We start from the raw sequence: 115,343 nt of genomic DNA, 5'->3' as shown, positions 1-115,343 counted from the left end.
AATCTGGCGATATCGATCCATGCGCCAAATGACACACTGCGTTCCAAGCTGATGCCGGTTAACCGCCGTTACCCGTTTGACGATGTAATTGAATCCCTTCGTTACTACCAGGCTAAGACTGGCCGCCGCATCAGCTTTGAATATGCGCTTATCGGAGGGGTCAATGACCAGCCGGAGCATGCCAAGGAGCTGGCCGGTGTCCTTAAGACGATGCTCTGCCATGTCAATCTTATTCCGGTTAACCACGTTCCTGAGCGTAAGTATGTAAGAACTTCCCGCAATGATATCTTTGAATTTCAGCGTATTCTGGCCGACCAGGGCGTGAACGTAACGATCCGCCGTGAGCAGGGCCATGATATTGCGGCCGCATGCGGACAACTGCGTGCCAAACATATGGAGTTGGGGTGAGGATATTTGATCAGAACAGTTCATGCCAGTGATGTCGGACGGGTCCGCAGCGTTAATGAGGACTCGGTCTGGATCGGCGCTACGCGCCACGGTTATACTCTGGGCATCATTGCCGATGGTATGGGGGGGCATTTGGCAGGGGATACGGCAAGTAAGCTTGCGCTTGAGACTATGCGCAGCAAGCTGGACAGCCTGCCTCCTGACCGGAAGGACGGGGAGCTGAGTGAGGCTCTGTCCGATGCGATTATTGAAGCCAACCGTACGGTATTTATTGAGTCTTCCCGTGATGAGAAATACCATAACATGGGGACTACTGTCGTTGCGGCATTGCTTAACGGCCCTGAAGGCTACATCGGCCATATCGGAGACAGCAGAGCCTATTTAATCAAAGATAATGCCGCAATTCAGTTAACCGAGGATCATACACTGGTTAATGAGCTGTTCAAGAATGGTCAGATCAGCCTGGAGGAGCTAGGCAGCCACCCCCGCCGTAATGTATTGATCAGGGCGCTGGGAACCGATTCAGAGGTACAGGCGGATATGGCTCCGGTCAGTCTTGCTCCCGGAGAGCTGCTGCTGCTGTGCAGCGACGGCCTGAGTAATTTTGTCAGCCAGGAGCATCTGGGCAAGGTTGCCGGTATTCATGAGATTCCTTTAGAGGAAAGAGCGGACCGCTTACTTCAGCTGGCTTTGCTTGCCGGTGGCGGTGATAATATCAGCGTCGCTATGCTAGAACATCAAGGAGAGGCCGCTGTGCCCGAGACAAAGGAGTGGAACAGATGATCGGTCACGAATTGGGCGGCCGTTACCAAGTCATCGAACGGGTCGGGGCAGGCGGCATGGCGCTCGTATACAGAGCACATGATATCCTGCTTAACCGGAACGTCGCCATTAAAGTATTGAGAAACCAGTTTGTGCATGATGAGGAGTTCATCCGCCGATTCCGGCGGGAGGCGCAGTCAGCCGCTTCCTTATCGCACCCTAACGTAGTCAGCATCTATGATGTGGGCCAGGAAGAAGATGTCCATTATATTGTAATGGAGTATATAGAGGGCAAGAATCTCAACGAGATTATTAAGGAACGGGCACCGCTTCAGGTCGATGAAGCCATCCGGATTGCTTCACAGATCTGCGATGCGCTGGATCATGCCCATCAGAGCCAGATTATTCACCGTGATATCAAGCCTCATAATATTCTGATCGGGCGTAACGGGCGGGTCAAGGTTACAGATTTCGGGATTGCCCGTGCGGTAACCTCAACAACCATTACCCAGACCGGCTCGGTAGTCGGCTCAGTGCATTATTTCTCACCGGAGCATGCCAAAGGGGTAACAACCGGAGAGAAATCTGACCTGTACTCCCTGGGGATTGTGCTCTACCAGATGTTAACCGGTGTGCTGCCTTTTTTGGGCGAAAGCCCGATCAGCGTAGCGCTTAAGCATCTGCAGGAGGAATTTGAAGAGCCGCGTATACTGAACCCCCTGATTCCGCAAAGCGTAGAGAATGTAATTCTGCGTTCCATGCGCAAGAATCCGGATGAGCGTTATCAGTCTGCTAAGCAGATGCTCCAGGATCTGGAGACCTGCCTGCTGCCTGAACGGCGCAGCGAGACCAAAGCATCTTTCCATGACGACGATGACGAGGACCGGACACGGATTATACCTGCAATCAAGCCCATCCAGCATACCTTAAGCAGCCGCAGCAGCGGCGGAGGAGATGAACGGATGCGCCGGATCGAGGACGAGGAGGATGTTCCGCCTGTGGCCCCGGGCTCCAAGAAGCGGAAATGGGGTATGCCGGCACTTTGGATCGGCCTAACGCTGCTCCTGCTGATTGCTATGGGCAGTGTGGCCTGGTATGTGAGGTCCCAGCTCGTAGTGCCTGAAGTTACAGTACCTAATGTAACGAATCAGTCCCTTGAAATTGCTACGGCTATGCTGGATGAAATCGGCCTTGTCGTGGAGGAGCCGGTTGTGCAGCAGTATAACCCTAACTATGATGAAAATGTCGTCTGGGAGCAGAGTAAGAAGGAAGGCACCGTGGTTAAAGAGGGGACGCATATCATCCTTACAGTAAGCACGGCCAAGCCGACCTCCAATATTCCCAAGCTGACCGGCGGAACCTATGATGATGCCGTAAAAGCACTGATTGCACAAGGTGTGGAGCAAAGCCGGATCAGCCAGGACCCGCGGTTCAGCGAGGAGTTTGCGGAAGGACAGGTAATCGGCTCTGATCCGGCAGAAGGCAGTGAGTATGATCCGCAAACAGCTTCGATTGTCATATTTGTCAGCAAAGGCAAGGAAAGCAAGCCGATGCCTGATCTGACAGGCAAAACACAAAATGAAGCCAAAGCCATGCTTGAAGAAATCGGACTGGTGCTGGACGAAGTCAATGAGGATACGAGCTATTCCGTTGAAGCAGGAAAAATCACTAAACAGTGGCCGTATGAACAGGGTGATCTGGTATCACCGGGAGATAAGATTTCTGTCTCAATAAGCACCGGATACCCGAATGAAGCGTTGAATTATACGTTTAACGTACCGGTTGCACCGTCCAGTGACGGCAAGAAGACCAAGATACGCATCGTATACTCTGATGCCCGCAATGAAGGAGAACCCCAGGAATGGGGGACGCGTACTATTGCCAAGAGCCAGGTGCTGTCTGTGAATCTGGTGCTAGGCCCGAATAAGGACGGTGCAGTCTCCATCTATCAGGACGGGGAATACATTGAAGCCTTTGAGGTACGCTATTCGGATGCAAAGAACGGAACGGTACAGCAGCCTGAACCGCCGGCGACACAGACACCGGAGCCGACACCAGTGCCTACACAGGCACCTCCCGAGCCGACTATTGAGCCGGAAATTCTGCCGCCGGATTCCGGCGGCGGAGAGAATGCGGGTGATGTTGACCAGACCGGATTTCTGACGGAAGAAGCGGTCCAGGCCAAGTCTAACGGTAATAATAAAGACAAAAGCAAAGACCATTAACAGAGATAAGCTGCCTCATTCCGTGTACTTATACGGGATTGCGGGTACAGCGCGCGATGACCCGGCTCGAATCTGAGCTTGGGTCTTTTGCGCAAAATCAGGAGAGGAAGGCTCAATATGTATGCCTGAAGGAATAATTGTTAAAGCACTGAGCGGTTATTATTATGTCAAGCCCCTGCGGGACGGATTCATTGCTACAGAAGAAGAGGCAGTACAATGCCGTGGCCGGGGAATTCTCAAGAAAAAAGGAACCTCGCCGCTGGTGGGCGACCGCATTATGTACGTTCTGACCGAAAACGGTGAAGGCATGGTTGATGAAGTCCTCCCCCGTGAATCGGAGCTGATCCGTCCGCCGGTTGCCAATGTCAAACTGGCTGTACTGCTGTTCTCTGTGCGTGAGCCGGATATGAACCTCAATTTGCTGGATAAATTTCTGGTACATATCGAGCACTCCGGCCTGGAGCCGCTGATTGTGCTGACCAAGCAGGACCTGGCTGACGATGAAGGCGAGGCTACCGCTCTGGTCAAAGAAATGTATGAGAAGATCGGTTACGAAGTGCTGGTTACCAGTTCCCTTAACGGCTCCGGCAGTGAAGAGCTGCGGGCAAGGCTGGCCGGTTCAATCAGTGTGTTCTCCGGACAGTCAGGTGTAGGCAAATCTACCCTGCTCAACCGGCTTGTGCCTAACCTTGAGCTGGAGACGGGTGAAATCAGCATGCGGCTGGGCCGCGGCCGCCATACAACCCGTCATGTCGAGCTGATCGATATCGGCGGCGGGGGCTTTGTAGCGGATACGCCGGGCTTCAGCCAGCTGGATTTTCTTGAGCTCGGGGTAGAGGAGCTGTCGGTCTGTTTCCGTGAATTCGCCTCCTATGCGGAGAACTGTAAATTCCGCGGCTGCAGCCATCTGCACGAGCCGGGCTGCAAGGTTAAAGAGGCCTGGGAGGCAGGAGAGATCGCGGACAGCCGGTACGAGCATTACAAGCTTTTCTTTAATGAGATGAAGGACAAGAAACGGAGGTACTAACTTATGATCTTACTAGCCCCATCCATCTTATCAGCTGATTTCGCTGCGCTTGGCGCTGAGGTTGCCATTGCTGAAGCAAGCGGCGGAGACTGGATACATGTAGATGTAATGGACGGACACTTTGTACCCAATATTACACTCGGCCCTCCGATTGTCAAAGCTGTAAAGGCTCATACATCATTGCCGCTTGATGTTCATTTAATGATAGAGAACCCCGAGCGTTACATTGCTGATTTTGCCGCTGCGGGCGCAGCTGTAATTACTGTACATGCTGAGGCATGTGTACATCTTCACCGTGTCATTCATCAGATTAAAGAGCTGGGTCTGATGGCCGGAGTTGCCATTAATCCGGGGACTCCGGCCTCTGCAGTACGTGAGGTTCTGGAGGATGTGGATATGGTACTGGTAATGACGGTGAATCCCGGCTTTGGCGGACAGGCCTTTATTCCGAATACCTTGCGTAAAATCCGGCAGATTCGTGAATGGGCGGCTGAAATCAACCACCATAAACTTCGGATCGAGGTAGATGGCGGAATAGCAGAGAATACGGCCGGACTGGTGGCTGAGGCAGGCGCAGATGTGCTGGTTGCCGGCAACGCTGTATTCGGGCGTACTGACCGTGCAGCCGCCATACAGGCTATCAGAGAAGCTGCAGAAGCAGGTATCCGTTAAAAGGCCTTGGCGAACAGGCATTCAGGGGATTAACGGATTAAGGTTATAGGCCAAGTTGTGGCCGCATAAATATGGTTACATGAGCAGAAATCTCATGTAGCCTTTTTTTGTACTTCAAGGGAGGTCTGCAACTCGACAGGGTTATATGAGGGTTACGAAATCCGGGTAGTCTCCTACCGTACGGCAACAATTGATGGGAGGGTTAATAATGAAATTTTACACGTTTAAACTGCCAAGATTTTTGGGAGGCTTTGTTAAGGCGATCTTGAACACGTTTCAGAAGAGCTGAGTTTATAACAGAACAGAAAACATGAAAAAAAGCACCTTACAAATGTAAAGGGTGCTTTTTGCTTCATTCATATGAAATATCGCCAAATCCCGGAAAAATTCCAAGACTAAACGCGTTCAACTTTACCGGCTTTCAAAGCACGGGTGCTGACGTACACGCGTTTCGGTTTGCCGTTCACAAGAATGCGGACCTTCTGAACGTTAACTCCCCAAGAACGACGGTTGCGGTTGTTTGCGTGAGACACGTGGTTACCGCTGCCTGGCTTCTTGCCTGTTACAGTACATGTGCGGGACATAGATTACACCTCCTTGTTACTTACACCTGCATAAAACAATACTTAAATATAATATCACAGCAAAATTTGCTACGTCAACCGATTCAAAAACATTTATTTCTTTTAGCTCTTATAGTACAATATAAATTAGTGCATTATGTCCAGTTGATCATAGAATTGATTAGGCATGAAGTTAGGAAGGGGAATTCTCATTGAGTAAGCGTTCTATAAACGGAGCAGATTTCACCGCAATGGTTCTGGCCGGCGCGGAAAAGCTGCAGCAGCATGCAGAGCACGTCAATTCGTTGAATGTATTTCCGGTACCGGATGGGGATACAGGAACCAATATGAATCTGACGATGACCGCAGGTGCGAACGAATTGAAAAAGAATAATACCGCCTCAGTCGGTCAATGTGCAGGAGTACTCTCCAAAGGCCTGTTGATGGGCGCACGGGGGAACTCCGGCGTTATTTTGTCACAGCTGTTCAGAGGTCTTGGACGCTACGCCGCCCAATATGATGAGCTGAACACGCAGCAGTTCGCAGCAGCGCTGCAGACCGGTGTGGATACAGCCTACAAAGCAGTGGTCAAGCCTGTAGAAGGCACCATTCTTACCGTTGCCAAAGAAGCAGCCAGACATGCCGTATATTTTGCACGCCGTACTACTGATGTTACGGAGCTGATGACGGAAGTACTGGCCAAAGCCAAGGAAGCACTCGCGAATACGCCTGAGCTGCTGCCGGTCCTGAAGCAGGTTGGAGTGGTAGATTCCGGCGGCCAGGGTCTCGTCTACATTTATGAAGGTTTCTATGAATATCTGACAAGCGGCAGTACCTCTGTACCGAGCGCTGTGCAGGGACAAGTTCCTGCGTCTGCTGCCGTGCAGGCGCCTGTGCTGGCCAAGCCTGTCAATCCGCCTTCATCTGTGCAGTCTTCTGCCCAGTCCCAGCTTCATACGGAAGATATTGAATTTTTATATGATATGGAGTTCTTCATTAACCGCCAGCTTGGCGGCACCGGAGCGAAATTTGATGAAGAAAAATTCCGGAAAGCGTTATCAGTCAACGGTGATTCAATCATTGTCATTTCTGATGATGAGACCATCAAGGTTCATGTCCATTCGAAGACACCTGGTGATGTGCTTAATCTGGCACTGCTCTATGGGGAAATCACCCAGATTCATATCCTGAACATGCGTGAGCAGCACCGTGACCTGCTGACGGCGGGAATGGATATTGCGCCTATGCCTGAGCTGTTTGCCGAGATTCCGAAGGAACACAGTACCGTACAGGCACCGGCGGTGCCTCCGGCAGATGATCTGGCGCCTTACGGCTTCATTGCAGTATCATCGGGAGACGGTATTTCCGAAATCTTCAAAAGCCTTGGCGTCGATGTGGTGCTTGCCGGCGGGCAGACGATGAATCCGAGCACAGAGGATTTCGTCAACGCAATTTCTTCGATTTCTGCAAAACATGTGTATCTGCTTCCGAATAACTCTAACATTGTGCTTGCGGCACAGCAGGCCAAAGAGCTGCTTGAAGGTGAGCGCGAGGTTACAGTCATTCCAAGCAAGAGCATTCCGCAGGGAATTGCCGCAGCTTTTGCCTTCCAGGAAGAGGATGCAGTGGAGTCCAATACGGAAAGTATGCTGGGAGCTATCTCGCAGGTGAAGTCCGGACAGGTGACCAATGCAGTCCGCGATACCGTTATTGAAGAGCTGGAGATCAAATCCGGACAATATATCGGGATTTCCAACTCGAAGATTGTAGCGGCATCCGACGATCTGCTGGCTGCCAGCCAGGCACTGCTGGATACGATGCTGGAGAACGGCGATGAGATTGTTACCATTTTGACCGGCTCTGAAGCTGATGCAGGCATTACTGAGTCGCTTGGCAGCTGGCTGGAGGAGACTTATCCGCAGGTGGAAGTTGAAGTGCACGAGGGCGGGCAGCCGCTGTACTACTATCTCTTCTCTGTTGAGCCTTAGGTAAAATTATAGTTTGGGGAGGAAATCCATGAATCGTACGGTTATTGTCACAGACAGCACATCAGATATCCCGCCGGCCCTGGCGGAGAAGTACGGCATTGAGGTCGTGCCGCTCACGCTAATGTTCGGCGAACAAGCTTTCCGGGATAATCTGGATATGACACCGGAGCAATTCTATGAGCGTCTTCCCCGCTCACAGCAGTTGCCAACAACCTCTCAGCCTTCACCAGTCGAATATATGAACGTATACCGCAGCATTCTGGAGCGTTATCCGGACAGTCCGATTCTTTCCTTTCATATCTCTTCCGGGCTGAGCGGAACCTATCAGTCTGCTGTACTGGCTAAGTCCATGCTAGAAGAAGAAGGGGAAGCTATTACTGTAGTGGATTCCTTATCCGCTTCTTACGGCTTCGGGTTCATGGTTGTAGCTGCAGGCCGGATGGCTGCTGAAGGCAAAGGGCCTGCGGAGATACTGGAAGCGGCGGAGAAGCTGCGTCAGTCCCGCAAGCTGTACTTCCTGGTCGATACGCTGGAATACCTGCAAAAGGGCGGCAGAATTGGCAAAGCGTCCGCTATTCTGGGGACGCTCCTGAATATTAAACCGATTCTTTCTATTGACGCCGAAGGGATCATTTACGCTGTAGAAAAGGTCAGAGGCCGTAAAAAAGCGGTAGCCCGCATGATCGAGCTGTTCAAAAACGATCTGCCGGGTGTGAATAAAATCAACGTGGCCGTGGGTCATACGGCAGAACCGGCTTACGGCGAAGAATTTCTGAATGAATTGGCCGGTCACTTTACTCTTGAGGAGAAGGTGTTGACCAACATCGGTCCGGTCGTAGGCAGCCATGTCGGCAACGGAACTTTAGCCGTGTTCATTTGGCCCGCGTAAATAGGGGATGAATAAGCTGCTATCACTTGATCAAATCGAAGTTAAACAAATAACTGGCGTGAGCGCACAAAAGCAAGGTGAGCTTCACGCCTTTGGCGTCTTTACAGTTAAGGATTTATTGGAATATTATCCGTTCCGCTATGAGGATTTTCGTCCCAAGTCGCTGAGTGAGGTTAAGCATGGCGAAAAAGCAACCCTGATAGCCAAAGTAATCGGGATTCCGGTGCTGCAGCGGTTCGGGGGTAAATCCCGTATAAGCTGTAAGCTGGTAGCAGAACCCTGGATGTTCACGGCTACATGGTTTAATCAGCCTTATGTCCGTGATCAGCTGACCGCAGGCCGTGAGGTTATGATCTCCGGTAAATGGGACCAGAAGCGCAGTCAGATCACAGTGTCGAATTATGAATTTCCGGACCGTGGTGAGGGCAAGACAGGCACTCTGCAGCCGGTTTATTCGGTTGGGGGTAAGATCACCCAGACCTGGCTGCGTAAGGTCATCAATCAGGGTCTGCAGCAGTTCGGCGAGCTGATTCCGGAGATTCTGCCGCAGGTTATTATGCGGAAATATGATTTTATGCCGCGCAAAAAAGCTATCGCGACGATTCACCAGCCGGAGGACACCCGCGAAGGCCAGCAGGGAAGGCGCCGGATGGTGTATGAGGAGCTGTTTTTGTTCCAGCTTAAGGTGCAGGCGTTCCGGGTGCTTAATCAGGGAAGAATGGATGGAGTCCGGCATACTGTTGACAATGCGACTGTACGCCAGTTCGTACGGAGTCTGCCCTTTGAGCTGACTGATGCCCAGAAGCATGTGGAGCTGGAGATTCTGCAGGATATGCGTTCATCCTCCTGCATGAACCGGCTGCTGCAGGGGGATGTGGGCTCGGGCAAGACAGTGCTCGCTGCCATTGCCCTCTATGCCTCCGTTAAATCAGGATTTCAGGGTGCGCTGATGGTGCCGACCGAAATCCTTGCCGAGCAGCATATGCGCTCTCTGACCAGGATGCTTGAGCCTTTCGGCATTACCGTCGGGCTCCTGACCGGCAGTGTCAACGGCCGTAAACGCAAGGAACTGCTGGCCTCGCTGCAGATGGGAATGATTGATATTGTGGTGGGTACGCATGCCCTGATCCAGGAGGATGTATTCTTCCGTGCGCTGGGCATGGTCGTAACGGATGAGCAGCACCGCTTCGGTGTCAACCAGCGCAGCATACTGCGCCGCAAAGGCTATAATCCCGATGTGCTGACCATGACGGCTACACCGATCCCGCGTACGCTGGCCATAACGGTATTCGGGGATATGGATGTATCCACACTGTCAGAGCGCCCTAAAGGCCGTGTACCGATTACGACTTACTGGGTTAAGCATGATCTGATGGAGCGGGTACTTAAGCTGGTGAACCGTGAGATTGATCAGGGCAGACAGGCTTATCTGATCTGTCCGCTAATTGAGGAGTCGGAAAAGCTTGATGTACAGAATGCCATCGATCTGCATGTACAGATGTCCCAGGCCTTCCCGGATTATGCCGTAGGTCTGCTGCATGGCAGGATGACACCGGCGGAGAAAGACGAAGTGATGCGCGCCTTTTACAGCAACGAGATCCAGCTGCTGATCTCAACAACCGTTGTTGAGGTTGGCGTGGACGTTCCTAATGCAACGCTCATGATCATTATGGATGCTGACCGGTTCGGCTTGTCCCAGCTGCACCAGCTGCGTGGCCGGGTTGGACGCGGCCAGTATGCCTCTTATTGTGTGCTGGTTGCCGATCCGAAATCCGAAATCGGCCGGGAACGGATGACGGCAATGACGGATACCGATGACGGATTCGAGATCTCGCGCCGTGATCTCGAGCTGCGCGGGCCAGGCGATTTCTTTGGAACGAAGCAGAGCGGGCTGCCTGAATTCCGGCTGGCGGATATGACCGCTGATTTCGAGGTGCTGGAGCAGGCCCGTGATGATGCGGCTATGCTGCTGAAGGACACCTCCTTCTGGACTTCAGCAGATTTTGCCCCGCTGCGCAGTTATCTCCAGGCTGAGCAGATATTCCAGGGGGAAATCATTGATTAATAGGCACATGCGGCAGTCTGCCAACATATACTGTGAATGATTGGATATGACGGGAGGTGCTGCAATTGGGATATCAGCAATACGGAATCAGTCCCCAGCTGGTGGAACGCATCAAGCTGAAGATGAAGAATACGGCAGTGAAGGACCGAATTAAGAACTTGATTAACGGTGTTTCCAAGCAGGAGCTGCAGGATACTGCTGTGGTGCGCAGGCTTGTACGGAATGCCGCCGCAGTGCTGAACGAGAAGCTGACCGGTGCGCAGGAGGATCAGATCGTCAAGTTCGTCATTGCCCAGAAGATTGATCCGAACAACACCTTTCACCTTATCCGCCTGTGGGGAATGTTCCGCTGAGCCGGGAGGGAGCCTGGATATCCAGGGACAACAAAAAGACGTTTCCGCAAAGTACTGCGGAAACGTCTTTTTGTCAATTTATAACCAAACCCGGCTTAGGGCTTAGCTGATTTTGCGGCGCACCCATTCAGCCAGGCTGTCCGGCTGATTGCTGGCCACGGTAATCTTGCTGTCCTGGTCACAGGAACGGACGATGGAGGTGAGCGCATCTTCCTCCAGCCTGCTGGCCAGACAGAACAGCACACCGGGCTGACCTTCCTTAGTTCCGGGCTGGATCAGCTTGACATCCCGCTTAAGGGATAGCTGCAGAGCCTTGCGGATCTCCTCATAGCGGCTGCTGGTAATCCAGACCGCCCTGGAGCGCGAAAGACCGCGAAGGGAGAAGCGGACACCCTCAAAGGCAAGCAGATAAGCAATAATACTGTACATCGCCTGATCCCAGCCGAACAGCATGCCTCCGGCAAGCAGGATGCCGCAGTTGAACAGCATGATGACAACTTCGGCAGATTTGGGCGGCCCCCCGTCAGTTAACAGGAAACCCTGCTCTCTGACATTTCCGGAAAGTCCGCCTGTACGGATCATGATCCCGATTCCCAGACCAAGGCAGAGTCCTCCGGCAATTGCGGCAATTAACGGATCTGCGGATACTGCCGGGAAATGATGTAATGCCAGCGATCCGGCTGTGAGACAGAACAGGCCGAGTAAGGTATACAGTGCAAAACGCAGGTTAATCTGCCGCCGGGAGAGCAGAATAAACGGCAGATTAAACAGGAAGAGAAACAGGCCGAGCCGCATTTCAGTAAGGTGGGCCAGGAGTGCTGACAAGCCGGCGATACCGCCAAGCACGAGCTTATGAGGCATCAGGAACAGCTCAAGTCCGACTGCTGCCAGCAAGCCGCCGCATATCACACAGAGAATACGGATAAGCTTAGTCCGACCGGAAGCAGAGATTTTGTGTTCTATAGATTGATTCATCCAGGGGTTCCTCCTTCGGCAGGGAAACTGTATTGTGTGCCGCCGGAGCGGCGGGAGCAGTAAAGGGAGTGTTAAGAGGCTGTCTGACAGTTGGATGAACTGTATTATTTTATGAAATTAGACGTATATTTAAGCGGCCGGAGCAGCAGGCGTTTCAAGCGGTTATAGTAGAGCGGATACAGCAGGACGAAGCATACAGCCAGCCCCGTCTCCTGAGTGACAGACAAAGGGTTTCCATGATGAACACTACGCAGAATCGGCACAGATTTCGGAACTGGCGCATGCATCCAGGCAGGCTGTGTCACTTTGTGCTCATAGCGTTCTATGTGCGGATACTGCTTAGGCTCGGCATTGCTGAATGCGCCAATGGAGGCTGTGAGCGTCATGAGCAGCAAAAGCGGAACAAGTGCTGCACGCAACCAGAGTGTAAGCGTTTTATCCGACGGATATGCCATTATGAAAACACCTCCTTACTGTATCTTATAGTGTAAGCATAGCATATGTTTCGCGGCAGAACCAATTGATGAACCCGCTGCACAGCCGAAAATATGCAGGAATAAAGAAGAATGAAGAGAAAGAAGAAGGATTTTAAAGAAATAAAGGCTTTATAATAAATTTTTAAACTCAGAAGTGCTTAATTGGCGTATGATTGAATGATTACAGGCTTGTTACCGCTTGGGGGAAATATGGCTTACAGATAACGATACGGACGGACATTTATACCGTTAAGAAGGTCAAAAAGAGCGGAACAGCCGATAACTTGGCTAACCGCTCTTTTCTTTTTGAGGCGATGGGAACGGGTAATCAGGTGCTTAAAGGACTCGCTGCATGTGCAATATAACATTATGCCAATAACCGGAATCAAGCTCGCTGATCTGCACACCGGGCTCTCCCCAGGTATGGATGAACTTGCCGCTGCCGATATAGATGCCTACATGTCCAGGGATCGCGTCGCTCTCAAAACGTCCGGGAACGGTAAAGAAGATCAAATCACCTGTCTTAAGGTCATCACGGTTAACTCGCCGTCCGATATTATCCTGGTCACGGGCCAGACGGGGCAGCTCCACGCCGAATTTTTTAAATACGTGGCGGGTAAAGGAGGAGCAGTCAAATTTTCTGGTCTCCTCATAGGAGCCGGCTCCGAAGTCGTAAGGGACCCCAAGGAATTTTTTGGCGTACGATACGAGCTCACCCGTGTCTACATCAGATGCGCTTTGGATCCGCAGTGTATTAGGAGCACCGTGGCCGGATGCGATGCCGTTCACGGCATCCTTGTCCTTATCCGTCGGAGGCGCGATATTGATCTCGCCGGATGCCGGATTCCAGCCCACCTCAGTCTGCAGCAGCTTGGATAAAGCAGTAGGTGTAATATAGATCTGTCCGTTACGGCGGATAGGGGCATCGGGAAGAGTTACTTTGTCTCCAAGTGAAAATACCTGAGCGGAATCCGGCTTCAGCATGTACATTACATCGGTATAACCGATTTTGGCATATCCTCCGCTTGTGCTGTCATCCTTAACCCTGTAACCAAGGGCGGCTGCAGCCGGTTTGAGCGGTATCCAGAACTTGCCCTGGTTGTCGGTAACGTAAGATTTCTCATAGTAGCTGCCGGCAAAAGAGCCGGATGGGGTAATGGAGTTTGCTTTTGGCTTTTGGTCCTGCTGGTAATATCCACAGGCGCTGCTGGTTATGGTTAGGGCAAGGATTGCTGCTGCTGCGGCTGATTTTTTGTGTAAAGTTATCTTCATACGTCACGCTCCATCTATTCGAACTGTAGCTTCATTTTGTGCAAAATGCCGCTTTTTATAAGGGTGAACTTGCTGGATACACTTCCTGTTCCTGTATGGTACCGGACATGTGCCGCAGAGTCTGTCGACATTGTGCGTATATTGTAATATCTGGATTGCTGATTTACGATTGACGGATAAAGAACCTCCATATAATATAAGTTTAATAGAAATGCTGTATCCAATGAGAGATTCGTGTAAGGTTTTGCTTTAATGCTTTTAAAGATGAAAGCGATAATGCTGAGTCGCTCACTTTGATACACGCGCTGATACCGTAAACAGAAAAGGGGTTATCTGATGAAAAAGTCGAAACTTTGGGCCGGTCTGGGCCTGTGCCTGATGCTGGTTGCTGCAGGCTGCGGAAATAACAATGCGGTTAACACGGGGACAGCGAATTCCGGAAACACACCGGCTGCATCAACCAATGCGCCTGCAAATGCAGGAACAGATGAAGCCAAATCCTACAAGATTGCTATTTCGCAATATGTTGAGCACCCGTCGCTTGATGCGACGCGTGACGGTTTTCTGGCTGCTCTGAAGGATGCAGGGATTGTTGAAGGTGAGAACCTGACTGTTGATCTGCAGAACGCCCAGGCAGACCAGGCTAATAACCTTTCTATTGCACAAAAAATTGCCGGCGACAAAAACGACCTGGTACTCGGAATCGCAACACCGTCTGCTCAAGCGGTCGTGCAGAACGTTAAGGATACGCCTATTCTGTTCGCAGCTGTAACGGACCCGCTGGATGCGAAGATTGTCAGCGATCTTGATCATCCGGGCGGCAATGTCTCCGGCGCTTCCGATACTAACCCTGAAGCCATTACCCGGCTGATGAACTTCATTGCTACACAGTTCCCTAATGTGAAGAAGGTCGGTCTGGTTATTAACGAGGGCGAACCAAATGCGGTTGTTATGGCGGGTATCGCTAAGGAAGAGCTGGACAAGCACGGAATCGAGCTGGTGAAGGCGGCAATTACCAATACTTCCGAGGTGAAGCAAGCCGCAGAATCACTTGTAGGCCGTGTAGATGCATTCTACATCACACTGGATAACTCGGTCGTAAGCGGTGTGGATGCAATTATCCAGACAGCCAATAACAATAAGCTGCCGTTCTTCTCCGCTGACCGCGATACTGTTGAGAAGGGTGCTTTTGCTACCGTTGGCTTCAAGTATTATGACCACGGCTATCAGGTTGGGGAAATGGCTGTTGATGTACTGAAGAACGGCACAAGCCCTGGTGATATGAAGGTTACTATGCAGGAGAAGCTGGACCTTATTATTAATCTGAAGGCTGCTGCCGCTCAAGGAATTGAAGTTACCGATGCCATCAAGGCTGAAATAACCGATCAGGAGAACAATATCATTCAATAACAGCCAGACATCATAATGGGGCGATCCCGTAAGGGACGCCTCTTGCCGCTTGAAGGGGGAAGTCACCAATGTATAATTCAATGCTCGGAGCCGTGGAAATGGGCCTCCTGTATGCGTTTATGGCTTTAGGGGTTTACATTACGTTCCGGATTCTCGATTTTCCTGATTTGACTGTGGATGGAAGCTTCACAACCGGCGGGGCTATTGCCGCTGTAATGATTACGAACGGAGCAGCGCCTTGGCTGGCTACGCTCTGTGCACTTGGTGGCGGTATGCTGGCGGGGATGTGTACAGGATTGCTGCACACTAAGGGTAAGATCAACGGGCTGCTGTCCGGGATTCTCATGATGATTGCGCTTTATTCAATCAATCTGCGGATTCTCGGCAAACCTAACGTCTCACTGATGGGCGAGAACACACTGTTCAGCTCCATTAATCCGCTGCTTGTTATGCCTTTTGTTGTCATTCTGGTCAAAATCCTGATGGATCTGTTCCTGCGGACCGACCTGGGACTTGCCCTGCGGGCAACCGGTGACAATTCACGTATGATCCGCAGCTTCGGGGTCAACACGGATACTACGACTATTCTCGGCATCAGCCTGTCGAACGGCATGGTTGCACTCTCGGGTGCGCTTATCGCCCAGTACTCTACTTTTGCCGATTCATCTATGGGTATTGGTATGATCGTTATCGGTTTAGCTTCTGTTATCATCGGGGAAGCGATCTTTGGAGCTGGCAGCGTCTTCCGTGCTACTCTGGCAGCTGTGCTCGGCTCGATCGTGTACCGGATCGTTGTGGCACTCGCCCTGCGTGTGCCTTGGCTCGAAGCCTCTGACCTGAAGCTGATCACAGCTATTATCGTTATTGTTGCCCTGCTGTTCCCGTCGGTTCAGCGGTATCTGAAGACGAAGAGCACCGCTCGCAGACGTACAGCTGAGCTGGCAGAGCAGGCCTTGCGCAGCAAGAAGGGGGGAGCAGCCAATGCTAAAGCTTGATAATGTATCTAAGCTGTTCAATCCCGGTTCACCCGATGAGAAAATAGCCCTGCTGGGGATCGACCTGGAGCTGAAGGCCGGTGATTTCGTAACCATCATAGGCAGTAACGGCGCAGGCAAATCTACACTGATGAATGTGATCTCCGGTGTGATGAAGCCGGATTTAGGCGAAGCGCGGATTGAAGGGAATTCAATCAGCCATTTGTCTGAGTTCCAGCGGGCCCGCTGGATCGGCCGGGTCTTCCAGGACCCGATGGCCGGTACAGCACCGCATATGACGATTGAAGAGAATCTTGCGATGGCCTACAAGCGCGGCCAGACCCGCGGCCTGGCCTTTGGTGTGAATGCAGCCAGACGTAACGTATTCCGTGAGCAATTGAGCCGTCTGGGCATTGGTCTTGAGAACCGGCTGCGGGCTAAGGTCGGGCTTTTGTCCGGAGGAGAGCGGCAGGCGCTGAGTCTGCTGATGGCAACCTTCACCCAGCCGCAGATTCTGCTGCTGGATGAGCATACGGCGGCGCTTGACCCTGCCCGTGCAGATCTGATTACGAAGCTGACGGAATCAATTGTCCGTGAAATGAAGCTGACCACGCTGATGGTTACACATAACATGGAGCAGGCCATCCGTCTGGGCAACCGTCTGATTATGATGGATAAAGGGTCCATTATTCTAGATATCGACGAGACCCGCAAGCAGGATCTGACCGTTGAACGCCTGCTGGGCGAATTTGAAGCGATCAGCGGCCAGAAGCTGGCAGATGACCGGATGATGCTGGGATAAGGAATGTTCCCCGCTAGCCGGGTTACAGGCTTGGACACAGTTAAGCAACAGACTGTGTTCAAGTCTTTTTCTGTTGTCGCTGTATTGACAGCTGCGGCTCATCATATGGTTATCGGTCCGGCAGAGCAACAGGATCGCGAGTTCATGACTGCCTGCCTATCGCAGGCCTTTGGAAGCATGGACACACAGCTATTTGAATCATACCGCCACCACTGATCGGGTAACCTACATTGCCGAAGCCGGCAGCTGCTGCCAATGTTACTGTTACTCTCAGCTGATTTTCCTGTCATATTCAGTACTCCTGATGTAAGCACCTTCATTCCCGAAGTCAAAATTCTCCGGTCCCGGTTCACTTTCATGCACATGAGGTAAAGTAATGAAAGAATAACAACTGGAGGGGACATAATAATGGCAGAGCATAGATTAGCAGGCAAAGTAGCGGTTGTAACCGGCGGGGGTTCCGGAATCGGTAAAGCCTCGGTTCTTGAATTTGCCGGAAACGGTGCGAAGGTAGTCATGCTTGACCGGACGCCCGATAATGCCCAGAAGGTAAGACGGCAGGTAGAGCAAGCAGGCGGAGAGGCTATTGTCATTGAGTGTGACATTGAACAGCCGGAGCAGGTAAAAGCGGCTATGGATCAGGCTGCAGCCCAATGGGGCCGTCTGGATATCGTATTTGCGAATGCGGGAATTAACGGAGCGATGGCACCGATCGAAACGATGGAAATGGACGACTGGGATCAGACCCTTCATATTAATCTGCGGGGAACATTTGCAACTGTAAAATATGCAATTCCGCATTTGAAAAATAACGGCGGCAGCATTCTGATCAACAGCTCCATTAACGGAAACCGGGTTTTCTCCAATATCGGCTTCTCGGCTTACAGCACCACTAAGGCAGGACAGGTCGCATTCATGAAAATGGCAGCGCTTGAACTGGCCCAGTACAAGATCAGAGTCAACGCTATCTGTCCCGGAGCCATCACAACTAATATAGATGACAATACTTATCCGTCTGAGGACCTGAAGGAAGTGCAGATTCCCGTGGATTTCCCCGAGGGTGATCAGCCGCTGGAGGAAGGGCCGGGACGGCCGGATCAGGTAGCCAAGCTGGCGGTATTTCTGGCCTCTGACGATTCCGACCACATTACCGGTACAGAAATCTATTGTGACGGGGCTGAGTCACTGCTGCATGGTTAGATCATAACCCATTGCATTCTAATCAGCGAATGCCCGGCATATAATAGAAAGAATAGTTCCTCCTTCCGAAGAAACGGATTCCATCCGCGGCAGGCTGCACGAGCCTTTAGGGGTTAATGCAGCCTGCAGCAGAGAGGCATGCGTTTCTTCTTTATTTTTATTTTAAATTGGGTAAAACCTGGCCGCTATTTTCAGGTATACTGATTCTATCTGTTTTTTTAGAGGAGGAGCCATGAGTATTGATCTGCATACTGAATCAATTATAAAACTGCTAGTAGCCATGCTGTTCGGGCTGTTCATCGGCATTGACCGGCAATTGAAGCAGAAACCGCTGGGGATCCGGACCAGCATGGTTATCAGCATTGCAAGCTGCCTTGTGACACTTGTCTCCATCCATGCCTACGACAAGTTCGGCGGGGCGGAGCATCCTACAATGGACCCGATGCGTCTGGCGGCACAGATTGTCAGCGGGATCGGTTTCCTGGGGGCCGGTGTCATTTTGCGCAGGGGCGGAGATGCTATATCGGGCTTGACCTCAGCGGCGCTTATCTGGACTGCGTCGGGGATCGGAATTGCGGTAGGCGCAGGCTTTTATCTGGAGGCGGGTTACGCGGTGGTGCTGCTGATGTTCGCAGTTAACGCAGTTCCGCTGCTGATCAAGGCGATTGGCCCCGAGGTGCTTAACAAGCATGAAATCTCGGTCAAAATCATCATGGAGCCCAACTATGTGCTGACTGAGGTCATTCAGAAAATTGAAGGTCGTCCTATGACGGAACAGCGTAAATCACGGAAGCCGGGCCGGACCATCCGCCGGATGAAAATCAAGGATCTGGACGACGGCAGACAGCTGATCGATATGGTTTTGTCGGCACCTGACCATGATTATGCGACAGAAATCTATTATGATGTCAAAAAAATCGAACATGTCATGAGCGTTGAAGTGGAACAATTGTAAAAATGCCGTGTTACCGCTTCCCAAGATGTGTTAATCTATCTAAGAGAGTCATTTTGAGGATATGGAAGGGAGAACAAATTTACAATGTCGATTACAGCCTATGAAGGACAATTTCAAGGGGAAGTTGCGGTCTGGCTGAAGGCCGGACGTTATGAAGCTGCGATTCTGCCGGGAATCGGAGGCAACCTGATCTGCTACCGCGATACAGAGAACGGATACCGTTTCCTGCATGAGCCCGGTGCTGAAGAAATGGAGGCATTCAAGGCCAGCCCGGGGATTCACGGCATTCCGGTGCTGTTCCCTCCGAACCGTTATGAGGACGGGGAGTTCCCGTTTAACGGAAAGACCTATCAGCTTCCGGTGAATGAGTCGGCTACCGGTAACCATCTGCACGGTTTTTTACATACGGCAGCTTGGGAGGTTGAAGAATTCGGCAGCGGCAAAAGCGAAAGCTTTGTCACAGTAGCCATCAAGGTGGATGAGAATCATCCTTCCTATCAATATCTGCCGTTCAAATACACGGTTAAGCTGCGCTATACGCTTGGTGAGGGCGGATTGTCCCAGCAGCTGCTGGTGCACAATGACGGTGAAGAGCTGATGCCGTGTCTGCTGGCGTTCCATACCGCCATTAATGCACCGTTTGCGCCGGGCAGCACTCCGCAGGATTACAAGGTGAAGCTGACAATCGGCGAACGCTGGGAGCTTAATGAGCGCATGCTGCCTACAGGAGCTTTCCAGGAGCTGACCGCTGATGAATTGGCTCTGCGGGAGGAAGGCCTGTATCCGTTCTATGCGGCAATGGACAACCACTATACCGCAGTTGCACAAAACGGCCGTAACCGGATGGAGCTTACTGACAGTAAGGCCGGAGTAACACTGGTTTATGATGTAGGCACTTCGTACAAGCAGTGGATGATCTGGAACAACGGGGCGACCGAAGGCTTCTTCTGTCCTGAACCGCAGATTAACCTGGTTAACGCGCCGAAGGTTGACTTGCCTGCTGATGAAATCGGCCTGTTCAGTCTTGCGCCGGGCGAATTCTGGGAAGAAACCAGCCGTCTTTATGTAAAATAAACAGTTTGAACGGGACTCTGCTGTGCAGATCCTCCAGAGTGGGTTGCAGCATAATCGCTGCAGCCCGCTTTTTTGCTGTCTTCTAAAAGGGGGAAGAGTATACGCCCTTGTGGAGGCTGTGAAGAATAGGAGCAGCAGAAAGTGCAGCAAAAGGCCGTTTTTTAATGGGAAATTAAGCTTAATGGCGTATACTACACGTTCAGTATAGATAGGGGTGGTTTGATTGCGTTATAAGCTGTTGCACAAGCGTTACTGGATGCTGACGGTATTTCTGCTGTTGAGCGGTTTTTTGCTGAATTTCTATCTGCAGGCAACCTCACTTGGACTTGAGCCGGTAAAGGTACTGAACTGGATCAGTGAATATCCGCTGCTGTATATAACCGGCAGCCTGTTTTTCTGTTTCCTGCTGCTGGCTGCAGCAGTTCTTCTGCCCAATATGTATATCGGGCCGGGACTTATCCTATTGCTGGGTGCAGCTCTGGGAGCAGCAGATTATAATAAGCTGGGGACAACCGGGGAGCCGTTGTTCCCCTGGGATCTGCTGCTGCTCAAAAATGCCGGGGAGATGGCGAAAATTACGAAAGGCATGATCTCGCCGCTGATGCTTGCGTCAGCCATACTAATTGTTGCTGCGCTTATATGGCTGCTGCATAGGATGCCTAAGGTGAAGCTCCGCCTGCCGCTCAGGCTGTTGCTCGGCGCAGTAGCTGTAATCATGCTTGCGGGTTTTATCACAATGGTCAGCAGACAGGGCTCACTTGCATCTGCGCTGAAGTATCAGAGCATCTTCTGGAATCAGAAGGTGAACTATACACAGAACGGTTTTCTATACGCCTTTACAGGGAATCTCCGGCAGAGTCTGATGGAGCAGCCGGAAGGGTACAGCCGGCAGGCGATCAGAACGATTGCAGCCAAATACAGCCAGTTGCCGGACACTGCGGCTGCTCTTCCAGCTGGAGGACAGCCTAATATTCTGTTCATGATGGACGAAGCCTTTTTCGACCCCACAAGGCTAGACGGGCTGACTTTTAGCAGGGACCCGCTCAGCTTTATCCACTCGCAGGAATCCCGGTCCCCTTCAGGTTATCTGCTCTCGCCTGAATTCGGCGGAAATACGGCCAATGTCGAATTTGAAGCGCTGACCGGTCTATCCATGTACTTCCTGAAGGACGGGGCCATTCCATACCAGCAGAGGCTTGTCAAAATGAACGCTCTGCCGTCTATTGTCAGCATACTGAAGGAGCGGGGATACAAGGCATCTGCGGTTCATCCGTTTGATGAAACGTTCTATAACCGGAACCGGGTCTATCCGGTGCTGGGCTTTGATTCCTTTACCAGCGAAAAGGATTTCGGACCGGCAGGGCGGATTACACCGGATGGTTATATTTCGGATAAATCTGCCGTGCAGGAAGCTGTAAGGCAGATACAATCTTCAGCAGAGCCGGTATTTCTGCATCTGGTAACAATGCAGAACCACTTTCCGTTCACCAAAGGCCTGAACGGGCCAAATACCATTACGGTCAGCGGTGTTCAGGCGGAGTATCAGGATGAAATAGAAACCTATATTCAGAACACCCGGCTTACAGACGAGGCAGTGGCCTTCCTGCAGCAGGAGCTGCTGACAATCGGCAAGCCGACCGTTGCCGTATTCTGGGGCGATCATCTGCCGGCCTTAAGCGCCGGCATCTATACAGAGAGCGGCTGGGACAATCAGCCGCGGCTTAAGCATGAGACCAAGCTGATGATACTGGCGAACTTTGATATAGGTGCAGAACCCTTAGGGACAATCAGCCCCGCATTTCTGGGACCGGCTGTCTTCCGGCTGTCCGGACTGTCCTTGCCTCCCTATTATAAGCTGCTCGAACAGGTTCAGGCTGAGATCCCGGGATTAAGCAAATCTGCTCTGATCGGCGCTGATGGTCCGCTCAACGTCTTGTCCTCCGGGCAGCAGCAGCTGCTGAATGATTACCGCATGGTTGAGTATGACCTGCTGGAGGGCGAGAGCTACTCATCAGACCTGTTATTCTGATGCAGGAAACGGCTGCATTCCATGGAAACAGCATAAGAGCTTGCACTGCCTGACAAAGCAATGGATAATAACATTCATAAAGCTCGTATAACAGGAGGCCAGAGATGCAGATTATCGCAATGCTGACTATGCTGATCGACCACACCGGCTACATTTTTTTTCCTTATGAAATGGGCTGGAGAATCGTAGGAAGAATCGCCTTTCCGATTTACTGCTACGCGCTGGTTCAGGGGCATATACATACTAAATCAACACCCAAATATTTACTGCGGCTACTGCTGATTGCACTCATCTCTCAGGTGCCGTACAATTTAGCGCTGGATCCGGGCGGCTGGAATGTCGTCTTTACACTGCTGATCTCCGCAATTGTGCTTGTGATTCTGGATAAGCTGCCGTCCCTTTGGCTAGGCATCCCGGTTGTTCTGATTGCCGTCTATGTGATGGATATGCTGCCGCTGGATTATAACGCCTATGGTCTGCTTTTGGTGCTGATCTTCCGTTATGCACGTTCCTATTATCTGATTCTTGCCCATTTTCTGCTGAACGGCTTCTATCTGTTCTACAGCGGCTGGCTTGTCCAGATGTACAGTATTGTCCCGACCCTTATTATTGCCGTATTTCCGGTCGCGTGGACCTACATCGAACGAAAACGGCTGCCCCGCTGGGTGTGGTGGTCCTTTTATCCGGCCCATCTCGCTATTTTGGCTGCGATAAAGATTATCAATAGCCAGGAATGGGTAAATATTCAATGGAAAACTCTGTTTATGCTCTGAAAAGTCCCTTTGATCCGGGAATACATTGCGTATGGATGATGATCCTTCCTCTTATGAGTTGATGGATAGATGTACAAATAACCGATGAAGGAGTCATGCTATGAGAAGAATGAAGAAGGGTACCAAATGGCTGCTGCCGGTATTGGCCATGCTGCTTATTCTGGCAGGATGCCAAACTGTAGGCGGGCTGGATGTAAATAAGGCGCTGCTGGGGGATTTGAATGTAAAATCAGTGGAATCAAGTACCACACTGTCCTTAAATGCTGTTCCGGCTGACGGAATCAGTGCCGAGGATCTGGAAATGATCGAACTTATTAATTCTTTTTCCGTAAATATTGCCCATGTTAAGCTGCAGGATAACGGTAATGTATCTGCTACCGGAACCGTTACCTACAAGCAGGCAACAGTACCGTTCAATCTGTCTATGGACAAGGAAGCAGTTGTGCTCAATGCTGAAGGAGCTAAGCAGCCATTCTACTTCCCGCTTGAAAGTTACGAGGCTTCACTAGGTATAGAGGGGCTGGATGAGAGCAAGCTGATGGATATTTCCAAGCTTGTCAGTGAATTTGTGGTTAAGAATTTGCCGAATCCGGCAGCAATCAGTGCTACATCGGTAAGTGAATCTGTGTACGGACAGCAGCTGAACCTGACTAAGCTACATACTGAAATTACAGGTGATGAGCTGCCGGCGCTGGTGAAGAGTTTCCTGAAATCCGTGTCTAAGGATACAGAAGGCTTTACGGCACTGATTGGCGGTTTATATGATTATCTGTACCCGATTCTGATTGCTTCAGGAGCAGATGACGAGCTGGATTACCTCGGATTCGGTGAGATTCCGCTGGAGGACAAGGAAGGCGTAGTGACTGTGGCACATGATGCAGCGAAGCTTGCTGTGGATGCGCTGCTGCTTGTCTATGACAAACAGCTCGAAAATCTGTATGAGACAACACCTGAACTGGCTACTGTGCTGAGCAAGGATACGAAGCTCCAGGTGGATCTGTTTGTTGATAGCGGGTTCCATGTACGTAAGCAGAATATTGACCTTACAATAGCCCTGCCGGCCAGTGAGGATCTGCCGTTGAAGAGCATCTCCGTGAAATCAGAGAGCCAGACCTGGAATGTAAACGGGCCAGTTACAGCGGATCTGATCAGTAAGGAGGGTGCGGTGGATCTGACCGCTACTGAGCTTACACCGGGGGAAACTCTGCGTAACTTTGAGCAGGGCTCGACCGTGTACAACGTACTGAAGGATGATCTCAAGATTACAGCAAGGACCCTATTCATTGAACCGGATGATGATTACTACTATTATCCTGTAAACATTGGAGGTACGACCTGGGTTCCGCTGCGTTATGTAGCAGAGGATCTGGATGCCGGGATTACCTGGAACGGCGCAGATAAGTCGATTACGGTAACAGATGATGTGTATGGTGATACAATCGTTTTCAAAATTGGTTCGGATCAGGCGCTCGTTAACGGGACCTCTGTGAAGCTGCAACAGCCTGTATTTGTAGACGAATACGGTGATGCTAATGTGCCTTTACGGGTGCTTGCCGAAGCACTGCATGCAAAAGTCGAGATGGACGAGGATGGCTATATCTGGATTGAGCGGCCATAATTCACAGCTTTATTAGAATAAGAAAAGCCGGAGTTCCCTACAGCGGAGCTCCGGCTTTTTGCTGATGACTGCTGTTATCCGGAAAATCAAGACCCTTGGCGGCAAGTGCCTCTTTCAGCATGGCAATTCCTCTTGGACCCATGCCGTGCAGCTTGGCCGGGAAGCCGCTCTCCGGCAGCGGTACGATTCGTGATGTCATCCATAGCCCCCTTTCTGCAGAGGCAGCGGCCTACTGCGTGGTAAGCGTCAATTCCAGCTCTGTATTGCTAAGCTCCTTAGGCTTCAGCATACTGCTGATGTAGCCTGACATGAAGCCTTCCTTCTGGTTCTGCCACAGCTGATAACCCGGCATTGCCTTAATAGCTTCTGCGTTACTACCGGCTGTTCCGGCAAAATAGTCGACATTTAAAGCAGACATCATCTCTGCCATCGACTGCTTCTCTGCTTCACTTAAGCCGCTTTCTGCCAGACTCTTCATCGCTTTATTATAGGAGCCCTCTGCGAACGATTTTTCGGCATATGCTGTAAAGTTTACCAGGTTGGGGTCCTTTATTCCATTGTCAGCAGCCCAGCCCCCGACGTCTACGGAGGCCGTTGTATAAGTGACTTTCCGGGACAACGGGTCAAAGGTCATTGCACCATACTGATGCGGGTTGACTGCAAAAGCGCTGGTGGCGATATCAAAGACCGGCGTTACCTCTGAGCCGTCTGCTGCAGTCTGACCGGTCGAAGGGTCCCGCTGGATATCCTGCATGTGAATATGACCGGATAATACGAGATTAAGGTTGTCCTTACGCAGTGCAGTCATCGTTTCCTGGCTGTTATTAAGCTTGAAGCCGGAGACAGGCATGGAGGTGTGGCTGAGCAGATTGTGATGCATGACGGTTATGATGGAGGCGTGCTGTTCAGCGGCGAGCTTCACACAGTCGTTCATCCAGGCTAAGGTTGCCGGGAGTATCCGGCCGTCGGTCTGCGGAAAGCCATACTTAAGATTATTCATGTACTGGCTGCTGTCTATCATCAGCAGCCATAAGCCGGGTGCGGCATTAACCGCATAGCTGAGGCTGTTCTTATCCCTTGAAATGGCCTCATTGTACCCGAAGTCGGCATACAGCTCTGTGAAATCTGCATCCGTAATATGCTCAGCTATAATTTGCTTATCATCCTTGAAGGATCTGGCCCACGGGTTGAACAGATCATGATTGCCCGGGATAACATAGACAGAGGTGCCTTGCTCTTCGATGCGCTTCAGCTTGGCCGCAAGCTCTCTATGACTGCTTGCTTCACCGTTATTGGTCAGATCACCGCTCAGGATCAGGAACTGCGGCTTAGCCTTTTCTGCGTCATGAATTAGTGCCTCCATCAGCTCATCACTGTAAGGCAGCATTTTACCGTCTCCGCCGCTTACATAGCTCTGAAAAGCCGGACCGCCGTCCTGCAGTGCTTTGTCCAAATAATGTGTGTCTGTTGCTGCCCAGAAGGATACAGGCTGTACCCCGGTCCGGAAACTTTCGGAGGTCTTGGCGGCAGCTTCAAAAGCATTAGATGACAATTTTGTGTCCTTGCAGCCGGAAAGAAGAGAAGCAGCTGCGAGCAAGAAAGTAAGGGCTATTATGGGTGTATTTTTGAACGGAAACCGGTTTCTAAGAGCGGGGAATATCATCGTTAGGACCTTCCTTCAGCAAATTTGCTGCATAATTGTAGCTCATCCGGGGCTGATTTGTATACCTGAATGCGGCAGATGTTTCGAAACAGCCTGAAGTGATTATAGAAAATAGTGGAAGGCGTATAAATAGCACGAATCTAGCGAGAATAAGAGTTGCCGCAGAGCTCCGGTTCTGGATTTTTTATGAAATAGGTGTTGTTTTATCGGAATAGAAGTGTTAAGATATACAAAAGTTAGTTACTTAAATAAATGGAGGTAGTTATTTTATGTCTAAGACTTTTCTGGAAGCGGTAGAAGCAAGACGGTCCGTATATGCAATCAGCAAGGAATCCCCGATCTCTGATGATAAAATTAAAGAAATTGTTGAAGCAGCTGTATTGCACAGCCCGACTTCGTTCAACTCCCAGAGCTCCAGAGCAGTAGTTCTGCTTGGCGAACAGCATGATAAGCTGTGGGATATCACGGCTGAAACACTCCGTAAAATTGTGCCGACTGAGCAATTCGAGGGTACTGCCCAAAAGCTGGCTTCGTTTAAAGCCGGTTACGGCTCGGTATTGTTTTTTGAGGATCAGACAGTTGTGAAAAATCTGCAGGAGAACTTTGCCCTGTATGCCGAGAATTTCCCGGTCTGGTCCAATCAGTCTTCCGGTATTCTGCAGTTTGTAGTGTGGACTGCCTTCTCAGAAGCCGGTCTTGGCGCTTCGCTTCAGCACTATAACCCGCTGATCGATGATGAAGTGAAGGAAACCTTCGGTATTCCGGCAGAATGGAAGCTGATTGCACAGCTTCCGTTCGGTAAGACTGTAACGGCTCCGGGACCTAAAGAATTCCAGCCGATCGAAGACCGTGTAAAGGTGCATAAATAAGCTTACCCCTATTGTTTAGACCCTCCTTAATCAGGATAAGTAGTACTATGACAAGTTCATGGACTATAGCCTGATTAAGGAGGTTTTTGTTATGCCTTGGGATAAAGAGAATTATCCGGATTCCCTGAAAAATTTCATGGCTCCGGTGCGCAACAAGGCGATTGAAATTGCCAATGCATTGCTGGAGGACGGATACGGGGAGGGGCGGGCTATTGCTATAGCCACAGCGCAGGCTAAAGAGTGGGGAGAGAACCGCGACAAGCAGATCCGCAAGAAAACTGCTGAGTAGAAGTCATGATTCAGTTCAGCCAATAGCGTAGCAAAAGGACCAGACGGTTAAACCGCTGGTCCTTTTGCTGTAAATCGGGTTTATTCAGCTGCTGGCGCTTCCGTAGCTTCTGCGCTTGCAGCCGGGGAAGCAGAGGCTTCCGGCTCATCTGTAAGCGTGTTAGTAATAGTAGCGTTTGTAGTCAGATCCTGCAGCCAGGTGGAGGACATCTCGGACACCTTCTGGGAAGTCAGCGTTTTCTTGATTTCTTCTTTCTTTTCTTCCAGCGTGTATTCCTTAGCTTCTTTACGGTCTGTTACCTTAATAATATGGTAGCCGTAATCGCTCTTCACAGCACCGCTGGTTTCGCCTACCTTAAGGGCAAAGGCAGCGTCGGAAAATTCAGTGACCATGTCGCCTTTTTTGAAGAATCCAAGATCGCCGCCGTTCTCTTTCGAGCCTGTATCAGAAGATTTCTCTTTAGCCAGTGTTGCGAAATCAGCACCGTCTTTAAGCTGCTTCACAATGGCATCAGCTTCTTCCTTGGTAGCAACCAGGATGTGGGAAGCCTGAACTTCTTCTTCCTGATTAAAGGAGGCTTTATTCTCATCGAAATAGGCCGAAATATCTTCATCGGTTACAGTTATCTTAGGCTCAAGCAGCTTACGGATCTCTACCTGAAGCGGCATCTGGGCTTTCAGGTCATCAAGCGTCATTGAGCTCTGGGCCAGAGCGGCATTTAAAGCATCTTCTCCGCCAAACTGGGTTTTCAGATCTTCAATCTCTGCATTGATATCCTCATCGGTAACCGTGATGTTGGCTTTTTTGGCTTCCTGCTCCACAAGTGTAGTGGTGATCAGATTCTGCAGGGTTGTCTCGCCGCCGGCCTCAACCAGCTTGTCATACAGCTGCGCTTTCGTAATGTCTGCCCCGTTAACGGTAGCGACTGCAGTGCTGTTGTCACTCTTTTGGAAAGGCGGTTTAATTAATACTATAATCAGTGCTGCTGCAAGTACGATCGAAGCGATCATCCAGCCCTTACCGCCTTTAGGGGAGGAAGGAGGTCTGTTGCCGCCGCCAACCTTGCTCATCACAGGAACAGTCTCAGGTGCTGCATCTGCTGCAGCTTTATTAGCAGGTGTAACCGTTTCTTGCGCCGCCGGAACCGTTTCTTCTGGAGCTGCAGGTACCTGTTCTGCTTCAACCGAAGCTTCATTGTTGTTTACGGAAGCAGATGCTTCTTCCGGTGTACCGTTGTTGTTCAATTGCTCATTACCTTCAAATTCTTTTTTGTCCATTAGAATTAATGACTCCCTTCAATATAGGTGATGCCTGTCTTTCTACAACTTTACCAGAAATCAGGATTCCAAACCTTAAGAAAGTATAAAAAAGCATAAAAGCTTTTTAAGATTTCATTAAGATAAAGGAAAAAGCCGGAAGCACATGGGATTCCCGTGCGCTTCCGGCTTATAAGCAGGGAGTAAAAGAACGCATAAGGCCAGCTTGTTTCTGCATTCTTATACTCTCAGAGTATTCACGCTCTCAAGAAGTAAGCCCTTTCAGCAGATGGCGGATGCTTTCCTGTTTCCGTCTGGGAACACGGACGTTTTTGGCATAGAGGCCCTTTTCTCCGAAATAGATGCAGTCGTCTTCGATGGCGCTGATCTTATTCAGATTAACATAGCAGCTTCCGTAAACATGATAATAGCTGGAGTTCGATAACAAACGGTTCAACTGCTCGGCAGACATTCTCTTTTTAATATTGTAGTTTCTGCCGTGAAAAATGACCAGATCATGGTCCCCGACCTTAAAGAACAGAATGTCTGTTTCCACCTCGAAGTCCTCATATACATTTCTGGCTTCCAGCAGGCTGCTCATTCGTGTTCCCCCTTTATACAATTTTAACGAAGCGTGTTAGCGCTTTCATTATAACATAATCTTTTTTCTTTGAGAAGTCTTATTTTTGAAATGTTTTTTGTCATTTTTTCCGTTGCATTTGTCATAGACGCTGAAAAATTGTAAATTATAAAGATGGCTGTTGTTTGAACGAGAGCCAGGCTGTATGTAAAAAACCGGATGGACTAATAGAGGGGGAAAACCGAGATGAAAGAAAATTCCAGATTATTGCTGTTTACCGGCTCCTATGCTAGTACAACGGATAACGGGGTACAGGTGTATGAATTTGACGGAGGGGCTGGCGGTAAGCTGAAGCTGCTGGATAGTGTTCAGGGAATTGCCAATCCTACCTTTGTAAATGTGGATACTGCCAAGAACCGGCTGTATGCCATTAGTGAGAAGCTTAACGGTGAAGGGGTAAAAGAGGGCGAGGTTGTTACCCTGTCTATCGACGCGCAGACCGGCAAGCTTACTGAACTGAGCCGGATCTCAACGATGCCAGCTACTGATGCAGGACAGACGACTACCTGCCATATCAACAGGGATTCAGACAGTGCCTATCTGGTTGTATGCAGCTATCACGGCGGCCTTGTAGGCCTGCTAAGTGTAGATGCTGACGGAAATCCGGTGCGGCTGACAGATACTGCTGTACATACCGGTAAAGGAACGGTACCCGGCCAGGAGAAGCCGCATCCGCATTCGGCTGTTTTCAGCCCGGACGAGCGCTTCCTGTTTGTCTCTGACCTTGGACTTGACCTGATCCGCACTTACCATATCAACAGGGATGCCGGTACGCTTGAGGTTCAGGGCGAGATTAAGGTGGCTGAAGGGGCAGGACCACGCCACTTTGTATTCCATCCGGACGGAAAGTCCGCTTATGTCATCAATGAATTGAACAGTACGGTTACTTCTTTCCTGTATGACAGTGAGTCCGCTGTCTTAAAAACATCTGTTACGGTGCCGACACTGCCTGATGATTATTCCTATACTAATAACGGCTGCGCAGAGATCGCCTTCTCTAAAGACGGGCGCTTCCTCTACGGTTCCAACCGGGGTCATGACAGCATCGTTGTCTATGCCGTGAATGCTGAGACAGCAGAGCTTACTCTGGTCCAGCATGAGTCTACACGGGGAGGGCATCCGCGGCACTTCACAGTGACACCGGATGGCGGGTATCTGATTGTGGCGAACCGGGACGGCAATAATCTGGTTGTGTTCTCTCTTGATACCGCAACCGGACGGCTTAGCTTTACCGGGAATGAAGCAGAGACGTCTAAGCCGGTCTGCGTGAAGCCGGCCGTATTTCCGGTCTGATCCCGGCACAGCCGTATAGCTGACTGACAGCAAGAAAAAAGGAACACCGGAAGGGAAAGCTCCGGTGTTCCTTTTGATCTTACTTGAGTGAGACCGGCTTTAGCGGTACAACAGTGGAGACTGCAGATTTAAACAGTACATTCTGTCTGCCGTCGCCCTGTCCTGTCAGGGTAATGGTATAGGCGTCGTAAGAAGTAACGAGTCCCTGCATTTTAACTCCGTTCGTCGTAAAAATGGTAACGGGCACCTTTGTTGAGATGCACTGATTCAACAAACGTTCCTGCAGCTTTAGGCTTTCCACTTTGGCAGCACTCCATCTTTATATAAATTGTTTTCCGGTTCATTATATCACGGGAGGGCGGTTCTCAGGCAACGGGTTCACAGAATACCTATCAGATAAGGAGTAAGCTATGCTTCACTACCGGCAGTGGTCCAGGGGATTTCGTTCCTCTTTGTGGTTCGCATTAATGTTTATCGTCATTGCCCTGCTTGTGGCAATGAACAAAACAGCTTATTTTGACAATTCAATTATCCATGCCGTACAATCAGCGGAGTCACCCGGATTAACCTCTTTGGCCAAAAGCCTCTCCCTGGTCGGCTCATCCAAGCTTGCTGTAATTATTTCGCTCGTTACAATAGCGCTGCTGTTCTTCCTGCTCAAGCACCGGATGGAGCTGGTGCTGTTCCTCTGGGTTGGAATTGGCTCGCAGCTCATTAATATTCTGCTTAAGCAATGGTTTCACCGCGAACGACCTGATATTCACCGGCTGATCGAGCAGGCAGGCTACAGCTTTCCAAGCGGACATTCCATGGCAGCCTTTTCTTTGTACGGGGCGGTGGCGTATTTGCTGTGGCGGCATATGCGTAAGAAAAGAGAACGGATAATACTGATTCTATTCACCGTCTTTATGACAATCGGCATAGGCTGGAGCCGGATCTATCTGGGGGTCCATTACCCCAGCGATGTCATCGGCGGATATGCGGCAAGCGGAGCCTGGCTGATGCTGTCTATAGCCTGCTTTAAGGCTTACCGTAATTCCCGGCGCAGAATGTAGAGCCAATCATTCTTAATGACAAAAAAACGGGCATCTGCAGCCTGCCAAGGCTGAGATGCCCGTATCACGGTTTACCGGTTAGGGGTAGGCGCCTTTCCGGGCGCTCCTGCATGATTACCGGCTGAAGCGGAGATGCTCAGCTTCAGCAGCGCCGGCAGGCCGGCTTTCAGCTTCTTGACCTCATCCTTGGTGAGCTGCCCGTCCTTTAGCGACTCATCCAGCTTGAGGCTGGCTGCCTCGCTCAGCTTACGGATGTATTCCTCTTCGCTCCAGCCCTTTTTTTCCTTGGCCAGACTATAGAGGGTTTTGCCGCTCTGCAGGCTGTCCATCAGCTCTTTGCGGTCCATATCCAGGAGCTTTGCCGTTTCACTCAGAATAAAATGCCCGCCGGCCCGGAACCCTTTATTGTGATGCTGGCGGGCCGGCTGTTTTGTCCCGGAAACGTTGCTCTCAGCTGATGAAACAGGAGCATGTTCTGTAACGTTCCGGGCATAAGCGGCTGCCGGAGTCAGACACAGCACGGCGGCTGCGGCAAATGCAGTAATTTTTTTAATCTTGTTACTCATGCGTTCACCTCTACATATGGAATGGTACTGCCGTATACAGTATTACCGTTAAGCCGCTTACCTGCTAAAGCGCTAAAATTCGCGGGGCTGCATCATGGGTAATTACATCTGTACCCTTATAGAGATTGACGTAACACAAAAAGGATATACATAAGCGGCATTAATTAACTTTAGTATTCACATCAAAACAGATGCTTCCGAAGCAAGTTTTGCCGAAGTGAACCAAGGAAGCCTATGCTATACAAAACTAAGCCTATGCTTCCGAAGCAAGTTTTGCCGAAGTGAACCAGGGAAGCCTATGCTATACAAAACTAAGCCTATGCTTCCGAAGCAAGTTTTGCCGAAGTGAACCAGGGAAGCCTATGCTATACAAAACTAAGCCTATGCTTCCGAAGTAAGTTTTGCCGAAGTGAATCAGGGAAGCCTATGCTATACAAAACTTTAGGAGGGATGGATTTGGCTTTTGGCGCCCGCATTTTAAAAACAGGCATGGCAGTTACATTGTCCCTTTATTTATCCGCACTGCTGCAGTTTTCTTCTCCTGTCGGTGCGGCGATTGCAGCAATTTTTGCCATGCAGCCATCTATATACCGTTCTTGGCGGTATTTTCTGGACCAGATCCAGACTAGTACTATGGGAGCTGTTCTTGCGCTGCTTGGCGGGATGCTCCTATCCAATGAGCCGATTGCAGTCGGGCTTGTATGTATTCTGGTCATTATGATCAGTATGAAAATGAACCGGGCCGACACGATCGGCCTGACTCTGGTTACCGTTATCTCCGTGATGGAGGCCTCCGGACAGTGGGAGTTCGCGCTGACCCGCTTCCTGCTCACACTGACCGGGATTGTCTCTGCATTTATTATTAATATCAGCGTCTTTCCGCCCAAGCCCCGCAAGCAGTATATTCAGCAGATTGAGAGTGTGTTTACCAGCCTATCGCTGCTGCTGCGGACCGCGGTATCGCATGAAATGAAGGAAAGCGTGTTCCGCGACGAAAAAAATGCGCTCGGAGGCTCAATTAAGGCGCTTGCTGATAAATACGCCCTGTTCGAGGAGGAGCAGAAACAGCTGCGCAGGGCAAAATACAGTCAGACCCGTCAGATGGTGGTTTACAAAAACCTGCTGCAGACGCTGCAAAAGGGGTTTGAGGTGCTGGAGGCGATTGACAGGCACTATTTCCAGGCAGAGCGGACGGAGCGGACCGACGAGCTGTTTGACCGTCACCTGGAGCAGCTGATCAAATATCATGAATATATTCTGCTTAAATTCGAAGACAAGCTGAAGCGGGGGGCCAACGATTCGGAGCCGCTCAATGAAGACAACGACAGATTCCTGGAAGCGGCGATCCAAGGCTATAATCCGGAGAAAGCGGGACAGTTGCGCTTGTCAGTGGTGGCGGCGGCAATCTATGATTATGGTTACCAGCTTGACCGGCTTGACCGGCTGGCCGATCAGATAAACCGGGGAAACCATGATGAGAAGGAATAAGACAGAAATATAATCGAAGCACAGCCTTTTAAAGGGGATGAAATACATTGGAAAAGCAAGATCATGAATGGAAAGAGGAACAGGCACGGGTAACGGGGATTACGAGACTGCTGTCAGCCCATATCCGGCGGCTGTCCGAGGAGCTTGGACTGCACCGTTCCGATGTCGTTGATATGCGCAAGGACTTCTGGGAAGAGGTTACGGTTAACTTCAGCAGCCCGGATGATCTGGGGGAAACCTCAACCAGCCTCCGGCAGCAGGCGCAAATTCTGAATGAACGTGAGCGTCATCATCTGCAATCAAGCAAAGCGCTTAAGAAATACAGAAAACTGGTGAATTCACCTTATTTCGGCCGGATTGATTTCTCAGAGCAGCCGGGCGGGGAAGCAGAGCAGATCTACCTCGGCATCGGCTCATTGATGGAGGACGACGGCACGTTCCTGATATACGACTGGCGGGCGCCAATATCAAGCCTGTACTACGATGGAGCACCCGGTCCGGCCGCTTATGAAACTCCAGGGGGGCTGGTAAGCGGAACGATGAAGCTTAAGCGCCAGTTCGTAATTGATAGCGGACTAATCGAAGTAATGTTCGATACCGGAATGACAATCGGCGATGAGCTGCTGCAGCAGGTGCTCAGCCATAGTGCGGATGACCGTATGAAAAGCATCGTAGCGACAATCCAGAAGGAGCAGAACGCCGTAATCCGCAATGACCGCAGCCGTATGCTGGTGGTCCAGGGGGCGGCAGGCAGCGGCAAAACCTCAGCGGCGCTTCAGCGCGTAGCTTACCTGCTCTATAAATACCGCCAGGTGCTGCAGGCTGACCAGATGCTGCTGTTCTCGCCGAATCCGTTGTTTAACAGCTATGTTTCGACCGTTCTGCCCGAGCTGGGTGAAGAAAATATGCAGCAGACTACCTTCCAGATGTACCTGGAGCACAGGCTCGGCCAGGAATTTCAGCTGGAGGATGTGTTCAGCCAGACAGAAAGCCTGCTGGCAGCGCCGGATGACCCTGCGGCATCTGTACGCCGTGAAGGAATCGGTTATAAATCCTCCGTTGCTTTTCTGGATGCTATCCGCCGCTATGTCAATCTGCTGGAGCATGAGGGCATGCTGTTTAAGCCGCTTACGTTCCAGGGAAAAGCCATCGTCAGCAAGGAAGAGATGCAGCGGCAGTTCTATTCCTATGACCCGGCGATCAAGCTTGCGAACCGGATTGATCTGATGACCGGCTGGCTGCTGAAAAAAATCGCTGCCTTCAGTGTGGAAGAACGCGGGGCGTCGTGGGTGGAAGAGCAGATGGAGCTGCTGGATACCAGCGACTATCAGCGGGCGTATCATATGACCCGCCGCAAAGGCGGCGGGCACAAAGAAAGCTTTGATGATTTTGATACGGAGAAAAGCATGCTGGCACGCTATATTGTCAGCCAGAAGCTGAAGCCGCTGCGCGGCTGGACCAAACGCGGCCGGTTCGTAGATGTCAAAGGGCTGTACAGCCGGCTGTTTACGGACCGCAGGCTGATGGAGGATATGAATGCCGGCGCCGGTCTGCCGGCCAGTTGGGTTCAGATCTGCGAGCATACGCTTGATGCCGTTAGCTCTGGAGAGCTGGCTTATGAAGATGCTACGCCGTTCCTGTATCTGAAGGAGCTGAGCCAGGGCTTCCGGACGAATACGCTGATCCGCCATGTCATTGTCGATGAGGTTCAGGATTACTCGCCGTTCCAGCTGGAATTCATGCGCCGCCTGTTCCCGCGGGCCAAAATGACTGTGCTGGGTGATCTGAATCAGGCTATATATGCCCAAGGGGAGGTGCTCGGTGACCTGTCCAGCCTCGTCAGTATATACGGCGAGGAGAATACAGAGGTAATTTCCCTGACCAGAAGCTACCGCTCCACATATGAAATAGTAGAGTTCACCCGGGCAATGATTCCAGGCGGAGAGCGGATCGTTCCCTTTAACCGCCGGGGCGAAGCCCCGTCAGTAACGGTAGTCGGTACGGAATCAGAGCTGCTTGCCGCGGTTCAGCAGGATGTGCTGAGTCTGCATGCGGCAGGCTATCATTATGTGGCAGTCATCTGCAAAACCGCCGGAGAAAGCGCCGAGGTGCATGCCAAGCTGCAGAGCAGTCTGCCGGTACGGCTGGTGACTAAGGAGACTCCGAATTTCCAGAAAGGAACACTGGTGCTGCCTGCTTACCTGGCCAAAGGCGTAGAGTTTGATGCGGTTATCATCTATGACGGCTCTGATGAAAAATACGGCAGGGAAAATGAACGCAAGCTGTTCTATACAGCCTGCACCAGAGCGATGCATCTGCTGCATATTTACAGCCTGGGTAACCCGAGCTCGTTCCTGCCTGATGGGGCAGAACAGTCAGAAGAAGCAGATTCGGTTTTAGGTTAGTGCTTACGATGTTTCTTTTCAGCAATACGGCCCAAGCCCTTCATCCTTTAGAGAAGGGCTTGGGTCTTTTTTAAAATATAAAAATTTAAATGTTTTACGCGATCCATAATCCTTATCTTTCTCGCAGGAACGGTTACCGCCTTCTCTGGAGGCCGGCATACCCGTTTCTGCTTGTATGAATACATCAGCACGCAATCAAGCACACTAATCTGGATTGTCAACGACAGCAAAGGTGGTCAATCCATGAAGGACAAAAAATGGGATCTTGCGGCACTGGCATCCATTCCCCTAATTATGACATTAGGCAACTCCATGCTGATTCCGGTGCTTCCGCAGATCTCCCGGGAGCTGCACATCAGTTCCTTTCAGGTCAGTCTGCTGATTACGCTTTACGGCCTGATGGCGATTCTGATGATCCCGGTTGCGGGCTATCTTTCAGACCGGTTCGGGCGCAAAAAAATTATTATGCCCAGCCTGATTATTGCTGCTGCAGGCGGAGCCGTATGTATCGCTGCTGCCTGGTTCACAAAGGGGATTACCGCTTACTGGATTATAATGGGCGGGCGTGTGCTGCAGGGGATCGGTGCGGCAGGGGCTTTTCCTATTGTACTGCCATTTGTAGGGGATTTGTTCAAGGATGAAAAGCAGGTTAGCAAAAGTCTCGGCCTGATTGAGACGTCTAATACCTTCGGCAAGGTGCTCAGTCCGATACTCGGTGCTTACTTGGGGCTGCTGCTGTGGTATGCACCGTTTATTTCCATTCCGGTTTTATGTATTATTTCATTTTTGCTTGTGCTGTTTCTGGTTAAAGAGCCGGAGCGGGATAGGGAACAGCAGGGCCTAAAAGATTTTATGTCAGGCATTGCTGCAATCCTGCGGGAACACGGCCGTTGGCTTTATGCTATTTTTGCCATCGGCGGCATTTGCATGTTCGTAACCTTTGGTGTGCTTTTTTATTTATCGGAAACGCTCGAAGGCAAATATAGTATCCATGGGGTCATGAAAGGTCTTGTACTGGCTATCCCGTTAGCCCTCTTGTGTCTTGCCTCTTACGGAAGCGGTAAAATTATCGGCCAGAATAAGCCTCGGATGAAGTGGATCGGCTGCGGAGGAATGTTCCTGGTGACTGCGGCTATGGTTATTACGGTCTTCGGCTCGGGACTTTACTGGCTGGTAGGACTGCTGAGTGCAGGGGGAATCGGTATCGGCATCGCACTGCCTTGTATGGATGCGCTGATTACGGAAGGCATTGACCAGAAGAACCGCGGTACCATCACCTCCTTGTACAGCAGTATGCGGTTTATCGGTGTGGCTCTGGGGCCGCCGGTTGTTTCGCTGCTGATGTCAAGGGGGCCTTGGCTGCTGTTTGGCACAATGGCCGCAGTCAGTGCGGCAGGCGGAGTGCTTATACTGCTCGCTGTAAAGCCGGGTGAAAAGAAACAGGGCGGCAGCGGACAGAGTGAGAAAAAGCAATTCAGGCTGCCGCTAAGCATGCCGCAGAGGGCACGTTAGCCTGTACGCAGATTACTGGCCAGTCTGCAGCGGACCGGAAGCAGAGCGTCTGCGCCGCTGTACAAGGAACACGCCGGTGTAAAGGAGCAGCAGCAGCAAAGGGGCAAGTGCGGAATAACGGTACATTACTGCATACGAGTTATATAAGGCTACGGAACCGAGAATCATGGTGCCGATGGCGACTCCTAAATCCAGAGAATTGAAGAACATCCCGTTAGCCATCCCGCGTTGTCTAGGGTCAACAGACTGGATCATCCAGGTCTGGAGCGCAGGCTGCATGGAGCCGAAGCCGATGCCGTAGCAGATGGCTGCCGGAAATAGTGCAGCGGTTGAGGAAGCAAAGGATAACAGCAGCAGTCCGCCGATAATGAACAGGCTGCCGGGTATGAGCAGAGCTGCGGGACCAAAGCGGTCATAGATTTTACCTGATAACGGACGAATAACCACAATAGCCACAGCGTTGAACAGGAAAAAGTAAGCGATATGTTCCAGCCGTGCCTCCTGTCCATATAGAGCGAGAAAACCAAGCAGTCCGCCATAAGAGATGGACAGCAGAAGATTAAGCAGGCAGGGAATGAGCAGCTTGCGGAAAAGGCTGCCTTTAGGCCCGGGCAGAGCTTCCGCTGCCGGCTCCTTGTGATTAACCGGCAGCCCCTTGGTCAGGCGGTAGCCCAGCGGCAAAAGAATGATGAAGGATAAGCCGGTTCCCAGGAGCAGTGAGCTGAATCCGGGGCCCTGCAGCAGGCTGAGACCGATCAGCGGGCCGGCGGACATAGCGAGGCTGGTCGACAAGCCAAAATAACCCATACCCTCACCCATACGGCGGATGGGAATGATATCAGATGCCATTGTGGGAAAAGCCGTGCTGGCCATGCCGAAGCCGATGCCAAACAGCACACGCATCAGCAGAAGGACGGTTATAGTACCGGACCAGTAATAGCCTGTAACAGCAGTAAGGCAAAGCGTGACACCGAGGAAGATCAGCAGATTCCGTCCGCCTTTTTCCATTGCTTTGGCGGCAAACAGCCGGGAAGCAATTGCGCTTAAAGCAAACAGGCTGGTAACCAGGCTGATCTGCACAGAGGTAGCTGCTAGGCTGCTTTTCGCATAGACCGGCAGGGTAGATAACGTCATCTGCAGGCCCGTGAACAGCAGCAGATTGCAGAGGGTAAGCGTTACGAAGGATTGGGTCCATAAGCGTTCAAGAGGTTTATTCAAGTTCAAGACTCCTGTTCCTGTTGTGTAATTGCAGTGTTGTGATAGATATGCTCCAGCATCCCGCGGAGTACTTCAAGCTCAGAATCCGAGAGTCCGGTTACGGCTGTACTGATGACCTGCCGTTCAAGGGCAACGGTATCTTCAATAAGCTGCTTGCCCAGGTCAGTCGGATACAGCAGGAAAGCACGGCGGTCACTCTGGTTCAGCGATTTCGTAATAAAGCCCTTCTTGAGCAGCAGTTCAACAATTCTAGCGGTTGTCGGCTGGTCTTTGGCTGCTGCTGACGCAACCTCCTTCTGGTTAATCCCGCTGCGGTCAACAATCATGAGCAGAACAGACCATTGCTCAGGAGTGATATCATACGGCTTGAGTGCACGGGCAAAAGCGGTTGAAATTCTCCGGTAGGTGGAACCAAGCAGAAATCCGAGGAATTGGCGGGGGGAGGAGCCGGACATATGGAATCTTCCTTTCTTAATTAGTTGTTATGACAATTATAATTATGACAAGTAATGATGTCAATAACGGAAAACGGAACAAAAAAGCACCTCCCTTCAACAGGTGAGGTGCTTCATTTATAAGCGGAATCCGTTATTTTGCTTCCTGAGGAACGGTCTCCCAGTCCTTAAGGAAACGTTCAATCCCGTTGTCTGTCAACGGATGCTTCCACAGGGACGGCAGAAGAGAGCCTGGAATGGTCGCAATATGCGCACCGGCAATCGCCGCTTCTTCCACATGGGCGATATTGCGGATGCTGGCTGCAATAATCTCCGAGGTCAGCCCGTAATTGGTAAGAATCGTCTTAAGATCCTTAATCAGCTTCATACCGTCTACTCCGATGTCATCGAGGCGGCCTACAAAAGGACTGATATAAGTAGCTCCGGCTTTGGCGGCCATCAGGCCTTGTGCAGCAGAGAAGATCAGGGTGACATTGGTTTTGATGCCGCGCTTGGTCAGCTCGTAGCAGGCAGCCAGACCGTCTTCGGTCATAGGAAGCTTAATTACAACGTTCGGTGCCCATTCCGCGATTTCCAGTGCCTCGCGCAGCATTTCATCCGTCGTCAGTCCGATCACTTCGGCACTTACGGGTCCGGGTACAATCTCGACGATTTCCTTAATGACTTCCTTAAACAATCTGCCTTCCTTGGCAATGAGCGACGGGTTGGTCGTCACGCCGTCCACTAATCCGAGCCGGGTAATCCGTTTGATTTCTTCAATATTTCCGGTATCCAAGAAAAATTTCATTGAAGCTATTCCTCCTTGATATCTCTTATGAATTGACAAACAGCATGTACAACCTCATTATGGATCATGCTGCCGGAAGATTCAACTGTTAATATGAATATTTCAAAGTAACTTTTAAGAAAGACGCACTTTTTTGCGCAATCTGCTCTTAAGAACCATTCCCCGGCATCCTCCTCCGTGATAATATAGTAACGTTGTTGGTAAAAAGAATGCGAATGGCAGGTGAGCATGATGATCTCGGCAATTGCCGGCGCCGCCCTGTTCCTGCTGCTTGCCGCAGCGCTGATAGCCTTCCAGAACAGCAGGCTGATCAGGCAGCAGGAGGCTGAAGATGCTGCGGCCCCGGCCGGAAAACTTATGTATTCTGTATTTCATGAGCAGTTCCGTGAGGACGAGGAGAGGCCGGAGGCTGTGCCTTTATTTCAGTATACTGTGCTTTCAACACCCGGGGAGCAGCTTGATCAAGGAGAAACCGGGACAACCTATGCTCTATGCCGTGTGCCGGCAGGCACCGGAGAAATGACTATGGATGCTGCCATGCACTGGATGGTGACCCGTATCCGCGGCGCCTCTATTCAGGGTGTGCTGTCCGGATATGCTTCTTTCCCCGGAAAGGCCGGCCGCAAAGGTGAAAAAGAGCTGGTTACGAGTCTGGAAGCTGCGGCGAAGGAGGAGGCCGGATATGCAAATCCGTATAAATGATGTTGTGATCTCGGTAAATACGGGAGATATTACTGCCTGGGCAGGCGATCTTATCGTAAACGCCTCCAATTCCGGTCTTTACGGGGGCGGAGGGGTGGACGGGGCGATTCACCGTGCGGGCGGACCTCAGATCGCAGCGGAGTGTGCAGTTATCCGCCAGAAGCAAGGCGGGGTAATGCCGGGGCAGGCTGCACTTACCACTGCAGGCAGGCTGCCTAATCTGGGAATAATACATACAGTCGGGCCGATATGGAAAGGCGGAGGTGCAGGGGAGGCGGCAACACTGGCCAAATGCTACATCAGCAGCCTTGAGCTGGCCTGCGCCCGCGGAGCACGCAGCATTGCTTTTCCGAATATCAGCACCGGCGTTTACGGCTTTCCCAGAAGACTGGCCTGTCAGACTGCTCTTGCTGCCGTGGTTGATTATGTGCAGAGTACGGATTCCGGCAAGCTGCCGCTGAATTTAATAGCTTTTATATGCTTCGAGCAGGATAATACTCAGCTCTATGAGGAATTGCTCAGAACTTATGTTACAGACTGATGCAGCCTGAACTGCAGTATTCATGCATGGTATTTGCCGGTTGGCGCGTCCAGCACCCATTCAAGCATCAGAATCATATCCTCAAGCCTGGTCAGCTGGGCGTTCAAGCCCGCACGCTCGGGGCTGTCCTTGGGCAGCGGAACCAGCCGGCTCTCGAGGGACCTGCGCTGGATCGTCAGCTCATTGATTTTGGATTGGATCTGATTTGCGGTTCTCATCGTGAGTCCTCCCGGAAAGTATATAGTTTGTAGTTGTTAGACCATTATAACGGATAACATGGGGGTATAAAAATGAGTGTCAATGTTAAGCAGCTGGCTGCGGAGAAAGCCGTAGAATACGTACAGGACGGGATGAAGGTGGGTCTGGGCACAGGCTCAACCGCCTATTGGGCAATACGCAAGCTTGGTGAGCGGGTCCGGGAAGGCTTGAGCATCATTGCTGTAGCCACTTCGCAGGCTTCCGAGGATCAGGCGCGTGAGCTCGGTATTCCTCTGGCAGCCTTCGGCGATATTGACAGCCTGGATCTGACTATTGACGGTGCTGACGAACTGGACGGAAGCCTGCAGCTGATCAAAGGCGGCGGCGGAGCATTGCTGCGTGAGAAGATTGTGGCAACGGGCAGCACGCGGATGATCGTTGTTGCTGATGAGAGCAAAGCTGTAACGACGCTCGGCAAATTCCCTTTGCCGGTTGAAATTGTGCCCTTTGCCTGGGAATGGACAGTAGCTAAGCTTGGTAAGCTGGGCTGCAAGCCGGAGCTGCGCCGCAGCGGAGATGAGCTCTACCGGACGGACAACGGAAATTACATCGCTGACTGCCATTTCGGAGCTATAACTTCAGCGCCGGAGCTGGCAGAACAGCTCCAGGGCATTTCAGGTGTGGTAGATCACGGACTGTTCATAGGTATTGCAAGTATGGCGATTATAGGCAAGCAGGATGGCAGCATTGAGATTATCGAAGGTGAGAGCCATAGCTGATAAGCGAAGCAGGGGCCGGGCAGGCCGGGGACCCTCCCGCAGGGCACAGCTCCGTCCGGGATTGCGGATTGTAGCGGGGATACTGTTGTTTTTTTATAGCGCTGCTGTGTTATACTGGATGTTTCTCGGATTCGGCCGGACCGTGCGTACAGAAGGGGCAATGCAATATAACCTGGAGCCGCTGCGAACAGTTAAGCTGTACTTCGACATGGACAACGGAGTGCCTTTCACGGGCAGGCTGATCAATCTGGCAGGTAATATTATCGTATTCATTCCATTTGGTGTATTGATTCCGCTAGTGCAGGCCAGGCTCCGGAATGTATTTACGCTTACGCTGTGGGCGGTCCCCTCTATTCTTTTGCTCGAATCCCTGCAGATGCTGCTGCGCGTGGGCAGCTTTGATGTAGATGATCTGCTGCTGAACCTCATCGGTGTGTGGGCCGGTTTGATTATCCTTTACAGATTTACATGAAAACGGAGGAAGTGTTATGTTTACAGATCTGAAGCAGCATGTAGGAACACCTGAAGTGGATGAACTGCTGAGTTATGCGGTTATTGATGAACCAGATGCCCTGTGGCGTGCTTCTGCTGAATACAAGAAGTTACCGGGGCTGAAGCTGTACGGCTGGGAAGAGGAGGGGCTGCTCGTTGGGCTTACCGGCTTCGAGGTAACGGAGGACGGTTCGCTTGAGATCCGCCACATCGCTGTGCTGCCTGAGAACAGAGGCAAAGGGTATGCCCGGGGAATGATTCTGGAGCTGCTGGCTGAGCTGCAGCCCCGGTATGTGCTTGCAGAAACCGAGGACGAGGTTGCTGCAGACTTTTACCGTGCCCTGGGCTTCATGGTGTACAGCCTCGGCGAGAACCCGGCAGGCATCGAAATGTACCGCTGTGTGTACGAAGTCGAAGAAACAGAGGAGGACGAGTAACGGGTTCGTTGCTGCTTCCCCTATTATGATTCTGAAGCTATCCGCTTTAAGCGGGTAGCTTTTTTTTGCTTCGTAACAGAGGCTCCTTAGCCATTAGAAATATACCGTTGACTTTTTTGTAAGCCGGGAATATAGTTTCATTATAAAACAGTTCGATACATGAACTATTATCTTGAAAAAGGAGGCTAATACGTTGAATGAAGAGGCGCAGCAGTGGATTAACCGGTATGTGGATGCCTACCTCATCGTAACCAGGCAGATCAGTGCACGGATCAAGGAGCGGATTCCTGAAGGAGTGACGAACGACCAGTTTCTGATTCTGAGGCTGATTAAAGCCCAGAGGCTGTGTACAGCCACGTATCTTGCTGAGGCTGTAAGTGTTGGTAAGAGCTCGATCACCGCTATTATTAACCGCCTTTATGAAGCGGGGATGATTGAAAGGACCCGTGATGAGAATGACCGGCGTCTGGTGTATTTATCCCTTACGCAGCAGGGGGAAGAGGTGTATCAGCTCGCAGAGAAGCAGGTGCAGGATGTAATTTCCCCGTACTTGTTCCACTTCGAGGAAGAGGATATTGAGAAATTTATTACATTGTTTGAGAAGCTGGCGTTTATTATGCAGGAAACAGGAGGGAACAGCGAATGAAGACCATTCTTAAAGCCAGATGGGCTATCATTGCCCTTTGGCTGGCTGCTGCGGTTGTTTTATTTATGACAGCACCTTCAATGTCTGATCTTGTCCGGGAAAAGGGGCAGATTTCGGTCCCTGGCGGTTACACCTCATCACGGGCGGCAGAGATTATGAAGGAGGCTGCTGCTGCCAAGGGAGGAGAGACGCTCCATCAGGTGGCGCTGGTGTTCAACAAGCCGGGCGGGGTAAGTGCCGCGGATACGGAGAGCATTAAGCAAGGTGTAGAGAAGCTGATTGCGGAGAAGGAGGCCCTGAAGCTTGATTCAGTAACCGAACCGTTCTCACAGGCAGAGCTTGCGGACACCCTGATTGCCAAGGACGGTAAGACGGTTATGGTCGCCCTGTCGGTCAAAGGCGGGGATGAGGCGGTCAAGGAGCTGCCGGATAAAGCGGATGAGCTGCTCGCGAATGTGACGGCAGATCATTATCTGACCAGCGAAGGATTAATTACCGAGGATACGATTGCAAGCTCGGAAGCGGGACTCAAAAAGTCAGAGTACATCACTGTAGTTTTTATCCTGCTTATTCTGTTCGTCGTGTTCCGTTCGTTTGTAGCGCCGCTTGTGCCGCTGCTGACCGTGGGACTAAGCTATGTTGTCTCCCAGTCGGTGGTATCCTTTCTGGTGGACCGGTTTGATTTCCCCTTATCGACCTTTACGCAAATCTTTATGGTGGCGGTTATGTTCGGTATAGGTACGGATTATTGCATTCTGCTGATCAGCCGTTTTAAGGAAGAGCTGGCATCTGCTGAAGATACGAAAAGTGCCATTATTTCTACATACCGCAAGGCTGGAGGAACGGTGTTTTATTCCGGGCTTGCCGTGTTCGTAGGATTCGTAGCGATTGGCCTGTCGAAATTTATGCTGTACCGCTCGGCGGTGGCTGTAGCTGTAGGAATTGCGGTGATGCTGCTTGCGCTGGTTACAGTAGTTCCGTTTTTTATGGCGCTATTGGGGCAAAAGCTGTTCTGGCCGTCACGCGGCAGACTGGAGCACAGTGAGAGCCGGATCTGGGGGGCAGCAGGCTCGTTTTCGCTGAAAAGGCCATGGGCGGCGCTGTTAATTGTGGCTGCTATCGTTGTGCCGTTTCTGGTCACCTATGACGGGAAGCTGTCCTTCAATAGCATGGATGAGATAGGTGCCGATTATGCCTCGGTTAAAGGCTTCAACATAATATCCGAAAGCTTTGGTCCGGGCGAATCCATGCCGGGTAAAATTGTGATTAAAAATGATGACCGGATGGACAGCTCAGAATATATGGGGCTGGCTGAACAAATCAGCCGGGAGCTGGAAAAGGTGGACGGCGTCAAAGCGGTACGCAGCATGTCCCGGCCGACCGGGGAGCGTATCAATGATTTTCTGATTCCTGTTCAGGTGGCAACACTGTCAGATGGACTTAATCAGAGCAATAACGGTCTGAGCCAAATCCAGTCCGGACTTGCTGAAGCGAGCAAGCAGCTCAGCGCGAACGGGCCTAAGCTTCAGGAAGCGGCGGCAGGCAGCGCGAAGCTCATTGAAGGCACAACAACGCTTAAAGAGGGTATCGCCGCATTGGGAGAGGGTCTTGCTCAGGTTGAGGACGGAATCAGGAGTGGTGCTGCCGGAGCCGGTGAGATTAAAGCCGGGCTGTCTAAGGCGGCAGCCAGCGCACAGCAGCTTGCTGATGCCAATATGGCGCTGCTTGCAGGCTATAAGCAGGTCGGTGCCGGGCTGACGGCACTCGGCGGCGGACTAGACGGGCTGCAGGCACAGCTGGATGGCGTAGCGGCTGCGCTTACCGGACTGGATGCTTCCTTTAGCCGGCTCGAGAGCAGCCATCCTGAACTGTTACAGGATCAGGATTACCAGACTGTTAAAGGTACTGTAAACCAGACCGGCTCTGGAGCTGTTCAGCTTGCAGCAGGACTTGGCCAGATCTCGGGCCAGCTTGGCGAGGCTGCAGCTGGGCTGAATGAAGCCAACAACGGCTATGCCAAAGCCGCAGCAGGCCAGACTGCCCTGGCTCAAGGCCTGGAGCGGCTGGTTGCCGGTATCGGACAGCTTCAGAACGGGCTGAATCAGGCGGCTGACGGCCAGGGACAGATCAGCGGTAAGCTTCCGGATATTACCGGCGGACTGGATCAGCTGCAGGGCGGACAGCAGCAGCTTGCCGACGGCTTCGGGCAGCTGACCGGGCAGATTGGTGAACTGACCGGGGGACTTAGCGACAGTGCGGAAGGACTGCAGCAGATCACCAGCGGACTAAGCTCGGCGCAGGGTTACTTGCAGCAGATCCGGGATGCCGGTGACGATGAGCTGAGCGGCTTCTTTGTTCCGGCGGAAGCGATTGAAGCGGATGACATGCAGCAGGTATTCAATACTTACCTGTCAGATGACCGCAAGGTGATGACGCTGGATGTTGTATTCGCCGGAAATCCGTATAGCGCGGAAGCGATTGACAGCATCCCTGATATTCAGGCAGCCGTTGAACGGGCTGTGAAGGGGACTAAGCTTGAAAATGCCGAAACGGCGATCAGCGGTGTCACCAGCACCTACAGCGATCTGCAGACTATCTCCAATGAAGACTACACACGGACGGTTGTGCTGATGCTGGCCGGCATATTCATCATACTGGTTCTGCTGCTTCGCTCGGTAATTATGCCGCTGTATCTGATCGGATCTTTGCTGGTTACCTATATAACAGCACTCGGTATTACGGAAGTGATTTTCGTTAACCTGCTGGATTATTCCGGCATTACCTGGACAACACCATTCTTCAGCTTTGTCATGCTGATTGCCCTTGGTGTCGATTACAGCATCTTCCTCATGGCCCGCTTCAATGAGAACAAAACCTGGGATGTGCGTGAAGCGATATTACATGCCATGCGCAACATGGGGACTGTCATCCTGTCAGCGGTGGTGATCCTGGGCGGAACCTTTGCCTCAATGTATCCTTCAGGAGTACTTTCGATGATGCAGATTGCGACGGTAGTGTTGTCAGGGCTTGCGCTCTATGCACTTGTGTTCCTGCCGTTCTTTGTCCCGGTTATGGTACGCATGTTCGGCCGGGCGAACTGGTGGCCGTTCGGCGTCAAGGAGGGCGGAGAGCCTGCGAAGCATGATCTGCATATGTAACTTATCAGCAGGTATACTGCAGTCAGGGTAGACCAAAGAACCTCTGTGCATTACTGGCAGCCCAGTTATACACAGAGGTTCTTTAATACTTACATCTGCACACCGTTATGTACAGGCGCAGATTAACGCATCTTTGCAAAATAGCTGCGCAGCGCCCAGCCGCGTTCCTGCCGCTTCTTATATTTTGGCAGGGAGCGGTAAATCGCGATGGATTCTTCAAAAGCCCGTTTGGCCTCATCATTTCTGCCAAGCGCCTTGTACATGGAACCGGCCAGGTAATAGGCTTCGCTGGAGGAGGTCTGGATCTCCTGGAACTCCGTTACGTAATGCAGCGCCTTATCCTGATCTACATTGCGGAACATCTCTGCCAGACGGAGAAACGGCTGGCCGTACTTGGCCCTGCGGTTAATCTCCAGCCCCTGCAGCATCTGGGCTTCACCTTCCGGCAGCATTCCCAGCTTGAGATTCGCATATCCGAGCTCGACCCAATATTCGGCAGATTGCTCATAACGGTCCGAAATCTGCAGCAGAAGGTCCTTGGCATCACTATAACGCTTGCGTTCAATCAGCAGGCGGGAAAGCTCGAACTTGGCAGACACATCGTTAGGATTCAGGCTGATCGTTGTCCGCAGCCTGGACATCTGCCGGCTCCGGCGGAAAGGCTTGCCGATGCTGGGCAGAATGCCGACATAACGGCGGTCCAGGAAATACAGGATGAGGAACAGTACAATCAGGGCCAGAAACGGATTGCCCAGTAATTGTGCCAGAAATAAAAAGCCCACGAATTTTAACATGAAGTCCCTCCGATAAAGTTGTAACTCCGGTCAGCGTTCACTGTAACTTGGAACATGCAGAGCAGGGTAATTATACCATATTATTCAGTTATACTAACTCTAATTTTCACTGAAAGAAGGATGAGAGATGAATACAGGTACAACCGCAGCCGGACGCCGTCCGCTGGGACAATCAGAGCTGTCTGTATCGCCGCTGGGCCTGGGCTGCTGGCAGTTCAGCCGGGGCAGCGGATTGGTGGGGAAATACTGGAGCAACCTTGAAGATACCGATATCCTCGACATCGTGAAGATTAGTCTGGAAGGCGGAATGAACTGGGTGGATACGGCAGAAATCTACGGAGGAGGCAAGTCCGAGCAGGCGCTTGCCGCCGTCCTGGATCAGCTCAGGCTTGAAGGAAGCTCTCATGCGAACCCGCTGATTGCCACTAAATGGTGGCCGATGCTCCGCACAGCTGGCTCTATCACCTCGACCATTGATGAGCGCATCCGCTGTCTGGGCGGACGGCAGATTGATTTATATCAAATTCACCAGCCCTTCTCGTTGTCGTCAATCGAAAGTGAAATGAAAGCGATGGCCGGACTGGTCAAAGCCGGTAAAATCCGCTATGCCGGGGTCAGCAATTATTCGGCTGCCCAGATGGTGAAGGCACACCGTCTGCTGCAGCAGCACGGACTGAAGCTTGTTTCCAACCAGGTAAAGTATAATCTACTGCACCGCACTATCGATCATAACGGCACTATGGCTGCCGCGAAGGAGCTGGGCATCTCCATCATAGCCTATTCACCGCTGCAGCAGGGCGTTCTGACCGGGCGTTTTCACAGTGATCCGGCGCAGATCAGCGGGCTGTCCATGATCAGACGGACGCAGTCAGGGCTGAACGAGAAGGGATTGGCCCGCAGCAGACCGCTGATTGAGCTTTTGTCGGCTCTTGCCGGGAAGTACGGGGTTACACCGGGGCAGGTTGCCCTCAACTGGCTGATTCATTTTCATGGAGAGACAGTGGTTGCCATTCCCGGAGCCTCCAAGGTCCGGCATGCGCAGGAGAACATCGGGGCAATGGGGTTCAGGCTCGACAGGCACGAGCTGGAGCAGCTGGACGGGGCTTCCTGGGCTGCGCTGAACTAGCATTCATGAATAGCTTTAGGCTGATTGAGGGCCTAAAGCTATTTTATTTAATAGAAATGCAAAAAATGTGCAAAATAACTGTTTAGGATTGGAAGCGGAAGGTTATATAAGGGATAAGTACATTCGCATCCGCGCAAAAGGGTGTAGATTTCGGAAGGAGGCTGAACCGTTATGAATATGGCAGTACATAATCTTATGGCTTTCAATCATCAATATTTTAGACCTCAACCGGTCAACGACCCCAAGCCGTCCAGAACAAATGAACAGACGCAGAGCTTTCAGGATATACTTAATGAGAAGCTGAGTAACAGCAGCAAGAACAAACGGTAGCCTGAAGAACGATGAAGCAGCGATTACATCACAAATGATAAACTTAAATAGAAGCCGGATGCTGACCCGTAGGTGCAGTATCCGGCTTCTTTGTATTCTCTGGTTAATGTATTCCGGCAGCCTTCTGCAGCCGGGCTGCAATCGCCAGAAAGTCCTCCTCGGAAATGCCGGGTGCAAATTCCTCCGGAACTTCAGGAGCTTCGGCTATCGGATGTCCTTGAGGGGAGCCCTCAACGACCTCGAGCGGCTGCCCGTCTTCCGGGTGAGTCCCCTTCCAGATTTGCTTAATCGCCGTGAAATCACCCTCGCTGTTGGTGTACAGCTTGGTGTGAAGTCCTTTTGACTCATATTTCTGCGTTTCCGAGAATGCCTTGTTATTGAGGGAAGGAATAGGTATGAGCTTGCTTACATCCACACCGGTCGCCATTTCCAGTGCCTTCGCATAAGCCACCACGTGAACGCCTCCGCGTACTAACAGATAACCGACAACCTCACGGGCAGCCGGATGATCGGTCAGTTCATATACCTTCATCTTATGGGCTCTCGCACCGCATTCGAGGAAGAAGTTATGCAGCAGATCCAGAATCAGGTTGCCGCTGTTAAACACATATTCGCCGCTCCAGGGCCGGCCCATCGAATCAACCGGCAGGGCTGATTGGGCTCCGGCAAGCGCAAAATAAGTATTCCGCATATCCTTAAACGGATTAAGCGGCGTCTGGTCGGGCTCTTTATATGAAGTGGAGCCGCAGAGGCACTTATTTACCGCATGTGCAACCAGCTCCACATGCCCAAGCTCTTCTGCCGTAATGCTGGTAACCAGATCATAGAACGGCTTCAGTTTTTTTTTGCCGCGGAAATTAAAGGATTGGAACAGGTAGTTGTTAAGGGTGGACATTTCACCAAATTTTCCGCCCATAAGCTCCTGAACTGCAGCCGCAGCATTAGGGTCTGGACGCTCAACCTGAGGGATTTCGATCAGAATTTCGTCAAAACGCTTGAACATTAGAGCACCTCACTATAGATTGGTATCGGCTGTCAGCCGTTATTCGCTCTATAGTGTCTCCCTGCTGCATAAAATCTACTCCTGATCATACAGGTTAGTAATTCGGACTAACGTTTTCCCCGGACACGCTGTGATTTGCGGAGCTTGGGCTCTGAACCCGGAGCCTGCTTGCTTATCCACTTCAGATAAGAAGCAATCTGCGGGTCATGCTGCAGGGCCTCCACCGTTGTAAGCTCCAGGATCACGAGATCATCATTGGTATACAGGGCATGAATCTGCCGGTGGCAGGCCTTACACAACAGAGCAGTCGGCTGGAGGGTGCCGCCTTTTTCCTTGGGAACCAGGTGGTGGACCGTAGTAACGAGTGGAGAGCGTCCGCATAATTCACAGGTAGCTGAGGCGTGTCCCTTCATAATCTAACCTCTAACCTCAAAAAACTGGCAGGTCCGGCGGGAATAATAGGTTAAATCGCTGACCCGCGACTGGATGATTACATCTGAATCGGTGAACCGGACAAGGGTTGCCCCCGAGTTCACCAGATGATCATTTTCAAAGACCCGTACCGGCAGCTTGCGGTCAATGGCTTCCTGCAGGTCGCTGTCGGTAAATAGCGGTCGGTTGATAGGCATGGGAACATTCTCCTTTTTATGCTGTGAATATAAAGATGAAATACAACCAGTATAACTTTGAAGAGGAGAGAAATCCAATTCCCGCAGCGGGCGCAGGCATTACCGCAATTACCCGCCTGATTATTATTGATCATGAGAGTCCTATGGATACACTGCTCTATTCAGGGGCCATTCTTGTCCTCGTAATCACCCTGTTTATCGCCAATTCCAATCAAATGAAACGGCAATCGTAAATATTTCCACCTTAAATCGGAAGTTTGCCTCCTCACCAAAAGGTTTCTCCTACGGTACACTAATTCTTGTAAGAGAAACCTTTGAGAGGGGTACAGAGGAATGAAAAAAGCAAAGCACCTGGCGTTGACACTTGCGTCCATCATGCTCGTAGGATCACTGGCAGCATGCGGAGGCAATAACAATGCCGGAAACAACGGCGGCAAAGAAAATGCGGGTAACAACGCATCAAGCACAAATACGCCTGCTGCAGAAGAAACCTCGAAACCGGCAGAAAAAGTTGAGCTATCCTTTTGGACACTGGGTAACGTCAACTATGAAGAGCTGGCGAATGAGTATACCAAGGAGCATCCGAACGTAACGATTAAAATTCAGAACACCGGTGACCAGACAGCGCACCATAATAACCTGACTACTGCACTGTCGGCGGGCTCCGGCGCTCCGGACATTTTCCAGCTTGAAATCGGTTTCATGGAGCGCTTCATCAGTGCCCAGGACAAATTCTATAACCTGAACGATCTCGGCGCCAAAGACATTCAGGCTAATTATCTCGATTGGAAATGGAAGCAGGCTTCTTCAATCGACGGCAGCTTCCAGCTGGGACTTCCGACGGATATCGGGCCGACTGTAGTCTACTACCGCACAGACCTGGCTGAAGCAGCCGGACTGCCAAGCGATCCGGATGGCTTCAGTGCAGCAATCGATACATGGGACAAATTTGCAGCTGTAGCCAAGGCCTACAAGGAGAAGACGGGCAAATACTTCTCCGACTTGACAGACCTGACCTACAACGCTCTGCGCGACCAGTCTGCGGATGAAATCTACTTCAGCAAGGCTGACGGCAAATTCATCGGCGATACTAATCCGCAGGTTAAGAAAGCTTATGATTTCACCGTAAAAGGCATCCAGGAGGGATGGATCAGCAACTATCTGCTGTGGTCGCCTGAGTGGGGTCAAGGCATGAGCGACGGTTCGTTCGCTGTTGTAATGGGTCCAGCTTGGATGGCTGGTAACATCAAGAGCAATGCACCGGATTCAGCCGGTAAATGGAAGATTGCACAGCTGCCTGAAGGCGCCGGTAACTGGGGCGGTTCCTTCATCTCCCTGCCTAAGGAAGGCAAGCATCCGCAGGAAGCCTATGATTTCATCCAATGGATGGTTAACAAAGATAATCAGCTTGAATCGTTCAAGACAAAAGGTCTGATGCCTTCGATTCCTGCACTGTATGAAGATCCTGCATTCGTAGATTTCAAGGATGATTTCTTCGCCGGACAGCAGACAGCTGTAGAATTCGGTAAAGCGGCTAACCGCGTTAAACCGGTGTACTACGGACCGCTGCATGACCAGACGGACACCTTCTTCAAGAATGCGCTCAAGAACGTAATCGAGAAGAAAGCGGACCCTGCAAAAGAGTGGGATGACGCCGTTAAACAGGCGAAGACACTGGCAGACCGCAGCTAGGCGAAAACGCCAAGCATGATATGAACCGGACATCCGGATTCCTGGAGGGCAGGCAGCCCCCGGGAATCCGGATTCTTCGGAAATGGAGCTTTCTTAAATATCCTGGAGGTGTGACATGGCAGAACCCGTAATTACGAGTCCGCATGCCGAGAGCAAACGCCCTTTTTTAACTGAACAAAGACGGAGCCGGATTACGGCCTATACCTTTATCTCACCGTTCTTTATTCTGTTCTCGATATTCGGACTATACCCGATCTTTTTTACCTTTTATTTATCCTTCTTTAAATGGGATGCACTCAACCCGATGAAATTTGTCGGCTTCAAAAACTATGATCTGGTCACCAGTGACCCAACCTTCTGGATTTCCTTCAGCAATACGCTCATTATGGGCCTCATGGGAACTGTCCCGCAGGTGATGCTGGCACTGCTGCTGGCTGTGCTGCTGCATTCGGGAATGACCAAATTCAAAAAAACGTTTCGTATTCTTTACTTCATGCCGAATATTACGTCCATAGTGGCCGTTACGCTTGTATTCAGTACCTTGTTCGGTAATAACGGAATGATCAACTGGATGCTGAACGGCCTGGGGCTTGAGAATGTTGCCTTCAACTCCGGCTGGTGGGGAGTCAAAATTGCGATTTCAACAATGGTAATGTGGCGCTGGACGGGGTATAACGCGATCATCTTCCTGTCCGGTCTGCAGAGTATTCCGATGGATCTGTATGAATCCGCGCGTATTGACGGTGCCAACCGCAGACAGCAGCTGTTCTCCATTACACTGCCGCTGCTCAAGCCGTTCATTATCTTTGTATCCCTGCAGTCGACGATTGGTGCCCTGCAGCTGTTCACTGAACCATATGTATTCCTGGGTCAGGCCGGAACCGGCTCTACTCGCCAGGAAGGAATTACAATGGTCACCTATCTGTACAGTGAAGCCTTCCGCAACGGATTCTTCGGTACAGCAGCGGCAACGGCGGTTATGCTGTTCCTCGTTACAATTCTCTTCTCCATCCTTAACATGCTGATTTCCAGAGGCACAGGCGGAGACACTGGAGGCAAAAAAGCATGAGTACACTGCGTATATTCAGAAAAAAACCGGATGATCTCGGATTTTTCGGCAAGCTTGGTTTCTATTTCCTGCTTATTCTCGGGGCACTGGTCTCGGTCTTCCCGTTCTACTGGATGTTTGTAGTCGGTACCAACGATAAAGGCGCAGTATTCCATGTACCTCCACTGCTTACCGTAGGTGACCAATTCTTCATCAATTTCAAGCGGGTTCTGGAAAAATCAGACTTTTTCCAGGCGCTCGGAAACTCACTGTTCGTCTCTTCCATGGTAACAGTGTCGGTTGTATTCTTTTGTACTTTGGCCGGGTATGCTTTTGCCAAATACGAATTTCCGTTTAAAAACGCACTGTTTGTGTTCGTTATCGCTACCCTTATTGTTCCACAGCAGCTGGGTGTACTGCCAACCTATGTCATTATGGCCAAGCTGCACTGGATCGACAGCTACAAGGCGCTGATTGTACCGGCGATGGTCAACGCATTCGGCATTTTCTGGATGCGCCAATACATTTCCTCGGCAGTGCCGACCGAGCTGATCGAAGCCGGACGGATTGACGGCGGCGGACATTTCCGGATTTTCTGGAATATTGCCGTGCCGGTCATTACACCGGCAATGGCAACTCTGGGTATTCTTAACTTCATGACGGTATGGAATGACTTCTTCTGGCCGCTTGTCGTGCTGAAGAACAAAGAGCATTACACGATTCAGATTGCGCTGCAGCAGCTCTTTACAACCCGTGATGGCCTTGACTACGGCATGATCATGTCCGCGACCTTTACTGCGACGCTGCCGCTGCTGATTGTATTCCTGCTGTTCAGCCGCTGGGTTATTGCCGGCTTGACCTCAGGCGCAATTAAGAGCTAAGCCTGATTTACAAAAACTGCAAACAGGAAACAGGAACCAGGAACCTGCGTGAAGAATAGTAGATGAGGCAGGAACGGCAGCCCACTTACCTTGAAGGGAAGGCATCCGTTTCTGCCGGGTTCTGCCAAGACAACAGGGGGAAGGTAGACAGCAATGAAGCTTAGACGCAAAATCCTGTTCGCTATTATTCTTCTCGTATTCATTCCCGTTATCGTAATGGGGATTGTTACGTATGTTAACTTTTCAAAAACAATGGAGAAGAAATCGAGCAGCTTCTACTGGATTTCGTTACTTGAGACTGACCGCAAGCTAAAATTCGCGCTCAGTGAAATATCGTCCATCACCAATTCGGCCATTACGCAGCCTGCTATCCAGCAGTCGCTGAAGCAGCCGAATTTTGTGCTGACCTATGACCGGAAGCAGGAGATCAACAACCTGCTGATCAATCATCCGATGATTACCTCTTTCAGCCTGTACGGCAAGGACCGGCTGCTGTACCAGTACAATGCACCGATGTCATTTGCCGATATGCGGAGGCAGGTATGGTACGGGGCGATGGAGAATGCTGAAGGCCGTCCTGTCTGGTCGGGGCCTGGTGAGAACGACTCAGAGACATCCGGAAATCCGGTACTGGTCCAGGCCAGGGTCGTCAAGGACTACTACTCGCTTGAGGATATCGGCTATCTGGTTGTTTATGTCAAGCCGGACCTGCTGGACCAGATTTTCTGGGAGGCGGCAACGCTGAAGAAAGGCGACATTCTGCTGGTCAACAAGCAGGGGAATATCGTCTTTAACAAGTCCGGGGAGCATATCGGACAGCGGACGGAGTTTCCTTTTTTGGAGGCGGACTATACCCAGAGCCAGGATTATTATATTGACAACTATCAGGGGGAGAAATCACTTATTACTTTCCTGCCTTCACATAATACAGACTGGTATCTGGCGGCGATCACACCGATGAATCTGATCTCCTCCGAGTCGGATTCTATCCGTAATCTGGCTATTATTCTGGGAACGGTTTCACTGATGTCCGCTTTTTTATTTGACCGATATTTCATCAGGCGGCTGGTGCGCAGCATCAACAGTGCGGTCAACGGAATGAAGAGGGTCAAGCAGGGGATTTTTATGCCGATTACGACGCCGCTGCGTTCAGACGATGAGAGCGACCTGCTGATTGACGGCTTTAACCGGATGAGTGCACAGATCAGTGAACTGATCCAGCAGGTGCAGACCGAGCAGGGACGCAAGAAGGAAGCGGAAATGCAGGCACTGATGGCTCAGATTAACCCGCATTTTATCTATAACTCGCTTGAATCAATCAACTCAATGGCCGTGCTGGCCGGCAACCGCGATATCAGCAAAATGGTCATCTCTCTCGGCAAGCTGCTGCGCATCAGCATCAGCCAGAATCAGGAGCTGATTCCGCTGCAGATGGAGCTTGAGCATGTCCGGCATTATCTGGACATCCAGAAATTCCGGTTTGAGGATAAATTCAGCTACCGCATTGACCTGCCGGATACACTAAGACACGTGATGACCCAGAAGCTGATTGTCCAGCCGATTGTTGAGAATGCGCTCTATCATGCCATTGAACAGATGGAGGAGCATGGTGAGATCACAATCAGCGCACAGCACAGCGGCAAGGATATTATCATCATTGTAAAGGATAACGGCCCCGGCTTTGACCATTCTACAATGATGAGCCTGTGGGACACCGAACACAGCAACCCCAAAAAATACGCGGACAGCGGCGTCGGGCTGCGGAACGTGCATGAGCGCCTGCATATCCGCTTCGGCAATCCTTACGGCATCGTGGTCTGTTCCTCACCGGGATTCGGCTCAACGATCGGTATCCGGATTCCGACCATACAGTCATGAAGCATCTAAAAGGGACGAAAGCGGGGAGTAATGCTGTGAGATGGTTAACCAAATGGGGCTGGATTCTGCTCTATATCGCACTGATGGCCGGAGCGGTATTGTTTATTTCGATAGGCAATAAGGAGCCGATTGAAGATAATTCTCCCGAGAAAATCACACTGACCTTCCGCCATTTCTGGCAGAAGGAGCATGACCGGCCGCTGCTGGCGATCTTTGAGGAGGTCGTTAAGGAATACCAGCAGGATCATCCCAATGTAAAGGTGAACTTTGAAGGGCTCGACCAGACGATTCACCGTGAGCAGAAGTTAAAAAGCGAGATGGTCACCGGCACCCCGCCTGATATGTTCGTGCTGTTCGGCGGTGCAGAGATTGAGCCTTACGTGAGATCCAACCGTCTGATGGACCTGACCGGCTTCGTACAGGAGAACGGGCTGAGCAACCAGTTCAGCGACCTGCATCTTTGGACCTTTGACCAGCATATATACGGACTGCCGATCGAAGGAAATGCCGAGCCGCTGTATTACAATAAAACGCTATTCAAGAAACTCGGCATCAAGCCGCCTGAAACGGTTGGAGAGCTGGATAAAGCCATCCGTCAGCTGAAGGCAGCGGGAATAACCCCGTTTGCGCTCGGCAATGAGGACCGCTGGCCGGCCGGAATCTTCGCCCATTATCTGATGGACCGCTACGCCGGACCGGAGCTGATTCAGAAGCTGGTTGCGGGCAAAGACGGTGCTACCTTCGTTAACAATAAATATCTTGAGGCGTTCAACCATCTGGAGCAGTGGATCAGCGAGGAGGCATTCAGCACAGCCTCCAATGATACTTCACCGGAAAATGCGGTACGCATGTTCACCGGCGGCGAGGCCGGGATGTATCTGAACGGAAACTGGGATATCAACCTGTTCACCGGGGAAACGGCTCCGTCAGGGTTTCAGAATGAAGTCGGAGTTATTCCGTTCCCGCCGCTGGTTAAAGGTGCTGAGCCTTCCATCGCAGGCGGTTATACGATCGGAATCGGCTTGTCTTCAAGCCTTACCGGGGCTAAGCGGGAAGCGGCACTGGAGCTGATGAAGGCTTTTTACACGAAGGAAATCCAGACGCGGATTGTATATGAGGGTCTGAGAATACCGTCCATGCGGATTGCTTTTGATCCGGAGACAACCGGGCCGGTTTTTGCCCAGGTGATGAACATCATGGATAAGGAGCGCCAGAGCTTCGTGCCGTATGACAATCTGCTGTCACCGGAAGTGAAGAAGACCTTCCTCAGTGTGATCGAGGAGATGATTGACGGCGGACTGGCGGCGGAAGACGCGCTGATACAGCTGCAGTCCGCGTCTGAGCAGTACTGGAATCTTATACAGAGCTCGGCTGTACAATAAATCTGGGAGGTGCGGATTGTGGGTGCACGGCAAGAGCAATACAAAGTACTGCTGGTAGATGATGAGCCGATTATTCTGCGCAGCTTAAAGGTGGCTATTCCCTGGGAGGAGCTGGGGCTGAGTATCGCCGGCGAAGCCCGTAACGGGGAGGTCGCACTGCGGCTGATTGAAGAAACTGCTCCGCAGATCGTCATCAGTGACATAAGAATGCCGGTGATTGACGGGATAGCTCTAATGAAGGAAGTGCTTCCGCGCAATCCAAAGCTGCTGTTCATCTTTATCAGCGGGTATGGTGAATTTGAATATGCGCGTGATGCGCTGCGGCTTGGCGCCTTTGATTACCTGCTCAAGCCGATAGACCATGAAGAGCTGACGGAAATGCTGACAAGGGCACGGGTTAAGCTGGACCGCCAGAAGGAGAATGAGCAGCTGATGCATTCCGTACAGATGCTGTCCATGCTCGCGCGGGAAAGGATGTTTACCGAGTTCACGCTCGGGAATCCGCGGCCGCTGCAGCATCTGAAGTGGCTGGATAACAGCGAGCTGGAGCGTGAGTATTTCATGGCTGTGGTCCGGCTGGACGATTACGCGGCGCTCACGTCTAAATGGAGCCCTGAGGAGAAGCATTTGTGGCTGTTTGCAATCCGGAACATTTTAGAAGAATGGTCACTGGAGAATGGGGCATTATCGATCTTTCCTTTCTATAACGGAGAGTGGGTGCTGCTCTTTCCCGGAAACCTCAGCACAGTCAGGAAGGAGCTCGGCGAGCGGCTGGTAGCGGATATCAAGCGCTATTCCAAGCTGCACTGCTCCGTTGGGATCAGCCGGAGCACACACGGGATTGATCAGCTGAGTACCATTTATCCGCTTGCCGCCAAAGCGCTGTACCGCCGTTTTTATACCGGTGAGGCGGGTGTGTTCATTGAAGAGGACACGCCGGACGGCAGCGGGCGGGAGGTTCAGTATCCTAAAGAGCTGGAGCTGTCCCTTATCGAAAGTATCCGTACTTTGAATCTGGAGCGGATGCTGCTGCTGTTCGATGAGATGGCCTGCTTCATTGAAAGCCAGTCGCTGCCGAAGGAGCTGGCCCAGCGTGTGATCATTGAACTTGTAGTGGTTCTGTACAGACAATTCGAGCAGCTGAATCTGCAGGCAGAATGGTCACTTGAGGCGCTTCTAGGCAAGCTGCAGGGACAGAGTACGCTGGGCGCAGTCATTAATGTGCTGAAGCAGGATTTCCGGAATTGGATGCTGGAAGGCAGCAGGCAGGCGGCGCGTGATGACGGCCGCAGTGTGGTCGACAAGGCCAGACGGTACATTGAGGACAACTATCATAAGGATCTGAGCATTGAGAAGGTTGCAGAGGTTGCGGACCTGAGCATCAGCCATTTCTGTACTCTGTTCAAGCAGATGTCCGGCTACACCTTCCTGGAGTTTGTAACTCACTGCCGGATGGAGAAAGCAAAAGATATCTTGCAGAACAGCAGCGTCAAAGTCTACCAGGTAGCACCGCTTGTGGGCTATCAGGACCCGAAATATTTCACCCAGGTATTCAAGAAGGCCACAGGCAAGACGCCGACGGAATACCGTGAAGAAGGAACGAGGCTAGAGGGTTGAAGGCTGAATATGGCCTTGAGCAGGTTTGGGGTTTTCGCGGAGTACGTATTTATACGAGCCGCAGCTAACGGGATGGATGCCCGGCAGCTGCGGTTTTTTTGTGCTGATGTATGATAAATGTCATACCTATTCCTTGATGTTTATGTCTTACAGCCATGACACTCCCGTTACTATAATAAAGGTAAATAAATGTAACCGTGAGCCCGTACCTATAAGGAGGAACCGACAGATGTCCAAGAGCAGCACCTCATCCCAGCTCTCCAGCCTGAAGAAAAGCGTGGCCCCGTTTGAAAAAAATGACCGTAATACAAGCATAAAGCAGCTTGTGAATACGCTTGGTCCTCTTTTCCTGTTGTGGGCGGCAGCCTATTTCAGCTTATCCGTGTCATACTGGCTTACCTTGCTGTTTGCCGTACCGGCAGCGGGGTTTGTCATCCGGACCTTTATCATTTTTCATGACTGCTGTCACGGATCGTTCTTCCGGAACCGCAAAGCCAACGACATTCTCGGAACCATCACCGGTGTACTGACCCTTGTCCCTTACCGCCAGTGGAAAAGAAGCCACTCGATCCACCACGCCGGCAGCAGCAACCTCGACAAACGGGGGATCGGCGACATCTGGATCATGACAGTCGATGAATACATTGCGGCTAAGCCGCTGCAGCGCCTCTGGTACCGGATCTACCGCAATCCGCTGGTGATGTTCGGCGCAGGTCCGATTGCCGTGTTCCTGATTCAATACCGCTTTAACGTAAAAAGCGCAAGACGCCAGGAGCGGATGAACACCTATCTGACGAATGTGCTGCTCGTAGCGCTATATGCTGGGATGATCTGGGCTGTCGGCTGGCAGGCATTTCTGCTGGTACAGCTGCCGATAGTGTTCGTCTCAGGTTTTCTGGGCATCTGGCTGTTCTATGTGCAGCATCAGTTCGAGGATACTTTCTTTGAGCATGAAGAAGAGTGGAGTTATGTTATGGCAGCCGTTGAAGGAAGCTCCTATTACAAGCTGCCTAAGTTGCTGCAGTGGATCACCGGCAATATAGGCTTTCACCATGTGCACCATCTGGCGCCCAAAGTGCCTAACTATAATCTGGAGCTGGCCCATAATGCCACGCCGCCGCTGCAGAAAGCAACGACGATTACGCTCGGCACAAGCCTGAAGGCGCTCCGTTTCCGTCTGTGGGACGAGGAGAATAAAGGCTTTGTCAGCTTTAGAGAGATTAAAGACCGTCTGCGGCAGCCGTTGCCTGCTGTGGAAGGGCTTAAGATACAGAAAACCGGACTGCAGGCCGAATAGCAGGCTTCCGGAGGAATGACCAGGAGAGGAAGCAGACACGCTAGAATGGCGGCGGGTGCGCTTCTTCTCTTTTTTTGCCGCAGATTATGCTAAAATGGGGGTACAAACTTGTTGGTAAAAAGGATGGCGGATATGCAGAAGTGGCATCATATTTTTCATAAAAGCACGGGTCTGAGCCCTTATGTATGGGTTGTGTTCTATATTCTTCCGTTCTACTCGATCTTCCGGATGTCCTCGGTGGACCGGTGGGTATACGGCATTGTTATGATTATTTTATTTTTTGCCTGTTATGTGCTTGCCTTCAAATCACGGGGCTGGCTGGTCTACTTCTGGACGAGTGTACAGATTATAGTCTCAATCACAATGACGCTGATGTTCGGTTATATGTACTTTGCGCTGTTCCTGGCTTTTTTTATCGGAAATATCCAGAGCCGGGCCGGGTTCTTCACCATGTATACGATTCATCTGCTGACGACGATTGTGGCGATCAATTACGAGCTGATTACCCGCAATCCGGTATTTCTGTCGCAGCTGCCCTTTGTCCTGGTCAGTATCATTGCAGTAGTGCTGCTGCCTGCTACAACGTACAACCGTAACAATCAGGATAAGCTGCAGGGACAGCTGGAGGATGCCAATAAGCGTATCTCTGAGCTGGTTATCATGGAGGAGCGCCAGCGGATCTCACGGGATCTGCATGATACACTGGGGCAAAAGCTGTCTCTGATCGGACTTAAGAGTGACCTGGCCGGTAAGTTGATCAACAAAAACCCGGCGCAGGCAATCGCCGAAATTAACGATGTCAGACAGACGGCAAGAAGCGCACTCAAAGAGGTACGGGAGATGATTACCCAGATGCGGGGCATCCGGCTGGAGGACGAACTGGTACGGATCAGGCAGCTTTTGCAGGCAGCGGAGATAGAGTTCGAGCTGGAAGGAAGTCCCAAGCTGGAGAATACCTCATTAACTACGGAAAACGTGCTCAGCATGTGCATAAAAGAAGCGGTAACGAATGTAGTGAAGCACAGCGGAGCTTCTAAGTGTCTCATTCAGATCGAACCTTCCCGCACGGATCTGTCCATAAAGGTAACGGATAACGGCGCAGGCATCAGCTCTGCTGACCAGAACTACAAAGGTCATGGTATCCAGGGTATGAGGGAGCGTCTGGAGTTCGTCAATGGATGTATGGAAATCACGCATAACGGGGGAACAGCAATTACCATTAAAGTTCCGACAGTAATCCGTCAAATGGAAATGGAGGCGAAATAGAGATGATTCATATCGTAATAGCTGAGGACCAGCGTATGCTGCTCGGGGCACTGGCTTCGCTGCTGGACCTTGAAGAGGATATGAAGGTGGTGGGCCGGGCGGGTAACGGTGAGGAAGCGGTCAAGCTGGTGCAGCAGCACAAGCCGGATATCTGCATCATGGACATTGAAATGCCGGCAATGACTGGCCTTGAGGCGGCGGAAGCGCTGAAGGGCTCCGGATGTAAGATCATGATTCTGACTACCTTTGCCCGGACAGGTTATTTTGAGCGTGCTGTAAAAGCCGGCGTTGATGCCTATCTGCTGAAGGATAGCCCCAGCGAGGAGCTTGCCCTCTCGATCCGCAGTGTTATGGCCGGCAGGCGGATTTATGCCCCAGAGCTGATGGATGAGGCTTACAGCAGTGAAGCCAATCCCCTGACCCAGCGGGAGAAGGAAGTGCTGGGCCTGATTGCGGACGGTAAAAACACAAAGGAAATCGCCAGCCAGCTCTATATTACGACGGGGACCGTGCGCAATTACATTTCAGTAATCCTGGATAAGCTGGATGTCGGCAACCGGATTGAGGCGATTACACGCTTTAAGGAAAAGGGCTGGTTCAAATAAATGCTAATGCTCCAGGCAGGATTGGGCTGGGAGAAGACAGGCGTTTTAGAGGGAGGGACTTTATAGGTCCGTCCTATTTTTTTTGGGCAGAACAGTGCTGACAGCTGCTTTACATAGTTCCTATTGCCCAATTTTCCCATAATAGGGCCAGTTAGATTGGAAGCACAGCTTATTTTTGCTAATATAAATGCAAACATGTGATCCTATTACGGAATTTTGGGTAATAGAGGTTAAATGTCTTTTTCTGCAATTCTGCGTGTTTCTTATTTCAGTATACAAGTCGGGAGGAATCTGATTTGCCTGAACTCACATCATCCTATGTCGATTCGTTAGCACCTAACACCGCCGCCATCAAGAACGGCCAGGGGCTGGTGCGCAAAAAGAGCTTCATCCAGCTGCACCGTACCGAGAACGGGGAGCTGCTGTTCGGTCAATGTGCGGGAAGCGGCAAGACCCCGTATGAATGCTCTGCGGATTTTGTTGCACCGGATAGTCCCGTCTTCCGCTGCTCCTGTCCCAGCCGCCAGTTTCCCTGCAAGCATGCCCTGGGGCTGCTGTACGCTTATGTAGAAGGCCAGACCTTCACAGTTGCGCCTGTACCGGAGGATATCGCAGCTAAACGGGAGAAGGCTGAGAAACGTGAAGAGAACAAGGTGAAACAGGCTGCCGAAGGCAGTACGGCCAAACCCAAGAAGGTAAATAAAGCTGCACTTAAGAAAAAAATCACCGCCCAGCTGGAAGGGCTTGATCTGCTGGAGAAGCTGGTGCTCTCCCTCATCCGCGGCGGCTTGTCGGTTATTGATGCCAAGACGCTGAAGACAGTGCAGGAGCATGTGAAGCAGCTTGGGAATTACTATCTGTCCGGTGCCCAGATTGAGCTCCGCCGTTTCGCGCTGCAGCTCGGAAAAGGAGAAGACAGGGAACAGGGTTATACATATGCGGTCCAGCAGCTGACCCGGCTGCATGCATTTATCAAGAAAGGCCGCAGCTACCTCACTGCCAGAAGTGAAGATCCGGAGCTTGCACTGGATCATGAATCAACAATAGATGAATGGCTGGGCCATGCCTGGCAGCTGACCGAGCTTAAGGATTACGGGCTGACAGCAGAGAATACGGAGCTGCTTCAATTGTCTTTCTACAGCTATGACGATCAGGCCCGCCAGGAATTTGTTGATCTGGGATACTGGCTGGAGCTGTCATCGGGAGCGGTTCATAAGACTTTGCAGTACCGTCCTTACAAGGCCGCTAAGTTAATGCGTGAAGAGGACAGCTTCTTTGATGTGGCCCGTGTGCCTCTGCTATACAAATATCCCGGAGATATGAATGCCCGGGTCAGATATGAGGAAATGTCACCCCGACCGGCCACTGCAGCTGATCTGGCGCAGGTTCAGGCCTATGCACACCGGTCGTTTGCCGAAGCAGTCAAGCTGGTCAAAAATCAGCTGAAGAATCCGCTGGGTGATAAGCAGCCTGTGCTGCTGCTTCATGCGGCAAGTATCGGAGTGAACGGTCAGGGAGAGTATGTTCTTTCGGATGAATCGGGTGTACAGCTGGTGCTGGAGGATATTCCCTCCCTGTCACAGGGAACGGTTGGACTGCTACCATACCTTCCGCCGGTCTGCTTTGGAAAGTGCTCCCTGCTGGTCATGTTTGAACATCAAATGGACCGGGGCAGGCTTGCAGCCCAGCCGCTTAGCATCATCCATGCTGAAGGCATTACACGTCTGCTGTAATCAACAGGATGTCTGAAACATAACCTTTGCATCATATCATCGGTAGGGGGACCGCGCATGAGTACAGCATTATTGCAAGAGCTTCATCAGGAGGTCAGAAGACTATACATTGCCGGAAGTGATCTGGCTGCGGAGGATTTCCGCCTGAAACGGCTGCTGCCGCAGTTCGAGCAGCTCGGTGAGCGGGCTGCTGTGTTCAAAAAACTGGGAGAAGGCGTTGCCGCCCTAATCCGCCCGTCTGCTGCCGGAGAGGATCTGCCGGCAGTGAAGCTTCAGGATTTAACCCTGCTGCTGGAATCCGTGCTGTATACCCAAGGCAGCACCGTGCCCTCAGGAGATGCACCCGTTCAGCTGCAAGGCAGCTCTTTCGGGCTGGAGACAAAGATCTCCTCAAGAAAGATTGCCGCAGTCCGCTTGGCATTGACGACAACCGGAAGCGGCAGATATGAGACGGTGCTTGAAGCATTCAAGGACGGTGTATTCCAGGATCTGCGGCTGCTTCCGCTGGCCGTCAGCGCACTTGGCGATCCCTATGCGGAGCTAGCTGACTTTGCCATGAACAAGATTGTGCCGTCCTATGGACCGGCTGTTGCTGATTATCTGGTAGGGCACTTCAATCCCGCCGGAGGAAAAAGCGAGGTCCGCAAGCTGCATGTGATCAAAGCGGCCGGCCGTCCCGAGCTGCTTGAAGTGATTTTCAAGGCCGCCGGCAGCGGCAGCGATGATGTGCGGGCGGCGGCTATACTCTGCCTGGCCGGTCAGCAGGAATATGTCCAGGCGCTGCTTGAATGGACTGCGGACAAGAAGAAGCCGATCCGGGAAGCAGCATATACGGCACTTGCGGAAGGCGGCTCAGCAGAGGGGCTGGAGCGGCTGTATGAAGCTTTTGCCGGGAAGAAGGACCGGGAGCTGGCCGCCTTTGCGCTGGCCAAATGGCCGTCTGCCCCGCTGGGTGAACGGCTGTCAGTCAAGTTTATGGAAGAGCTGAAAGAGGCTCTGGCGGCAGATCATAAAGACAGCAAAAAGAATGATACGCTCTGGAACGTCATCTCGCTGTACCTGATAGCTCTTACTGATATCCGTAATCCGCAGCTTGATGAAATTTTCCGTTATATTATTGAAGAATATGACCGCTTTGCCGCTCTGGGCTGGCTGCATCTGCTGGACCGGGCCGCACAATATGAAGAGACTGCGCAATCGGAGCAGGGGCTTGAGCTGCTGCGTGAGCTGGATAATAAGAGTGTTCGCTATCTGTCCTACTACTTCCGCGCAGCACAGCAGCTCCTCACAACGAAGGAGCTCTATAATGAGTTCGCCGGCGGATCGATGCTCGACAAGATGAAGGCGAGGCTGGCCAAGGATGCCGCCACGCGTAACCGTGTGCTGCAGGAGACGCTGGAGGAGCAGATTCTGAATGCGGAAAGAGTGTTTTATGAGCTCTCCTGGGATTATGCCGGAAGCCGCCAGCAATATGTGTGGGAGATGCTGTCTTTGGACCGGATCGCGGCTGAGTGGGATCCCCGCTGGCTGGACTGGGCGATTGAACGGGATGCCCCGGAGCTGGTATCGGCTCTTGCCCGCCCCGGCCACTCCGGTGTACAGGAATATCTGCTTGCAAAGCTCAACCGGGAAGGCAAGCACCGTAAAGACTTAGATTTCATGTCCAGTCTGTTCAAGGGACTTGAACGTGCAGGGTTCACTGATACGGAGCGGCAGGAGCTGCTGATATCTGTGTTAGAGCAGCATAAATTTTCGAATCCGTATTCCATTCATTTTTATCTGCTGGAGCTGATGCTGGGCTTCCCGCCAAGCTATGCTGAGCGGATCGCAGCAGTTGTGCCGAAATACCGCTATGAGAGCAAAAACCAGCTGGAGTACCTGGTCACCTACCTGCGGAGCAAGCAGCAGGTTACCTGAAGGCAGTAACTCGCGGAAATATACATGATATTGACAAAAGGAGAGGTGTACATGTCAACGGGACAAGAGCAGCTTCAGGATTACATGCGGTTGCCGGCGGAGGTATTGTATCGGGAGGAGCTTGAGGCGCTGCGCAAGGAGGATACCGGGAAAATTCCGGCCGGCTGGCAGATGTCCCCGCGTGCCGTTCTGACCTTCATCGCCGGGGGGAAGGCCGGCAAGAAAGTAATCACTCCAAAGTATATCGGCAATACGCGGCTGATCGAGATGGCTGTAGCGACACTGGTGACGGACCGGGCTTTGCTGCTGATCGGCGAGCCGGGTACCGCAAAATCCTGGCTGTCCGAGAATCTGGCAGCGGCTATCTACGGCAATTCCGGCCTTGTGGTTCAGGGGACAGCCGGTACGAGCGAGGAGCATGTGCGTTATTCCTGGAACTACGCAATGCTGCTTGCCAACGGGCCGACGCCGGAGGCACTGGTCAAGAGTCCGATCATGCGGGCGATGGAGGATGGCGGAATAGCACGTTTCGAGGAGATTTCACGCTGCGCTTCTGAGGTGCAGGATGCGCTAATCTCTATTTTGTCCGAGAAGACGATCTCTGTACCGGAGCTGGGCAAGGAAGCAGGTGCGCGCAAAGGCTTCTCCATCATCGCCACGGCAAACACAAGAGACCGCGGGGTCAATGAAATGTCTGCCGCCCTAAAGCGCCGCTTCAACATCATTGTGCTGCCGGCACCGTCGGATATCGAGACCGAGCTCTCCATTGTGAAAAAACGGGTTGCTGAGATTGCTTCTTCGTATGAGCTGCAGGCTGCGGTTCCGGCAGACGATGCGCTGCTGAAGGTAGTCACTATTTTCCGGGAGCTGCGCAGCGGCATGACACTCGACAAGAAGGAGAAGGTGAAGACTCCGGCCGGGGTCATCTCCACAGCTGAAGCCATTTCACTGCTTACGAACAGTATGGCGCTGGCGGCGAGCTTCGGCACTGGTGAGCTTACTGACGGAGATCTGGCTGCGGGGCTTCAGGGAGCCATTGTGAAGGATGACGATAAGGATAAGCTGGTCTGGAGGGAATATCTCGATAACGTCATGAAGAAAAAGGGGACGGAGTGGCGCGGTTTGTATCAGGCCTGCAAGGAGATGAACGAGTGAACGCGCCGGCCGCAGCCGGAGTACGCATATTCGGGGTGCGCCATCTGTCCCCCGGCGGAGCCCGTCATCTGCTGGATTATCTCGATGAGCACCGCCCGACTGCAGTGCTGATTGAAGGTCCAAGTGATGCATCGGGAGAGATCCCCCATCTGACCAAAGGGAAGGCCAGACCGCCGGTGGCGATACTGGCGTTTACCGATCAGCTGCCCGTACGTACTGTACTCTGGCCGTTTGCTGTCTATTCCCCTGAATTTCAGGCTATGAAATGGGCCAAGGATCATGGGGCAGCGGTTTCCTTTATTGATCTGCCTTCCTCGGTCACACTCGGATTACAGGATGTCATGAACCGCGGCAAAGCTGGAGGGCCGGCAGCGGTGCCCGAAACCGGGCTTCAGGATGAGCCTGATTCTGCGGAGCTTATGGATGAAGAATCGATCTACAGCCGGATTGCCCGGGCTGCCGGCGAACATGATTATGATATGTACTGGGAGCGCAACTACGAGCATAATGGCAGCACAGGTGCCTATCAGGCGGCTATTCTTGCTTTTTCCTCGCAGATGCGTGAGCTGGGTGAAGACAAGGAGCTGAGGGAGCAGCCTTCGGAGTACGCTTATAATGCGCTGCGGGAAGCCTATATGAGACGCCAGATTCTTAAGGCTATTGCGGAGGGGCATGAGCCGGACAGAGTTGTTGTGGTCTGCGGAGCCTATCATGCTTCAGCCCTGGCTGCTCCGCTTGCGCCGATGAATGACAATGAGCTTGCCGCACTGCCTTCGCGCAGTACGAAGCTGACACTGATGCCATATTCCTATTACAAGCTATCCACTATGTCCGGCTATGGTGCAGGGAATGCCGCGCCGCATTACTTCCAGATGATGTGGGAGGCCATGTCGGCAGGTAAGCCTGAGGAACTGCCGCACCGTTACCTGTCGGCGGTGGCAGGCCATGTGCGCACAGGCGGAACCTACCGCTCAACAGCTGAAGTGATTGAAGCCGTCAGGCTGGCCGAATCGCTGGCAGCGCTGCACGGAGGGAGCGCACCGACGCTGCGTGACCTGCGTGATGCAGCCCAGACACTGCTTGGCCATGGTGATCTGGCGGCAATCGCTGAACCGCTGGCCCGGGTCGATGTCGGGACCGCTATCGGTTACCTGCCGGAGGGGGTCAGCCAGACCCCGATTCAGGATGATCTGAACCGGCTGCTGAAGCAATATAAGCTGGAGAAGTATAAGACGGCTGTTGCAACCGATCTGCAGCTTGACCTGCGTGAGAACCGCAGAGTATCAAGCACTGAGGCCGCCTTTCTGGATCTTAGCCGCTCTGTGCTGTTCCACCGCCTGAGTCTGCTCGGCATTGCTTTCGCCCAGAGCCGCCCGAGCGGCCAAAGCGGTGCAACCTGGGCCGAGCACTGGGTGATCCGCTGGTCACCGGAGATCGAGATTCAAGTGGTTGAGTCCACACTTCTCGGTGAGACGGTCGAGGTGGCGGCAGCCTATGTCCTGCGTGAGAAGCTGCAGGAATGCAAGTCGATTGCTGACGCTTCAGTGCTGATCCGGATCGCCTGTGAATGTGCAATGACCGCCCAGATGGAGGAAGGCACCCGGGTGCTGCAGAATCTGGCGGCACTCAGCCGGGATGTGGCCGGCATGGCAGCAGCAGCCCGCGAGCTGTCCTTAATCATAAGCTTCGGTGATATCCGCAGGGTTGACACGGCACCGCTGATTCCGCTGCTGGAGGAGCTGTTCCGCAGGGGCTGCCTGTTCCTGCTGGATGCCAGCGGCTGCAACGACGAAGCAGCAAGTGCTATGCTCACAGCAATGAATGAGCTTAACGTAATTTCACTTGAGCACAGCGACAATCTGGAAGACGGGCTGTGGCTGCAGGAGCTGCAGCAGCTTGCCGAACGAGATGACCGCAATCCGCGCCTGTCCGGTTATGCCTGTGCCATTCTGCTGGAGCGCGGCACCATCTCTTCCGGGGAGCTTGCAGCCGAAGTATCGCGGCGCCTGTCGCCCGGCATTCCCGCAGATCTTGGTGCCGGCTGGTTCGAAGGCCTGTCGATGCGCGGGCATTACGGCCTGCTGTCACGGATGAGCCTGTGGGAGCAGCTGAATGATTACATCAATGCACTGGATGACGAACAATTCAAGCGGGCACTGGTCTTTCTCCGCAGGGCGTTCGGCACATTCTCGCCGCGGGAGAAGACAATGATCTCTGAGCTGCTTGGCGAGCTGTGGGGTGTGAACAGCGAGCAGGCGGCTGAGGTGCTTACCGGTGAGCTGAAGGAGGAGGAGTCCAAAATGCTGGATGAGCTGAATGATTTTGACTTCGGTGACTTTTAGATGACAAATGAACATAAGCAGGAGAACACACTGTCCCGCTGGCGGCTGATTCTCGGCCAGGAGGCGGATGCCGCGCTGTCCGGGTACGGGGAAGGCGGGCAGCTGTCGCTGACGGATGAAGAGCAGGTAATGGACGCTGCGCTGGCAGCTATATATGACGATACTACGCCCGGAGGAGCTCCGGGTACAGCACAAGGCAGCAACAAGGGCAGAGGCGCCGGCACCGGGCATGCTGCCTTGAACCTGTCCAAATGGCTGGGAGATGTACGTAATTTTTTCCCGGAGGATGTTGTTTCCATCATTCAGAGTGATGCAATGGAGCGCAGAGGCTGGAAGCAGCTGCTGTTCGAGCCCGAGCTGCTGGCTGCGGTCAAGCCGGATATCCAGCTGGTAGGGACGCTGCTCTCGCTGAAAGGCAAGATCCCGGAGAAAACCAAGGATACAGCAAGGCTGCTGGTCAAGGCGCTGGTCGATGATCTGGTCAAGCTACTGGAGACGGACATCCGGCGCGCGGTTACGGGCGCGCTGAACAAGCGGCAGCACTCGCCGCTTCCTTCACTCAGCGGATTGGACTGGAAGCTGACGATCCAGCGCAACCTCAAGCATTACGACCAGGAGCGGCGGATTATCATTCCGGAGCGGTTTTATTATTTTGACCGGGCCCGCCGCAGCAAGGAGTGGACCGTCATCGTTGATATTGACCAGAGCGGCTCGATGGCGGATTCCGTAATATGGGCATCGGTGATCGGCTCAATCTTTGCCAGTATTCCGGCACTCAATACCAGAGTAGTTGTCTTTGATACTGAGGTAGTGGATCTGACAGAGCAATGTGCCAATGATCCGGTTGATATGCTCTTTGGTATCCAGCTTGGCGGCGGAACGGATATTAACAAGTCGGTGAAATACTGCGAGCAGTTTATTGAGGAGCCGAAGAAGACGCTCTTTATCCTAGTCTCCGACCTTTACGAGAACGGGAATCAGTCTGCACTCGTCCGGCGGATGCGTGAGCTCCGGGAGGCGGGGGTCCGCACAATGACCTTGCTGGCCTTATCCGATTCCGGCAAGCCCTTCTATGATGAGCGTCTGGCGCGGCAGCTGTCCCGGGACGGCACCCCTTGCTTCTCCTGCACCCCGGCGCTGCTGCCGGCACTGGTTGAAGGGGCGCTGAAGGGCCAGGATCTTGGGGAGCTGGCAAAGCGGCTGGGAACCAACTAACGGATAGCCGCAGTCGTAGCCGCAGCTGTAATGGGATATTTTATCAGAGCCGACACATACTTTTCATTCACATATTGTGTAAGCTGCGTATATCATTTATAATCGGTTATTAAAAAGCCACCTAACAATAGGAGCTGCTTGAAAGGAAATGAATCCCTTATGGCAAGTAAATTAAGAGCGGGTATCGTTGGCGGTACCGGTATGGTCGGTCAGCGTTTTATTGCACTCCTTGAGAATCATCCATGGTTTCAGGTAACAGTCATTGCTGCAAGCCGGAATTCAGCCGGCAAAACGTATGAGGAATCGGTAAAAGGCAGATGGAAGCTGACTACCCCAATGCCGGATGCGGTAAAGGGTATTATGGTCCAGGATGCCGCCAATGTGGATGAAGTGGCTGCAGATGTCGATCTGATCTTCTGTGCTGTTGATATGAAGAAGGAAGAAATTAAGGCGCTGGAAGAAGCTTATGCCAGAACAGGCACGCCTGTTATTTCCAATAACTCAGCTCACCGCTGGACACCGGATGTTCCAATGGTTATTCCTGAGATCAACCCTGAGCATCTGGCTGTGATTGCCCAGCAGCGCAAACGCCTGGGTACAGAAACGGGATTTATTGCGGTTAAGCCGAACTGCTCCATCCAGAGCTTTATGCCGGCGCTGAATGCCCTGAGTGAGTTCAAGCCGTCCAAGGTGGTAGTAACAACGTATCAGGCTATTTCCGGAGCCGGCAAAACCTTTACCGACTGGCCGGAAATGCTGGACAATGTTATCCCGTACATCGGCGGCGAAGAAGAGAAGAGCGAGCAGGAGCCGCTGCGGATCTGGGGCCACGTAACAGAGGAAGGTATCGTCAAAAGCGAGCAGCCTGTCATCACCAGCCAGTGTATCCGCGTACCTGTGGCTGACGGCCATATGGCCGCCGTATTTGCTTCCTTTGAGCAGAAGCCGTCCAAGGAAGAAATTCTCGAACGCTGGAACAGCTTTAGAGGCCGTCCGCAGGAGCTGGGGCTGCCAAGCGCACCTAAACAATTCATTACCTATTTCGAAGAAGAGAACCGTCCTCAGACCAAGCTTGACCGCGACATTGAGAACGGTATGGGCGTATCCGCAGGCAGACTGCGTGAAGATACACTGTATGATTACAAATTTGTCAGCCTGTCACACAACACGGTCCGCGGCGCTGCCGGCGGTGCTGTGCTGATTGCAGAGCTGCTGAAGGCTGAAGGCTATATCCAGCCGAAATAATATTGTTCTGTACAGCCCGCCGGACCTCATCCGGCGGGCTGTTTGCGTATTGACCTGACAGGCCATGCTTAATAATGGTAAGATAGACAGGATTAGCACCAAAACTTAGTATAGACGGAGTGATATTGTGGCAAAAAGTAAAGGCGGCGGCACAGGCAGAGGAACAGGCAGTAAAGGCTGGACCCGCTGGAACAAAACAGCGAAGCCGGTGAAGCCGAAAAGTGGAGCAGCAGGCGGACCGGGTCCGAAAGGCGCTGTGAAAGGGAGCACTACTGCCAAAAAGGGCGGCAGCAATTAGCCTGGCCCATCGTTTATAGATGAATGCAGCATCTGATTTGTACAAACGGTTACCGCCTTCTCTGAAGGACGGCTAGCCGTTTCTGCTTGACTGAAATCAGGTGCTTTTATTTTCCGGCGGAAGGGACCTGGAGATGAGAATTGATAAATACATAAGCATGACAGGCCTTTATCCGCGGCGGGAGACTGCCAGGCTGCTGGCAGCCGGCCGGATTACGGTGAACGGTGAGGTCTGCGGTAAACATACAGTTGTTGAGGCGGAGGATCTGGTGGCTGTTGACGGCAACCCGGTCAGCCTGAGCGGGCAGGAAAGGGTCTATCTGGCCCTGAACAAGCCGGTTGGCATTACCTGTACAGCTGCGCCGGGGGTGGAAGGCAACATTATAGATTACATTAACTATCCTTCCCGCATCTTTGCTGTAGGACGGCTGGACAAGCATTCGGAGGGTCTGATTCTGCTCACTAACGACGGAGACATCGTTAATACAATGATGCGTTCGGAAAATCAGCATGATAAGGAATACCATGTAACCGTGGACAAGCCGGTGACCGGAGCATTTCTGGAGGCTATGTCCGCCGGTGTCCCCATTCTCGGAACCGTCACCAAACCTTGCATTACCTATCCGGTCGCAGACCGGCAGTTCGGTATCATACTCACACAGGGGCTTAACCTGCAGATCCGCCGGATGTGCAAGGAGCTGGGCCAAAGAGTGCTCCGGCTGGAGCGGACCCGGATTATGAATATTACCCTGGACGGCCTGGAGCGGGGAGCCTGGCGTCATCTGAGCGAACAGGAGCTGGAGACGCTGATGCATTCCCTGAACGGATGACATCCGGGAGGGCGCTTTTGCGCAAATATAAAAATCCGTATCAGCCGTTACAGCGGCTGGATACGGATTTTTGTTGTAAATATACCGTTTAATCGGCGACAGGAGAGTCAGAGAACACTTTAGGCTCAAACTGCTTGTCGTACAGAGCTTTATACACCCCGTTATATTGCAGGAGCTTGTCATGCGTACCTTTTTCAACGATCGTTCCATCCTTAACCACCAGAATCTGATCGGCCGCAATAATTGTAGACAGCCTGTGGGCAATGATAATCCCGGTCTTGTTCGCCAAAAGGGAGTGCATCGCCTGCTGAATATAGTATTCAGAGACGGTATCAAGGGAAGAGGTTGCTTCATCCATAATAATGATTGGCGGATTCTTCAACAGCACCCGGGCAATGGATAGCCGCTGCTGCTCCCCGCCTGACAGCTTAATCCCGCGGTTGCCGACGAGGGTCTCATATTGCTCCGGCAGCCCCATAATAAAATCATGGATATAAGCGGAACGGCAGGCTTCAACAATCTCGGCTTCAGCGGCATCAGGACGGGCATACAGCAGATTGTCCCGGATTGTGCCGTTGAACAGGTAAGTGTCCTGGGTAACCAGTCCAATCTGGGAGCGCAGCGACTCCAGTGTGAATTCGCGTATGCTAATGCCGCCGATGCTAATCGTGCCTGAATCTGTCTCATAGAGCCGCGGAAGCAGACTGGTAATGGTGGTTTTGCCGGCTCCGCTTGGTCCGACCAGGGCAGTCACTGTGCCGGCATCTGCGGTAAAGCTGATCCCGCGCAGCGCAGGCTTGTCCCGCTGGTAGGAGAAATGAACATTGTCGAACAGGATGCGGTTTCCGGCTGCACTGACCGGCCTCGCATCAGGCTGATCTGTAATCACCGGCTCCATATCAAAATAATCAAAAATCCGTTCAAACAGCGCCGCCGACCGCTTAATATCCACATACAAATTGGTCATCTGCATTACAGGACCGTACAGTCTGCCCAGGAGTGCAACGAAGGTGATGATGATACCGATGGACAGCTCCCCTTGGATAAAAAGAATTCCGCCGTACAGGTAGATCAGCATCGGGCCGATGCTTGTAAAGGTGGAGAGGAACATAATGAACCAGCGGCCGGCCATGGATTCGCGGATTTGCAGGCCTGTGGCTTCCGCATTAATCGCGGAGAAGCTTGTATATTCGGCAGACTCTCTCGTAAAAAGCTTCATCAGAAGATAGCCGCTGACGCTCATTGTCTCCTGGATGATCCGGTTCTGCTCCGACACCTTTTCCTGCGTCTGCTTCGCGAGCTTCCAGCGGACATTGCCCATTTTGCGGGTAGGCACGATAAACAGGGGCACGACCAGAATGCCGAGCAGGGCCAGCTTCCAGTTCATAATGAACAGCGCGGCTGCAGTGGACACAAGAATAAACAGGTTGCTCGCAAAATTGACAATCGTGTTGTTGAATACGCTCTGTACGCCGGTGATGTCACTGGTCATTCTTGTAATGACCTCACCCTGCTTCACTTCCGAGAAAAATTGCAGCGGCATCCGCTGAAGGTGGCGGTACATCTGGTTTTTCATATCATGCACAATATTTAAGGAGATAAAAGAATTCAAATAATTCTGCAGTACGCCCAGCAGGCCGGAAACGACCGTTGTGCCCAGTGATGCAAGTACAAGCAGAATAAGCAGGTGCAGGTTTTTATCCGGCAGCGCCCGGTCGATAATCTGCTGAATCAGAATCGGAGGCAGCAGTCCCAGCACTGCAGATACGCCCAGTACAAACATCACAACAGCCGTCTGCTTCCAATAGGGGATAAAATATTTGCTGATCCGCAGCAGCACCGCCCGGGATAGCTCCGGTCTGCCCCCGGCTTCATCGAATTTAAACCTTCCATGCCCCGGTCCTCCGCCGAGCCCGCCGGAACTGAAATCTCTAGCCATTAATGCTCACCAGCTTTGCTTGGATTTAATAGAGTGGTCCCGGGTAATTGTACACCTCATGCCGAGCGGGGGAAATGCTATAATTAACACTCTTCACTGCAATATCCCCGTCAGGTCAATATTTATCAGTATGCAAAAGAACGGACAGCCTGCGTTGGCTATCCGTTCTTTTTTCTGTTTAGCAGGCCGGCTGCAGCCAGCTGCTAGAGCCGTACAGCATTCAGCAGCCGGCTTGCGGCTTCTTTAACCTCTGCGGCTGCGGAAATGGCAGAGATGACCGAGATGCCATCTGCACCTGCGCGGATTACGGGGGCGACATTGTCAGCAGTGATGCCGCCGATTCCGACCAGCGGAATGCCGAATCCGCTGAGCCTTAGCTGCTCAATGACCTGCGTGCCCTGCACAGCTCTGGCATCGTCTTTGGAGGAGGTCGGGTAGACCGGCCCGACGCCAAGGTAATCAGCACCGTCAGCGATGGCCTGACGGGCTTCCTCTGGCGTGTGCGCCGACACGCCGACGATTTTGTCTGTGCCAAGCCGGCGCCGGATGGAGCCGGCCGGCTCGTCCTCCTGGCCGACATGCACACCGTCGGCATCCAGTGTCTCGGCAAGCCCGATATCGTCGTTGACGATGAAGGGGATGCCGTGTGCCCGGCAGACAGCCTGAAGCTGACGGCCCAGCCGGACGGCTGCGGCGCCGGTCAGGGCGCCGGGACCCTTTTCACGGAACTGGAACAGTGTGATGCCTCCGTTGATAGCCTGCGTCAGCGTCTCGGCAGGAGAGAGCCGGCAGTTGGCGCTGCCCATAATAAAATACAGCTTCAGTACACGCCGGATATACTCATCGCGGTCCTGCATTACCGGGCATCCCCCTTTTGGACGCGGCGGTACGCAAAATGGTTAGTCGGCCCATGTCCGTTACCGATCCCGAGACCGTGCTCGATGGCCGCCTGAATAAAGGCTTTGGCTGTGTGTATAGCTTCATTAACACTGTCTCCTGCTGCAAGCCCTGCGGTTATCGCTGCCGAGAAGGTGCAGCCGGTGCCGTGCGTATGTCTGGTAGGAATCCGCGGGCTGTCCAGATATGCAAACGCCTGCCCGTCATAGATCAGATCCCGCACATGGTCAGACCCTTCATCATGACCGCCTTTGAGCACAACATATTTGGGTCCCATCGTATGAATCAGCCTGGCGGCCTGCTCACGCTCCTTAAGGCCAGTGATGGTCATGCCGGTCAACATTTCCGCTTCGGGTATATTTGGTGTCACAACAAGTGTCAGCGGCAGCAGACCGCTGATCAACGCAGCTACTGCCTCCTGCTGCAGAAGGGGAGAACCGCCCTTGGCAACCATAACCGGATCGACTATAAGTCTGCTCCAGCCGTAGTCCCGCACCTTGGCGGCGACGATGCCAATAATTCCGCTGCTGAACAGCATGCCGGTCTTCACGGCATCCGGAGGCAGATCGGTGCCGACAGAGTCAAGCTGGGCTGCGACCGCCTCCCCGGTGAGCGGATAAACAGCCTGAACGCCTAGCGTATTCTGTGCAGTTACAGCAGTTAATGCGGACATACCGTAGACACCCAGCTCCTGGAAGGTTTTGAGGTCAGCCTGAATTCCGGCACCGCCGCCGCTGTCAGAGCCGGCAATGGTGAGAGCTTTATATGTGTGGGTCATGAGCTAAGCTCCTTTGCTGCAGATTTATTGTGGATTGAGCTGTTCGATCCGTGCTCTCTGGCTGTACAGCTCCGGTGTTACTGCTGACAGCTGGTTCAGGAATTCAATCTGGAAGGCGCCAGGCCCCTGGCCTTCAGTCTTCTCAGCGGCAAGCTCTGCTGCGACACCATAGAAGGAGAGGGCTTCAGCCGAGGCCTCTAGCCAGTTGCCTTCACTGGCAGCCAGAAATGCGCCGACAACGGCGCTAAGCAGGCAGCCGGTGCCGGTAACCTTGGTCAGAACAGGATGGCCGTTACTGACGACAAAGGTGCGGCTGCCGTCAGTAATGACATCTTCCCGGCCCGTAATGATGACTACACAGCCGAGCTTGCCGGCTGCTTTGCTGGCCAGGGCAATAACATCACCGTCGCCTGCACCGGCATCTACCCCTTTGCTGGCCCAATGCTCGCCTGCCACGTTAGCTACTTCAGCAACATTACCGCGCAGTGCAGTAAGCTGCATGGCCTGTACCAGCTTGTGCGTGACTTCGCTGCGGTAAGCAGTCGCCCCGGCTCCCACCGGGTCAAGCACCAGCGGAATGCTGTGCTTGTTGGCTGATTGTCCGGCGAGAATCATGGAGGCAATAGCCTGTTCATTTAAAGTGCCGATATTCAGCACTACTGCACCAGACATGGCGGCTACATCCTCTACCTCTTCACGGGCATCTGCCATAAAGGGAGAGGCGCCTAGCGCCAGCAGCCCGTTAGCAGAAAAGTTGGCAACAACGATATTCGTAATATTGTGAACGAGAGGATTGAGCTCGCGCACTTTGGCTAAGTAGGACATGTTGATTCCTCCTAAAGAGTGTTATTGAAAGTTTAGGCTCATTCCAGAAAGCTGATGGTTTACATAGATGTATTCAGTGCAGTTAAAAGTCTAAATGGAGCCCGTTCGGCTGCAATAACTGCACTCTGTACATCTAAAAATAGAGAAATGAAGGAAAATCGTGATAATCCGGGATTTTAAGTGTACGAAGTGCAGTTATATCTAAAAAACAGTGAATTTTTCTGGATATAAGTGTACAAAGTGCAGCTAAAAGTTAAACAGCAAGGCGTGGGAGTGCAGATTAGATTCATTGGGCGAATAGCACAACTATGCCCGGTATTCTATGGAAGGGCGGCCAACTGTCCGGGCACTGGTATGATTACCGCTACAGTTCTTCTCCCGCATTATGGATACTCCCGTTTAGACTCCGCGACAACTGGCACTGACTCTGCCATAACCGCAGCTTGCCTTGCAGATTACAGGTTCACAAAAGCCTCATCACTGTTCGTTTCACCTGACAGCAGCCCGTTCCCGGACAGCCAGTCCGCCACCCGGCTCCACGATTCCGGAGTCTGGTGACCGAAGGGCTGGTCTCCGGCATCCATCAGCGGCAGCAGAATATTAAGGCTCTGCACCTCGATCTGCGGGTCGAGCGGAGCGGTGCTGTCCTCATGATCCAGCAGAATCTGCAGAGCCTCTGCAGGGTGCTCCTGCACGAATTGCTGTCCTTTACGGGCGGCGTTCATGAATCTAATGTAATAGTCTTTGGAATCCTCAAGGCTCTGCTCCCCGGTTACCAGCACCAGCTCATAATAGTCGGGTACACCGAACGCCGTGGGATCAATGGAAGTAACGGGATGCTGCTCCTTGGCCAGAATCAGCTGCTCATGATTAATGAACCCGCCGATAATGGCATCGACCCGGCCGGTTGATACGGCCGGAATCAGGTCAAACCCGACATCTATCAACTTCAGGGACTGCGGATCGCCGCCGTCATGCTCTACCATAGTCTTGAGCATTGCTTCATAGAGCGGGATAGAGGAATAGCCGGCGGTTTTGCCGGTCAGATCCTTTGGACTCAGAATCCCGCTGTCTGCCGGGACAAGCAGATGATTAAGCGGATGCTGGACGAGAGCTGCAATCGAAACGACCGGAATCTGCTCTGACCGGGCCATCAGGACCTGGGGCTGATAGCTGAGCGCCAGATCCGCCTTGCCTGCGGCAGCCAGCTTCAGGGCATCATTGCTGTCAGCAGGCATCTGCAGCTCAACCTCCAGCCCTTCGTCCGTGAAATAACCTTTCTCCTGTGCGGCATACAGAAAGGAGTGTACCGCGTTAGGATACCAGTCAAGCATGACTGTCAGCTTGTGTGGCTGGTCGTTGTTAATACCGGAAGCTGCCGTTTTTGCTTCACCTGTACTACTATTAGCTGCCCCGCTGCAGCCGCTGGCAACAGCAAGCAGGCCGATAAGCAGCATGAGCAGACAGCTATTGCGCTGGTGTTTTGGTGATAATCTGGAATAAGTGCGTATGTTGTTCATCTTCGTAATCCTCTTTTCTTCAGAATAATGATTTCAGCAGCACTGACACAGAGAAACAGCAGAATCCCCAGGACAGACAGCAGGCCTACAGCGGCGAACAGCTCTGCACTATGCAGATTGCCGGCCATGCGGCGGCTGTAATAGCCCAGTCCCCGGCTGCCTCCAAGCCACTCGCCGATTGTTGCGCCAATGACACAGTAGACGACAGACAGCTTCAGTCCAGAGAAATAAGCGGGGAGAGCCAGCGGAATTTGCGTCTTGAGAAGCAGCTGCCAGCGGCTGGCTCCAAGTGTCAGCAGCAGCTCCCTGTATTGCCCGCCGCTCTTAAACAGACCGTCATAAGTACCTACAACGACCGGGAAAAAGGCTGTGAGAAAAACAACGGCTACTTTGCCCCCGAGCGTATAGCCGAACCACATAATAAAAACCGGCGACAGGGCAATCAGGGGAATGGTCTGGCTGACAATCAGCAGGGGATAGACAGCCTTGGCCAGGGCTGGAAGCAGATGCATTCCGGTCCCCAGCAGCGTACCGCAGCTTACAGATAGGGCGAAGCCGAGCAGGATTTCCTCCAGCGTTGCCGGCAGATGGAGGCCGAACAGCAGCTCACGCTGCGCTATCACTGCATTCCATACAGCGGATGGTGCAGGAAGGATGAAGGCAGGCACGCGGCCGTAACGAACGCCTGCCTCCCAGCCGGCCAACAGGACCAGTACCAGCAGGACTGAAGGGGTGTAGGCGGTAAGCAGCCGCTTAATTTGCACAGTTCCCATGCAGCCTCCGTTCCAGCTCCATCCGCAGGGCAATGAACTGCGGCTGATAGATCATCTCCCCGCTCCTTGGCCGCGGCAGCCGGACTGCCAGTTCCTCCAGTCCGCCGCCGCTGTGCATCATATAGATCCGGTCGCTAAGCAGCAGCGCTTCCTCCAGGTCATGGGTGATGAACAAGACGGTCCGCTCAAGTCCGGACCACAGCTCCAGCAGCCATTGCTGGAGTCCGCGCTTGGTCAATGCATCCAGGGCACCAAAGGGCTCATCCAGCAATAGCAGTTCAGAGCCTGAGGACAGAGTCCGGGCCAGTGCAGCGCGCTGGCGCATGCCGCCGGACAGCTCATGAGGATAGGCAGCCTCCGTACCGGACAGGCCGAGGCTGTGCAGCAGGCTGCGAATCTGCTGCACAGCGTCTGCTTTGGTACCGGATTGCTTAAGCTCCCAGGGCAGCAGGCAGTTGCCTTCGACCGTCCTCCATGGCAGCAGCAGATCCTGCTGGGGCATATAGCCAACCCTGCCAAGCCGTGAAGCAGCTTTGGGGGAGGGCTCTCCGGCCAAGCTGACGATTCCGCCGGAAGGCTCAAGCAGTCCGGCAATAATCTTAAAGAGAGTACTTTTGCCGCAGCCGCTGGCACCTGCAACCGAAATGAATTCCCCGCGCCGGATCTTCATTGACAGCTCTGTGAATACCGGCGGCTGATCAGCTGTATAGGAGTAAGATAAATTAGAAACAGATAACATGAGAGCAGGCAGACCTCCTAGTCATACAAAAGACATTACACGCAAAAAGACCCCGCTATTTCCGGAGGAAATAATGGGGTCTGAAAGATACAGTTGAGCCGGTCTGATAGCAGCCGTTCTGTTCATTTCTGCTCCACTTCCCTCCGCTGGTATAATCCAGATCAGGTTCCAAGGGTCCGGAGCTTAAGCTCCGTCTCAGTCGGCCGACTCCCCTAGTGAAATAACAGGTCAATATGCAATTCGTAATTGCTAATTAATATACCATAACTTGGAGGTTTGTAAAGGGAGGGTTACGGATTCTTCCGGATTCCGGTCACGAACAATGCCAGAATGCCTTCAGTAATCTGCTCCTTCGAAGAGCTGTGCTGCTTCTGCTGATACAGATAAAGATCCGGGCTGAGCGCAGCAATCAGCGCTGTGGCCGTGAACTGAGGATCAACCGCACTGATCTCACCGGCAGAGGCGGCGCGCTCTAACAGCTCGGCCAGAAATCCGTTCAGCCTGCGGAAAAAAGGATGCTCGAACTGGGTAAGCTGCTTTTTGCCGGTGAACTCTGATTTAATGAACAGCAGGAGCTCGGCATACTGTTCGATAAAGCTGACAATCCGGCTTATACTGCTGTGCAGGTGATCCAGTGCACTATTTTCAGTTCCGGGGAACTGAAGCTCATGTTCCAGCCCGGACAAAAATGTCTCAGTGCTGTCCCTAAGCAGCAGGGAGCAGATTTCACCCTTGTCTTTGAATCTGCGGTACAGCGAGCCCTGGCCGATGCCGGCCCGTTTGGCGATGGCGTGCATACTGACGGCCTCCAGCCCGTTTGCTGTAAACAGCTCGCGGGCAGCCTCAAGAATACGCTCTTTATATGGATCTGCAGCGTTAGCATTCATAATGAAATAAGCCTTCCTTTCTTTGAGAAGAGGTTAGAACGCGGCGGTATAAGATATATTTGACACAGCGGACAATTGTCCGTAGACTGTTAATGAACTTGCGGACAGTTGTCCGCATGGATATTATATCTGGAGAACGGGACTGCGGTCAATGAAGCCTGCACACCGTACAGGTACAGGAGGATAAGTAATATGGAGGGTGTACTGAAGGAAGAGGCTGATTTTCGTCTATCGGCCATACTGGTGCCGCTACTAGCAATCATTCTGGGTGTATTTATGGTCGTGCTCGACAGCACGGCAATGAATGTGGCGCTGTCCACTCTGGTTGAGGATTTTCATACCGATTTAACGACCTTGCAGTGGATTGTAACCGGCTATATGCTGGCGCAGGCCTCGGTTATTCCGTTGTCCGGCTGGCTGTCAGACCGGTTTGGGGCCAAGACGGTCTTCCTGACTGCGGTTGTCGTATTCACTATAGGGTCCATTCTGTGTGCAACGCCTAACAGTGCCGAGTGGCTGATTGCCTTCCGGGTGCTGCAGGGAATTGGCGGCGGATGTGTCCTGCCGGTAGGCATGGCATATGTGTACAGGCTTGCACCGAAGAGCAAAGTTGGTATCGTAATGGGCATCATGGGCATACCGGTGCTGTTTGCTCCGGCAATCGGGCCGGTCTTGTCAGGCTGGCTGGTTCAGTATCATTCCTGGCGATGGATTTTTCTGATCAACATTCCGATCGGTATCCTCTGTCTACTGATCGGCCTGCGGAAGCTGCCGAACGCCAAGCGCAGCCAGGTTCCCGGAATGGACAAGCTGGGCATGGTTCTGGGTCCTCTTGCCTTTGCTTCCCTTACCTATGGGGTAAGCCAGGGGGCAGAGAGCTGGACGTCCGGCAAGACACTGGTAGGCTTGGCGCTGGGGCTGGCTGCCCTGATTGCTTTTATTATTGCTGAGCTGCGTTCAAGGACTCCGCTGCTGGAGCTGCGCATCCTCCGTTCGGTAGATTTCAGTACAGGGATTCTAGTCCAGTGGATTGCCCAGTTCGGGCTGTACGGCGCGTTATTTCTGCTTCCGCAGTTTCTGCAGCAGGCCCGCGGGTTCGGAGCCTTTGATACCGGGCTGACCCTGCTGCCGCAGGCCATTGCCTCCGGGCTGATGATGCCGCTCGCCGGGATTCTTTTTGACAGAATCGGTGTGCGCTGGCTGGTGGTCTGCGGACTTAGCCTTGTCTCCGGCGCACTGTATCAGTATTCCCATGTGGATCTGACTACACAGAGCCGCGAGCTGATCGTGCCGCTCATCATGTGCGGGGCGGGGATGGGCCTGATGATGATGCCGATGAACACCCATCTGCTCAATAAAGCACCGATACAGCTGGTCAACAGGGTAACATCGCTGACCAACTCCATGCAGCAGGTTATTAATTCACTCGCAGTATCTACACTGGTTACCATTCTTACCTCCAGAGCAGCGGCGCGCGGTGCAGAAATGCAGGCGGAGGCGTTAGCATCTGGAGTTGATCCCGCTTCCGTTTCACCCGACGTGCTGAAGCAGGCTACACAGACTGTGATGGCCCAGGGCTTCGCTGATACCTTCCGTATTATGATTTTTGTCGCGCTGGGCGGTGCTGTCCTCGGATTGCTGCTGCGGCGGGGCCGAAAAGGCGGGGATGACGGGTCCAGACCGCAGGCGGAAATGATGCACGGCTAATTTGAATCAATGCTCCCTGTGTTTAAATCCCCGGCGGCACCACTACAGGTGCACGGGGATTTTTTGTGCTGATGCTGAATGAAAGGGAAAGGAATAGCCTGCATTGGGCATGATAAATTTAATCTGTAACAGCTAAGTAGAGGATAAGGAGGAGTATCCAATGAAAAAGTGGGCGCTTGCGCCGGTGCTGCTGCTGGGCATTGTCCTTGCGGCATGCGGCAGCAATGATAACAATAATGCGGCTGAAGGGACAACCGGCGGCGCGGATGTATCAGCTGCTCCAGCAGAGCAGAACAGTCTGGAAACGGTAAAAGCTTCCGGCAAGCTCAGAGTAGGCACTGAAGGCACATACTCTCCGTTCACCTACCATGATGCAGACGGAAAGCTAACCGGTTTTGACGTGGACATTGCCAGGGAGATAGCCAAGCGGATCGGCGTGGAAGCGGAGTTTATCGAGACCCAGTGGGACGGTATTTTTGCCGGGATGGATGCCGGGCGCTTTGATGCTATTTTTAATGAGGTATCCATTACGGATGAGCGGAAGGTGAAATATGATTTCTCTGAACCTTACGTAGTGTCCAAAGCAGTGCTGATTGTAGGGGAGAATAACGGGGAGATCAAAAGCTTCGCTGACCTCAAGGGTAAAAAAGCCGGCCAGTCGCTGACCAGCAACCTGTCTGACATTGCACGCAAGAACGGTGCGGAAATTGTGGCGATAGAAGGCTTCAATCAGGCCATTGACCTCCTGGTCTCCGGACGGATAGATGCTACGGTTAACGACGGTTTATCCTTTCTGGATTTGAAAAAGCAGAAGCCGGATGTGCAGATCAAGCAGGTTGATGAAATGGCCGAAGGCTCGCGCAGCGCTGCCGTGTTCCTGAAGGGCAATGAGGAGCTGGTGCAGGCGGTGGACGGGGCGCTCGCAGCAATGAAGGAGGACGGGAGCTATCTTGCCATTTCCGAGAAATACTTCGGGGCAGATGTCTCAAAATAATAGCTGAAGGAGCGCTCCCTGCGATGGACGACCGCAAGCTGCAAATATTTCTGGATTCGCTGCTGCCTCTGCTCAAGGCAGGAGTGGCGTATACGATTCCGCTGGCGCTGATCTCCTTTATACTGGGACTGCTGCTTGCAGTGGCGACTGCGCTGGTGCGGATCTCGGCATGGCGGATACCCGGGCTGATTGCCAGGTTTTATGTGTGGCTTATCCGGGGAACTCCGCTGCTGGTCCAGCTGTTTATTATTTTCTACGGGCTGCCTGCCGCCGGGATTGTACTGGACCCGTTTACCGCTGCGGTAATCGGATTCACGCTGAGTGTCGGAGCCTATTCGTCTGAGATAATCAGGGCCGCCGTTTTGTCGGTTCCCAAAGGCCAGTGGGAGGCAGCTTATTCTGTCGGGATGACCCGCGTGCAGGCGCTGCGCCGGATTATTGTGCCCCAGGCGGTAAGGGTATCCGTTCCCCCGTTGTCCAATTCCTTTATCAGCCTTGTAAAAGACACCTCGCTCGCCGCCGGCATTACCTATGTGGAGATGTTCAGGACAGCCCAGCAAATTACCGCGACCACCTATGAGCCGCTGCTGCTCTATTGTGAAGCTGCGCTGTATTATCTGCTCTTCTGTTCCGTGCTGTCGGTGGTGCAAAGCAGGCTGGAGAAACGGTTTGACCGTTACTCGGCCGGATAAGGAGGCGTTATATGATTGAGGTTCGCGGTCTGCATAAATCCTTTGGGCAGCTGCAGGTGCTGAAGGGAGTGAGTCTGAGGCTTGAGCATGGAAAGGTACTGGTTATCATAGGCCCTTCGGGCTCCGGTAAAACAACGCTGCTGCGCTGCTTCAATCTGCTTGAGATCCCGGATGGGGGGAGTTTGTCCATTGCCGGTCTTGAGCTCAGCTTCGCGGGTAATGTTAAGCTTGCCAGGAAGGATATACTGAGCCTGCGACAGAAGTCGGGGATGGTATTCCAGTCCTATAACCTGTTTCCGCATATGACCGCGCTCGGCAATGTAGCCGAAGGCCAGATTACCGTACAAAAGCGTTCCCGGAAGGAAGCGGAGAAGCGGGGAGAGGTGCTTCTGGCTAAAGTAGGTTTGTCTGACAAAACCGGCGCATACCCGCACCAGCTGTCCGGCGGCCAGCAGCAGCGGGTTGCTATTGCCCGGGCAATGGCGGCGGAGCCGGAGGTGCTGCTGTTTGACGAGCCAACCTCGGCGCTGGACCCTGAGCTGGTCAGTGAGGTACTGAAGGTCATCCGCCAGCTGGCTGCCGAAGGCAGGACGATGATCATTGTCACCCATGAGATGCGGTTTGCCGCAGATGTCGCGGACACCCTAATTCTTATGGATCAAGGCGTCATTCTGGAGCAGGGCACTCCGCAGCAGGTGCTGGAGCAGTCAGAGAATCCGCGTGTCCGGCAGTTTTTGAACAGAATAAAAGGGGAATGAGTATAAGCAAAAAGGCAGCCCGGATAAACCGGTCTGCCTTTTACGCTGCTGAAGGACTCAGCGATGCTGTGCGGGGGAGCACAAAATAGATGCACGAATGTAAGCTTATACTATATGCTTAGCTGCCAGGTGTAGTATCAAGGGATTTGAGGTATTCCAGCGCGTTGTAGAGCATGACTGCGGCCTCTGCACGGGTTATCTCACTTTTTGGATTAAATTTGCCGTTTGCGTCAAGCGTATTAATCTTGTATTTCAAGGAACGCTGGATGCTGCCCTGATACGAAGGGTTCAACGATGCTTCATCCGCAATATCCGCAGGTACCAGATTAATCAGCGGCAGATTGCCGGCTTTTTCAACGCCCTGGACCAGCAGGCTGGTGAACAGCTCCTTCGTGATCGGCTTCGACGGGTCAATGTCCGCAGGGATCTCTACACCATTAAAGTGAGCGTTAATAAAAGCCTCGGCATACCATGCCGTATCCTTTACCTTGCTGAATATGCCGCTCGCCACAGGCGCTTTGTTAAAACTGATGGCTGCGAGGCTAAGCTGAAGTCCGCCTGAGATAAACTGGACGCCTTGTGCTGTAGTCACTGTGGAGCCGGGCAGGAACTGGGTATCGGAGATTCCTTTAATCAGACCCTGCGCTTTCAGCGCGTTGATCTTATCTTTGCCGGTCACATTGTCGATATCCTTGAAGGTGCCGCCGGCTGCAAACATGGAGGTTCCCAGCGAGAAGGTTAGGATTGAGACCGTTGTAATCAAAGCAAATGCACGTTTTTTCATGTTCATCACCATTTCACCTCTATACGTAAGTTGGGCCGCTTGGCCGTTATCTACTATAGTAACGCAGCAGCAGAGGGAAATGTTGCGCAAGATTGTCTTGAGCATAATGAATTTTACATATTCTCCTGAAACAGCAGGTTGCGGTAAGGATATTTGCTGAACCGGGTCTTGAACCGCAGCGCCACTCCAAGGTCTTCTATGGTTATAGTCTGCAAAGCTTTTGTCTTAATCTGATTCCTGATCAGCGTGCAGACACGCCGTATATCATTCCGGTTGATCGCTGCCGCAAGGGCCTCCGCATAAGAAGAGGAAGCTGAGAGCTTACGGTAAAAGGGGATGACAGCAAGCGCAACCGTGCGGTGAACCCTGGTATTAAAGGTGAACTGTACCGTACCCGGCGGAATTGTAGTTCCGTTAGTATAAAAAGCGACAGGCAGCGGATATGGAAAGGAAATAAAATAACCGATACCGTTCGTTCCATAATTCTCCACGCCGGCAAGGGTAGGGATTTGGGATAGCAGGGAGCCCATCAAACTAAGGTCTGCATTGACAACTGCGGCTGACCATTGTGCGGCAAAGGTCCGGTTTCCGGCAATTTTCCGGTAGAACGGCAGCATGGCCTTTGCGGTCTGGCGCAGAATGCGGGCAGTTACCCGGGGCTGGGCAAGCTGTCTCCGGTTTGGCTCGGCCATTATGACCATCCTCACTTATAATAGATTTGTAATCCCTATAAGATATGGCCGGATAGCCCTTTGCGGATGGGCAGCAGCTTAGCCGCTCGGAATATAAATTATAATTACGCGTGTGCGAAAATTACCGTATTAATGTTATAATAATGTCAGGTGCTTTTCATTTTTAGTACAATTTGCTATGCTTATATCGTAATAATTACTGATAAATGACAGGTCTTTTTGTTCAACGGAAAGGTGGTGGGGTAATTGAACCCGATTGCAAATATCAGCCAGCAGTTTGCCGCGCATAATTATAAATTAACCCCTCAGCGTGAAGCGATCGTGAAGGTGCTGCTAGATAATGAAGAGGAGCATCTGAGCGTAGAAGAAGTGTATATGAGGGTGAAAAACAGTTATCCCCATCTTGGGCTGGCTACAGTATACCGGACCCTTGAGCTGCTGTGTGAACTGCATATCGTTGAAAAAATGAATTTCGGCGACGGTGTAGCCCGCTATGATCTTAGAGACGATAGTCACGCCCATATGCACCATCATCTGATCTGCAGTGTATGCGGCAGGCTGGAGGAGATTAAAGATGACTGGCTGCTTGAGCTGGAACAGCGGCTGGAGCGGGAATACGGCTTCAGCGTAACGGATCACCGGCTTGATTTCAAAGGAACTTATAATAACTGCAGGCAGACCGGCTGTAAAGGTGACAAGCACCGGCAGGCGGTGTCCTGACGGCAGATAGGCAGAACAGGCAGGTTCGTCAGCTCATACACAAAAAAGCAAGGCTGCTCTGATAGCGGCCCTGCTTTTTTGTGTTATATGCCGGAGCTTAGGATCTGGAGGGGACAAATGACTTGATCCAGGTGCCAAAGCTGCCGGGATTGCGGGACTGTACAAGGATGACGCCCTCACCGCGGAAACGGCAGACAATCGCTTCACCGCTGGTCAGGCTGTTCAGCCAGCCGGAGGCGGCTTTTTCAATTTTGTAATCCATATAGCTTGGCCATGCTACCAGATGCCCGTTGTCGATGATCATCTCTTCACCCGGACCGAGATTAATGGCGTGAATCGCACCGAATGACGACAGGAAGACTGTCCCTCTGCCGCTGATCTCGACAATGAAGAATCCTTCGCCAGAGAAAATACCGCGTGCGAGATTCTGCATCTTCGTATTGACCTGAATGCCGCTTGTGCCGGCGAGGAAGCCGTCCTTCTGTACATACAGTTTATAAGAGCCGTCGAGCTCAATAGCCTGAACGTCACCGATGGCTCCCGGAGCGAGCAGCACTTCACATTGTCCACGCGTTGCAGTCAGCTCCTGAAAGAAGAATTTCTCGCCGCTCAGCATCCGGCCCAGGCCGCGCATCAGGCCGCCGTCAACCGTGCCCCTCAGCTCGATGCCCGGTGACATTGCAACCATTGCGCCCATTTCCGCTTTCACACTCTCACCCGGATTCAGCTCTACCTTGAGCATCGCAAATGCCCCGTCATACAGCACATCGTACTTCATCAATATATCCTCCGCTTCAATTGGGATGTATAAAATCTTTTCCAGTCAACTATACCGTGTAGATTCTGTGCAATTATGTTAAAATTATAACAGTTCAAATAAAGGAGTGTTGCTTAAATGGCACGTACAAAAACGCAGAAGGCGCTGCGGCAGGCAGAGCGTACAGGAACCTGGTGCGCTGAGAAGAACCGGAGAACCGCCTCGGATTACGGCGCAATTTCACAGCATGTGAGGGTTATACCGGACAAACGGGAGAAACTGAATAAGATCAAACACAAGGAGCGGATCTTTCAGGATGGCGCTCCTTTTGATTTGTATACAGGTAAGGCTGTCTGACCAGCCCGTTACATCTGCGCCCTGCTGTAGATCCGGTACTGCTTGGGTGACATCCCGAATCTTCCCCGGAACAGCCGGTGGAAATAGGTATAATTGGCGAACCCGCAGGTTTCGGAGACATGCTCCAGCGGCATCGGGCTAAAGGTGATGCGCTCACGGGCCATTTCAAGCCGCACATCATTTACGTACTTAACTATGGTAGTGCCAAATGCTTCTTTGAACAGATGCACAGCACGGGAAACAGAAATATCCGCGTAGTCTGCCACATCTTCAAGCCGGAAGGGGATTGCGGCATGCTCTTCCACATACTGCTTCATCCGGTATGCAAGATAACCCTTGGGTGAGATGGCCCGCTGCTCTGTCATCAGCCTGTCAATTTCCATACATAAAATCTGCAGATAACAAGCTGTAATCTCCGGTGATGACTCCGACAGGCGGCGCTGCTCCAGGACAAGCTGGCGGAACAGGCCGAGGAAATGCTCGGTCAGCGGCAGACGCAGCACAGCCGGACGCTGCTTCCGGCTCCACCATGCCTCAATCCAGGGCCCGCCGCAAAAAATATGATAATCCCCGCTTTCCACCCGCGGTTTACCGGCTGCATAGATTTCCTTGTCGATGCTTAGGTAGTAGGGATCGTGAGGGGCAAACAGCATTAGATCGCCAGCTTCAACAGGAGAGAGGACACCGTCAATACGGGTCCGGCTGCGTCCTTCGGTCTGCAGGCGCAGCAGATAATTCTGCACTCCGTCCGTCCTGGACATGTGAAACGGCTTACGGTGGAAGGAAAATCCCGCTGTAAAAACGTGGCAAGGTGCGGTGTAAGTCATGGGTCCTCCTGAGTAGCAGAAATGATAGCAAGATTGTTCATGTTTGAATCATATTATTCATTTTATTATATACGCTTTCATATTACCATGTAGCTATGCAAAAACATAGACATAAGAAAAAGGAGGCTGTGTTGCGGCTCCAGGAGCTACATAAGCAGTTAGGGACAGTGGAGAGTACAAATACAGAGGAAGCAGGGCAATATATAAGAACAGCCCTATTGTTCAGGTGGCCGTGCCGGTCTGCCTGAGCTTGTCTGATATAGTAGGACAACAAGAATGATGCACAAATGAACTCTAATTTGAACGGGAGTGGGAACGATGTTGAAGGTGGGTCTGCAGCTCTATACGCTTAGAGAAGAACTGGAACAGGATTTCGAAGGAACGCTGCGTAAGGTTGCGGCACTGGGATACAGCGGCGTGGAGTTTTTCCATTATTTTGGCCGGACCGCCGAGCAGGTCAAGAGCCTGCTGGATGAAACCGGACTTGCCGTGCTTGGGGCACATCGTCCGTACGATGCCATGCTGAATGATACAGCGGAAGAAATCCGCTACAATCTGGCGATCGGCAACCGCAATCTGATTATCCCTTTTCTGACTGAAGAACAGCGCAACTGGGAAGAGGTAGCTGCCAACCTGCGTGTAATCGGTGAAAAATGCCGGGAGCAGGGTGCAGTGCTGTATTACCACAATCATGATTTCGAATTTACAGAATCATACGGAGAGCGGACTGCTTTTGACGGGATATTTGAAGAGGTGTCTGCCGACGTGCTGCAGGTCGAAATGGATACCGCCTGGGTTCATTTCGCCGGATATGATCCGGTAGCATATATTCAGAAATATGCAGGCCGCCTGCCGATCATCCATCTTAAGGATGTTAAGAAACAGGAAGACGGATCACCGGAGACGGTTGTGCTGGGTGAAGGGGAAGTGAATCTTCCGGCGGTTCTCGAAGCGGCTGCTGAAGCTGGTGTGGAATGGGCTGTTGTTGAGCAGGATTTCTGCAGCCGTTCACCGCTGGCAAGTGTAGAGGACAGTTTAAACTGGGTAAAAGCTTACGCTAATCAAGGGGGAAAAGTTCATGTCTAACAATAAACATAAAATCGCTATCATCGGCTGCGGAGGGATCGCCGGCGGCAAGCATATGCCTAGCCTGTCCCGCCAGGCGGATGCTGAAATGGTAGCCTTCTGCGATATCGTTGCAGAACGCGCACAGGAAGCAGCTGATAAATACGGCGCTGAAGGTGCTGCAGTGTACACGGATTTCCGCGAGATGCTGGCGGCAGGCGGATTTGACATCGTCCACGTATGTACACCAAATGACAGCCATTCCGAAATTACAGTAGCAGCTCTTGAAGCCGGTAATCATGTTATGTGCGAAAAGCCGATGGCTAAGACTACTGCCCAGGCCCGGGAAATGCTTGATGCTGCGCGCCGTACCGGCAAGAAGCTCTCGATAGCCTATCAGAACCGCTTCCGTTCCGACAGCGAATATCTGAAGGGAATGTGCGAAGCCGGTGAGCTGGGCGACATCTATTACGGTAAAGCGATTGCCCTGCGCCGCCGTGCTGTTCCTACCTGGGGCGTATTCCTGGATGAAGAGAAGCAGGGCGGAGGCCCGCTGATCGATATCGGTACGCATGCTCTTGACCTGACGCTGTGGCTGATGGACAATTACAAGCCGCGCATGGTAGTCGGATCGACCTTCCACAAGCTGGGGCAGCGCAGGAATGCCGCTAACGCCTTCGGTCCGTGGGACCCGGAGCAATTCAAGGTTGAAGATTCTGCATTCGGATTCATTACAATGGAGAATGGAGCAACGATCTCGCTGGAATCCAGCTGGGCGCTTAATGTGTCCGAGTTCGGCGAAGCCAAGACACTGCTCGCGGGTACCGAGGGCGGTGCCGATATGAAGGACGGCCTGCGTATTAACGGCGAACGTGCCGGACGTTTGTTCGAAACAAAGGTTGATCTCTCCTCGGGCGGTGTAGCCTTCTATAGCGGCTCTGCCGAAACAGAAGCGGACCGTGAAGCCCGCCTGTGGCTGGAAGCGGTAAGAGAAGACAAGGACCCGGTAGTCAAGCCTGAGCAGGCACTGGTCGTAACCCAGATTCTTGAGGCTGTATATGAGTCCGCCCGTACCGGCCGGGCCGTATATTTTGACGGCAGCTCGGACAACTAATAATGAAGGCCGGACAGAACCCTGAATATGGAGCACAGGGTTCTGTCTGCAATAAGGATACATTAGACAAACAGGAGTGGAATCCATGGGTTATAGTAAACATACTGTAGTAATCGTCGGTTATGGCGGCATGGGCAGTTATCACGGCCAATTAATCAGCAGTAATGATAATCTTGAGGTGGCAGGGACATTTGACCTGCTGGACACGCGGCGCCAGGCTTCTGTTGAAGCCGGCTATACAGCATACGGCAGCTATGAGGAAGTGTTGGCAGATCCCGCTGTAGAGGTAGTGCTGATTGCTACGCCTAATGATGTGCACAAAGATATTGCTGTGCGTGCACTGCAGGCCGGCAAGCATGTTGTCTGCGAGAAGCCTGTAGCTATGTCCTCTGATGAGCTTAAGGAAATGATTGCGGCTGCAGAAGAGGCCGGACGGGTGCTGATGGTTCACCAGAACAGACGCTGGGATGAGGATTTCCGGATTATCAAGCAGATGTATGAGGCAGAGACAATCGGGACGCTGTTCCAGATTGAGTCCCGTGTGCACGGGGCGAACGGTATTCCGGGCGACTGGCGGCATGTCAAGGCCCAAGGCGGCGGAATGCTGCTGGACTGGGGCGTACATCTGCTGGATCAGCTGCTGTTCATGATCGACAGCAAGGTGGTTAGTGTCAGCAGCACCTTGAGCTATATCCTAGGCAATGACGTAGATGACGGCTTTGAGGCAGTGCTGCAGTTCGAGAACGGCATCAAGGCTATTGTCGAGGTGGGAACGACCAACTTCATTACGCTGCCGAGATGGTATGTGAAGGGGCTGGAAGGATCAGCTGTTATTGAAGACTGGTCCCTTACAGGTAAAATTATCACCCGCAACAATGAAGCCGAGCACCGCGAACCGACTCCGATCCGTGCCGGCGTCGGCTTAACGAAGACAATGGCACCGCCTTCTGAAGGCTCTACCCTAACAGGCGAGCTGCCTCCGGCATATGAGCTCCCGGACGGGTTCTACAGCAATTTCGTTGCTGTAATTGAGGGTACCGCTGAACCGATCGTGAAGAATACGGAAGTGCTGCGTGTGCAGAACCTGATTGAAGCCATTTTTGCATCAGCTGAGCAAAACGAGGTTATTAAGAATTTTGATACCTACGGGGCTTAATTATTAACCACATATAACGAGGAGAGGCGGCAGGTCAATGAAACTTGGCGTATTTATGGTGCTTTTCGGCGGTCGCAAGCTGGAGGACGCGCTGGACTATGTAGTATCCAAAGGGCTCAAGGCAGTTGAGATCGGAACGGGAGGTTATCCGGGTAACAGTCACTGTGACCCTAAGCTGCTGCTGGAGGACGAAGCTGCGCTTAATGAATTCAAGCAGCAGATTGAATCCCGCGGACTGATTATCAGTGCGCTGAGCTGCCACGGTAACCCGCTGCATCCGCAGAAGGAGCTCGCGCAGAAGGACCACGAGGATCTGGTGAATTCCATCAAGCTTGCACAGAAACTGGGTGTACCGGTAGTGAACACGTTCTCCGGCTGTCCGGGAGACCATGAGGGTGCCAAGTATCCGAACTGGCCGGTTGCACCGTGGCCCAATGATTACCAGGAGATTCTGACCTGGCAATGGGAGCAGAAGGTTATTCCTTATTGGAAGGAAATGGCGGACTTCGCGACAGAGCACGGAGTTAAGATCGGTCTGGAGCTGCACGGCGGTTTCTCTGTTCATACACCGGCTACCCTGCTGCGCCTGAGAGAGGCTGCAGGCGATGCCATCGGAGCTAATCTTGATCCAAGCCATATGTGGTGGCAGGGCATCGATCCTGTGCAGGCCATACAGATTCTCGGCAGAGCAGGAGCAATCCATCATTTCCACGCTAAGGATACCGTTATTGATCCGGTTAATGTCAACAAGCATGGTCTGACTGACATGCAGCCTTACACCAATATGCTGGACCGCGCGTGGCAGTTCCGCTCCGTGGGCTACGGTCATGATGTGAAGACCTGGGCTGATATAATCAGCGCACTGCGTCTTGTCGGCTATGATTATGTAGTAAGCATAGAGCATGAGGACGGTCTCATGTCGATTGAAGAGGGTTTCTCCAAAGCAGTAGATAATCTCCGCCAGGTGCTGATCGAAGAGCCGCTTGGAGAGATGTGGTGGGTGTAACAGGCGGTGGAGAGCTTTACTAAGGTCAAGCTGAACGACAGCGAGCTGAGCTCTGCGGTGCAGGCAGCTTTTGGCAAAGAGGCTGTAATCGTCTCAGCTATTGAGCTGACGGGCGGATTTTTTAACACTGCTTACGATCTGGAGCTTGAGGACGGAAGACAGCTTATTCTAAAGGTTGCCCCGTCTGATAGAACCGTTACTCTCAGCTATGAGAAGAATATTATGGCTGCTGAAGTAGAAGCGCTCCGCCTTGTTGCAGCGGATGGACGGATTCCGGTTCCCGCTGTGTACAGCTATGATGACAGCCGCAGTATTATTCAAAGCCCTTATTTTTTCATGGAAAAGATTTCCGGCCAGCCATACAATGAGGTGAAAGAAGGCTACTCACCTGTTGAACAGGCTGAGATTGAAAGAGAGCTGGGCCGGTACCAGCGCCTGATAAACGGGATTACGGGTCCAAGGTTCGGACTGTTCGTGCAGGAGGAGTCGCAAGCTGGGGTGAGCTGGCGGGAGTCATTTACCCGGATGTTCCGTACTCTGCTGGAGGACGCCAGGGAGCTTGGCGTGGTTTTGCCGGCTGGGGAGGAAGTGATCTGGCAGCTGCTGGAGCATTATCTTCCCGCTCTGGATGAGGTAACGGAGCCGCGGCTGGTCCATTGGGATCTGTGGAACGGTAACTTGTTTGTGCAAAACGGCCAGATTATCTCGATCATTGACTGGGAGCGGGCGCTCTGGGGCGATGTACTGATGGAATATTATTTCAGGCATTTTGAGCAGTCCGAGCCCTTTCATGAAGGCTACGGACAACACTTCGGCAGTCCGGGAGAGCGTCTGCGCATTAAGCTCTACGATTTCTACCTAGACCTGATTATGAGGATTGAATGTGACTCACGCCAGTATATAGACGGGAATCACATACGCTGGGCTGAAGAAAATCTGAACGGGAGCTGGAAATCGTTCAGCTCTTTGGACAGCGGTTCATAATTGTGAATGCTGGAAGGCCGGTCCGCTATCCGCGGAGCCCGGCCTTCTTGTGTGGAAACAGGAAGCTGCAGCAGCAGATCAGCCGCTTAGAAGCGGTTTGGGACAGCAACCACAGGATCTGTGTCTGCCTCATAATCAATTCCCGCAGTCTCAAAGCCGAACAGCTGAAAGAACGCTTCACGGTATCCGTGCAGATCGGACAGCTCATTAACAGTCCCTGTAGCCAGCTGCGCCCACAGCCGGTCTACTTCTGCCTGAACGGCAGGCTCAAGCTCCCGGTCGTCAATCCGGATACGGCCGTTCTCATCAACCGGAGTGCCTCCGGCTGCATATAGGCGTTCATTGAACAGCCGGTAAGCCTGCTCTATGCATCCTTCATGGGTCCCCTGTTCCTTCATGATTTTGTATAGGAGAGAGATGTAGAGCGGAACCACCGGCAAGGCAGAGCTGGATTGTGTAACCAGACCCTTGCTGACTGCCACATAGGCCCTGCCGCCTCCCGGAGCAAGCTGGCTGTCCAGCAGACGGGCGGTCGCCTCCAGATGGTCTTTAGCCCGGCCTATAGTGCCCTTGCGGTAAATTTCCTGGGTCAGCTCGGGTCCGATATACGAGAATGCCAGTGTTATGGCATTGTCAGCGAGAACTCCGGCTGCTTTTAGGCTGTCTATCCATAGCTGCCAGTCCTCACCGCCCATAACCTGAACGGTAGCGTCAATTTCCTGCTCAGTGGCAGCATCTACAGTAACCTGCGAGACTTCTCCGGTATGGAAATTGACAGTTTTGTTAGTATAGGGCTCGCCGATAGGCTTCAGGACGGAATTGTGAACCTGACCGGTCACCGGGTCTGTCCGGCGGCCGGTGGCAACGCTGTAAATTACCAGGTCCACCTGTCCCAGCTCACGCCTGATCAGGTCAGCTGTGCGCTCTTTGGTTTCTTGTGTGAAGGCATCCCCGCAGACGCTATAGGAGCTCAGGTCCGTCTCTAAGGCTGCCTGTTCAAAGGCTGCGGAGTTATACCATCCCGCGGAAGCAGTACGGACAGCAGTAGCTGTGCTTGGGCGGTAGACCCCTACAGTTGCTGCTCCGGCACCAAAGGCAGCGGTAATTCTGGAAGCGAGCCCATATCCCGTAGAGGCGCCGATGACCAGCACGCGCTGCGGACCTTTAACTGACGGCCGGGCGCGTATATACCCGATCTGCTCCAGCACCTGTTGTGCGCAGCCTGCGGGATGGGCAGTCGTACATATAAATCCTCTGGTTCTTGGCTTAATGATCACCTTGGAATCATTCCCCTCATGGAACTGTTAAATATAATTTAGTATGACATAACCGGAGGTAGTATTATAGCCAGTATTCGATCTGACGGACTCTCGTGTACAAGGCGGTGTTCTCGTCCCTTTGACAATGTATACTAACTTAACAATGAGGGTGTTACTCTGTATGTTTTTAACCGTTTGGGACAAAGTATGAATTCTAAGCCGGATAACACTGGCAGATCGGATACAGCGTTCAAGGCTTTGCCATAAATGCTGTTTGCAGTTCATTTGCTTGTGAAAGACAAGTCTTAAGCCTTCAGGGCGTTGATTCCGCGTCATTAAAGGTCATAGCTGACATGTTTTGTAGGATTCATTTTCAGAAAAGCACTTGACTAAGAGGTATAATGATAGATAAAATATTACTTATTGCCTATTCTATAGGATGAGAACTATTTCGTACTTTTGAAAAGAGCAGAGAGGGTGACAGGATGGAGCGCCTTTTAGAGGTAAAGGACCTAGCAATTTCATTCAAAACACGCGGCGGAGAAGTGCAAGCAATCCGTGGTGTTAACTTTCATGTAAATAAAGGTGAAACACTGGCGATTGTTGGCGAATCCGGTTCCGGTAAAAGCGTAACCTCCCAGGCTGTTATGAAACTCGTACCACAGCCGGCGGGAGAATACAAACGCGGACAGATCTTGTTTGATGGACAAGACCTGATTAAGAAGACAGAAAAGCAGATGCAAAAAATCCGCGGCAAGGATATCGGGATGATTTTCCAGGACCCGATGACCTCCCTGAATCCGATGATGAAGGTCGGTAAGCAGATTACGGAAGTACTGTTCAAGCACGAAAAAATGAGCAAGGATGCTGCCTACAAACGGGGTGTAGAGCTGCTCGGCCTCGTGGGAATTCCTTCCCCTGAACGCCGGTTCCAGCAGTACCCGCATGAGTTCTCCGGCGGTATGCGCCAGCGTGTGGTAATCGCAATGGCGCTTGCGGCTAACCCGAAGCTGCTGATTGCGGATGAGCCGACAACTGCGCTTGACGTAACCATTCAGGCACAGATTCTGGATCTCATGAAGGATCTGCAGAAGAAGATTAATACTGCGATTATTTTCATTACCCATGACCTCGGTGTTGTAGCGAGAATGGCTGACCGGGTGGCTGTTATGTATGCCGGACAGATTGTGGAAATGGGAACAGCGGAAGAAATCTTCTACGACCCTAGACATCCGTACACTTGGGGACTTCTTGCTTCCATGCCAAGCCTGGACAGCAAGGGCTCTATGCTGACTGCTATTCCGGGAACTCCTCCCGACCTGATCAAGCCGCCTAAGGGTGATGCCTTTGCCCTGCGCAGCACCTATGCTATGGCGATTGATATGGAAAAGGAACCTCCGATGTATAAAGTTTCTGACTCTCACCTGGTGAAGTCCTGGCTGATGCATCCGATGGCTCCGGCTGTTGAGCCGCCGGCGGTTGTGAAGAAAAGACAGCGTGTTATGCCAAATGCATACCCGCAGCCTGTTCTGTTTGAAGCCTGAGCTTTGCATTAATGATCTGCTTTTGGTTTATATTAATAAGACTAGCGTCAGGCCGATTATTCGGCTTGGCGCTTTTTTGCGCCCTTTTTTATGTTTATAATTTATATATATATGAAACAGTATTAATTAATATAAATAAAACTATTGACTATTATATCTTCCCGCAGCAAAATGTAAGGGTATACATAGGAGGGTTGCCGATGAAGAAGCGTTCCATAGCAACACTATTAATGCTCACCCTGTTATCAGGCTGCAGCGGAGGAGGAGATCATATGCCGCAATTCGAGAATGTTTCAGTGCATGACCCGTCTGTCATCAAGGCTGACGGTATGTATTATGTATTCGGCTCACACCTTGCATCAGCCAAATCTGAGGATCTGATGGCGTGGGAGCAGATTTCTTCAGTAGTCGAGGACGGAAATGTGCTTATCCCTAACGTTACAGAGGAGCTTAGTGAGACCTTTAGCTGGGCGCAGTCAGATACCTTATGGGCACCCGATGTCATTCAGCTTGCTGACGGAAAGTTCTACATGTATTACAATGCCTGCCGAGGGGATTCTCCCTTATCAGCCATGGGAATCGCCGTTTCGGACAAGATTGAAGGTCCCTACAAGGACCTGGGTATTATCCTGAAATCCGGAATGTCCGGTGTCGGCGATGACGGTAAGATCTATGATGCCGCCACAAAGCCGAATGTAGTAGATCCGGATGTTTTTTTTGATAAGGATGACAGGCTGTGGATGGTATACGGATCGTACTCCGGCGGAATATTTATACTGGAGCTTGATCCTGCCAGCGGCTTCCCGCTTCCGGACCAGGGGTACGGCAAGAAGCTGCTCGGTGCAAATCATGCGCGGATTGAAGGCCCGTATATGCTGTACAGCCCGGAGACCGAATACTATTATTTGTTTCTTTCCTTTGGAGGGCTTGATGCAAACGGCGGGTATAATATCCGGGTAGCCCGCTCCCGGAATCCTGACGGCCCGTTTGAGGATTCTGCCGGACAATCCATGCTTGATGCAATCGGGAATCCGGACAAGCTGTTTGACGATCCTTTCTATTCGCCTTACGGCGTTAAGCTGATGGGGAATTTTGAGTTCATGAACAGCGCGTCAGAGCCTGAGGCTGCCGGAGAGGGGTATGTATCACCAGGGCATAATTCAGCCTATTACGATGAAGAAAGCAGCCGGTATTTTCTGATCTTTCATACGCGGTTCCCTTACCGCGGTGAAGCACATGAAGTGCGGGTCCACCAGATGTTCATGAATGAACAGGGCTGGCCGGTTGTAGCCCCGCACCGCTACGGCGGTGAGAAGATCGGCAGCTACACTACACAGGATATTGCCGGAGAGTATAAATATATAAATCACGGCAGAGATATTTCCGCCGGGCTGGTGCAGTCAGAAGCTGTCAAACTGACAGCTGACGGTACAATAACCGGAGCTGTATCCGGTACATGGAGTCTGGACGGGGATCATACTGCAACTATTACGGTAGAAGATGTGAAATACAGCGGTGTATTCCTGCGGGAATGGAGTGAGGCAGCTGAAAGGAATGTCATGACCTTTACCGCTCTATCTGATGATGGAACAGCCATTTGGGGAAGTCATATCTCTGGCGGGAGTAAAGAAGAATAGAAGCTGACCTGATTATAACGATAACCTCCCGCTTACCGCAGATAATGGGTGAGCGGGAGGTTATTTGTATTACCGGTACTTCCGCAGTACGATAACCGCGTTATGACCGCCGAAGCCGAAAGAATTGGATATCCCGATGTCAAGCCCGGCCTTCCGGGCGGTGTTCGGCACATAATCCAGGTCACAGTCCGGATCAGGAATTTCCTGGTTGATTGTAGGCGGAATAAGACCTTGTTGAATGCTCTTAATTAAAGCAACAGCTTCCAGGCCTCCTGCTGCCCCAAGAGTATGTCCTGTCATCGATTTGTTCGCTGTAACCGGAATGCGGTAGGCGGCTTCTCCAAACAGCTTCTTAATTGCAGCTGTCTCCGAACGGTCGCCTATCAGCGTGCTGGTTGCATGTGCGCTGATCAGGTCTACCTCCTCAGGCTGCACTCCGGCTTCGCGCAAGGCTGACTTCATTGCCAGGTAGGCGCCTGTCCCTTCAGGATGAGTCGCGACCATATGATAAGCATCAGAGCTTGCGCCGTAGCCGGTAACCTCGGCATAGATGACTGCATTACGGCGCAGGGCATGTGACAGCGACTCCAGAATCAGGATGGCGCCGCCTTCTCCGATAACGAAGCCGTCCCGGCCGCCGTCAAACGGCCGGCTGGACCTGCCTGGATCGTCATTGCGGGCAGACAGGGAAGTGGCATTACCGAAGCTGGCCAGCGAGATTTCAGTGATGGCTGCTTCGGCACCGCCGGCAATTACACAATCTGCGCCGCCGTAGCGGATCAGCCGGAAGGCTTCGCCGATCGCGGTATTTCCGATAGAGCAGGCGGTAACCGGTGAAAGTGCCGGGCCAAGTGCCCCGAACCGGATGCTGATCATCGCCGCAGCCATGTTGGAGATCAGCATTGGAATCAGGGTGGGGCTGACTCTTTCCGGCCCGCGCGTTCTGAGCAGGTCTGTCTGCTCCATGAGTGTCTGAATGCCGCCAACGCCTGAGCCTACATACACACCTAGTCTTTCCTGGTCCATGTCCTCCAGGCGCAGGCCGGAATCGGCCCAGGCATCTTCAGCCGCCGCCAGGGCAAACTGGACGAACCGGTCCATCCGGCGGGCTTCCTTGCGGCCAAAGCGTCCTTCCGGATCAAAGTCTCTGACTTGTCCGGCGATTCTGCTTTTGTAACGGGCTGTATCAAATGAAGTGATCGGAGATATACCTGACTCACCTGAGCTTAAACGATTCCAGAATTGTTCTACAGTGTTGCCAAGCGGTGAAATGACTCCCATTCCGGTAATAACTACTCGTTCCATATTGAATGAATCCTCCCAGAATCCGTTTTTTATTTTCTAACAGGGGTAGTAACTGTATTTTTTCATGTTCCTTATCCTATTACAAGTTGTAGGTTATACTAGTATAATTACTACTATTGTATATGTTCACAGGAAAGGCGGGGACAACAACCATGTCCAATGAGACAAGACTGCAGGCGCTGTCAGGCTTTTTGAAATCGCGCCGTGCGGCTATTACCCCGGCCTCCGCCGGACTGCCGGAAGGCACCCGGAGAAGAACACCGGGGCTTAGGCGGGAAGAAGTGGCACAGCTGGCCGGTGTGAGCAGCACATGGTATACCTGGCTTGAACAGGGAAGAGATATCAAGGTATCCCCCTCAGTGCTGGACTGCATTGCCGTTGCACTTAAGCTGACTAAGGATGAGCGGAATTACCTGTTTGCACTGGCACTCGATAACGGCCTTGGTCCGGCTGCTTATCAGCTTGAGGAGTCAACGGTAATCAGCCCCTCCCTGCACAAAATCCTGCTGGAGCTTACTACCTGCCCAACCATCATATCAGACCGCCACTGCAATATTGTCGGCTGGAATGAGGCTGCAGCCCATGTATTTCTGGATTTCGCTGCACTACCGGCGGAGGGGCGGAACATGATCTCCCTTCTGTTCGTCCGCAAAGAATTTCAGCGGCTGGCCGTGAACTGGGAGCAGTTTGTCCGCGGATATCTCTCTATTTTCCGGGCATATTACGGCCAATATGTAGAGGACCGCTGGTATGATGACTTTATTGCGGAAATGAAGGTGCAGCACCCCCGGTTTCAGGAGCTGTGGGAGGAGAGCAGGGTCAGCAGTGCGCCGGATGTAGTGCTGGAATTCCGCCATGCCAAAGCAGGTAAAATGCTGTTCCAGCTTACCTCGCTCCAGGTTCATGGTACCGCTGATTTACGTTGCAGCATCTATACTCCGGCCGCGGATTCCAATACAGAATCCAAGCTGCGGCAGCTGATGAAATAAGCTTTTGCTATAAATGATAAAAAAAATTTATGTATTCATAAAAAACAATAAATATGCAATATCGAAATTCCGGCATATACTTCTTATATGATGTTAACTTTAGTACGACCGGAAAAGGAGTATGTAACAATGGCAAAGGTAACCGGATTAGAAGGCGTAGTAGCAGGAGAAACAGATATCGGGCTGGTGGACGGCGAGAAGGGATATTTAGTTTACCGCGGGTATTGGGCAAAGGAGCTTGCTGTAAGCAGGAGCTATGAGGAGGTTGCATATCTGCTGTGGAACAGCCGCCTGCCGGATGCGGATGAACTGGCTCAGCTTAAGCAGGAGATGTCAGCAGCCAGAGCGATTCCAGTGTATTTGAAAAGGATGATTGATCTGCTTCCGCCGTCGGTTCCGATGATGCTTGTCCTGCAGAGTGCAGTCGCAGCATTGGGTGACAAGGACAATGCGACGTGGCCGCCGACACTCAAGCAGGCGATCCGGCTGACTTCGGTCCTGCCGGCGATTATTGCTTACAGATACCGCAAATTAAACAACCTGCCTGAAATTGAGCCGCTGACAGAGCTGGGGCATGCGGCAAATTACCTGTATATGCTGAATGGCAGTGTTCCTGAGCAGGCGCATGTTCAGGCGCTCAGTGCCTACCAGATTCTCTGCATGGAGCACGGAATGAACGCTTCAACCTTTGCATCCCGGGTTGTTCTGTCAACCGAATCGGATATGTGTGCAGCTGTCTGCGGGGCGATCGGTGCCATGAAGGGGCCGCTGCATGGTGGTGCACCTTCAGAAGTCATCTCTATGCTGGAGGAGATCGGAACGATGGACCGGGCTGAACCGTGGATCCGTAATGTTCTAGACAACCGCGGCAAGATTATGGGCTTCGGCCACCGGATTTATAAGACCAAAGATCCGCGCGCAGAAGCGCTGATGATAGCAACCAGAGAGATGATCGGCAAGGATCCGTCCTTCGATCTGGCTATTCATGTGGAGCATACTGCGATCCGGCTGCTGGAGGAATACAAGCCGGGCCGCCGGCTGTTTACCAATGTTGAGTTCTATGCTGCGGCTATTCTCAAAGCGCTGCAGCTGGACCCGGACATCTTTACACCGACGTTCACGGCAGGAAGAATTGTCGGCTGGACCTCGCATATTCTGGAGCAGTCTGCAAACAACCGGATTTTCCGTCCGCAATCGGTATATACAGGTCCTATGCCGGAGACAGAAGCTGAAGTTGTATAACGGATTAAGCTGCTGTACGATACGAAACCCCTGGCCGCTCAAGCGGCCAGGGGTCTTTTATTGAAGGAGGAGGATTATGAGCGAGTATGGCGGATACTCTGATCACATTATTGTTAACGCTGATAGTTCACTTAGAAATCTGATGTTGCAATCTGGATAAAGCCAAAGGTTGCTCCGGCAGCGGTGCTTCGCAGAGCAGCAACAAGCAGATGCGCCAACTGGATGGTGAGACTGTCAAACGGCGGGATCGTGTAGGTTACTATAGGAGCATTGACAGCGTACAGTACCAGATCTACCGGAAAAGCGGAGTTGTTCTGGACGGTAACAGCAGCATTTGCTCCGCCGTTTAGATTTTCATAGTACGATTTGCCGACTCCGGCCGGCAGGTTGAAGAATTGTTGCGGTAATAAAATAGCCATGTTCATGACCTCCTTTTGCATTTGATAGATTATCATATTCAACGAATCTATTAAATGCTGATACGTATGTCTCAGGAGGTTCGCACATTCTTATAGTGAAGAGCAAATCCGAAGGCAGTGCCGAAGAGGGACATTGCCGCTACACTCAGAAAAAAGATTTTGCCGCCAAAAGTTCCGTAAAGCGCACCGCCTGCATAGGAGGCCAGTATGCCTGAGACGCCAAAGAACAGAAGTGCGAGTACAGTCTGTCCGGTAGCCCGCCATTCCTCGGGTACGATGCTATACAGATACTGAATGGCTGCCGAATAAAATACCGGAAAGGTCAGCACCTGCAAAACCTGCAGATAAGCCAGCACGTGAGGGTCTGATATCCAGGCTGAAAGGAAAAAGCGGACAAAATAAAAGAAACCGGCAAATGTAATAATAATCAGCTCTTTACCTTGGCGCAGCCACCGGAAGCTGAGGGCGAACACCACGATTTCACTGATAGCTGCGAGAAAAAACGATTGGCCGACGAGAGCAGAGCTGCCCCCGAGCTCTAAAATATGTACACCCAAAAAGGTATCATTCATTCTGGCCGGTACAGAGCAGATGAAGATTAGCAGGAGAAACAGCAGCGTTTCCCGGTTCTTAAGAAATAGCTTAAGGCTGCCAAGCGTAACGGGCTTACCCGATACAGGAGCGTCCGGCATTCTCCAGCTGATTGCGAAACCTGCGATACAGCTGCCGGCAAACAGCAGTCCCAGGCCTTGTGCTCCGAAGGAATTCAAGACATATCCGGTAAGAAGCGCCATAACTCCGTAGCCGAGAGCGCCATAGGTTCGGATGGAGCCGTAGCTTATACCGTTAACCTCAGCGATCCGGAAATTCAGGCTTTCGGTAAGCGGATCAATGGGCATCAGAAAGAAATACAGCAGCATCGCAAACAGCACCAGCTGAATATAACTGCCTGAAGCGTATAAAAAATAACCGGTGACCGCTGAGCACAGGAGCAGCAGGAGCAGTACCCTGCGGATTGTACGGGTTCTGTCACTTATCATTCCCCAGAGCGGCTGGGCGATAATGGTAATGAAGCCGCCTGTTCCGATAACGAGGCCGGTCTGCCCCGGACTCAGCCCCTGCATATCCAGAAAGACGGGCAGGAATGGAATAAACATTGCCAGCAGGGCAAAGTACAAAAAGTTAAAGCTCCTGAGCAGTGCGGGAGTATTCATAGTTTGGCGATCCTCACATTTTCTTTGAATTGAAAAGCAATAGCCCAGTTATTGTATCATGCTGCCGTAGTCACGGACAGTTGATAATATGGTACACTATATTAGTTCAACTATTTATATTAAATTCTTAATAAATGATCTGACTATAAGGAGAATGAGCATGATTAAGCTGGTATCCTGGAACGTCAACGGCCTGAGAGCCTGTGTGGGCAAGGGCTTTAATGAATATTTTAAGGAAAGTGCAGCGGATATTTTCTGCGTACAGGAGACAAAGCTGCAGGCGGGACAGATTACCCTGGATCAGGGAGAGGAATACTATCAGTTCTGGAATTATGCGCAGAAAAAAGGGTACTCGGGAACAGCGGTTTTTACCAGAATCAAGCCGCTTTCGGTAAGATACGGGCTGGAGGAGGACTCAGAGCCTGAAGGCCGTGTCATTACGCTGGAATTCGGCAGCTTTTATCTGGTTAATGTCTATACGCCCAACGCCAAACGTGATCTGACACGCCTCGATTACCGGATGGAATGGGAGGACCGCTTCCGCGGTTATCTTCTGGAGCTGGACAAGCTGAAGCCGGTGCTGGTCTGCGGAGACCTCAATGTTGCCCATGCTGATATTGACCTAAAAAATGCCAAGTCCAACCGCGGAAATTCAGGCTTCACCGATGAAGAGCGCGCCAAAATGACCACACTGCTGGAGGCTGGGTTCATTGATACGTTCCGGTTCTTTTATCCGGAGACAGAAGGTGCGTATACATGGTGGTCCTATATGCCGAAAGTGAGGGAGCGGAATGTCGGCTGGCGGATTGATTATTTTCTGACTTCCTCCCGGCTTGGCCCCCAGCTGATTGATGCCTCTATTGATTGTAATGTGCTGGGCAGTGATCATTGTCCGGTTGTGCTTAAGATAAACGAGTTTGTCTAATAGTCTGTTGCGTGTAAAAGCGGCCATGCATCCCGGTAGGGGGTGTCATGGCCGCTTGTTTGTAAACTTATAGGTCTGGCTGATTACGGCTGGAGCGTGCCTTGAATCTGTACTGGTGGCTCTAATGGCCCCATTGTCACATTTACCGTCATTGTCAGCAGGATGGCTTGTTCTTTCACCGCAATCTCTAGCGTGTAACAAAAGGGTGTTTCTACAAGCAGCATGGTCAGCTGCAGGACATCCCCGGGCGCCCAGGTGAAGCTTGACATAACCGCATCTGCTGAGTCGGAGTCCTGCATAAGCTTTGCACTGCTAAACATCCATTCACTGCGCCCCAGTACGACTTCCTGAATGCCGGCAGGCACAGTGCGTAGGGTGAGTATGGCTTCATTGCTGCTGAAGGTAACGGACAATGTTTCGAGCTGATATTCGTTGGGTTCCATATGATAGACAAGACTATTCATTCCGGCTTCCGCATCTGAAACGTTCACCGCCGCCGGGGGATCAAACCGCAGTGAGCTTAGCTGTTCTGACAACAGATCCGCTGCTGCCGGATGCAGCGCGGCAGGCTCTTTCTCCCCAGACATGCCCGGTAGCAGCAGTTCCCATACCGCATTCATTACCTCCTGCATTTTATTTGTACCGCTGGTAATCGCGATGACGGCATCCTGCTCCGGCATAATGATACAGAACTGGCCAAAAGCCCCGTCGCCCCGGTAAATGTTATGCCGGCATCTCCAGAACTGGTAACCATAGCCTTGGGACCAGTCACCGCTATCCGGCTGTCCGTCGCCGTTCGCGATCTGCTTCGAGCTTGCAGCCTCTATCCACTCCTGCGGGAGGAGCTGTTCGCCGTTCCACATGCCTTTTTGGAGATAAAGCTGGCCGAATCTGGCAATGTCCTCTGTAGTTATGCTCAGCCCGTAGCCACCGGTGTTGATACCGCGCGGACAGGATTGCCACACCGGATTGCTGATCCCGAGAGGAGCGAAGAGCCGCGGAATGAGATATTCGAGCAGAGTCTGACCGGATGCCTTCTGCAGGATAGCAGACAGCATATAAGTTGCCCCGGTGTTGTACAGGAAAAAAGTACCCGGCTCCCGGTCAACAGGCTGCCGCAAAAAGGCTTTGACCCAGTTGCCTTCCGCATCATTCAGCAATTCAGTCATCGTATCCTCAGTGTGCCCTGTACCCATCATAAGCAGATGGCTGATATTCATCTGTGCCAGGTTACTGCCGGGCTGATCCGGGGCTTCTTCAGGGAAGAAGGAGACCACTTTATCCTCCAGTGACAACAGCTGCTCTGCAGCGGCAAGCCCGACAGCTGTGGCTGTGAAGCTTTTGCTGAGTGAGAACAACATATGCTGCCGCTCAGGAGTATAGGGCGACCATGAGCCTTCGGCTACAACATGGCCGTGACGCAGGAGCATGAAGTTGTGAAGGGTGAGATCGGCTTCCTTAATCCGGTTGAGGAAGGCAGATACAGCGCTTGACCGGATACCTTGTTCTTCAGGCAGACTTCTGGGCAGTTGCGGAATAACACGGGTCTTGTTCATGTTAATAGCTCCTTATTCTAAAATGGATAGGCATTATTAAGTAAACAGGCGGGGAGGATAACGCCGTTGTGCGGCCTGTTCAAAACTGTAAGCAATACAGATCAGGGCCGGCTCACTGAAAGCGGTACTGCAAAAGGTCACCCCGTGAGGGCCTTTTGTAGTGTAGCCTCCGGGTGTTATGCTGCCGTCAGCTGCATACCCGGCAGGTACGGTAATGAGCGGGTAACCGGCCCTTGCCGCAATATCTGTTCCATGGAAGCCAGGGAACATTACAGCATCAAGCTGATACTTGGACAACGCGTAATCTATTCCTTGTTCTCTTGCCGATGCGCGGGATAGCTGAAGCTCCTTCCGGTACTGCGCTTCTGTAATTTCTTCCCCGGAATACTCGAGCCATTCCAGCGTTCCCTGGCCGTATTTCAGCGCTTTGTCACTGTGTTGCAGATTATATTGGATCAGTTCACTTAGGCTGTGTACGGGAAGATGACCGGCAAGCTTAGCCAGGTAGCGGTTCAAGCCTCTTTTGAACTCATATTGCAGCATCACAGGACTCCAGTCGGCCGCGAGGCAAGGCAGCTCTACAGGATCTATGATTACAGCGCCGTTGTCAGCCATTACGGCAATGGCATCATTCATAATCGCCAGAACATCCGGATGCAGATCCTGATAGACGGTTGCCGGAATGCCGATCCGCTTGCCCTGCAGACCTTGCGGGTCAAGAAAAGCTGTGTAATCCTCTGGAATTAGACCTATGTCCCGGTCTGCTGACCGGGAAGCGGCAGGCCCGGCCATAGCTCCCAGCAGCAAGGCGGCATCAGCTACGCTTCTGGCCAGCGGACCGGCTGTGTCCTGACTGCTGATGCCGGGGATGATTCCGGCCATGCTGACCAGTCCGGCTGTCGGCTTAATGCCGACTACACTGTTCTGGCTGGCCGGACCGATTATAGAACCGGAGGTCTCGGTTCCAACGGCTGCGGCTGCCAGATTAGCTGCTACGGCTGCCGCACTGCCTGAACTGGAACCGCCTACGAACAGCTCACCGGGTCCATAAGGGTTCAGGACCAGTCCGCCGCGGGAGCTATAGCCTGCCCACATGCCTGGAGCCATGAAGTTAGCCCATTCCGTCATGTTCGCTTTGCCGAGAATAACCGCACCTGCTGCACGTAAATGACTGATGAGATCAGCATCAGCCGAGGCAAGTGAATCTGCCAGAGCGATTGAGCCTGCGCTTGTATGAAGCTTGTCAGCGGTATCAATGTTATCTTTGATAAGCAGAGGAATTCCATGCAGGCTGCCGCGGGGGCCTGTAACCAGCCGCTCCTGATCCAGCTGCGCGGCAATTCCCAGCGCATCTGGATTCAGCTCAAGCACAGCATTAATGACGTTGTCATGTCTGCCGATCCGCTCAAGGTATAGCTGCACCAGCTGTACCGAAGTCAACGAACCACGGGTCATTTCGGCCTGCATCGAGGCAATATCGGCTTCTATAATCCAAGTCCTTGGATTCATTTGTTCCACAAGGCATCTTCTCCTTACTAATCAATGGTATACGGCCGGAGCTCCGGTTCCGATAACAGCTGTTTTTCCGGCCATAGGATTACATTCCGGGTTCCGCTCAGGCGCTCGTAGAACAGCTCTTTCTTACGGAATATGCTAATGATGATATGGATGAGAAACAGGAGATCCGCCAAGAGTACAATACCCCGGGCGGTAGCAGCCAGCTCCTGATGAAGGGCGGCAGCGAATATAGAGTCGAACAGGATAATGTTCATGCCCGGCAGAACTCCATACAGAAGTCCGTACCTTACAGTCAGCCTCCACAGCCGCGGCGCATCCGATCTGCTCTGCACGGCAATACGCACCACCCATTTGCCGGGAGTCCGGCCTTTGGTCAGGCATGGAATCAGCAAAAAGTAAGCAGTAAGTGTAATCCAAAACGGAGCCGGTACAGGAAGCAGGCTGAGCAGCCCGGCAGCGGGCATCCATACACAGGCATCCAGTAAAAAAGCGATAACCCGGCGTGTAAAGGTAACCCGTTTTGCACTTAAATCCTCATTGGCATCCAACTGTTCAATCTGCGGAAGCAGCCCGGAGATCCAGAGGGCGATACGGTATCCGATAATTCCGCCAAGTGTGTTAGTTATCAGGTCATCTACATCAAATACCCGGTAGGGATGATCGAAGAAGCCGTATATTCCGGTAATCTGTGTAATCTCAAACGACAGGGACAGGCTGAAGGAGAGCAGAATGCACACTACCCATCTCGTGCGGAAATAATAACCGAGAAACATGCCGAACGGGACAGTAAGCAGCACATTGAATACAGCCTGATAAAAAGCCGGCTCCTTCAGTAAAGACAGATAGGTAGAGGGAGTATCCGCAGTAAAGCGGCTGCTGTGCAGAATCTCCTCGATGAACTGAAGGGGAACAAGCTGCAGACTCCCGCCGGCTGGAGGTAAATTGTGTCTGGTTGCCGGAAACGGCAGCATAATCAGGAATAAGGCATTCAATAAATACAGCAGCAGAAGATACAGAATGAGCGCCCGGAGCTTGTGGATATACCCGTGCCTCCGGTACTGGACAATCAGAAAAGGCAAGGTAAACAGCAGTGCTGCAACCGGGAAGGCCAGGAATGCATAAGAGATCGGAAAAAGATAGGATTGAAACATAGTCCACCTGCCGTCAGTAAATTTGCTTCGCGCATACGTTATATTTACCAGTCTTCCGGCTGGAATAATCAGATTAGGATTATTAATATAGACGTTACCGCAGATGGAATCCCTGCAGATTGCTTTTCTATTATAGAATTTATTGAAAACGGATTCTATGGATTTATTCATTATAATGATTCTCTCCGGCATACATATGTCAGGAGAGGAGCGTGAGCTGAATGGATAAGAAGGTGCAGCAATACTACAAGCTCAAAATGAAGCAAAAGGAGATTGAGAAGGAGCTTACAGAGCTCAGGCAGGAGATTATCGCCCACTGTGCCGCTTTGGGGGAGACTGAGGTGCTGGCCGGCAGCTATAAGGTGAAGCTGGTTACGCAGAAACGCAAGGAATATGACGATGAAAAGCTGTATAATACGCTGGCTGATCCCCAGGTGTGGCGGCTGCTGTCCAAGGCGGATTCTGCCAAGGTGGCAAGCCTTGCCAAGCTGAAGGTTATTGAGGAAGAGAGGCTCACCGGCACGTTTACTGTAAAAGAAATAACTTTGCTGCAGGTGGATAAACAATAAGGCGTGAGCAGGCAGTTTGGATGAAGGCGGTTCCTGCCCGGGAACCGTTTTTGTATATATAGAAATCATCATTTGCAGATTATCTTAGATGAAGCAAAGGATAGGCCCTGTGAAGCTTACGCAACAAAAATCGCCATCTTGTGTGTTTTGCGTTAAAATAACTACTGGAGCTTTTATTGAGATAAGAATGGCAGAACAGACAGAGATGGAGGAAATGGAACAATGAAGGATTTCGGAATCATGCTTGAGAAATATGCCGATCTGGTGGTGAAGGTCGGAGTGAATGTGCAGCCCGGTCAGGTGCTGATGGTGCATGCACCGCTTGAAACAGCAGAGCTTACCCGTCTTATCGTAGGCAAAGCGTACGAAGCCGGCGCAAAATATGTAATGGTGGACTGGGATGACGAGGCGGTTACGCGCATCCGGTATGAGAAGGCGCCTGAGGATTCGTTCAGCTATTATCCGCAGTGGCATGCCGATATGCTGGAAGGCTTTGCTGAAGAGGGCGGAGCGATTTTACATATCAAAGTACCAAATCCTGAGCTGTTCAACGGTATCGAATCTGCCAAGGTCTCTACAGCTGTCAAAGCAGCTGCGATTGCCCGCAGGAACTATCAGAATTACACCCGCAGCAGCAAAATCAGCTGGTCGCTGATCAAAGCGCCGACCCGTGCCTGGGCGGATAAGGTGTTCGCCGATCTGCCGCAGGAGCAGCGGATTGACGCTATGTGGGAAGCGGTATTCCAGATGAACCGGGTGGGCAGCGAGGACCCGGTAGCGGCGTGGCGCGAGCATATTGCAGAGCTGAAGCTAAGCCAGGACCGGATGAACGCCAAGCGCTACAAAAGCCTGCACTACCGCGCACCCGGCACAGATCTGCATGTAGAGCTGCCTGAAGGCCATCTGTGGCGCGGCGGCGGCGGCGAGAACGGCAGCGGTGTATATTTTGTAGCGAATATGCCTACTGAAGAGATCTATACGATGCCGCTGCGGACAGGTGTGAACGGGACGGTTGCCAGTACGCTTCCGCTCAACCTCAACGGGCGTCTGGTTGACGGTATTACATTCACCTTTACTGACGGAAAGGTAACCGCCTATGATGCGGCTTCCGGCCGTGAGCATCTGACCACCCTGCTGGAAACGGATGAAGGTGCTTCCTATCTGGGCGAGGTCGCTCTGGTACAGCATGATTCTCCGATTTCCCGTCTGAACAGAGTGTTCTATAACACCGGTATCGACGAAAATGCTTCCTGTCATTTTGCGCTGGGCAGCGCCTATCCGGTAAATATCGAAGGCGGCGTGGGCCTCAGCAGCGAGGAGCTGATCAAACGCGGCGCCAATGTCAGCCTGACCCATGTTGACTTCATGATTGGCTCAGCCGAGCTTGAGATTGACGGTGAGCTTGCTGACGGTACGGTCGAGCCGGTGTTCCGCAAAGGTAACTGGGTGCTGTAATTCAGGTTTGGATTGTGAATTTATTATAAGAAGAAGAGCCTCCATGCCGGAGGCTCTTTTGAATTTGTCCGCAGGGAAAACTGTTTACGGGTGCTCTCCGTCTTATACTTTGTAGGGCTGGAAAGAGGAGGGGGCTGGATGACAATGTCTGGCATAGAGATGAAAAGGTTGACCGGCACAGCTTCAAGTGAAGAGGCGAGGTTCTATGAATCGGTGATGGAGCACAGCGCCCGGCTGTATCAGATCGCTTACAGTTACCTGGGCAACCGGAATGATGCACTGGAAGCGGTGCAGGAGAGCACATGCCGGGCCTGGATCAAGCGGAAAACGCTGAAGGACCCGGGCGCTTTTAAAGCATGGATCATCCGTATTCTGATCTACGTCTGTATCGATGAGCAGCGCAGAAGGAAAAGAAGTGTTCCGACACCGGATGAGCGTATGCAGGAGCGGGTTATGGTGCAGAACAACGGACGGCTGGAGATGCGCTGGGCGCTTGATCAGGTTAAGCCGAAGTACCGTCATGTGCTGCTGCTCAAATACTATAACGACATGACGCTCGGGGAGATAGCGGTGCTGTTGAACAAGCCTGAGGGTACGGTTAAAACCTGGCAGCACAAAGGGCTTAAGCAGCTTCGGGCGATTATGAAGGATCGGGGGGAGTGGAATGATTAACAGCAGGGAAGAGCAGATTATGCTGGAGGAAGCGGCCAGGCTGCAGCTGCAGCTTCAAGGGGAGACGGACAACCATCAGATCAGGCTGGCGGTTCAAAACGGTATGGAGCGCGGAAAAAGCGGCAGTAAGCGGAATTCGTTAATGAAAGGGGCTTTTTACGGGGTGGCTGTAGCAGCAGTGGTTGCATTCGTGCTGTTCATCATACCGGTATGGCATGCCGATCAGCAGATTCCCGTAAATACCGAGCCGCAGGATTGGGGAGTGCTTGAGCCGTTCAGGGAATTCATCAGCTATAAGAATAATGCAGAAACCTTTGAATCAGCGGTACGTAATGATTATGTTCAGCTGCTGGACAACGGGGTGGAAGTGGACGGATATCTCATAACCCTGAATGCAGTTACGGCAGACGAGAACCGGATTATCCTGTTATACACGGCAGAAACGTCGAACGATCAGGAGATTTACGGCTTCAGCAGCAGCAGAATGCTGGATGTTCAGACCGGCAACCGCCTTAACCGGACCGGAGGGATCGGGGCACACGCCAAGCTAAACGGTGAGGAAGACTATCATAAATATTACGGAAAAAGCGAGTTTGAGCTGGACCGCAGCAGGCCGTTTCCGGAGCAGCTGGAGGCAGACTTTCTGATTGCTTCGGTCGATCCGGGCAAAATGGATGATCCGAAGACCGGCACCATTATGGCGGATATTCACTACTCTCCAAGAATTAAGTTTGTTATAGATCTGGATCAGAAGTTCAAGGAGACGAAGACGGAGGTTATCTATCCGAATAAGGAATTTCAGATAGAAGGACATGAGGTTGTACTGAGCCGTGTTGAAATGTCGCCCTTGATGATCAAGGTCAGGTATGAATTGAAAAATGAAGACGATTATAAATGGGAGGTTAGGCAGAGGGTCTTTGATTACTTCTTTGGAACTATTGCTTCAAGGTCCGGTTCCCGAACAGTGGAGTTGCCTATGAATACGGGGGCAGGACTGTCGAATGGCTATGAACAGGTGTTTGCCAGTAACCGGCTGGATCATCCCGATTCCCTTTTACTGGAGATCAAATCAGGACTAGGCATCGATATGTTTGTTAAGCAATTTGAGCTGCTTAAATAGTAAAGCCAAGCCCCCTGCTTACAGCTAAGCGGGGGTCTTATGCTTTTCTGGCATCCTCCCCAAGCCCGCTACCGTCTTGCGTCAGAATTTCTGCCCGGTGATATTTTTGGCGGCCTGACTGGTATGCAGCTCCCATAATCCGCTACTGGACAAAAGCAGACTGGAAATGATAACGATTATCAATTAGAATGAAAGGTAGTTGCGTATCCAACTAAAATAGCGGGGATGCACTGTGCAGAGCCTGCCAGCACACCCTATACACAGGAGGAATCATTGATGCTTATTCAGACGAGATCCATCGTAGTAGAAAAAGGATACAGCTCCCAGATTATTGAAAAATTCAGCGCACCAGGCGCACTTGAGGAAATGTCGGGGCTGATTGATATCAGCATCGCGCTTAACAAGAAGGGCAAGGACAATGAAGAGGTTCTGCTGCTGATCCGCTGGGAATCTGAGGATGCCTGGAAGAACTGGGAGAAAAGCGACGCACATATCCAGGGTCACCGCAACAGCAGGGGACAAGAGAAACCGGCTTATATCCTGAGTACTGCTGTTAATATGTATGAGGTACAGAAGGTTAAAGAGGGTAAGGTTTAAGAAAAATAGAGCAATTGTGCTTCCAAAAAACTGCCGGCGATCTCAGCGATTGCAGGCAGTTTTTTGCTGCAGGGCTGTATCAAAATTCCTCTGGAATATCTTTGCATTTGTGATACATTTATGAGTGCGTCATACACAAAGGGGGATTTTGGAAGATGAAAGGTTTGAAATGGATGCTTGCTGCATTACTTGCGGTGAGCGTGCTTTTGCCGGGGAAGACGGTTCATGCAGCAAGCACAAATATTATTGATTTTGATGAAGATGAGGGGAGCTATTTACTAAGTGATGGTACGGTCTGGATAAAAGATACTGCCAAGGGAGGATATAAGCAGCTGAATTTGGATCTTGCCGAGATTGAGTCTGGCTACGGGATTCAAAGTAACGGGAATCTTATACAACTCTCCGGAGTCGATCAGCCTGATGTCGTGAATAACACAACCAAGGCAGTTCAAATATCAGGAAGATTATATTTGGACGGGGAAGGCAGTGTCCGCAGTCTGGCAAGCGGGGGTATAGTTGAATCGGATATTTCTATGTTCGCCAAAGTAGGCGGATATGATGTCTATTTAACTACATCAGGTATGATTAAAGCGATTTATGGATTTGGCGGCAAAGTTGCGCAATTTAACAGTGCGGCTGAAATAGTCTCACTGGACGGATATACCAGCTCACCGGGAGCTGTAGACCTCATTTCAGTTGTTTTGCAATCAGGCGAAGTGCTGGTCTATAACAGAAATAATTATGAACCGAAAGGTTTGAATAAATATATACCCGTAACCATCACCGAAAATGCAGCAGAAGCCCGATTCGATGACGAAGGTAATCTGGTTGTCCGAATGAAGGACGGTAGCGTCTGGAGAACCGGATCTTCTGAAGCTGACCGTTATAAGCTCACAGAATCATTTCCGGGTCTTAAAGGTATAGCCGGGCTAAACTCTGTCTATAGCCAAGGTATGTAT

At 52.0% G+C, this 115,343-nt stretch carries 111 protein-coding genes, 1 pseudogene and 1 riboswitch (1 of these 113 running past the window's edge); of the genes and pseudogenes, 75 read left to right on the top strand and 37 right to left on the bottom strand.

Features of this window, described 5'->3' with window-relative positions:
- The 6 genes from rlmN to spoVM all read left to right on the top strand — a co-directional run.
- Window positions 1-408 carry the final stretch of a dual-specificity RNA methyltransferase RlmN gene (gene rlmN, locus BN3772_RS16375; RefSeq protein ID WP_042200786.1) on the top strand. The gene continues 633 nt to the left of window position 1, outside the view, so only the last 408 of its 1,041 coding nucleotides appear in the window; the start codon falls outside the window, past its left edge; the stop codon is at window positions 406-408.
- A gap of 6 nt (window positions 409-414) precedes the next feature.
- The gene (locus tag BN3772_RS16370) at window positions 415-1,191 is read left to right on the top strand and encodes a Stp1/IreP family PP2C-type Ser/Thr phosphatase (protein ID WP_042200784.1); all 777 of its coding nucleotides are present in this window, start codon (window positions 415-417) and stop codon (window positions 1,189-1,191) included.
- A complete protein-coding gene (pknB, locus tag BN3772_RS16365) occupies window positions 1,188-3,395 on the top strand; it encodes a Stk1 family PASTA domain-containing Ser/Thr kinase (protein ID WP_042200783.1) in 2,208 nt (735 codons plus the stop codon). The genes BN3772_RS16370 and pknB overlap by 4 nt, the downstream gene beginning before the upstream one ends.
- A gap of 121 nt (window positions 3,396-3,516) precedes the next feature.
- Window positions 3,517-4,422 (top strand): ribosome small subunit-dependent GTPase A, encoded by a 906-nt coding sequence (rsgA, locus tag BN3772_RS16360; RefSeq protein WP_042200782.1) that lies wholly within the window; start codon window positions 3,517-3,519, stop codon window positions 4,420-4,422.
- Between the two features lie 3 nt (window positions 4,423-4,425).
- Window positions 4,426-5,094 carry a ribulose-phosphate 3-epimerase gene (rpe, locus tag BN3772_RS16355; protein ID WP_042175940.1) on the top strand — a complete coding sequence of 223 codons (669 nt, stop codon included), beginning with the start codon at window positions 4,426-4,428 and terminating at the stop codon, window positions 5,092-5,094.
- Between the two features lie 208 nt (window positions 5,095-5,302).
- Complete coding sequence (gene spoVM, locus BN3772_RS16350; protein WP_020431362.1) at window positions 5,303-5,383, top strand: stage V sporulation protein SpoVM; 81 nt, start codon at window positions 5,303-5,305, stop codon at window positions 5,381-5,383.
- 106 nt (window positions 5,384-5,489) lie between these two features.
- Here spoVM and rpmB read toward each other — a convergent pair whose 3' ends face one another.
- Window positions 5,490-5,678 (bottom strand): 50S ribosomal protein L28, encoded by a 189-nt coding sequence (gene rpmB / locus BN3772_RS16345; protein ID WP_042175942.1) that lies wholly within the window; start codon window positions 5,676-5,678, stop codon window positions 5,490-5,492.
- A 191-nt stretch (window positions 5,679-5,869) separates the two neighbouring features.
- On the opposite strand from rpmB, the gene BN3772_RS16340 reads away from it, so the two are divergent.
- From BN3772_RS16340 to BN3772_RS16325, 4 genes are all read left to right on the top strand, one after another.
- The gene (locus BN3772_RS16340) at window positions 5,870-7,645 is read left to right on the top strand and encodes a DAK2 domain-containing protein (protein WP_042200781.1); all 1,776 of its coding nucleotides are present in this window, start codon (window positions 5,870-5,872) and stop codon (window positions 7,643-7,645) included.
- Between the two features lie 28 nt (window positions 7,646-7,673).
- The gene (locus BN3772_RS16335) at window positions 7,674-8,534 is read left to right on the top strand and encodes a DegV family protein (protein ID WP_042175948.1); all 861 of its coding nucleotides are present in this window, start codon (window positions 7,674-7,676) and stop codon (window positions 8,532-8,534) included.
- 7 nt (window positions 8,535-8,541) lie between these two features.
- Entirely contained in the window at window positions 8,542-10,599 is a 2,058-nt protein-coding gene (gene recG, locus BN3772_RS16330) for an ATP-dependent DNA helicase RecG (RefSeq protein WP_042200780.1), read from the top strand.
- 65 nt (window positions 10,600-10,664) lie between these two features.
- Window positions 10,665-10,952 carry a stage VI sporulation protein F gene (locus BN3772_RS16325; protein WP_042200778.1) on the top strand — a complete coding sequence of 96 codons (288 nt, stop codon included), beginning with the start codon at window positions 10,665-10,667 and terminating at the stop codon, window positions 10,950-10,952.
- A gap of 102 nt (window positions 10,953-11,054) precedes the next feature.
- On the opposite strand, the gene BN3772_RS16320 is transcribed toward BN3772_RS16325, so the two are convergent.
- From BN3772_RS16320 to BN3772_RS16310, 3 genes are all read right to left on the bottom strand, one after another.
- On the bottom strand, window positions 11,055-11,927 hold the full coding sequence (locus BN3772_RS16320; RefSeq protein WP_042200776.1) for a YitT family protein: 873 nt from the start codon (window positions 11,925-11,927) through the stop codon (window positions 11,055-11,057).
- A 104-nt stretch (window positions 11,928-12,031) separates the two neighbouring features.
- On the bottom strand, window positions 12,032-12,382 hold the full coding sequence (locus BN3772_RS16315) for a hypothetical protein (protein ID WP_042200774.1): 351 nt from the start codon (window positions 12,380-12,382) through the stop codon (window positions 12,032-12,034).
- A gap of 357 nt (window positions 12,383-12,739) precedes the next feature.
- Entirely contained in the window at window positions 12,740-13,675 is a 936-nt protein-coding gene (locus BN3772_RS16310; protein ID WP_042200772.1) for a C40 family peptidase, read from the bottom strand.
- A 336-nt stretch (window positions 13,676-14,011) separates the two neighbouring features.
- Between BN3772_RS16310 and BN3772_RS16305 the strand changes: the two genes are divergently transcribed.
- From BN3772_RS16305 to BN3772_RS16265, 9 genes are all read left to right on the top strand, one after another.
- Entirely contained in the window at window positions 14,012-15,085 is a 1,074-nt protein-coding gene (locus tag BN3772_RS16305) for an ABC transporter substrate-binding protein (RefSeq protein WP_042175962.1), read from the top strand.
- Between the two features lie 68 nt (window positions 15,086-15,153).
- Window positions 15,154-16,080, top strand: a complete 927-nt coding sequence (locus BN3772_RS16300; protein ID WP_042200770.1) for an ABC transporter permease — start codon at window positions 15,154-15,156, stop codon at window positions 16,078-16,080.
- Window positions 16,067-16,861, top strand: coding sequence for an ABC transporter ATP-binding protein (locus BN3772_RS16295; protein WP_042200769.1), 795 nt, complete (start codon window positions 16,067-16,069; stop codon window positions 16,859-16,861). The genes BN3772_RS16300 and BN3772_RS16295 overlap by 14 nt, the downstream gene beginning before the upstream one ends.
- Before the next feature lie 408 nt (window positions 16,862-17,269).
- Window positions 17,270-18,061, top strand: a complete 792-nt coding sequence (locus BN3772_RS16290) for an SDR family oxidoreductase (RefSeq protein ID WP_042200766.1) — start codon at window positions 17,270-17,272, stop codon at window positions 18,059-18,061.
- Window positions 18,062-18,293: 232 nt separating this feature from the next.
- Entirely contained in the window at window positions 18,294-19,016 is a 723-nt protein-coding gene (locus tag BN3772_RS16285) for an MgtC/SapB family protein (protein WP_042200765.1), read from the top strand.
- 84 nt (window positions 19,017-19,100) lie between these two features.
- Window positions 19,101-20,090, top strand: a complete 990-nt coding sequence (locus tag BN3772_RS16280; protein ID WP_042200763.1) for an aldose 1-epimerase — start codon at window positions 19,101-19,103, stop codon at window positions 20,088-20,090.
- A 223-nt stretch (window positions 20,091-20,313) separates the two neighbouring features.
- A complete protein-coding gene (locus tag BN3772_RS16275; protein ID WP_042200761.1) occupies window positions 20,314-22,119 on the top strand; it encodes an LTA synthase family protein in 1,806 nt (601 codons plus the stop codon).
- 104 nt (window positions 22,120-22,223) lie between these two features.
- The gene (locus BN3772_RS16270) at window positions 22,224-22,892 is read left to right on the top strand and encodes a TraX family protein (protein WP_042200760.1); all 669 of its coding nucleotides are present in this window, start codon (window positions 22,224-22,226) and stop codon (window positions 22,890-22,892) included.
- A gap of 100 nt (window positions 22,893-22,992) precedes the next feature.
- On the top strand, window positions 22,993-24,510 hold the full coding sequence (locus tag BN3772_RS16265) for a copper amine oxidase N-terminal domain-containing protein (RefSeq protein ID WP_052380541.1): 1,518 nt from the start codon (window positions 22,993-22,995) through the stop codon (window positions 24,508-24,510).
- A 37-nt stretch (window positions 24,511-24,547) separates the two neighbouring features.
- Here the strand turns inward: BN3772_RS16265 and BN3772_RS30680 are convergent, their stop codons facing one another.
- Window positions 24,548-24,709 (bottom strand): helix-hairpin-helix domain-containing protein, encoded by a 162-nt coding sequence (locus BN3772_RS30680; RefSeq protein WP_157643605.1) that lies wholly within the window; start codon window positions 24,707-24,709, stop codon window positions 24,548-24,550.
- Window positions 24,710-24,739: 30 nt separating this feature from the next.
- Complete coding sequence (locus BN3772_RS16260; protein ID WP_157643604.1) at window positions 24,740-26,062, bottom strand: metallophosphoesterase; 1,323 nt, start codon at window positions 26,060-26,062, stop codon at window positions 24,740-24,742.
- Window positions 26,063-26,442: 380 nt separating this feature from the next.
- On the opposite strand from BN3772_RS16260, the gene BN3772_RS16255 reads away from it, so the two are divergent.
- Both BN3772_RS16255 and BN3772_RS16250 read left to right on the top strand, forming a co-directional pair.
- A complete protein-coding gene (locus BN3772_RS16255) occupies window positions 26,443-27,042 on the top strand; it encodes a nitroreductase family protein (protein ID WP_042175984.1) in 600 nt (199 codons plus the stop codon).
- A gap of 91 nt (window positions 27,043-27,133) precedes the next feature.
- Entirely contained in the window at window positions 27,134-27,331 is a 198-nt protein-coding gene (locus BN3772_RS16250; RefSeq protein ID WP_042200759.1) for a DUF2188 domain-containing protein, read from the top strand.
- An 80-nt stretch (window positions 27,332-27,411) separates the two neighbouring features.
- On the opposite strand, the gene BN3772_RS16245 is transcribed toward BN3772_RS16250, so the two are convergent.
- Together BN3772_RS16245 and BN3772_RS16240 are read right to left on the bottom strand one after the other, a co-directional pair.
- A complete protein-coding gene (locus tag BN3772_RS16245; RefSeq protein WP_052380539.1) occupies window positions 27,412-28,608 on the bottom strand; it encodes a peptidylprolyl isomerase in 1,197 nt (398 codons plus the stop codon).
- 244 nt (window positions 28,609-28,852) lie between these two features.
- The gene (locus tag BN3772_RS16240) at window positions 28,853-29,188 is read right to left on the bottom strand and encodes a LytTR family transcriptional regulator DNA-binding domain-containing protein (protein ID WP_039872696.1); all 336 of its coding nucleotides are present in this window, start codon (window positions 29,186-29,188) and stop codon (window positions 28,853-28,855) included.
- A 225-nt stretch (window positions 29,189-29,413) separates the two neighbouring features.
- On the opposite strand from BN3772_RS16240, the gene BN3772_RS16235 reads away from it, so the two are divergent.
- Entirely contained in the window at window positions 29,414-30,520 is a 1,107-nt protein-coding gene (locus BN3772_RS16235; protein WP_042200758.1) for a lactonase family protein, read from the top strand.
- 79 nt (window positions 30,521-30,599) lie between these two features.
- Here the strand turns inward: BN3772_RS16235 and hfq are convergent, their stop codons facing one another.
- Window positions 30,600-30,821 (bottom strand): RNA chaperone Hfq, encoded by a 222-nt coding sequence (gene hfq, locus BN3772_RS16230; protein WP_042175992.1) that lies wholly within the window; start codon window positions 30,819-30,821, stop codon window positions 30,600-30,602.
- A gap of 109 nt (window positions 30,822-30,930) precedes the next feature.
- Between hfq and BN3772_RS16225 the strand changes: the two genes are divergently transcribed.
- On the top strand, window positions 30,931-31,575 hold the full coding sequence (locus BN3772_RS16225; RefSeq protein WP_042200756.1) for a phosphatase PAP2 family protein: 645 nt from the start codon (window positions 30,931-30,933) through the stop codon (window positions 31,573-31,575).
- A gap of 71 nt (window positions 31,576-31,646) precedes the next feature.
- Here the strand turns inward: BN3772_RS16225 and BN3772_RS16220 are convergent, their stop codons facing one another.
- A complete protein-coding gene (locus BN3772_RS16220; RefSeq protein WP_042200755.1) occupies window positions 31,647-32,141 on the bottom strand; it encodes a hypothetical protein in 495 nt (164 codons plus the stop codon).
- A 456-nt stretch (window positions 32,142-32,597) separates the two neighbouring features.
- On the opposite strand from BN3772_RS16220, the gene BN3772_RS16215 reads away from it, so the two are divergent.
- From BN3772_RS16215 to bcbE, 3 genes are all read left to right on the top strand, one after another.
- Window positions 32,598-33,629: an FUSC family protein gene (locus tag BN3772_RS16215; protein WP_042200754.1), complete on the top strand. Its 1,032-nt coding sequence runs from the start codon at window positions 32,598-32,600 to the stop codon at window positions 33,627-33,629.
- Between the two features lie 47 nt (window positions 33,630-33,676).
- Window positions 33,677-36,034, top strand: a complete 2,358-nt coding sequence (gene helD, locus BN3772_RS16210; protein ID WP_042200753.1) for an RNA polymerase recycling motor HelD — start codon at window positions 33,677-33,679, stop codon at window positions 36,032-36,034.
- A 243-nt stretch (window positions 36,035-36,277) separates the two neighbouring features.
- A complete protein-coding gene (bcbE, locus tag BN3772_RS16205; protein WP_042200752.1) occupies window positions 36,278-37,546 on the top strand; it encodes a bacillibactin exporter BcbE in 1,269 nt (422 codons plus the stop codon).
- A 12-nt stretch (window positions 37,547-37,558) separates the two neighbouring features.
- Here bcbE and BN3772_RS16200 read toward each other — a convergent pair whose 3' ends face one another.
- From BN3772_RS16200 to fsa, 3 genes are all read right to left on the bottom strand, one after another.
- The gene (locus BN3772_RS16200) at window positions 37,559-38,764 is read right to left on the bottom strand and encodes an MFS transporter (RefSeq protein ID WP_042200751.1); all 1,206 of its coding nucleotides are present in this window, start codon (window positions 38,762-38,764) and stop codon (window positions 37,559-37,561) included.
- A 2-nt stretch (window positions 38,765-38,766) separates the two neighbouring features.
- Complete coding sequence (locus BN3772_RS16195; RefSeq protein ID WP_042200750.1) at window positions 38,767-39,219, bottom strand: MarR family winged helix-turn-helix transcriptional regulator; 453 nt, start codon at window positions 39,217-39,219, stop codon at window positions 38,767-38,769.
- Window positions 39,220-39,352: 133 nt separating this feature from the next.
- Window positions 39,353-40,006 carry a fructose-6-phosphate aldolase gene (gene fsa / locus BN3772_RS16190; RefSeq protein WP_042200749.1) on the bottom strand — a complete coding sequence of 218 codons (654 nt, stop codon included), beginning with the start codon at window positions 40,004-40,006 and terminating at the stop codon, window positions 39,353-39,355.
- 228 nt (window positions 40,007-40,234) lie between these two features.
- On the opposite strand from fsa, the gene BN3772_RS16180 reads away from it, so the two are divergent.
- A complete protein-coding gene (locus BN3772_RS16180) occupies window positions 40,235-40,708 on the top strand; it encodes a hypothetical protein (protein ID WP_157643602.1) in 474 nt (157 codons plus the stop codon).
- On the top strand, window positions 40,689-41,249 hold the full coding sequence (locus tag BN3772_RS16175) for a macro domain-containing protein (protein WP_042200743.1): 561 nt from the start codon (window positions 40,689-40,691) through the stop codon (window positions 41,247-41,249). Before BN3772_RS16180 ends, BN3772_RS16175 begins: the two co-directional genes overlap by 20 nt.
- 20 nt (window positions 41,250-41,269) lie before the next feature.
- Here the strand turns inward: BN3772_RS16175 and BN3772_RS16170 are convergent, their stop codons facing one another.
- Window positions 41,270-41,467, bottom strand: coding sequence for a hypothetical protein (locus BN3772_RS16170; RefSeq protein ID WP_042200741.1), 198 nt, complete (start codon window positions 41,465-41,467; stop codon window positions 41,270-41,272).
- Window positions 41,468-41,539: 72 nt separating this feature from the next.
- On the opposite strand from BN3772_RS16170, the gene rpiA reads away from it, so the two are divergent.
- The 5 genes from rpiA to BN3772_RS16145 all read left to right on the top strand — a co-directional run bounded on the left by rpiA (window position 41,540) and on the right by BN3772_RS16145 (window position 46,959).
- Complete coding sequence (rpiA, locus tag BN3772_RS16165) at window positions 41,540-42,226, top strand: ribose-5-phosphate isomerase RpiA (RefSeq protein ID WP_042200739.1); 687 nt, start codon at window positions 41,540-41,542, stop codon at window positions 42,224-42,226.
- Window positions 42,195-42,698, top strand: a complete 504-nt coding sequence (locus tag BN3772_RS16160) for a VanZ family protein (RefSeq protein ID WP_244444762.1) — start codon at window positions 42,195-42,197, stop codon at window positions 42,696-42,698. Before rpiA ends, BN3772_RS16160 begins: the two co-directional genes overlap by 32 nt.
- A 16-nt stretch (window positions 42,699-42,714) precedes the next feature.
- The gene (locus tag BN3772_RS16155) at window positions 42,715-43,155 is read left to right on the top strand and encodes a GNAT family N-acetyltransferase (RefSeq protein ID WP_042200737.1); all 441 of its coding nucleotides are present in this window, start codon (window positions 42,715-42,717) and stop codon (window positions 43,153-43,155) included.
- Window positions 43,156-43,348: 193 nt separating this feature from the next.
- Window positions 43,349-43,801: a MarR family winged helix-turn-helix transcriptional regulator gene (locus BN3772_RS16150; RefSeq protein WP_042200736.1), complete on the top strand. Its 453-nt coding sequence runs from the start codon at window positions 43,349-43,351 to the stop codon at window positions 43,799-43,801.
- Window positions 43,798-46,959, top strand: coding sequence for an MMPL family transporter (locus BN3772_RS16145; protein WP_042200735.1), 3,162 nt, complete (start codon window positions 43,798-43,800; stop codon window positions 46,957-46,959). The genes BN3772_RS16150 and BN3772_RS16145 overlap by 4 nt, the downstream gene beginning before the upstream one ends.
- Window positions 46,960-47,081: 122 nt before the next feature.
- Here BN3772_RS16145 and BN3772_RS16140 read toward each other — a convergent pair whose 3' ends face one another.
- Window positions 47,082-47,753: a tetratricopeptide repeat protein gene (locus BN3772_RS16140; RefSeq protein ID WP_042200733.1), complete on the bottom strand. Its 672-nt coding sequence runs from the start codon at window positions 47,751-47,753 to the stop codon at window positions 47,082-47,084.
- 127 nt (window positions 47,754-47,880) lie between these two features.
- On the opposite strand from BN3772_RS16140, the gene BN3772_RS16135 reads away from it, so the two are divergent.
- Window positions 47,881-48,879 carry an aldo/keto reductase gene (locus BN3772_RS16135; protein ID WP_042200731.1) on the top strand — a complete coding sequence of 333 codons (999 nt, stop codon included), beginning with the start codon at window positions 47,881-47,883 and terminating at the stop codon, window positions 48,877-48,879.
- A 171-nt stretch (window positions 48,880-49,050) separates the two neighbouring features.
- On the top strand, window positions 49,051-49,209 hold the full coding sequence (locus BN3772_RS30935; protein ID WP_167336679.1) for a hypothetical protein: 159 nt from the start codon (window positions 49,051-49,053) through the stop codon (window positions 49,207-49,209).
- Window positions 49,210-49,312: 103 nt separating this feature from the next.
- Here the strand turns inward: BN3772_RS30935 and BN3772_RS16130 are convergent, their stop codons facing one another.
- The 3 genes from BN3772_RS16130 to BN3772_RS16120 form a co-directional block, all read right to left on the bottom strand.
- Window positions 49,313-50,212 (bottom strand): manganese catalase family protein, encoded by a 900-nt coding sequence (locus BN3772_RS16130; RefSeq protein ID WP_042200729.1) that lies wholly within the window; start codon window positions 50,210-50,212, stop codon window positions 49,313-49,315.
- 107 nt (window positions 50,213-50,319) lie between these two features.
- Entirely contained in the window at window positions 50,320-50,625 is a 306-nt protein-coding gene (locus BN3772_RS16125; protein WP_042200727.1) for an HNH endonuclease, read from the bottom strand.
- 3 nt (window positions 50,626-50,628) lie between these two features.
- On the bottom strand, window positions 50,629-50,841 hold the full coding sequence (locus BN3772_RS16120; RefSeq protein ID WP_042200726.1) for a hypothetical protein: 213 nt from the start codon (window positions 50,839-50,841) through the stop codon (window positions 50,629-50,631).
- Between the two features lie 95 nt (window positions 50,842-50,936).
- On the opposite strand from BN3772_RS16120, the pseudogene BN3772_RS16115 reads away from it, so the two are divergent.
- The 18 genes and pseudogenes from BN3772_RS16115 to BN3772_RS16030 all read left to right on the top strand — a co-directional run.
- A pseudogene (locus BN3772_RS16115) lies at window positions 50,937-51,074 on the top strand (phosphate-starvation-inducible PsiE family protein); the annotation flags it as partial.
- A 100-nt stretch (window positions 51,075-51,174) separates the two neighbouring features.
- Window positions 51,175-52,533: an extracellular solute-binding protein gene (locus BN3772_RS16110; protein WP_042200724.1), complete on the top strand. Its 1,359-nt coding sequence runs from the start codon at window positions 51,175-51,177 to the stop codon at window positions 52,531-52,533.
- Window positions 52,534-52,648: 115 nt separating this feature from the next.
- On the top strand, window positions 52,649-53,602 hold the full coding sequence (locus BN3772_RS16105) for a carbohydrate ABC transporter permease (RefSeq protein ID WP_042200722.1): 954 nt from the start codon (window positions 52,649-52,651) through the stop codon (window positions 53,600-53,602).
- Window positions 53,599-54,462, top strand: a complete 864-nt coding sequence (locus BN3772_RS16100; protein WP_042176047.1) for a carbohydrate ABC transporter permease — start codon at window positions 53,599-53,601, stop codon at window positions 54,460-54,462. The genes BN3772_RS16105 and BN3772_RS16100 overlap by 4 nt, the downstream gene beginning before the upstream one ends.
- Before the next feature lie 153 nt (window positions 54,463-54,615).
- Window positions 54,616-56,340 (top strand): sensor histidine kinase, encoded by a 1,725-nt coding sequence (locus BN3772_RS16095; protein WP_042200721.1) that lies wholly within the window; start codon window positions 54,616-54,618, stop codon window positions 56,338-56,340.
- Between the two features lie 35 nt (window positions 56,341-56,375).
- Window positions 56,376-57,722 carry an ABC transporter substrate-binding protein gene (locus tag BN3772_RS16090; RefSeq protein WP_042200719.1) on the top strand — a complete coding sequence of 449 codons (1,347 nt, stop codon included), beginning with the start codon at window positions 56,376-56,378 and terminating at the stop codon, window positions 57,720-57,722.
- Between the two features lie 18 nt (window positions 57,723-57,740).
- The gene (locus BN3772_RS16085) at window positions 57,741-59,339 is read left to right on the top strand and encodes a response regulator (RefSeq protein ID WP_042200717.1); all 1,599 of its coding nucleotides are present in this window, start codon (window positions 57,741-57,743) and stop codon (window positions 59,337-59,339) included.
- A 229-nt stretch (window positions 59,340-59,568) separates the two neighbouring features.
- A complete protein-coding gene (desA, locus tag BN3772_RS16080) occupies window positions 59,569-60,636 on the top strand; it encodes a Delta(5) desaturase DesA (RefSeq protein WP_042200716.1) in 1,068 nt (355 codons plus the stop codon).
- Between the two features lie 132 nt (window positions 60,637-60,768).
- Entirely contained in the window at window positions 60,769-61,902 is a 1,134-nt protein-coding gene (locus tag BN3772_RS16075; protein WP_042200714.1) for a sensor histidine kinase, read from the top strand.
- A gap of 2 nt (window positions 61,903-61,904) precedes the next feature.
- Window positions 61,905-62,507 carry a response regulator transcription factor gene (locus tag BN3772_RS16070; protein ID WP_039872754.1) on the top strand — a complete coding sequence of 201 codons (603 nt, stop codon included), beginning with the start codon at window positions 61,905-61,907 and terminating at the stop codon, window positions 62,505-62,507.
- Window positions 62,508-62,803: 296 nt separating this feature from the next.
- Window positions 62,804-64,240 (top strand): SWIM zinc finger family protein, encoded by a 1,437-nt coding sequence (locus BN3772_RS16065; protein WP_042200712.1) that lies wholly within the window; start codon window positions 62,804-62,806, stop codon window positions 64,238-64,240.
- 57 nt (window positions 64,241-64,297) lie between these two features.
- Window positions 64,298-66,157, top strand: coding sequence for a HEAT repeat domain-containing protein (locus BN3772_RS16060; protein ID WP_042200711.1), 1,860 nt, complete (start codon window positions 64,298-64,300; stop codon window positions 66,155-66,157).
- Between the two features lie 51 nt (window positions 66,158-66,208).
- Window positions 66,209-67,312: an AAA family ATPase gene (locus BN3772_RS16055; protein WP_042176072.1), complete on the top strand. Its 1,104-nt coding sequence runs from the start codon at window positions 66,209-66,211 to the stop codon at window positions 67,310-67,312.
- Window positions 67,309-69,654 (top strand): DUF5682 family protein, encoded by a 2,346-nt coding sequence (locus BN3772_RS16050; protein ID WP_042200709.1) that lies wholly within the window; start codon window positions 67,309-67,311, stop codon window positions 69,652-69,654. Before BN3772_RS16055 ends, BN3772_RS16050 begins: the two co-directional genes overlap by 4 nt.
- Window positions 69,655-70,869: a VWA domain-containing protein gene (locus BN3772_RS16045; protein WP_042200707.1), complete on the top strand. Its 1,215-nt coding sequence runs from the start codon at window positions 69,655-69,657 to the stop codon at window positions 70,867-70,869.
- A gap of 159 nt (window positions 70,870-71,028) precedes the next feature.
- Window positions 71,029-72,114 carry an aspartate-semialdehyde dehydrogenase gene (gene asd, locus BN3772_RS16040; protein ID WP_042200706.1) on the top strand — a complete coding sequence of 362 codons (1,086 nt, stop codon included), beginning with the start codon at window positions 71,029-71,031 and terminating at the stop codon, window positions 72,112-72,114.
- Window positions 72,115-72,238: 124 nt separating this feature from the next.
- Window positions 72,239-72,412: a DUF3934 family protein gene (locus BN3772_RS16035; protein ID WP_086074609.1), complete on the top strand. Its 174-nt coding sequence runs from the start codon at window positions 72,239-72,241 to the stop codon at window positions 72,410-72,412.
- A 133-nt stretch (window positions 72,413-72,545) separates the two neighbouring features.
- Window positions 72,546-73,241: a pseudouridine synthase gene (locus BN3772_RS16030; RefSeq protein WP_042200705.1), complete on the top strand. Its 696-nt coding sequence runs from the start codon at window positions 72,546-72,548 to the stop codon at window positions 73,239-73,241.
- A gap of 88 nt (window positions 73,242-73,329) precedes the next feature.
- Here the strand turns inward: BN3772_RS16030 and BN3772_RS16025 are convergent, their stop codons facing one another.
- The 8 genes from BN3772_RS16025 to BN3772_RS15990 form a co-directional block, all read right to left on the bottom strand.
- Entirely contained in the window at window positions 73,330-75,180 is a 1,851-nt protein-coding gene (locus BN3772_RS16025; protein ID WP_042200703.1) for an ABC transporter ATP-binding protein, read from the bottom strand.
- Window positions 75,181-75,383: 203 nt separating this feature from the next.
- Window positions 75,384-76,037 carry a thiamine phosphate synthase gene (thiE, locus tag BN3772_RS16020; RefSeq protein ID WP_042200701.1) on the bottom strand — a complete coding sequence of 218 codons (654 nt, stop codon included), beginning with the start codon at window positions 76,035-76,037 and terminating at the stop codon, window positions 75,384-75,386.
- Entirely contained in the window at window positions 76,037-76,855 is an 819-nt protein-coding gene (gene thiD, locus BN3772_RS16015) for a bifunctional hydroxymethylpyrimidine kinase/phosphomethylpyrimidine kinase (RefSeq protein ID WP_042200699.1), read from the bottom strand. The genes thiE and thiD overlap by 1 nt, the downstream gene beginning before the upstream one ends.
- Before the next feature lie 24 nt (window positions 76,856-76,879).
- Window positions 76,880-77,680, bottom strand: coding sequence for a hydroxyethylthiazole kinase (thiM, locus tag BN3772_RS16010; RefSeq protein WP_042200697.1), 801 nt, complete (start codon window positions 77,678-77,680; stop codon window positions 76,880-76,882).
- A gap of 455 nt (window positions 77,681-78,135) precedes the next feature.
- A complete protein-coding gene (locus BN3772_RS16005; protein WP_086074608.1) occupies window positions 78,136-79,200 on the bottom strand; it encodes an ABC transporter substrate-binding protein in 1,065 nt (354 codons plus the stop codon).
- Entirely contained in the window at window positions 79,197-79,973 is a 777-nt protein-coding gene (locus BN3772_RS16000; protein ID WP_042200695.1) for an ABC transporter permease, read from the bottom strand. The genes BN3772_RS16005 and BN3772_RS16000 overlap by 4 nt, the downstream gene beginning before the upstream one ends.
- Entirely contained in the window at window positions 79,954-80,712 is a 759-nt protein-coding gene (locus tag BN3772_RS15995; RefSeq protein WP_042200693.1) for an ABC transporter ATP-binding protein, read from the bottom strand. Before BN3772_RS15995 ends, BN3772_RS16000 begins: the two co-directional genes overlap by 20 nt.
- 121 nt (window positions 80,713-80,833) lie before the next feature.
- A riboswitch (TPP riboswitch) is annotated at window positions 80,834-80,936 on the bottom strand.
- 66 nt (window positions 80,937-81,002) lie between these two features.
- A complete protein-coding gene (locus BN3772_RS15990; protein ID WP_052380537.1) occupies window positions 81,003-81,599 on the bottom strand; it encodes a TetR/AcrR family transcriptional regulator in 597 nt (198 codons plus the stop codon).
- A gap of 192 nt (window positions 81,600-81,791) precedes the next feature.
- Between BN3772_RS15990 and BN3772_RS15985 the strand changes: the two genes are divergently transcribed.
- The 4 genes from BN3772_RS15985 to BN3772_RS15970 all read left to right on the top strand — a co-directional run bounded on the left by BN3772_RS15985 (window position 81,792) and on the right by BN3772_RS15970 (window position 85,750).
- Window positions 81,792-83,306: a DHA2 family efflux MFS transporter permease subunit gene (locus BN3772_RS15985; RefSeq protein ID WP_042200692.1), complete on the top strand. Its 1,515-nt coding sequence runs from the start codon at window positions 81,792-81,794 to the stop codon at window positions 83,304-83,306.
- A 160-nt stretch (window positions 83,307-83,466) separates the two neighbouring features.
- Window positions 83,467-84,300: an amino acid ABC transporter substrate-binding protein gene (locus BN3772_RS15980; RefSeq protein WP_042200691.1), complete on the top strand. Its 834-nt coding sequence runs from the start codon at window positions 83,467-83,469 to the stop codon at window positions 84,298-84,300.
- 23 nt (window positions 84,301-84,323) lie between these two features.
- Window positions 84,324-84,992, top strand: coding sequence for an amino acid ABC transporter permease (locus tag BN3772_RS15975; RefSeq protein ID WP_042200689.1), 669 nt, complete (start codon window positions 84,324-84,326; stop codon window positions 84,990-84,992).
- Between the two features lie 11 nt (window positions 84,993-85,003).
- Complete coding sequence (locus BN3772_RS15970) at window positions 85,004-85,750, top strand: amino acid ABC transporter ATP-binding protein (protein ID WP_042200687.1); 747 nt, start codon at window positions 85,004-85,006, stop codon at window positions 85,748-85,750.
- A 118-nt stretch (window positions 85,751-85,868) separates the two neighbouring features.
- Here the strand turns inward: BN3772_RS15970 and BN3772_RS15965 are convergent, their stop codons facing one another.
- Both BN3772_RS15965 and BN3772_RS15960 read right to left on the bottom strand, forming a co-directional pair.
- Entirely contained in the window at window positions 85,869-86,540 is a 672-nt protein-coding gene (locus BN3772_RS15965; RefSeq protein ID WP_042200686.1) for an S-layer homology domain-containing protein, read from the bottom strand.
- A gap of 107 nt (window positions 86,541-86,647) precedes the next feature.
- On the bottom strand, window positions 86,648-87,226 hold the full coding sequence (locus BN3772_RS15960; RefSeq protein ID WP_042200685.1) for a hypothetical protein: 579 nt from the start codon (window positions 87,224-87,226) through the stop codon (window positions 86,648-86,650).
- A 246-nt stretch (window positions 87,227-87,472) separates the two neighbouring features.
- On the opposite strand from BN3772_RS15960, the gene BN3772_RS15955 reads away from it, so the two are divergent.
- Window positions 87,473-87,946, top strand: a complete 474-nt coding sequence (locus BN3772_RS15955; RefSeq protein ID WP_042200684.1) for a Fur family transcriptional regulator — start codon at window positions 87,473-87,475, stop codon at window positions 87,944-87,946.
- A 97-nt stretch (window positions 87,947-88,043) separates the two neighbouring features.
- Here BN3772_RS15955 and BN3772_RS15950 read toward each other — a convergent pair whose 3' ends face one another.
- Entirely contained in the window at window positions 88,044-88,724 is a 681-nt protein-coding gene (locus BN3772_RS15950) for a TIGR00266 family protein (protein ID WP_042200683.1), read from the bottom strand.
- A gap of 117 nt (window positions 88,725-88,841) precedes the next feature.
- On the opposite strand from BN3772_RS15950, the gene BN3772_RS15945 reads away from it, so the two are divergent.
- The gene (locus tag BN3772_RS15945) at window positions 88,842-89,060 is read left to right on the top strand and encodes a hypothetical protein (RefSeq protein ID WP_042200682.1); all 219 of its coding nucleotides are present in this window, start codon (window positions 88,842-88,844) and stop codon (window positions 89,058-89,060) included.
- Between the two features lie 8 nt (window positions 89,061-89,068).
- Here BN3772_RS15945 and BN3772_RS15940 read toward each other — a convergent pair whose 3' ends face one another.
- A complete protein-coding gene (locus BN3772_RS15940) occupies window positions 89,069-89,887 on the bottom strand; it encodes an AraC family transcriptional regulator (RefSeq protein WP_042200681.1) in 819 nt (272 codons plus the stop codon).
- A 318-nt stretch (window positions 89,888-90,205) separates the two neighbouring features.
- On the opposite strand from BN3772_RS15940, the gene BN3772_RS15935 reads away from it, so the two are divergent.
- From BN3772_RS15935 to BN3772_RS15915, 5 genes are all read left to right on the top strand, one after another.
- Window positions 90,206-90,973 (top strand): sugar phosphate isomerase/epimerase family protein, encoded by a 768-nt coding sequence (locus BN3772_RS15935; RefSeq protein WP_042200680.1) that lies wholly within the window; start codon window positions 90,206-90,208, stop codon window positions 90,971-90,973.
- On the top strand, window positions 90,966-92,066 hold the full coding sequence (locus BN3772_RS15930) for a Gfo/Idh/MocA family protein (RefSeq protein WP_042200678.1): 1,101 nt from the start codon (window positions 90,966-90,968) through the stop codon (window positions 92,064-92,066). Before BN3772_RS15935 ends, BN3772_RS15930 begins: the two co-directional genes overlap by 8 nt.
- Window positions 92,067-92,151: 85 nt before the next feature.
- On the top strand, window positions 92,152-93,222 hold the full coding sequence (locus tag BN3772_RS15925; protein WP_042200676.1) for a Gfo/Idh/MocA family protein: 1,071 nt from the start codon (window positions 92,152-92,154) through the stop codon (window positions 93,220-93,222).
- A gap of 37 nt (window positions 93,223-93,259) precedes the next feature.
- Window positions 93,260-94,228 carry a sugar phosphate isomerase/epimerase family protein gene (locus tag BN3772_RS15920; protein ID WP_042176122.1) on the top strand — a complete coding sequence of 323 codons (969 nt, stop codon included), beginning with the start codon at window positions 93,260-93,262 and terminating at the stop codon, window positions 94,226-94,228.
- 6 nt (window positions 94,229-94,234) lie between these two features.
- On the top strand, window positions 94,235-95,212 hold the full coding sequence (locus BN3772_RS15915; RefSeq protein ID WP_052380535.1) for a phosphotransferase family protein: 978 nt from the start codon (window positions 94,235-94,237) through the stop codon (window positions 95,210-95,212).
- Window positions 95,213-95,298: 86 nt separating this feature from the next.
- Here the strand turns inward: BN3772_RS15915 and fabV are convergent, their stop codons facing one another.
- Window positions 95,299-96,489, bottom strand: a complete 1,191-nt coding sequence (gene fabV / locus BN3772_RS15910) for an enoyl-ACP reductase FabV (protein ID WP_042200674.1) — start codon at window positions 96,487-96,489, stop codon at window positions 95,299-95,301.
- Window positions 96,490-96,956: 467 nt separating this feature from the next.
- Here fabV and BN3772_RS15905 point away from each other — a divergent pair, with 467 nt between their 5' ends.
- Window positions 96,957-98,015 carry an ABC transporter ATP-binding protein gene (locus tag BN3772_RS15905; protein WP_042200672.1) on the top strand — a complete coding sequence of 353 codons (1,059 nt, stop codon included), beginning with the start codon at window positions 96,957-96,959 and terminating at the stop codon, window positions 98,013-98,015.
- Between the two features lie 230 nt (window positions 98,016-98,245).
- Window positions 98,246-99,652, top strand: coding sequence for an arabinan endo-1,5-alpha-L-arabinosidase AbnB (gene abnB / locus BN3772_RS15900; protein WP_244444764.1), 1,407 nt, complete (start codon window positions 98,246-98,248; stop codon window positions 99,650-99,652).
- 69 nt (window positions 99,653-99,721) lie between these two features.
- Here abnB and fabF read toward each other — a convergent pair whose 3' ends face one another.
- A complete protein-coding gene (gene fabF / locus BN3772_RS15895) occupies window positions 99,722-100,957 on the bottom strand; it encodes a beta-ketoacyl-ACP synthase II (RefSeq protein WP_042200669.1) in 1,236 nt (411 codons plus the stop codon).
- A gap of 152 nt (window positions 100,958-101,109) precedes the next feature.
- Between fabF and BN3772_RS15890 the strand changes: the two genes are divergently transcribed.
- Both BN3772_RS15890 and BN3772_RS15885 read left to right on the top strand, forming a co-directional pair.
- Complete coding sequence (locus BN3772_RS15890) at window positions 101,110-101,946, top strand: helix-turn-helix transcriptional regulator (protein ID WP_042200667.1); 837 nt, start codon at window positions 101,110-101,112, stop codon at window positions 101,944-101,946.
- 129 nt (window positions 101,947-102,075) lie between these two features.
- The gene (locus BN3772_RS15885) at window positions 102,076-103,188 is read left to right on the top strand and encodes a citrate synthase/methylcitrate synthase (protein WP_042200666.1); all 1,113 of its coding nucleotides are present in this window, start codon (window positions 102,076-102,078) and stop codon (window positions 103,186-103,188) included.
- 131 nt (window positions 103,189-103,319) lie between these two features.
- Here BN3772_RS15885 and BN3772_RS15880 read toward each other — a convergent pair whose 3' ends face one another.
- Window positions 103,320-103,607, bottom strand: coding sequence for a hypothetical protein (locus BN3772_RS15880; RefSeq protein WP_042200665.1), 288 nt, complete (start codon window positions 103,605-103,607; stop codon window positions 103,320-103,322).
- A gap of 71 nt (window positions 103,608-103,678) precedes the next feature.
- Window positions 103,679-104,821, bottom strand: a complete 1,143-nt coding sequence (locus tag BN3772_RS15875) for an MFS transporter (RefSeq protein WP_042200663.1) — start codon at window positions 104,819-104,821, stop codon at window positions 103,679-103,681.
- A 163-nt stretch (window positions 104,822-104,984) separates the two neighbouring features.
- On the opposite strand from BN3772_RS15875, the gene BN3772_RS15870 reads away from it, so the two are divergent.
- A complete protein-coding gene (locus BN3772_RS15870; RefSeq protein ID WP_042200813.1) occupies window positions 104,985-105,746 on the top strand; it encodes an exodeoxyribonuclease III in 762 nt (253 codons plus the stop codon).
- Window positions 105,747-105,829: 83 nt separating this feature from the next.
- Here BN3772_RS15870 and BN3772_RS15865 read toward each other — a convergent pair whose 3' ends face one another.
- Genes BN3772_RS15865 through BN3772_RS15855 form a run of 3 tightly spaced genes read right to left on the bottom strand, consistent with a single transcriptional unit; the run spans window position 105,830 to window position 109,971 of the window.
- Complete coding sequence (locus BN3772_RS15865; RefSeq protein ID WP_042200661.1) at window positions 105,830-107,302, bottom strand: serine hydrolase domain-containing protein; 1,473 nt, start codon at window positions 107,300-107,302, stop codon at window positions 105,830-105,832.
- 36 nt (window positions 107,303-107,338) lie between these two features.
- Window positions 107,339-108,811, bottom strand: a complete 1,473-nt coding sequence (locus BN3772_RS15860; RefSeq protein ID WP_042200811.1) for an amidase family protein — start codon at window positions 108,809-108,811, stop codon at window positions 107,339-107,341.
- A gap of 26 nt (window positions 108,812-108,837) precedes the next feature.
- Window positions 108,838-109,971: a VanZ family protein gene (locus BN3772_RS15855; RefSeq protein WP_042200810.1), complete on the bottom strand. Its 1,134-nt coding sequence runs from the start codon at window positions 109,969-109,971 to the stop codon at window positions 108,838-108,840.
- A 221-nt stretch (window positions 109,972-110,192) separates the two neighbouring features.
- Here BN3772_RS15855 and BN3772_RS15850 point away from each other — a divergent pair, with 221 nt between their 5' ends.
- From BN3772_RS15850 to BN3772_RS15825, 6 genes are all read left to right on the top strand, one after another.
- A complete protein-coding gene (locus tag BN3772_RS15850; RefSeq protein ID WP_042200659.1) occupies window positions 110,193-110,540 on the top strand; it encodes a hypothetical protein in 348 nt (115 codons plus the stop codon).
- A 222-nt stretch (window positions 110,541-110,762) separates the two neighbouring features.
- Window positions 110,763-111,995 carry an aminopeptidase gene (locus BN3772_RS15845; RefSeq protein ID WP_042200658.1) on the top strand — a complete coding sequence of 411 codons (1,233 nt, stop codon included), beginning with the start codon at window positions 110,763-110,765 and terminating at the stop codon, window positions 111,993-111,995.
- 138 nt (window positions 111,996-112,133) lie between these two features.
- A complete protein-coding gene (locus BN3772_RS15840; protein ID WP_081947602.1) occupies window positions 112,134-112,667 on the top strand; it encodes a sigma-70 family RNA polymerase sigma factor in 534 nt (177 codons plus the stop codon).
- Complete coding sequence (locus BN3772_RS15835) at window positions 112,660-113,787, top strand: DUF4179 domain-containing protein (RefSeq protein ID WP_042200657.1); 1,128 nt, start codon at window positions 112,660-112,662, stop codon at window positions 113,785-113,787. Before BN3772_RS15840 ends, BN3772_RS15835 begins: the two co-directional genes overlap by 8 nt.
- Before the next feature lie 276 nt (window positions 113,788-114,063).
- Window positions 114,064-114,384 carry an antibiotic biosynthesis monooxygenase gene (locus tag BN3772_RS15830; RefSeq protein WP_042200656.1) on the top strand — a complete coding sequence of 107 codons (321 nt, stop codon included), beginning with the start codon at window positions 114,064-114,066 and terminating at the stop codon, window positions 114,382-114,384.
- Window positions 114,385-114,539: 155 nt separating this feature from the next.
- A partial coding sequence (locus BN3772_RS15825; protein ID WP_042200654.1) for a hypothetical protein occupies window positions 114,540-115,343 on the top strand: 804 nt, incomplete at its 3' end.

Origin of the sequence: Paenibacillus camerounensis (assembly GCF_000723885.1) — a bacterium.
GTDB classification, from domain to species: domain Bacteria; phylum Bacillota; class Bacilli; order Paenibacillales; family Paenibacillaceae; genus Paenibacillus_AQ; species Paenibacillus_AQ camerounensis.
Note: the sequence above shows the minus strand (reverse complement) of the source record. Positions and strands in the feature narration are given on the sequence as shown.

What these genes read in the sequence shown, in the direction of transcription:
- pknB (WP_042200783.1), top strand. Translation starts at nt 1,188, where the DNA reads ATGATCGGTCACGAATTGGGCGGCCGTTACCAAGTCATCGAACGGGTC.
- rsgA (WP_042200782.1), top strand. Translation starts at nt 3,517, where the DNA reads ATGCCTGAAGGAATAATTGTTAAAGCACTGAGCGGTTATTATTATGTC.
- rpe (WP_042175940.1), top strand. Translation starts at nt 4,426, where the DNA reads ATGATCTTACTAGCCCCATCCATCTTATCAGCTGATTTCGCTGCGCTT.
- spoVM (WP_020431362.1), top strand. Translation starts at nt 5,303, where the DNA reads ATGAAATTTTACACGTTTAAACTGCCAAGATTTTTGGGAGGCTTTGTT.
- rpmB (WP_042175942.1), bottom strand. Translation starts at nt 5,678, where the DNA reads ATGTCCCGCACATGTACTGTAACAGGCAAGAAGCCAGGCAGCGGTAAC.
- BN3772_RS16335 (WP_042175948.1), top strand. Translation starts at nt 7,674, where the DNA reads ATGAATCGTACGGTTATTGTCACAGACAGCACATCAGATATCCCGCCG.
- recG (WP_042200780.1), top strand. Translation starts at nt 8,542, where the DNA reads ATGAATAAGCTGCTATCACTTGATCAAATCGAAGTTAAACAAATAACT.
- BN3772_RS16320 (WP_042200776.1), bottom strand. Translation starts at nt 11,927, where the DNA reads ATGAATCAATCTATAGAACACAAAATCTCTGCTTCCGGTCGGACTAAG.
- BN3772_RS16315 (WP_042200774.1), bottom strand. Translation starts at nt 12,382, where the DNA reads ATGGCATATCCGTCGGATAAAACGCTTACACTCTGGTTGCGTGCAGCA.
- BN3772_RS16310 (WP_042200772.1), bottom strand. Translation starts at nt 13,675, where the DNA reads ATGAAGATAACTTTACACAAAAAATCAGCCGCAGCAGCAGCAATCCTT.
- BN3772_RS16305 (WP_042175962.1), top strand. Translation starts at nt 14,012, where the DNA reads ATGAAAAAGTCGAAACTTTGGGCCGGTCTGGGCCTGTGCCTGATGCTG.
- BN3772_RS16300 (WP_042200770.1), top strand. Translation starts at nt 15,154, where the DNA reads ATGTATAATTCAATGCTCGGAGCCGTGGAAATGGGCCTCCTGTATGCG.
- BN3772_RS16295 (WP_042200769.1), top strand. Translation starts at nt 16,067, where the DNA reads ATGCTAAAGCTTGATAATGTATCTAAGCTGTTCAATCCCGGTTCACCC.
- BN3772_RS16290 (WP_042200766.1), top strand. Translation starts at nt 17,270, where the DNA reads ATGGCAGAGCATAGATTAGCAGGCAAAGTAGCGGTTGTAACCGGCGGG.
- BN3772_RS16285 (WP_042200765.1), top strand. Translation starts at nt 18,294, where the DNA reads ATGAGTATTGATCTGCATACTGAATCAATTATAAAACTGCTAGTAGCC.
- BN3772_RS16280 (WP_042200763.1), top strand. Translation starts at nt 19,101, where the DNA reads ATGTCGATTACAGCCTATGAAGGACAATTTCAAGGGGAAGTTGCGGTC.
- BN3772_RS16270 (WP_042200760.1), top strand. Translation starts at nt 22,224, where the DNA reads ATGCAGATTATCGCAATGCTGACTATGCTGATCGACCACACCGGCTAC.
- BN3772_RS16265 (WP_052380541.1), top strand. Translation starts at nt 22,993, where the DNA reads ATGAGAAGAATGAAGAAGGGTACCAAATGGCTGCTGCCGGTATTGGCC.
- BN3772_RS30680 (WP_157643605.1), bottom strand. Translation starts at nt 24,709, where the DNA reads ATGACATCACGAATCGTACCGCTGCCGGAGAGCGGCTTCCCGGCCAAG.
- BN3772_RS16255 (WP_042175984.1), top strand. Translation starts at nt 26,443, where the DNA reads ATGTCTAAGACTTTTCTGGAAGCGGTAGAAGCAAGACGGTCCGTATAT.
- BN3772_RS16250 (WP_042200759.1), top strand. Translation starts at nt 27,134, where the DNA reads ATGCCTTGGGATAAAGAGAATTATCCGGATTCCCTGAAAAATTTCATG.
- BN3772_RS16245 (WP_052380539.1), bottom strand. Translation starts at nt 28,608, where the DNA reads ATGGACAAAAAAGAATTTGAAGGTAATGAGCAATTGAACAACAACGGT.
- BN3772_RS16240 (WP_039872696.1), bottom strand. Translation starts at nt 29,188, where the DNA reads ATGAGCAGCCTGCTGGAAGCCAGAAATGTATATGAGGACTTCGAGGTG.
- BN3772_RS16235 (WP_042200758.1), top strand. Translation starts at nt 29,414, where the DNA reads ATGAAAGAAAATTCCAGATTATTGCTGTTTACCGGCTCCTATGCTAGT.
- BN3772_RS16225 (WP_042200756.1), top strand. Translation starts at nt 30,931, where the DNA reads ATGCTTCACTACCGGCAGTGGTCCAGGGGATTTCGTTCCTCTTTGTGG.
- BN3772_RS16220 (WP_042200755.1), bottom strand. Translation starts at nt 32,141, where the DNA reads ATGAGTAACAAGATTAAAAAAATTACTGCATTTGCCGCAGCCGCCGTG.
- bcbE (WP_042200752.1), top strand. Translation starts at nt 36,278, where the DNA reads ATGAAGGACAAAAAATGGGATCTTGCGGCACTGGCATCCATTCCCCTA.
- BN3772_RS16195 (WP_042200750.1), bottom strand. Translation starts at nt 39,219, where the DNA reads ATGTCCGGCTCCTCCCCCCGCCAATTCCTCGGATTTCTGCTTGGTTCC.
- fsa (WP_042200749.1), bottom strand. Translation starts at nt 40,006, where the DNA reads ATGAAATTTTTCTTGGATACCGGAAATATTGAAGAAATCAAACGGATT.
- BN3772_RS16180 (WP_157643602.1), top strand. Translation starts at nt 40,235, where the DNA reads ATGATGATCTCGGCAATTGCCGGCGCCGCCCTGTTCCTGCTGCTTGCC.
- BN3772_RS16175 (WP_042200743.1), top strand. Translation starts at nt 40,689, where the DNA reads ATGCAAATCCGTATAAATGATGTTGTGATCTCGGTAAATACGGGAGAT.
- BN3772_RS16170 (WP_042200741.1), bottom strand. Translation starts at nt 41,467, where the DNA reads ATGAGAACCGCAAATCAGATCCAATCCAAAATCAATGAGCTGACGATC.
- rpiA (WP_042200739.1), top strand. Translation starts at nt 41,540, where the DNA reads ATGAGTGTCAATGTTAAGCAGCTGGCTGCGGAGAAAGCCGTAGAATAC.
- BN3772_RS16155 (WP_042200737.1), top strand. Translation starts at nt 42,715, where the DNA reads ATGTTTACAGATCTGAAGCAGCATGTAGGAACACCTGAAGTGGATGAA.
- BN3772_RS16145 (WP_042200735.1), top strand. Translation starts at nt 43,798, where the DNA reads ATGAAGACCATTCTTAAAGCCAGATGGGCTATCATTGCCCTTTGGCTG.
- BN3772_RS16140 (WP_042200733.1), bottom strand. Translation starts at nt 47,753, where the DNA reads ATGTTAAAATTCGTGGGCTTTTTATTTCTGGCACAATTACTGGGCAAT.
- BN3772_RS16135 (WP_042200731.1), top strand. Translation starts at nt 47,881, where the DNA reads ATGAATACAGGTACAACCGCAGCCGGACGCCGTCCGCTGGGACAATCA.
- BN3772_RS30935 (WP_167336679.1), top strand. Translation starts at nt 49,051, where the DNA reads ATGAATATGGCAGTACATAATCTTATGGCTTTCAATCATCAATATTTT.
- BN3772_RS16130 (WP_042200729.1), bottom strand. Translation starts at nt 50,212, where the DNA reads ATGTTCAAGCGTTTTGACGAAATTCTGATCGAAATCCCTCAGGTTGAG.
- BN3772_RS16125 (WP_042200727.1), bottom strand. Translation starts at nt 50,625, where the DNA reads ATGAAGGGACACGCCTCAGCTACCTGTGAATTATGCGGACGCTCTCCA.
- BN3772_RS16120 (WP_042200726.1), bottom strand. Translation starts at nt 50,841, where the DNA reads ATGCCTATCAACCGACCGCTATTTACCGACAGCGACCTGCAGGAAGCC.
- BN3772_RS16110 (WP_042200724.1), top strand. Translation starts at nt 51,175, where the DNA reads ATGAAAAAAGCAAAGCACCTGGCGTTGACACTTGCGTCCATCATGCTC.
- BN3772_RS16105 (WP_042200722.1), top strand. Translation starts at nt 52,649, where the DNA reads ATGGCAGAACCCGTAATTACGAGTCCGCATGCCGAGAGCAAACGCCCT.
- BN3772_RS16100 (WP_042176047.1), top strand. Translation starts at nt 53,599, where the DNA reads ATGAGTACACTGCGTATATTCAGAAAAAAACCGGATGATCTCGGATTT.
- BN3772_RS16095 (WP_042200721.1), top strand. Translation starts at nt 54,616, where the DNA reads ATGAAGCTTAGACGCAAAATCCTGTTCGCTATTATTCTTCTCGTATTC.
- desA (WP_042200716.1), top strand. Translation starts at nt 59,569, where the DNA reads ATGTCCAAGAGCAGCACCTCATCCCAGCTCTCCAGCCTGAAGAAAAGC.
- BN3772_RS16075 (WP_042200714.1), top strand. Translation starts at nt 60,769, where the DNA reads ATGCAGAAGTGGCATCATATTTTTCATAAAAGCACGGGTCTGAGCCCT.
- BN3772_RS16070 (WP_039872754.1), top strand. Translation starts at nt 61,905, where the DNA reads ATGATTCATATCGTAATAGCTGAGGACCAGCGTATGCTGCTCGGGGCA.
- BN3772_RS16060 (WP_042200711.1), top strand. Translation starts at nt 64,298, where the DNA reads ATGAGTACAGCATTATTGCAAGAGCTTCATCAGGAGGTCAGAAGACTA.
- BN3772_RS16055 (WP_042176072.1), top strand. Translation starts at nt 66,209, where the DNA reads ATGTCAACGGGACAAGAGCAGCTTCAGGATTACATGCGGTTGCCGGCG.
- BN3772_RS16045 (WP_042200707.1), top strand. Translation starts at nt 69,655, where the DNA reads ATGACAAATGAACATAAGCAGGAGAACACACTGTCCCGCTGGCGGCTG.
- asd (WP_042200706.1), top strand. Translation starts at nt 71,029, where the DNA reads ATGGCAAGTAAATTAAGAGCGGGTATCGTTGGCGGTACCGGTATGGTC.
- BN3772_RS16030 (WP_042200705.1), top strand. Translation starts at nt 72,546, where the DNA reads ATGAGAATTGATAAATACATAAGCATGACAGGCCTTTATCCGCGGCGG.
- BN3772_RS16025 (WP_042200703.1), bottom strand. Translation starts at nt 75,180, where the DNA reads ATGGCTAGAGATTTCAGTTCCGGCGGGCTCGGCGGAGGACCGGGGCAT.
- thiE (WP_042200701.1), bottom strand. Translation starts at nt 76,037, where the DNA reads ATGCAGGACCGCGATGAGTATATCCGGCGTGTACTGAAGCTGTATTTT.
- thiD (WP_042200699.1), bottom strand. Translation starts at nt 76,855, where the DNA reads ATGACCCACACATATAAAGCTCTCACCATTGCCGGCTCTGACAGCGGC.
- thiM (WP_042200697.1), bottom strand. Translation starts at nt 77,680, where the DNA reads ATGTCCTACTTAGCCAAAGTGCGCGAGCTCAATCCTCTCGTTCACAAT.
- BN3772_RS16005 (WP_086074608.1), bottom strand. Translation starts at nt 79,200, where the DNA reads ATGAACAACATACGCACTTATTCCAGATTATCACCAAAACACCAGCGC.
- BN3772_RS16000 (WP_042200695.1), bottom strand. Translation starts at nt 79,973, where the DNA reads ATGGGAACTGTGCAAATTAAGCGGCTGCTTACCGCCTACACCCCTTCA.
- BN3772_RS15995 (WP_042200693.1), bottom strand. Translation starts at nt 80,712, where the DNA reads ATGTTATCTGTTTCTAATTTATCTTACTCCTATACAGCTGATCAGCCG.
- BN3772_RS15990 (WP_052380537.1), bottom strand. Translation starts at nt 81,599, where the DNA reads ATGAATGCTAACGCTGCAGATCCATATAAAGAGCGTATTCTTGAGGCT.
- BN3772_RS15985 (WP_042200692.1), top strand. Translation starts at nt 81,792, where the DNA reads ATGGAGGGTGTACTGAAGGAAGAGGCTGATTTTCGTCTATCGGCCATA.
- BN3772_RS15980 (WP_042200691.1), top strand. Translation starts at nt 83,467, where the DNA reads ATGAAAAAGTGGGCGCTTGCGCCGGTGCTGCTGCTGGGCATTGTCCTT.
- BN3772_RS15975 (WP_042200689.1), top strand. Translation starts at nt 84,324, where the DNA reads ATGGACGACCGCAAGCTGCAAATATTTCTGGATTCGCTGCTGCCTCTG.
- BN3772_RS15970 (WP_042200687.1), top strand. Translation starts at nt 85,004, where the DNA reads ATGATTGAGGTTCGCGGTCTGCATAAATCCTTTGGGCAGCTGCAGGTG.
- BN3772_RS15965 (WP_042200686.1), bottom strand. Translation starts at nt 86,540, where the DNA reads ATGAACATGAAAAAACGTGCATTTGCTTTGATTACAACGGTCTCAATC.
- BN3772_RS15960 (WP_042200685.1), bottom strand. Translation starts at nt 87,226, where the DNA reads ATGGCCGAGCCAAACCGGAGACAGCTTGCCCAGCCCCGGGTAACTGCC.
- BN3772_RS15950 (WP_042200683.1), bottom strand. Translation starts at nt 88,724, where the DNA reads ATGAAGTACGATGTGCTGTATGACGGGGCATTTGCGATGCTCAAGGTA.
- BN3772_RS15945 (WP_042200682.1), top strand. Translation starts at nt 88,842, where the DNA reads ATGGCACGTACAAAAACGCAGAAGGCGCTGCGGCAGGCAGAGCGTACA.
- BN3772_RS15940 (WP_042200681.1), bottom strand. Translation starts at nt 89,887, where the DNA reads ATGACTTACACCGCACCTTGCCACGTTTTTACAGCGGGATTTTCCTTC.
- BN3772_RS15935 (WP_042200680.1), top strand. Translation starts at nt 90,206, where the DNA reads ATGTTGAAGGTGGGTCTGCAGCTCTATACGCTTAGAGAAGAACTGGAA.
- BN3772_RS15930 (WP_042200678.1), top strand. Translation starts at nt 90,966, where the DNA reads ATGTCTAACAATAAACATAAAATCGCTATCATCGGCTGCGGAGGGATC.
- BN3772_RS15925 (WP_042200676.1), top strand. Translation starts at nt 92,152, where the DNA reads ATGGGTTATAGTAAACATACTGTAGTAATCGTCGGTTATGGCGGCATG.
- BN3772_RS15920 (WP_042176122.1), top strand. Translation starts at nt 93,260, where the DNA reads ATGAAACTTGGCGTATTTATGGTGCTTTTCGGCGGTCGCAAGCTGGAG.
- BN3772_RS15905 (WP_042200672.1), top strand. Translation starts at nt 96,957, where the DNA reads ATGGAGCGCCTTTTAGAGGTAAAGGACCTAGCAATTTCATTCAAAACA.
- abnB (WP_244444764.1), top strand. Translation starts at nt 98,246, where the DNA reads ATGCTCACCCTGTTATCAGGCTGCAGCGGAGGAGGAGATCATATGCCG.
- fabF (WP_042200669.1), bottom strand. Translation starts at nt 100,957, where the DNA reads ATGGAACGAGTAGTTATTACCGGAATGGGAGTCATTTCACCGCTTGGC.
- BN3772_RS15890 (WP_042200667.1), top strand. Translation starts at nt 101,110, where the DNA reads ATGTCCAATGAGACAAGACTGCAGGCGCTGTCAGGCTTTTTGAAATCG.
- BN3772_RS15885 (WP_042200666.1), top strand. Translation starts at nt 102,076, where the DNA reads ATGGCAAAGGTAACCGGATTAGAAGGCGTAGTAGCAGGAGAAACAGAT.
- BN3772_RS15880 (WP_042200665.1), bottom strand. Translation starts at nt 103,607, where the DNA reads ATGGCTATTTTATTACCGCAACAATTCTTCAACCTGCCGGCCGGAGTC.
- BN3772_RS15875 (WP_042200663.1), bottom strand. Translation starts at nt 104,821, where the DNA reads ATGAATACTCCCGCACTGCTCAGGAGCTTTAACTTTTTGTACTTTGCC.
- BN3772_RS15865 (WP_042200661.1), bottom strand. Translation starts at nt 107,302, where the DNA reads ATGAACAAGACCCGTGTTATTCCGCAACTGCCCAGAAGTCTGCCTGAA.
- BN3772_RS15860 (WP_042200811.1), bottom strand. Translation starts at nt 108,811, where the DNA reads ATGAATCCAAGGACTTGGATTATAGAAGCCGATATTGCCTCGATGCAG.
- BN3772_RS15855 (WP_042200810.1), bottom strand. Translation starts at nt 109,971, where the DNA reads ATGTTTCAATCCTATCTTTTTCCGATCTCTTATGCATTCCTGGCCTTC.
- BN3772_RS15850 (WP_042200659.1), top strand. Translation starts at nt 110,193, where the DNA reads ATGGATAAGAAGGTGCAGCAATACTACAAGCTCAAAATGAAGCAAAAG.
- BN3772_RS15845 (WP_042200658.1), top strand. Translation starts at nt 110,763, where the DNA reads ATGAAGGATTTCGGAATCATGCTTGAGAAATATGCCGATCTGGTGGTG.
- BN3772_RS15840 (WP_081947602.1), top strand. Translation starts at nt 112,134, where the DNA reads ATGACAATGTCTGGCATAGAGATGAAAAGGTTGACCGGCACAGCTTCA.
- BN3772_RS15835 (WP_042200657.1), top strand. Translation starts at nt 112,660, where the DNA reads ATGATTAACAGCAGGGAAGAGCAGATTATGCTGGAGGAAGCGGCCAGG.
- BN3772_RS15830 (WP_042200656.1), top strand. Translation starts at nt 114,064, where the DNA reads ATGCTTATTCAGACGAGATCCATCGTAGTAGAAAAAGGATACAGCTCC.